91 protein-coding genes and 2 pseudogenes (2 of these 93 cut by a window edge) are annotated in these 115,343 nt (G+C 61.3%); 35 read left to right on the top strand and 58 right to left on the bottom strand.

Annotation, left to right across the window (positions count from 1 at the left end; translation table 11 throughout):
• From HPY64_07040 to gndA, 3 genes are all read right to left on the bottom strand, one after another.
• On the bottom strand, positions 1-1,677 hold the 5' portion of the coding sequence (locus HPY64_07040; GenBank protein NPV66884.1) for an ABC transporter ATP-binding protein. Its footprint begins 135 nt before the window's first position; 1,677 of the gene's 1,812 nt are visible here — the first part of the coding sequence; it begins with the start codon at positions 1,675-1,677; its stop codon lies beyond the left edge, outside the window.
• 155 nt (positions 1,678-1,832) lie between these two features.
• Positions 1,833-2,726 carry an HAD family hydrolase gene (locus tag HPY64_07035; GenBank protein ID NPV66883.1) on the bottom strand — a complete coding sequence of 298 codons (894 nt, stop codon included), beginning with the start codon at positions 2,724-2,726 and terminating at the stop codon, positions 1,833-1,835.
• Between the two features lie 43 nt (positions 2,727-2,769).
• Positions 2,770-4,173 (bottom strand): NADP-dependent phosphogluconate dehydrogenase, encoded by a 1,404-nt coding sequence (gene gndA / locus HPY64_07030; protein ID NPV66882.1) that lies wholly within the window; start codon positions 4,171-4,173, stop codon positions 2,770-2,772.
• A gap of 340 nt (positions 4,174-4,513) precedes the next feature.
• Here gndA and HPY64_07025 point away from each other — a divergent pair, with 340 nt between their 5' ends.
• The 4 genes from HPY64_07025 (at position 4,514) to pstB (ending at position 9,066) form a co-directional block, all read left to right on the top strand.
• Positions 4,514-5,476, top strand: coding sequence for a PstS family phosphate ABC transporter substrate-binding protein (locus HPY64_07025; GenBank protein ID NPV66881.1), 963 nt, complete (start codon positions 4,514-4,516; stop codon positions 5,474-5,476).
• Positions 5,477-5,928: 452 nt separating this feature from the next.
• Positions 5,929-6,798, top strand: a complete 870-nt coding sequence (gene pstC, locus HPY64_07020; GenBank protein NPV66880.1) for a phosphate ABC transporter permease subunit PstC — start codon at positions 5,929-5,931, stop codon at positions 6,796-6,798.
• Positions 6,799-7,135: 337 nt separating this feature from the next.
• Positions 7,136-8,233 (top strand): phosphate ABC transporter permease PstA, encoded by a 1,098-nt coding sequence (gene pstA / locus HPY64_07015; GenBank protein NPV66879.1) that lies wholly within the window; start codon positions 7,136-7,138, stop codon positions 8,231-8,233.
• Positions 8,234-8,274: 41 nt separating this feature from the next.
• Complete coding sequence (pstB, locus tag HPY64_07010) at positions 8,275-9,066, top strand: phosphate ABC transporter ATP-binding protein (protein NPV66878.1); 792 nt, start codon at positions 8,275-8,277, stop codon at positions 9,064-9,066.
• Between the two features lie 57 nt (positions 9,067-9,123).
• Here the strand turns inward: pstB and dinB are convergent, their stop codons facing one another.
• Complete coding sequence (gene dinB, locus HPY64_07005; protein NPV66877.1) at positions 9,124-10,326, bottom strand: DNA polymerase IV; 1,203 nt, start codon at positions 10,324-10,326, stop codon at positions 9,124-9,126.
• A gap of 48 nt (positions 10,327-10,374) precedes the next feature.
• Here dinB and pfkB point away from each other — a divergent pair, with 48 nt between their 5' ends.
• Positions 10,375-11,310 carry a 1-phosphofructokinase gene (gene pfkB / locus HPY64_07000; GenBank protein ID NPV66876.1) on the top strand — a complete coding sequence of 312 codons (936 nt, stop codon included), beginning with the start codon at positions 10,375-10,377 and terminating at the stop codon, positions 11,308-11,310.
• Between the two features lie 76 nt (positions 11,311-11,386).
• On the opposite strand, the gene nagA is transcribed toward pfkB, so the two are convergent.
• Both nagA and HPY64_06990 read right to left on the bottom strand, forming a co-directional pair.
• On the bottom strand, positions 11,387-12,538 hold the full coding sequence (nagA, locus tag HPY64_06995) for an N-acetylglucosamine-6-phosphate deacetylase (protein NPV66875.1): 1,152 nt from the start codon (positions 12,536-12,538) through the stop codon (positions 11,387-11,389).
• A gap of 131 nt (positions 12,539-12,669) precedes the next feature.
• Positions 12,670-13,005, bottom strand: coding sequence for an SCP2 sterol-binding domain-containing protein (locus tag HPY64_06990; protein NPV66874.1), 336 nt, complete (start codon positions 13,003-13,005; stop codon positions 12,670-12,672).
• Positions 13,006-13,191: 186 nt separating this feature from the next.
• Here HPY64_06990 and HPY64_06985 point away from each other — a divergent pair, with 186 nt between their 5' ends.
• From HPY64_06985 to HPY64_06975, 3 genes are all read left to right on the top strand, one after another.
• Positions 13,192-14,202, top strand: a complete 1,011-nt coding sequence (locus HPY64_06985) for an esterase (GenBank protein ID NPV66873.1) — start codon at positions 13,192-13,194, stop codon at positions 14,200-14,202.
• Positions 14,203-14,264: 62 nt separating this feature from the next.
• Positions 14,265-15,752, top strand: a complete 1,488-nt coding sequence (locus tag HPY64_06980) for a LysM peptidoglycan-binding domain-containing protein (GenBank protein ID NPV66872.1) — start codon at positions 14,265-14,267, stop codon at positions 15,750-15,752.
• Between the two features lie 11 nt (positions 15,753-15,763).
• Positions 15,764-16,543 (top strand): SH3 domain-containing protein, encoded by a 780-nt coding sequence (locus tag HPY64_06975; protein ID NPV66871.1) that lies wholly within the window; start codon positions 15,764-15,766, stop codon positions 16,541-16,543.
• 24 nt (positions 16,544-16,567) lie between these two features.
• Here the strand turns inward: HPY64_06975 and HPY64_06970 are convergent, their stop codons facing one another.
• The 9 genes from HPY64_06970 to HPY64_06930 form a co-directional block, all read right to left on the bottom strand.
• Positions 16,568-16,831 carry a hypothetical protein gene (locus HPY64_06970; protein NPV66870.1) on the bottom strand — a complete coding sequence of 88 codons (264 nt, stop codon included), beginning with the start codon at positions 16,829-16,831 and terminating at the stop codon, positions 16,568-16,570.
• Between the two features lie 32 nt (positions 16,832-16,863).
• Positions 16,864-17,043 (bottom strand): hypothetical protein, encoded by a 180-nt coding sequence (locus tag HPY64_06965; protein ID NPV66869.1) that lies wholly within the window; start codon positions 17,041-17,043, stop codon positions 16,864-16,866.
• A gap of 38 nt (positions 17,044-17,081) precedes the next feature.
• Complete coding sequence (locus tag HPY64_06960) at positions 17,082-18,560, bottom strand: B12-binding domain-containing radical SAM protein (GenBank protein ID NPV66868.1); 1,479 nt, start codon at positions 18,558-18,560, stop codon at positions 17,082-17,084.
• A 102-nt stretch (positions 18,561-18,662) separates the two neighbouring features.
• Positions 18,663-19,097 (bottom strand): iron-sulfur cluster assembly accessory protein, encoded by a 435-nt coding sequence (locus HPY64_06955; protein NPV66867.1) that lies wholly within the window; start codon positions 19,095-19,097, stop codon positions 18,663-18,665.
• 88 nt (positions 19,098-19,185) lie between these two features.
• The gene (locus HPY64_06950) at positions 19,186-19,836 is read right to left on the bottom strand and encodes an ArsR family transcriptional regulator (GenBank protein NPV66866.1); all 651 of its coding nucleotides are present in this window, start codon (positions 19,834-19,836) and stop codon (positions 19,186-19,188) included.
• Between the two features lie 122 nt (positions 19,837-19,958).
• Complete coding sequence (locus HPY64_06945; GenBank protein NPV66865.1) at positions 19,959-22,031, bottom strand: DUF4397 domain-containing protein; 2,073 nt, start codon at positions 22,029-22,031, stop codon at positions 19,959-19,961.
• A gap of 133 nt (positions 22,032-22,164) precedes the next feature.
• Complete coding sequence (locus HPY64_06940; protein ID NPV66864.1) at positions 22,165-24,984, bottom strand: DUF4397 domain-containing protein; 2,820 nt, start codon at positions 24,982-24,984, stop codon at positions 22,165-22,167.
• Positions 24,985-25,093: 109 nt separating this feature from the next.
• Positions 25,094-26,359: an adenosylhomocysteinase gene (locus tag HPY64_06935; GenBank protein NPV66863.1), complete on the bottom strand. Its 1,266-nt coding sequence runs from the start codon at positions 26,357-26,359 to the stop codon at positions 25,094-25,096.
• Positions 26,360-26,475: 116 nt separating this feature from the next.
• Positions 26,476-27,441: a carbohydrate kinase family protein gene (locus HPY64_06930; GenBank protein ID NPV66862.1), complete on the bottom strand. Its 966-nt coding sequence runs from the start codon at positions 27,439-27,441 to the stop codon at positions 26,476-26,478.
• Positions 27,442-27,637: 196 nt separating this feature from the next.
• Between HPY64_06930 and HPY64_06925 the strand changes: the two genes are divergently transcribed.
• Complete coding sequence (locus HPY64_06925; protein NPV66861.1) at positions 27,638-29,197, top strand: nicotinate phosphoribosyltransferase; 1,560 nt, start codon at positions 27,638-27,640, stop codon at positions 29,195-29,197.
• A 12-nt stretch (positions 29,198-29,209) separates the two neighbouring features.
• Positions 29,210-30,553, top strand: a complete 1,344-nt coding sequence (tadA, locus tag HPY64_06920) for a Flp pilus assembly complex ATPase component TadA (protein ID NPV66860.1) — start codon at positions 29,210-29,212, stop codon at positions 30,551-30,553.
• A gap of 15 nt (positions 30,554-30,568) precedes the next feature.
• Here tadA and HPY64_06915 read toward each other — a convergent pair whose 3' ends face one another.
• Both HPY64_06915 and HPY64_06910 read right to left on the bottom strand, forming a co-directional pair.
• A complete protein-coding gene (locus HPY64_06915; protein ID NPV66859.1) occupies positions 30,569-31,279 on the bottom strand; it encodes a thioredoxin domain-containing protein in 711 nt (236 codons plus the stop codon).
• A gap of 47 nt (positions 31,280-31,326) precedes the next feature.
• The gene (locus HPY64_06910; protein ID NPV66858.1) at positions 31,327-31,935 is read right to left on the bottom strand and encodes an isoprenylcysteine carboxylmethyltransferase family protein; all 609 of its coding nucleotides are present in this window, start codon (positions 31,933-31,935) and stop codon (positions 31,327-31,329) included.
• 189 nt (positions 31,936-32,124) lie between these two features.
• Here HPY64_06910 and HPY64_06905 point away from each other — a divergent pair, with 189 nt between their 5' ends.
• A complete protein-coding gene (locus HPY64_06905) occupies positions 32,125-33,441 on the top strand; it encodes a thymidine phosphorylase (protein ID NPV66857.1) in 1,317 nt (438 codons plus the stop codon).
• A 14-nt stretch (positions 33,442-33,455) separates the two neighbouring features.
• Here the strand turns inward: HPY64_06905 and mltG are convergent, their stop codons facing one another.
• The 14 genes from mltG to HPY64_06835 form a co-directional block, all read right to left on the bottom strand.
• A complete protein-coding gene (gene mltG / locus HPY64_06900; GenBank protein ID NPV66856.1) occupies positions 33,456-34,571 on the bottom strand; it encodes an endolytic transglycosylase MltG in 1,116 nt (371 codons plus the stop codon).
• Between the two features lie 36 nt (positions 34,572-34,607).
• On the bottom strand, positions 34,608-35,069 hold the full coding sequence (ruvX, locus tag HPY64_06895; GenBank protein ID NPV66855.1) for a Holliday junction resolvase RuvX: 462 nt from the start codon (positions 35,067-35,069) through the stop codon (positions 34,608-34,610).
• Complete coding sequence (locus HPY64_06890; GenBank protein ID NPV66854.1) at positions 35,066-36,619, bottom strand: hypothetical protein; 1,554 nt, start codon at positions 36,617-36,619, stop codon at positions 35,066-35,068. The genes ruvX and HPY64_06890 overlap by 4 nt, the downstream gene beginning before the upstream one ends.
• 14 nt (positions 36,620-36,633) lie before the next feature.
• Positions 36,634-39,345 carry an alanine--tRNA ligase gene (alaS, locus tag HPY64_06885; protein ID NPV66853.1) on the bottom strand — a complete coding sequence of 904 codons (2,712 nt, stop codon included), beginning with the start codon at positions 39,343-39,345 and terminating at the stop codon, positions 36,634-36,636.
• A 171-nt stretch (positions 39,346-39,516) separates the two neighbouring features.
• Positions 39,517-40,191 carry a hypothetical protein gene (locus HPY64_06880; protein ID NPV66852.1) on the bottom strand — a complete coding sequence of 225 codons (675 nt, stop codon included), beginning with the start codon at positions 40,189-40,191 and terminating at the stop codon, positions 39,517-39,519.
• Positions 40,192-40,305: 114 nt separating this feature from the next.
• Positions 40,306-41,832, bottom strand: coding sequence for a cellulase family glycosylhydrolase (locus tag HPY64_06875; protein ID NPV66851.1), 1,527 nt, complete (start codon positions 41,830-41,832; stop codon positions 40,306-40,308).
• A gap of 108 nt (positions 41,833-41,940) precedes the next feature.
• Positions 41,941-42,543 (bottom strand): nicotinate (nicotinamide) nucleotide adenylyltransferase, encoded by a 603-nt coding sequence (nadD, locus tag HPY64_06870; protein ID NPV66850.1) that lies wholly within the window; start codon positions 42,541-42,543, stop codon positions 41,941-41,943.
• A complete protein-coding gene (gene obgE, locus HPY64_06865; GenBank protein NPV66849.1) occupies positions 42,531-43,793 on the bottom strand; it encodes a GTPase ObgE in 1,263 nt (420 codons plus the stop codon). Before obgE ends, nadD begins: the two co-directional genes overlap by 13 nt.
• A gap of 19 nt (positions 43,794-43,812) precedes the next feature.
• Positions 43,813-44,388 carry an ArsR family transcriptional regulator gene (locus tag HPY64_06860; protein ID NPV66848.1) on the bottom strand — a complete coding sequence of 192 codons (576 nt, stop codon included), beginning with the start codon at positions 44,386-44,388 and terminating at the stop codon, positions 43,813-43,815.
• Between the two features lie 124 nt (positions 44,389-44,512).
• The gene (locus HPY64_06855; GenBank protein NPV66847.1) at positions 44,513-45,784 is read right to left on the bottom strand and encodes an FtsX-like permease family protein; all 1,272 of its coding nucleotides are present in this window, start codon (positions 45,782-45,784) and stop codon (positions 44,513-44,515) included.
• A 12-nt stretch (positions 45,785-45,796) separates the two neighbouring features.
• Entirely contained in the window at positions 45,797-47,029 is a 1,233-nt protein-coding gene (locus tag HPY64_06850; GenBank protein NPV66846.1) for an FtsX-like permease family protein, read from the bottom strand.
• A gap of 3 nt (positions 47,030-47,032) precedes the next feature.
• On the bottom strand, positions 47,033-47,881 hold the full coding sequence (locus tag HPY64_06845; protein NPV66845.1) for an ABC transporter ATP-binding protein: 849 nt from the start codon (positions 47,879-47,881) through the stop codon (positions 47,033-47,035).
• Positions 47,882-47,904: 23 nt separating this feature from the next.
• Complete coding sequence (locus HPY64_06840) at positions 47,905-49,383, bottom strand: HlyD family efflux transporter periplasmic adaptor subunit (protein ID NPV66844.1); 1,479 nt, start codon at positions 49,381-49,383, stop codon at positions 47,905-47,907.
• A gap of 5 nt (positions 49,384-49,388) precedes the next feature.
• Entirely contained in the window at positions 49,389-50,756 is a 1,368-nt protein-coding gene (locus tag HPY64_06835; protein ID NPV66843.1) for an efflux RND transporter periplasmic adaptor subunit, read from the bottom strand.
• Positions 50,757-50,962: 206 nt separating this feature from the next.
• On the opposite strand from HPY64_06835, the gene HPY64_06830 reads away from it, so the two are divergent.
• On the top strand, positions 50,963-51,580 hold the full coding sequence (locus HPY64_06830; protein NPV66842.1) for a redox-sensing transcriptional repressor Rex: 618 nt from the start codon (positions 50,963-50,965) through the stop codon (positions 51,578-51,580).
• Between the two features lie 57 nt (positions 51,581-51,637).
• Here HPY64_06830 and HPY64_06825 read toward each other — a convergent pair whose 3' ends face one another.
• From HPY64_06825 to HPY64_06780, 10 genes and pseudogenes are all read right to left on the bottom strand, one after another.
• Complete coding sequence (locus HPY64_06825) at positions 51,638-52,645, bottom strand: rod shape-determining protein (protein ID NPV66841.1); 1,008 nt, start codon at positions 52,643-52,645, stop codon at positions 51,638-51,640.
• Between the two features lie 319 nt (positions 52,646-52,964).
• Positions 52,965-53,417 carry an ATP synthase F1 subunit epsilon gene (gene atpC, locus HPY64_06820; GenBank protein ID NPV66840.1) on the bottom strand — a complete coding sequence of 151 codons (453 nt, stop codon included), beginning with the start codon at positions 53,415-53,417 and terminating at the stop codon, positions 52,965-52,967.
• 12 nt (positions 53,418-53,429) lie between these two features.
• Entirely contained in the window at positions 53,430-54,833 is a 1,404-nt protein-coding gene (gene atpD, locus HPY64_06815; protein ID NPV66839.1) for a F0F1 ATP synthase subunit beta, read from the bottom strand.
• A gap of 52 nt (positions 54,834-54,885) precedes the next feature.
• Positions 54,886-55,863, bottom strand: a complete 978-nt coding sequence (atpG, locus tag HPY64_06810; protein ID NPV66838.1) for an ATP synthase F1 subunit gamma — start codon at positions 55,861-55,863, stop codon at positions 54,886-54,888.
• Between the two features lie 12 nt (positions 55,864-55,875).
• Positions 55,876-57,381 carry a F0F1 ATP synthase subunit alpha gene (locus HPY64_06805; GenBank protein ID NPV66837.1) on the bottom strand — a complete coding sequence of 502 codons (1,506 nt, stop codon included), beginning with the start codon at positions 57,379-57,381 and terminating at the stop codon, positions 55,876-55,878.
• 228 nt (positions 57,382-57,609) lie between these two features.
• Positions 57,610-58,479 carry a pyrroline-5-carboxylate reductase gene (locus HPY64_06800; protein NPV66836.1) on the bottom strand — a complete coding sequence of 290 codons (870 nt, stop codon included), beginning with the start codon at positions 58,477-58,479 and terminating at the stop codon, positions 57,610-57,612.
• Positions 58,480-58,523: 44 nt separating this feature from the next.
• A complete protein-coding gene (gene menC, locus HPY64_06795; protein ID NPV66835.1) occupies positions 58,524-59,663 on the bottom strand; it encodes an o-succinylbenzoate synthase in 1,140 nt (379 codons plus the stop codon).
• 32 nt (positions 59,664-59,695) lie between these two features.
• Positions 59,696-60,598: a GNAT family N-acetyltransferase gene (locus HPY64_06790; GenBank protein ID NPV66834.1), complete on the bottom strand. Its 903-nt coding sequence runs from the start codon at positions 60,596-60,598 to the stop codon at positions 59,696-59,698.
• A 4-nt stretch (positions 60,599-60,602) separates the two neighbouring features.
• Positions 60,603-61,559: an NmrA family NAD(P)-binding protein gene (locus tag HPY64_06785; GenBank protein ID NPV66833.1), complete on the bottom strand. Its 957-nt coding sequence runs from the start codon at positions 61,557-61,559 to the stop codon at positions 60,603-60,605.
• Positions 61,560-61,812: 253 nt separating this feature from the next.
• Positions 61,813-62,948, bottom strand: a pseudogene (locus tag HPY64_06780) (ISAs1 family transposase).
• 191 nt (positions 62,949-63,139) lie between these two features.
• Here HPY64_06780 and fabF point away from each other — a divergent pair.
• Together fabF and HPY64_06770 are read left to right on the top strand one after the other, a co-directional pair.
• Positions 63,140-64,393 carry a beta-ketoacyl-ACP synthase II gene (gene fabF, locus HPY64_06775; protein NPV66832.1) on the top strand — a complete coding sequence of 418 codons (1,254 nt, stop codon included), beginning with the start codon at positions 63,140-63,142 and terminating at the stop codon, positions 64,391-64,393.
• Positions 64,383-65,594, top strand: coding sequence for a ketoacyl-ACP synthase III (locus tag HPY64_06770; protein NPV66831.1), 1,212 nt, complete (start codon positions 64,383-64,385; stop codon positions 65,592-65,594). Before fabF ends, HPY64_06770 begins: the two co-directional genes overlap by 11 nt.
• A 39-nt stretch (positions 65,595-65,633) precedes the next feature.
• On the opposite strand, the gene HPY64_06765 is transcribed toward HPY64_06770, so the two are convergent.
• The gene (locus tag HPY64_06765) at positions 65,634-66,881 is read right to left on the bottom strand and encodes a tyrosine--tRNA ligase (GenBank protein ID NPV66830.1); all 1,248 of its coding nucleotides are present in this window, start codon (positions 66,879-66,881) and stop codon (positions 65,634-65,636) included.
• A gap of 445 nt (positions 66,882-67,326) precedes the next feature.
• On the opposite strand from HPY64_06765, the gene HPY64_06760 reads away from it, so the two are divergent.
• The gene (locus tag HPY64_06760) at positions 67,327-68,940 is read left to right on the top strand and encodes a transporter substrate-binding domain-containing protein (GenBank protein ID NPV66829.1); all 1,614 of its coding nucleotides are present in this window, start codon (positions 67,327-67,329) and stop codon (positions 68,938-68,940) included.
• 53 nt (positions 68,941-68,993) lie between these two features.
• On the opposite strand, the gene HPY64_06755 is transcribed toward HPY64_06760, so the two are convergent.
• On the bottom strand, positions 68,994-69,938 hold the full coding sequence (locus HPY64_06755; GenBank protein NPV66828.1) for a DMT family transporter: 945 nt from the start codon (positions 69,936-69,938) through the stop codon (positions 68,994-68,996).
• Between the two features lie 123 nt (positions 69,939-70,061).
• Here HPY64_06755 and HPY64_06750 point away from each other — a divergent pair, with 123 nt between their 5' ends.
• The 3 genes from HPY64_06750 to HPY64_06740 all read left to right on the top strand — a co-directional run bounded on the left by HPY64_06750 (position 70,062) and on the right by HPY64_06740 (position 71,697).
• Positions 70,062-70,661 carry a superoxide dismutase gene (locus HPY64_06750; protein ID NPV66827.1) on the top strand — a complete coding sequence of 200 codons (600 nt, stop codon included), beginning with the start codon at positions 70,062-70,064 and terminating at the stop codon, positions 70,659-70,661.
• 187 nt (positions 70,662-70,848) lie between these two features.
• Entirely contained in the window at positions 70,849-71,196 is a 348-nt protein-coding gene (locus HPY64_06745) for a ferredoxin family protein (GenBank protein NPV66826.1), read from the top strand.
• Positions 71,197-71,289: 93 nt separating this feature from the next.
• Positions 71,290-71,697 carry a M67 family metallopeptidase gene (locus HPY64_06740; protein NPV66825.1) on the top strand — a complete coding sequence of 136 codons (408 nt, stop codon included), beginning with the start codon at positions 71,290-71,292 and terminating at the stop codon, positions 71,695-71,697.
• A 7-nt stretch (positions 71,698-71,704) separates the two neighbouring features.
• On the opposite strand, the gene HPY64_06735 is transcribed toward HPY64_06740, so the two are convergent.
• Complete coding sequence (locus tag HPY64_06735; protein NPV66824.1) at positions 71,705-73,288, bottom strand: hypothetical protein; 1,584 nt, start codon at positions 73,286-73,288, stop codon at positions 71,705-71,707.
• A gap of 162 nt (positions 73,289-73,450) precedes the next feature.
• Between HPY64_06735 and HPY64_06730 the strand changes: the two genes are divergently transcribed.
• Together HPY64_06730 and HPY64_06725 are read left to right on the top strand one after the other, a co-directional pair.
• Positions 73,451-73,621 carry a hypothetical protein gene (locus tag HPY64_06730; GenBank protein ID NPV66823.1) on the top strand — a complete coding sequence of 57 codons (171 nt, stop codon included), beginning with the start codon at positions 73,451-73,453 and terminating at the stop codon, positions 73,619-73,621.
• Between the two features lie 3 nt (positions 73,622-73,624).
• The gene (locus HPY64_06725) at positions 73,625-74,437 is read left to right on the top strand and encodes a prepilin peptidase (GenBank protein NPV66822.1); all 813 of its coding nucleotides are present in this window, start codon (positions 73,625-73,627) and stop codon (positions 74,435-74,437) included.
• Between the two features lie 2 nt (positions 74,438-74,439).
• Here HPY64_06725 and mnmA read toward each other — a convergent pair whose 3' ends face one another.
• Positions 74,440-75,546, bottom strand: coding sequence for a tRNA 2-thiouridine(34) synthase MnmA (mnmA, locus tag HPY64_06720; protein ID NPV66821.1), 1,107 nt, complete (start codon positions 75,544-75,546; stop codon positions 74,440-74,442).
• The gene (locus HPY64_06715) at positions 75,543-76,715 is read right to left on the bottom strand and encodes a cysteine desulfurase (protein NPV66820.1); all 1,173 of its coding nucleotides are present in this window, start codon (positions 76,713-76,715) and stop codon (positions 75,543-75,545) included. Before HPY64_06715 ends, mnmA begins: the two co-directional genes overlap by 4 nt.
• 204 nt (positions 76,716-76,919) lie before the next feature.
• On the opposite strand from HPY64_06715, the gene HPY64_06710 reads away from it, so the two are divergent.
• A complete protein-coding gene (locus HPY64_06710; protein NPV66819.1) occupies positions 76,920-77,786 on the top strand; it encodes a hypothetical protein in 867 nt (288 codons plus the stop codon).
• Between the two features lie 96 nt (positions 77,787-77,882).
• A complete protein-coding gene (eno, locus tag HPY64_06705) occupies positions 77,883-79,172 on the top strand; it encodes a phosphopyruvate hydratase (protein ID NPV66818.1) in 1,290 nt (429 codons plus the stop codon).
• Positions 79,173-79,254: 82 nt separating this feature from the next.
• Here the strand turns inward: eno and HPY64_06700 are convergent, their stop codons facing one another.
• From HPY64_06700 to HPY64_06675, 6 genes are all read right to left on the bottom strand, one after another.
• Complete coding sequence (locus tag HPY64_06700; GenBank protein ID NPV66817.1) at positions 79,255-79,797, bottom strand: zinc ribbon domain-containing protein; 543 nt, start codon at positions 79,795-79,797, stop codon at positions 79,255-79,257.
• Positions 79,798-79,878: 81 nt separating this feature from the next.
• Positions 79,879-81,195, bottom strand: a complete 1,317-nt coding sequence (locus tag HPY64_06695) for a hypothetical protein (protein ID NPV66816.1) — start codon at positions 81,193-81,195, stop codon at positions 79,879-79,881.
• 12 nt (positions 81,196-81,207) lie between these two features.
• Complete coding sequence (locus HPY64_06690; GenBank protein ID NPV66815.1) at positions 81,208-81,507, bottom strand: acylphosphatase; 300 nt, start codon at positions 81,505-81,507, stop codon at positions 81,208-81,210.
• A 314-nt stretch (positions 81,508-81,821) separates the two neighbouring features.
• Positions 81,822-82,466 carry an SCO family protein gene (locus HPY64_06685; GenBank protein ID NPV66814.1) on the bottom strand — a complete coding sequence of 215 codons (645 nt, stop codon included), beginning with the start codon at positions 82,464-82,466 and terminating at the stop codon, positions 81,822-81,824.
• Positions 82,467-82,480: 14 nt separating this feature from the next.
• Positions 82,481-82,957: a copper chaperone PCu(A)C gene (locus HPY64_06680; GenBank protein ID NPV66813.1), complete on the bottom strand. Its 477-nt coding sequence runs from the start codon at positions 82,955-82,957 to the stop codon at positions 82,481-82,483.
• Between the two features lie 167 nt (positions 82,958-83,124).
• Complete coding sequence (locus tag HPY64_06675; protein NPV66812.1) at positions 83,125-84,213, bottom strand: LysM peptidoglycan-binding domain-containing protein; 1,089 nt, start codon at positions 84,211-84,213, stop codon at positions 83,125-83,127.
• 334 nt (positions 84,214-84,547) lie between these two features.
• On the opposite strand from HPY64_06675, the gene HPY64_06670 reads away from it, so the two are divergent.
• Positions 84,548-86,269 carry an ABC transporter ATP-binding protein gene (locus tag HPY64_06670; protein NPV66811.1) on the top strand — a complete coding sequence of 574 codons (1,722 nt, stop codon included), beginning with the start codon at positions 84,548-84,550 and terminating at the stop codon, positions 86,267-86,269.
• A gap of 43 nt (positions 86,270-86,312) precedes the next feature.
• Positions 86,313-88,109, top strand: a complete 1,797-nt coding sequence (locus HPY64_06665) for an ABC transporter ATP-binding protein (protein ID NPV66810.1) — start codon at positions 86,313-86,315, stop codon at positions 88,107-88,109.
• A 301-nt stretch (positions 88,110-88,410) separates the two neighbouring features.
• Here the strand turns inward: HPY64_06665 and HPY64_06660 are convergent.
• A pseudogene (locus HPY64_06660) lies at positions 88,411-89,468 on the bottom strand (IS481 family transposase).
• 101 nt (positions 89,469-89,569) lie between these two features.
• Here HPY64_06660 and HPY64_06655 point away from each other — a divergent pair.
• The 7 genes from HPY64_06655 (at position 89,570) to HPY64_06625 (ending at position 99,776) form a co-directional block, all read left to right on the top strand.
• Positions 89,570-91,042: a hypothetical protein gene (locus HPY64_06655; protein ID NPV66809.1), complete on the top strand. Its 1,473-nt coding sequence runs from the start codon at positions 89,570-89,572 to the stop codon at positions 91,040-91,042.
• A 494-nt stretch (positions 91,043-91,536) separates the two neighbouring features.
• Positions 91,537-93,747, top strand: coding sequence for a hypothetical protein (locus tag HPY64_06650; protein NPV66808.1), 2,211 nt, complete (start codon positions 91,537-91,539; stop codon positions 93,745-93,747).
• 5 nt (positions 93,748-93,752) lie between these two features.
• Positions 93,753-95,057: a M23 family metallopeptidase gene (locus tag HPY64_06645; protein ID NPV66807.1), complete on the top strand. Its 1,305-nt coding sequence runs from the start codon at positions 93,753-93,755 to the stop codon at positions 95,055-95,057.
• 164 nt (positions 95,058-95,221) lie between these two features.
• A complete protein-coding gene (locus HPY64_06640) occupies positions 95,222-97,297 on the top strand; it encodes a hypothetical protein (protein NPV66806.1) in 2,076 nt (691 codons plus the stop codon).
• A 93-nt stretch (positions 97,298-97,390) separates the two neighbouring features.
• On the top strand, positions 97,391-98,071 hold the full coding sequence (locus HPY64_06635; protein NPV66805.1) for a hypothetical protein: 681 nt from the start codon (positions 97,391-97,393) through the stop codon (positions 98,069-98,071).
• Positions 98,072-98,145: 74 nt separating this feature from the next.
• Entirely contained in the window at positions 98,146-98,925 is a 780-nt protein-coding gene (locus tag HPY64_06630; GenBank protein NPV66804.1) for a DsbA family protein, read from the top strand.
• Between the two features lie 125 nt (positions 98,926-99,050).
• On the top strand, positions 99,051-99,776 hold the full coding sequence (locus HPY64_06625; GenBank protein ID NPV66803.1) for a S1 RNA-binding domain-containing protein: 726 nt from the start codon (positions 99,051-99,053) through the stop codon (positions 99,774-99,776).
• 108 nt (positions 99,777-99,884) lie between these two features.
• On the opposite strand, the gene HPY64_06620 is transcribed toward HPY64_06625, so the two are convergent.
• Positions 99,885-100,400 (bottom strand): vitamin K epoxide reductase family protein, encoded by a 516-nt coding sequence (locus HPY64_06620; protein ID NPV66802.1) that lies wholly within the window; start codon positions 100,398-100,400, stop codon positions 99,885-99,887.
• A gap of 254 nt (positions 100,401-100,654) precedes the next feature.
• Between HPY64_06620 and HPY64_06615 the strand changes: the two genes are divergently transcribed.
• The 4 genes from HPY64_06615 to HPY64_06600 all read left to right on the top strand — a co-directional run bounded on the left by HPY64_06615 (position 100,655) and on the right by HPY64_06600 (position 106,394).
• Positions 100,655-102,976: a bifunctional (p)ppGpp synthetase/guanosine-3',5'-bis(diphosphate) 3'-pyrophosphohydrolase gene (locus HPY64_06615; protein ID NPV66801.1), complete on the top strand. Its 2,322-nt coding sequence runs from the start codon at positions 100,655-100,657 to the stop codon at positions 102,974-102,976.
• The gene (locus HPY64_06610; protein ID NPV66800.1) at positions 102,973-103,698 is read left to right on the top strand and encodes a TlpA family protein disulfide reductase; all 726 of its coding nucleotides are present in this window, start codon (positions 102,973-102,975) and stop codon (positions 103,696-103,698) included. Before HPY64_06615 ends, HPY64_06610 begins: the two co-directional genes overlap by 4 nt.
• A 182-nt stretch (positions 103,699-103,880) precedes the next feature.
• A complete protein-coding gene (locus HPY64_06605; GenBank protein NPV66799.1) occupies positions 103,881-105,137 on the top strand; it encodes a hypothetical protein in 1,257 nt (418 codons plus the stop codon).
• A 168-nt stretch (positions 105,138-105,305) separates the two neighbouring features.
• On the top strand, positions 105,306-106,394 hold the full coding sequence (locus HPY64_06600) for a DUF3524 domain-containing protein (protein ID NPV66798.1): 1,089 nt from the start codon (positions 105,306-105,308) through the stop codon (positions 106,392-106,394).
• Between the two features lie 2 nt (positions 106,395-106,396).
• Here HPY64_06600 and gyrA read toward each other — a convergent pair whose 3' ends face one another.
• The 4 genes from gyrA to rseP all read right to left on the bottom strand — a co-directional run.
• Entirely contained in the window at positions 106,397-108,862 is a 2,466-nt protein-coding gene (gene gyrA, locus HPY64_06595) for a DNA gyrase subunit A (GenBank protein ID NPV66797.1), read from the bottom strand.
• 162 nt (positions 108,863-109,024) lie between these two features.
• Positions 109,025-113,620, bottom strand: a complete 4,596-nt coding sequence (locus tag HPY64_06590) for a DNA-directed RNA polymerase subunit beta' (protein NPV66796.1) — start codon at positions 113,618-113,620, stop codon at positions 109,025-109,027.
• 307 nt (positions 113,621-113,927) lie between these two features.
• Positions 113,928-114,875, bottom strand: a complete 948-nt coding sequence (locus tag HPY64_06585) for a HEAT repeat domain-containing protein (GenBank protein ID NPV66795.1) — start codon at positions 114,873-114,875, stop codon at positions 113,928-113,930.
• Positions 114,876-114,893: 18 nt separating this feature from the next.
• Positions 114,894-115,343 carry the 3' end of an RIP metalloprotease RseP gene (gene rseP, locus HPY64_06580; GenBank protein ID NPV66794.1) on the bottom strand. The gene runs 966 nt beyond the window's last position, so only the last 450 of its 1,416 coding nucleotides appear in the window; the start codon falls outside the window, past its right edge — the gene reads right to left on this strand; it ends in the stop codon at positions 114,894-114,896.

Below are 115,343 nucleotides of genomic sequence, written 5' to 3'. Positions count from 1 at the left end.
CCGTCCGCCGTCCAGCACCAGAATATGATCCGCCCAGCGAATCTGAGACAGGCGGTGGGTGATCAGCAGAGTCGTGCGGCCCTCCTGAGCGCGGCGCAGAGCCTTCTGGATCTCGTCTTCGGTGGCGCTGTCGATAGCGCTGGTTGAATCGTCCAGGATCAGGATGCGCGGGTTGCTGAGGAATGCACGGGCCAGGGCGATGCGCTGACGCTGCCCGCCGGATAGCGTGACGCCCCGTTCGCCGACTTCAGTCTGATAGCCATCCTTGAAGCTCATAATAAAGGCGTGGGCCTGGGCCTCCCGCGCAGCGCGCTCGATCTCAGCCTGAGGTGTCCCCGGCGCACCGAAGGCGATGTTTTCCGCCAGGGTGCGGGAGAACAGGAACACATCCTGCTCGATCTTGGCGATCTGGGAACGCAGGCTGTTGAGGTTCCAGTCACGAACGTCCACGCCGTCGATCAGGATACGGCCGCTAGTGACATCATACGTGCGGTTGATCAGCTCAGTGAGGGTACTCTTGCCCGATCCAGTCTGGCCGACAATGGCGACAGTTTCGCCAGGACGCACGTGGAAGCTGATGTCCTGCAGGATGCAGCCGTTGTCGTGGCAGAAGGTGACATGCTCAAAAAGGATATCGCCTTCAATCGGGGCGCTGTGGCCATTGAGGTTTTCGTCCAGGTCAGCCTTGGCGGTGATCACGTTCAGCAGACGCTCCGCGCTGGCGATGCCCAGTTGTACCAGCGAGAAAGAGAAGATCGAGATGAATACCGGGAAGCGCATGACTCCTACCAGCGCCGTGACGGTGACGATCTGCGGGATGGTCAGCAGACCCTGGCGGTAAAGCAGCATGGAATGGAGAAAGGTCAAGCCAACGACGAAGCCGTAGATCAGCATGGGCAGGTACTGCGCTTCGACACGTCCCTGTTCGACAAAATAGTCGCGGTATAGCCGCGCGTTGCGGTGGAATTTGTGACGTTCAAAGGCTTCCTGCACGCTGGCCTTGACCGTTTCAATGCCGGAGATGGTTTCCTCCAGGCCGGCGTTCATTGCCCCGAAGGCTTCCCGCTGGTCGCGCAGCACTGGATTGAGGCGGCCCATGTAAGCCCGCACCGTGATGACGTAGATCACGACGAAAACAATAGGGATGAGGAGCAAGTCCAGGCGGATAGCAGCCAGGTAGAGCATCGGCACGGCCAGGCCGAGCACTGTCTCAAAGATGAACATCACGCCGGGGTTCATCATCCCGTTGAGCTGCTTGACGTCGTCAGTGGCGCGGGCCATGATGTCGCCGACGCGCTGGCGATCGTGAAAGGTCTGGCTCTTGCCCAGCAGGCTGATGTACAGCTCTTCGCGGGCGTCGCGTTCCAGGCGCTGGGCGATGGTCTCGATGGACAGGCTGCCGCTGAGTCCGCAGAGGCTATCCAGCAGCAACACGCCCAGGGTGGCCAGCCCCAGCTTGAGGAAGGTATCGCCGCCAGTCGGGTTGAGGACTTCGTCTACAGCAGCGCCAATCAGCGTGCGGGAGAAGGTGTAGGAGAACCACGCTGTCATGTAGAGCAGGGTGGTGGCGAGGAAGAAGAACTTGTAGCGCCAGATGTGCGAGAGTAACCAGCGACGCGGGCCGGAATGATTATAGCGGTAGGCATTCCCTACCGTGAATTCCCCGGTCTGGGCCATGCGTTCCCCCTCTGCTGCGACAAACCAGATGTCACATTATATACGAACAAAAGTTCTAAAGCAAGTCCTGCTTTGCGGCTTGTTATGACTCCCCCTCAGAGCCGCCCCAACTTTAGCAGGTTTGTCCGGATTTGGACATGGTGAAGATCAGCGGGTCAGCGGTTCCAGGGTGGTGTATCCGGCAGGCGATGCTCGAATTCCGCGATCAGGCTGGCGGCGTAATCGCCTGCGTACGTTCCGTTGAAGAAACGTGGTAGTGCCTCGCCGGTCAAACGTTCCCAGGAACGTTCTTCTTCGCCGGGTGTGATCGGGTAGAACAATGCACCGACTGCTTCCGCCGCCTGACGATCGCCAGGCGCGTCACCGATCATCAGTATGTGGTCGGCGGGGTACTTGCCGGCAGCGGCCAGTTGCAGGATCTGCCCTTTGGTACCGATCTCCTGGCCGCAGATAAAGCGCACAAACTGAGCCAGATTGTGTTCCTGCCATTCGCGTTCCAGGGCGGGCGTAGGAGTGGCTGAGGCTACGATCAGATCGGCGCAACTATGGAGCGCTGCGAGGCAATCGCGGGCAGCGATGAAGGGTGGCACGCCTTTGACCATTGCCGCTACCGTGTCATCTACACTGGTGGTCCAGGCCAGGGCTGTCTCCAGTTCTCCGTTGCTGGGGTACTCCCGTGCGAAAGCACGCAGGCCAGCGTTGCTGAGGGGATGGCGCGACTGCTGGATGAAGATTCGTAACATGTCGACCGTTGGGATATGCGCGTTGCGGCGCTGGACTTCCGGGCGCTCTCGCAGCAGGTCAAGTACCATTACCAGCGCAGGCCAGCGGTTGATCCCGCGCCAGCGCGAATACAGGTTGACGAATTCGGCGGTTTCCCGTGCATACCGGGCGACTGGCTGCAGGCCCCAGTGCCGGATGGTGTTGGGGATGAAGCACTCCCGGTGCTTGATCTCCATCGTGTCGAACACACAGCCGTCTGAATCGATGCCGATCAGAAACCGATGTTCCGGTTGCCAGTCGCGCAGTTGCCTGGTCTGCCCATTCATAGCAGCCTGTCCATCCGTGATTGGCCCCACAGCAATGATCGAATCAGGCTTCCCAGTCGGTGTGGAAAACGCCATCGCGGTCGATCCGGCGATAGGTGTGGGAGCCGAAGTAGTCGCGCTGGGCCTGAGTCAGGTTGGCGGGGAGCCGCCCGCTGCGGTAAGCGTCGATGTAGGCCAGCGAGTGCGCCAGGGCTGGAACCGGGATGCCATTGGCCACCGCAGTCTGGATTGCCGCCCGCCAGCCAGCCTGGCGCTCCAGAATGTGCGTGCGGAATGGCTCCGCCAGTAGCAGGTTGGGCAGGGTGCTATCGGCGGCGTAGACGCGGCGGATATCCTCCAGTAGGGCGGCGCGGATGATACAGCCGCCGCGCCAGATGCGAGCGATTTCGGCCAGGTTCAAGCCGTAGTCGTACTCCTGGCTGCCAGCCTGCAGCTGGGCCAGGCCCTGAGCGTAGGCGCACAGCATGGCTGCGTAGAGCGCCTGACGTACCTGTTCGATAAAGGTAGCGCGATCCAGTGGCGGTTGGGGTTGTGGACCTGGGAGCAGAGCTTCCGCGGCCAGGCGCTGGCTCTTAAGGGCGGAGATGATGCGCGAATCGACTGCGGCGTTGATGGTGTGGACGGGGACCCCCAGATCGAGGGCGTTCTGGCTGGTCCACTTGCCCGTGCCTTTCTGTTGCGCCTCGTCCAGGATCAACTCGACCAGATACTGGCCGGTTTCGGGATCGCGGCGGGCAAAGATGGTCGCGGTGATTTCGATCAGGTAGGAATTTAGCTCAGCAGCGTTCCACGCACTGAACAGCGCCTGCAGTTCCTCCGATGTAGTACTGCCCACGCGCTTGAGGAGGTCATAGGCTTCGGCGATAGCCTGCATGATCCCGTACTCGATCCCGTTGTGAATCATCTTAACGTAGTGACCTGCACCACGCGGCCCCAAATGAGCCACGCATGGCTCACCGCTGACGCGGGCGGCGATGGCCTCAAAGGCGGGGGCGATCAGGGCATAAGCCTCCGGCGTTCCGCCCGGCATAATCGACGGCCCGTGCAACGCGCCCTTTTCCCCCCCGGAAATGCCGCTGCCCATGAACAGCAGCCCCTGTGCCGCCAGTTCGGCGGAGCGGCGTTCAGTATCGCCAAAGAAGCTGTTTCCCAGGTCGATGAGCAAATCGCCTCGGTCCAGGCCTGGCCTGAGCGAGGCGATGGCCGAATCCACCGCGCTGGAAGGCACGAGCAGGATGATCCGGCGCGGACGCGCCAGCGCGTTCAGAAGCCCAGAAGTATCGGCAAAGCTGGCAATCTGGCCCTCGGAGCGATGCATGTCGAAAGCCTCGCGCCGGGCAGGATCGAGGTCGTAACCGGCCACGCTAAAGCCATGACGGGCCAAGTTGCGAGCCAGGTTGGCGCCCATAACACCCAACCCGATCATGCCAATGGCGTATTCGGTCATCTGGATCGCCTCCCCGGTGCTCAATGTTCGCATGGACCGCCACTGCCGGTTGTTATCACTCTCTGGCAGGTCTGGCGCAGGAGATTCTACACAGGTCATGGCAGTCTGTCATGCTAACGCTGCCACCGATTCATTGCCGCCAAATGTGGCGGTGGTATGGTGTTGTTATTCCAGCAGTGGGGGGCAAAAGCATAAGGTGTGTTAAATGCAGGTGAAGACACTGGTACACAGATTTAAAGTGCGCTTTGTTGACCCTTCACCTTGACAGGTTATAAGTACGCTCGGAAGTCGAACTTTGCAACTGATAACTGTTCGGTCTGCTGATAAGGATATGGATACTATGCGGATGCTTAGAACTGTCGCGATTGTTCTTATGCTGGCGCTTTTGGTTCCCCTGATGAGTGTCTTCGCCCAGGGTGGTGATGAGGTGACACTACCGGAGGTCGATCCGCTGGGGGTAGTGGGTGACATTTTGACGGCGGGGAGTTCGACGGTAGGGCCGTTGAGCGAGCGGATGGCGGAGCGTTTTCGTGACGAGGGGTACAGCGGGAACATCACGATTGACATTATTGGGAGCGGGGCCGGGATCGAGCGGTTCTGCGTGAATGTAGAGACGGACATTGCCAACTCGTCGCGGCGGATCAAGGATAGCGAGGTTGAGGCGTGCCGGGCGAACGGGCGGGAGCCGTTGGAGTTCCGGGTGGGGACGGATGCGCTGGCGGTGGTGGTGAGTGCGACGAATGACTTTGTGGATGATGTGACGCTGGCGGAGCTGGCGCAGATTTTCGGGACAGCGGAGAAGTGGTCGGATGTGCGTGCGGAGTGGCCGGCGGAGCCCATACTGCGGTTCATTCCGGGGACAGATAGTGGGACGTTCGACTACTTTGTGGAAGTGGTGTTTGAGAAGGATGAGGGGCCGATTTTGTCGGCGAGCAACGTGCAGTTGAGTGAGGATGACAACGTGCTGGTGCAGGGGGTGCTGGGCAGTCCGTATGCGGTAGGGTTCTTCGGGTATGCGTACTACCAGGAGAATGCTGACGTGCTGCGGGTGCTGAGCATTGAAGGGGTCGAAGCGACGGCGGAGACGGTGGACAACTTCACGTATCCGCTGGCGCGGCCACTGTTCCTGTACAGCACGGCGGAGATCATGCAGGAGAAACCCCAGGTGGCGGCGTTCATCGCCTACTACCTGACCCATGTGGACGAAGAGATTCGGGATGTGGGGTACTTCCCGGCCAACGCGGAGGCGCTCAACGCCGCCAGGCAAACCTGGCTTGAGGCGATGGGGCTGGCTGTGCCGTAGTAGCAACGGATTGCTGTAAAGGTTGACGGGGGAAGGGACGTACAGCGTCCCTTCCCGTGTGGTGTGTCTTTATGCGCTGGATTAGCTAGCTGCAAACTCTCGAGGGTAGCTCGATGCAAAAGCAGGCAACGCTGCAAAAGCGTGAGATCATCGCAACCGCATTGAACCGGCAGGCAGCGCGTGAACGCTCAGCCCTGCATCAGCGGACGCGCCTGTGGGAACGGGTGATCAGGCATCTGTTGCTGCTGTGCGGCGTCATCTCCATCTTCACCACGATCGGGATTGTGGTGGTGCTGGGCAGCGAGGCGCTGCTGTTCTTCACCCCACCGACCTGGATCGATTCGTTCAAGACGTTGCGAGAGCCGATCACGGCGACCGCGACAGAGCTGGCTATCTCCGGCGCGGGGACGCCGTTTGAAGCAGGCGAGATCATCCGCGTGGTGAACGAGGAGATGCGTGTTGTCGCCGTTGATGCCACTGCGGGGACAATCACTGTGGAGCGGGCGATCAATGGTACGCTTGCGGCGCCGCTGACAGCGGGAGTGGACATTCTCCGGGCTGATAGTGTCACACTGGGCGAATTCCTGACCTCCACGCAGTGGATGCCTCAACTGGGTAGCTTCGGCGTCCTGCCACTGCTGAACGCTACATTGATGATCAGCGCAGTGGCCATGCTGGTGGCCATCCCGCTTGGTCTCAGCGCAGCGATCTACCTGTCAGAATATGCCAGTCCGCGGGCGCGGGCGGTGCTCAAGCCGATTCTGGAACTGCTGGCTGGCATCCCGACAGTGGTCTTTGGCTACTTTGCCCTGACTTTTGTGACGCCACTCTTGCGCAGTCTGTTTGGCGTGGAGGTTGTGGAGATCTACAACACCGCTTCAGCCGGGATTGTGGTCGGGATCATGATCATCCCGACGGTAGCTTCGATCAGCGAAGACGCTCTGCGGGCAGTGCCCCAGTCGTTGCGGGATGCATCGTACGGTTTGGGGGCCACCCGCCTGGAGACAGTGACGCGGGTGGTGGTACCGGCGGCGCTGTCAGGGATTGTGGCTTCCTTCATTCTGGGTGTTTCCCGCGCCATCGGCGAGACCATGATCGTCTCCATCGCTGCCGGGGCAGGGCCGAAGTTCACCTTCAACCTGTTTGCGGGTGCGGAGACGATGACCGGCCACATTGTGCGCATCAGCAGTGGCGACATCAGCTACAACTCGATCGATTACAACAGCCTGTTTGCCATCGGCCTGTTGCTGTTTGTGATTACACTGGCGCTGAACATCCTGAGCCGGGCGGTGACGGCGCGCTTCCGGGAGGTTTATCAGTAAGATGGGCGAACAGGTTCAGGATCGGCAGTCGTTTGTGCCGGGGGGACAGGCCTTTCTGGATGGCCTGCTCCGGCGTCACCGTCGGGCCAGGCGCTGGCAGGTCTTCTTCCTTGCGTCGCTGGTTGTGGGGTTGCTGGCATTGCTGGCGCTCTTCGCCAATGTCGCGGACGAGACCTTTGGTACCATCGCTGTCGCCAGCAAGTACTCCGAAGCGGAAGTGCTGGCAGCGCTGAGCGAGGCGAAAGGAGTCACGGTTGAGGGGCCGCTGGAGGCGCTGGGGAATGACGATCTGGCTCGGGTGCTCGCGCTGTATATCCCGCGTCGTGTGCCGGTGATCATGCGCGACGAGTTGAGCCGGGTTAAACCGGAGGACTTCACCCGCGTACCGCTGCGCGAAGCCCTGGCTGGGGCGACCCTGCCGCCCGAAACCGCCGACATGACTATTTCGCAACTGAGCCTCGAGCAACAGACGGCTATCTTGAGCGCCAATCTGACTCACGATGCCCTGTATGCCCGTGTGCTCAATGATGTGATTGGCCTGGATATCCTCAAGAGCTGGACACTCTCCCGCACTTTGTTCGATTATGCCGGGATCGAGGCGGAGTTCCAGGCGCTGGTGGCGGCACAAAACCCGCCCAACCCGCAGCTCAAGTCACACTCGTGGCTCAACACGGCTTTCATCACCGGCACGCAGTCTTCTTACCCGGAACTGGCCGGCATCCGTACGGCCATTTTGGGGACGCTGTGGATCATGGCGCTGACCATGATCATTGCCTTCCCGCTGGGTGTGGGTGCGGCGATCTACCTGGAGGAGTATGCCCACAGCGGCAACTGGTTGGAGCGGCTGATCGAGACGAACATCCGCAATCTGGCCGGGGTGCCCTCGATTATCTACGGCCTGCTGGGGCTGGCGATCTTCGTGCGGGCGCTGGCGCCCATCTCCAGCGGGGCGTTGTTTGGTATTAATGAAGCCAACGGGCGCACGATCTTTGCTGCTGCGATGACGATGGCGCTGCTGATCCTGCCGGTGATCATCATTGCCGCGCAGGAGGCGATCCGGGCTGTGCCCCAATCCATCCGCGATGCCAGCTACGGGCTGGGCGCAACTCAGTGGCAGACGATCTGGTATCAGGTGCTGCCGGCGGCGCTGCCCGGCATCCTGACCGGAACGATCCTGTCGATGTCGCGGGCAATTGGCGAGACCGCGCCGCTGATCGTCATCGGCGCGTCGGCGGTGATCTTTGTCGATCCTTCCGGGCCGTTTTCCAAATTCACTGCTCTGCCGATCCAGATCTGGCAGTGGACGGCGCGCCCGCAGGAGGAGTTCCGCAATCTGGCAGCGGCGGCGATCATCGTGCTGCTGGCGCTTTTGCTGATGCTGAATTCGGTGGCCATCATCCTGCGCCAGCGGGTCAGCAACCGGCTGCGTAGCTAGGGGAGTTCAACTGTGCATCGTAAGCTCTGGAGTAATGGTTGATGATGTCATCGAATGGCGACGGCCGCTATGCCGTCCAGATCCAGCATCTGAACGTCTTCTACGGCCCCAAGCTGGCCGTACGTGAGATCACCATGCCGATTGCCCGCAACAAGATCACGGCTTTCATCGGACCGTCCGGGTGTGGCAAGAGCACCGTCCTGCGGGCGATCAACCGGATGAACGACCTGATTCCGGAAGCGCGTGTTGAAGGGGAAGTGATTTACCGGGGGGAGAACATCTACCGCCCGGAGATCGATCCGGTGGAAATCCGGCGGCGGATCGGGATGGTGTTTCAGAAGCCGAATCCGTTCCCCAAGAGCATTTATGACAACGTGGCCTATGGGCCGCGCGTGCTGGGGATCAAGGATCGGCGGACGCTTGACCAGATTGTGGAACAAAGCCTGCGCCAGGCAGCGCTGTGGGATGAAGTCAAGGATGATCTCAAGAAGTCAGGGCTGGCGCTTTCTGGCGGGCAGCAGCAGCGCCTGTGCATCGCACGCGCCCTGGCGGTCGAACCGGATGTGATCCTGATGGATGAGCCTTGTTCCGCCCTGGACCCGATCGCCACCGAGCGCATCGAGGATCTGATGAAGGAACTGGTGGTTGACTATTCCATTGTGATCGTGACGCACAACATGCAGCAGGCCCGGCGCGTTTCCGACTACACCGCGTTTTTCACCACGGACGAGTCGCGTACGGGCGAGCTGGTGGAATTTGACCGGACGGACAAGGTCTTTTCGATGCCATCCGATCCGCGCACAGCAGACTATATCGCCGGGCGCTTTGGCTAGAGCCTGTCGTTGTCACAGGATAGTGCCATCCTGCTGAGGCTGCGCTTGTGAGCAGCCTCATTTCTTTTGACGCGGGCGGCGGATGAGATCGCTGCCGCGCTGGACAGCGTGCTCGCCAAAGCGGTCGCGGAGCGCGTCCAGGGCGGCCTGCAGGCGCTGTCTTTCCAGCGTCTCAGCTGTGTTTTCCCACAGGCTCAGTTGATGGGCAGGTGTGGTGAATCCGCTCAGACCGACTCCGATCAACCGCACCGGCCGGCCACCCGGCCAGTGGCGGTCAAGCAACTCCAGCGCGGCAGCGGCAATCTCATCGTCCTGATCGGTGGGCGCTGAGCGCGTTATCTGGCGGGTCAGCGTGGTAAAGTCACTCCAGCGGAGCTTGATCTTGACGGTTGTGCCGGCCAGCCCTTCCCGGCGAGCCTGGCGGCCCACCTCATCGCAGAGGTGGCGCAGGGTGCGGCGGAGCAACGCGCCATCGGCTACGTCGCGGTCAAACGTCGTTTCCCGGCTGATCGAACGAATTTCGTGCTCGGTCTCTACCTCGCGATCGTCAAGGCCACGGGCGTGAGCTGCCAGAGCGCGGCCATGCGCCCCGAAGCGGTGGACAAGATCGTCTTCCGGCCAGGCGGCGAGGTCGCCAATGGTGTGAATGCCCAGTTCGGTCAGGCGTGCCGCTGTCCTGGGGCCAACGCCCCACAGTTCCGTGATCGGCAGCGGAGCCAGAAAGGCGGCCTCCTGGCCGGGCGGGACCACCCGGATGGCGTTGGGCGGGCCAGCTGACCGGCGGCTGGCTTCAGCCTTACCAACGTTGTTGGCGATCTTGGCGACCAGCTTGTTGGAAGCCACTCCCAGCGATACCGGCAGCTCAAGATCGGCGTTGATCACCGCCTGCAGGCGACGGGCAATTGACTCAGGCGGTTCGGCCAACAGCGATACGTCCAGGAAAGCCTCGTCAATTGACAGCTGCTCGACCAGCGGGGTTGTGTTGCGCAGGATGGTCATGACCTGCTCGGACGCCTGATGGTACAACTGCCGGTCAGGGGGCAGGATCAGCAGGTCCGGGCATAGCCGCACTGCGCGGGCCATCGGCATGGCCGAGCGCACGCCGAAATGGCGCGCCTCATAGGAGCAGGAGGCCACAACGCCGCGTTGCTCCGGGCGCCCACCGATGACAAACGGGCGGCCACGCAGAGCGGGATCGCGGCGCGCTTCGGCGGCGCAGAAGAAAGCATCCAGATCGAGGTGCAGGATTTTGCGCGGCATACGCTTCTCATTGTACCATTCCCGGCGACCGGACAGGGGAGGTCGGCGATGATTTTTACGGTGACACTGAACCCGGCGCTGGACTGGGAATTAACTGTCCCAGCGTTTGCATTTGACACTGTGCTGCGGGCGACCAGCAGCGCCGTCGATGCTGGAGGCAAGGGATTCAATGTCTCGCGGGCGCTGGCGGCGCTCGAGGTGCCGAGTTGTGCACTGGGATTCGTCGGTGGGTCAACGGGGCAGCGCCTGGCCGGGATGCTGGGAGCAATGGATATTGCTACCAGTCTGGTCTGGATCGCCGGGGAGACGCGCACGAATGTCAGTATCGTGGCTGCCGAACAGGGCCGTTACCTGAAGGTGAATGAACCAGGACCGGCGATCAGGGCTGAGGAACAGGCGGCGCTACTGGCACGGGTGCAGGAACTGACCCGGCCAGGCGACTGGTGGGTGCTGGCTGGGAGCCTGCCGCCGGGCGTGGTCAGCAAATTCTATGGCGATTTGATTGCGGTGATTCAGCAAGCCGGGGCGCGGGCGATCCTGGATAGCAGCGGGGAACCGCTGCGGTTGGGGTGTGCTGCGGGCGTGTGGCTGGTGAAGCCGAACCTGGATGAGGCCGGGCAGATCACGGGACTGATGCTAACGCCGGAACGGGCAGCGGAAGCGCTCCAGCCCATTCATGCGCTGGGGGCGGAGCATGTGCTGATCTCGCTGGGCAGGGCCGGGGCGGTGCTTTCGGATGGCCGTCAGGCCTGGCGCCTGCGACCACCGCAGGTGGACGAGCACAATCCCATTGGCGCCGGTGATGCGCTGGTAGCCGGGCTGGTGGCCGGGTTGTGCCGGGGGGAAGCCCTACCGGACGCGGCGGCGCTGGGCGTAGCCTGTGGCGCGGCGGCGGCAAGCCTGCCGGGCACGGCTTTTGGCACACGGGCGCAGGTTGAAGCGCTCCGAAAGGGAGTCACACTGACGCCGCTGTCACCGCCATAGCGTGGTGCCACCATCTGACGAATCAGCCCGGCATGGCGCCCGGGCTGATTCGTGGTTCAAGAGGATGCAGGACGGCTCAGTTGCGCCGGTAGACGACGTTTCCGCCGACTATCGTCATGACGACCTGTGCTGCGCTGTCAAGCAGGATGACATCGGCATCAGCGCCGGGGGCCAGGACGCCCTTGCGACCAGCGAGGCCCAGGGCTTCCGCCGGGACAGCGGTGGCCATCTGTAGCGCCTGTGGCAGAGTCAGACCGGCGAAGGCCATCACATTGCGCACCGCGGCATCCAGGGTCAGCGTACTGCCGGCCAGGCTACCCGTCGCCAGGCGGGCGATGCCATCGGCGACGATGACCTCGCTATCCCCCAGCATATACGTGCCATCAGTAAGTCCTGTGGCGCGCATGGCGTCCGTGATCAGGATGGTGCGATTCAGGCCCTTGGCCCGGATCAACAGCTTGACCATGGCCGGGTGGACGTGCACGCCATCGGCGATGACCTGGGCGTAGATGCGATCGTCCACCAGCACCGCGCCAAGCGTACCGGGATCGCGGTGGTGCAGGCCCTGCATGCCGTTGAAAGCATGCGTTGCCTGGCGCAGGCCGCGATCTGCGGCAGCAGTGACGCAGTCGATATCCGCGCCGCTGTGGCCCAGAGCGAACTCAACCCCCTGGCGGACACCGGTCTCGATTAGCTCCAGCGCGCCGTCAAGCTCTGGAGCCAGAGTCATCAGCCGGGCGACCCCGGAGGCGAACCAGGCGTTGTATTCGGCAGGATCGGGTTGCCGCAGGTGATCGGGCGGCTGCGCCCCTTTGTGTTTGATGCTCAGGTAGGGACCTTCCAGATGGACGCCTAGATGCGCGGCGCCGTCTGCTGGCTGCGGGCAGGTGCGGACGTTTTCCACGGCGGCGGTAGTATCCGCGTTGGAGGCAGCCATCGTGGTAGGCAGGTAGGCGGTGACACCATGCGCGGCAAAGTAGCGGGCCATGGCATGGATCGCTTCTGGCGTGGCGTCCATGGTGTCGCAGCCGTTGGCGCCGTGAACATGAATATCGATCAACCCTGGCGCAACGGACAGATCATCAGCCGGGATGATCGTGTCGCCGGGTTGGGCGTCGCCCGAACCGGGGACAATGGCGGCAATCCGCCCCGCTTCGATGATCAGCGCATGGTGTTCCAGTGTTTGGTGCGGGGTGATGATGGTACCACCGCGAATGATGGTGCGCATTCTCAGACTCCTCTGACGGTTGGATTACCCGGCACCGGCCTGCGACTCGTCTGACCCGGCGCGGCGGAAACGCTGTTGCCGCGCACACTGGAAGCAGAGAGGCTGGGATGGCGTGGGCCGGCTGGCGCTTGCTAGGCCTGGAAGTTGAACATCGTCTGCATCTTCAGGGCCAGGGACATATCTCCCTGCACCTTGATTTTGCCCTGCATGAAGGCTGTAATGGCGTTGACCTCGCCGATGAGGACAGCGTAGAGGTCTTCGGCAGCGGAGATCAGAGTCATCTGTGGCGATGGGGTTTCGCCTTCGTGGACTTCGCACTGGCCATTAGCGATCTTGATCCACCACTTGCCGCCGTTGTCGCCGGTCAGATTGAGCTGCAGTGTGGTATTCAGGCCAACGGCCTTGGCAGGCAGGAACATCTCCGGCATCCGGGCGATAAAGGCGCTGATTTCTTCTTTGGTTGGCATGTCAATAATCTCCTGGGAATTGCTGCAAAAACAGGAAGCACAGGGATGCCCTGAGCGCAGTGTTGTTGTTATGGGTTTAGTATACTCAATCACACGGATTCGCACATCCTGAGCGAGCGAGAATTCTAGCAAGGCGGTGCAGAGCAGGCTAGAATCGCGCCGTGCCTGCCGTAAAAGGAGCGATGGGTGGTCAGTCCAAGCCGCGTTGAACAGCCGTTACTGGAAAGCGATGTCCTGAGGGACAATCCGCTAGGTGACCCCAGTGTGCGCCCTTTGCCGGTCTACCTGCCGCCGGGATACGAGGACGATCCTGCCCGGCGCTACCCGATGATCGTGATGCTGACCGGCTATGGCGGTACGGGGCCGTTCTTGCTGAATCTGCGACCCTGGGATGAGAGCCTGCCTCAGCAACTGGACCGCTTGATCCTGGGCGGCGCCATGCCGCCGGCGATTGTAGTGATGCCGGATTGCTGGACACGGTATGGTGGTTCCCAGTACCTGAATTCCCCGGCGCTGGGGAGGTACGAAGATTATCTGATTCATGAGGTTATCCCATTCGTGGATGCCCGCTACCGTACCCTGGCCGACCGCGCCAATCGCGGCGTGATCGGCAAGAGCAGCGGCGGTTATGGGGCACTGGTGCAGGGGATGCACCACCCGGAGGTCTTTGGGGCGGTAGCCTGTCACAGCGGCGACATGTACTTTGAGTACTGTTACCTGGGTGATATCGCCAGATTGCATGCTAACCTGGCCAGTTATGGCGGCTGGGTGGAACTGAAGCAGAAGCTGGCCAGTATCCGGCCTAAAAACACCCGCTTCTTCCAGACTGTTGGCACGCTGTGCTACGGCATGGCTTATGCGCCAAATCCGGCGGCGCCGGACGGTTTTGATATGCCGATTGACCTGGAGACGGGGGCGCTGCGGGAAGATGTGTGGGCGCGCTGGCTGGCGCATGATCCGCTGCGCAAACTGGATCAGCCGGCCTGGGCGGACGCCCTGCGCAGCATGCGATTGCTGTATCTCGATTGCGGCGACCAGGACGAGTTCAACTTGCAGGTGGGAGCGCGCCTGTTTGTCCGCAAACTGGCAATACTGGGCATCAACTGCCATTTTGAGACCTTTGCGGGTGGTCACTTTGACATTCACTACCGGTACGACACATCCCTGCCGCTGCTGAGCGCGGCGCTGCAGCCATAATTGCCATGCGTTCGCGGCCTCTGCTTTCCCTGTTCGTTCTTTTGCTGGCGGCGCTGGCCTGTATGCGCCAGCAGCCTGGCCCGGTGATCGTGATCACGGCGACGCCTCCCGCGCCGCTGGGCATCGAGACCCGCGCTACCGATGCTCCGGAAGCGCCGCCAACAGTATCCTCTGCCGGGCTGATCGTGCCGACGCTGGATCCGCCCCGTAGCGCTACCGCAGAGCCGCTGCCTGAGTCGTACACCGTGCAGGCGGGCGATACGCTCTCCGGGATCGCCGAGCGCTTTGGCACAACCGTCGAGCAGCTCATGACGTTGAATGCCATCGACAACCCCTCGCTGATTGCTGTAGACCAGGTCGTGCGCCTGCCGGAGACGCGGGGTGTGTTCAGCCCGTCATTCAAGATCATCCCGGATAGCGAGCTGGTGCGCGGGCCGGCGACCACTGGCTTCGACATCGCTGACTTTGTGGCGTCGCTGCCAGGCTATCTCCGTACCTATCAGGATCGGGTTGATGGCGAAGTGATCAGCGGAGCGGAGGTCATTCGCCGGGTGGCCGATGACTACAGTGTCAACCCGCGCCTGTTGCTGGCGTTGCTTGAATATCGGGCTGGCTGGCTATTCAATCCGGAGCCATCGGCGGCAACGGTGGTGTATCCGCTGGGTTACGTACAACTGGGTTACGAAGGGTTGTACAGACAACTCTCCTGGGCAGCCAACCGGCTGAACGAGGCTTATTACGGCTGGCGGGGGCGTGGGGTGCTCTGGTTCGCGCTTCGTGACGGTATCCGGGTGACATACGCTTCTGGCTTGAATGCTGGGACGGTGGCGGTGCAGTACTTCCTCAGCCTCAACCGCAGCTATGAGGACTGGCTGGCGGATGTCAACCCGACTGGCTTTTATAGCCTGTACGTTACACTGTTTGGCGATCCATTTGCCCGTGCGGTGGAACCGCTATTACCGCCGGATCTGCGCCAGCCGCCGCTTCAACTGCCCTGGGCGCCGGAAGAAGTGTGGTACTATACGGGCGGTCCGCACGGGGCGTATGCCTCCGGCAGCGCCTGGGCAGCGATCGATTTCGCCCCGCCCGGTGATAAGGACACCGCGGGGTGCTTTGTTGCCCCGCAGTGGGCGCTGGCCGTCGCTGATGGGGTGGTTGTCCGTAGCGAGCGTGGCTTTGTCATCCTTGATCTGGATGGCGACGGCAACGAGGCGACTGGCTGGACGATCGTCTATTTGCATCTGGCCACGGAAGGCCGTATGCCGGCCGGGATCAGGGTCAAGGCGGGCGATCCGCTGGGGCATCCCTCCTGTGAAGGCGGGGTTTCGACGGCGACGCATCTGCATATCGCCCGGCGCTACAACGGCGAGTGGATTCCGGCCACCTGCCACCAGTGTGCGCCGGGCGTCCCCAGCGTGCCATTTGTGCTGGGCGGCTGGACAGTCGAGGGCTGGGAGGGGCAGGAGTATCAGGGTAGCATGGTCAAAGGGGAGATGTACCGCCAGGCTGAACAGGGACGCGATACGCCGATTAACGAAATTCGCTGGTAGTGGAGGGTGATGTGCGTAGAGCAAGACAGTATGGCTGGTTATCCGGTCTTGGGCTGGGGTTGCTGCTGGGCGTTGCGCAGGCGCTGCCGCCTGCAGTGCAGGCGCTGCCGCCGCTGCAGTTCAGCGCGACGCCGGCCCCGGTTATCCTGCCGTCGATCAGCCCGACCGCGATCATGCAGTTCACGGCGACTCCTACCCGTACACCTACGCCCATTGGGCCAGCGCTGGCCGAAGCGCTGGAAGGCCCGACGAATGTCCGGGCAGCGCCGGACATCGAATCCGAACGGCTCGGCCAGATTTTCCCCGGCGAGTTCTACCCTGTGCTGGGACGTGCTGCGGGCACGCTATGGTACAAGATCCAATACCCTGATTCACCGACCGGCACGGCCTGGGTGTTCGAGCAGGTGGTGCGGATCACCGGCAACGTCGATGCTATTGAGGAGATCCAGGTGTTCACCCAGCCGACAGTTGATGTAAATGCGGCGATTTCCACACAGACGTTGGAAGCGCTGGCGCAGATGCCCGGCGGGCTGGAGACGGCAACGGCGCTGGCTTTTGCCGCCAACGCAATGGTGATGCAGGGCACTCAGCCGCCGACTGAGACTCCAGCGCCAAAACCCACCTTTACCTATCCGCCGGAGCCGATCAGCCAGGCCACCCTGGCGATTCCACCGGCGGCAACGACTCAGGCCGCCAACGGTGGATTGCCGCCGATCATTCCGATTCTGGCGCTGGGGGCCGTGGGCGGGCTGGGCATGTTGATCGGCATTCTGCGACGATTAGGCCGGTAATTCGTGTAGCCACAAGTGTAGTAATCAGGAGCGCTCGCCGGCACAATCTTGCGCCACGGCTCGACCACGATCAGTGAGCATATAGGTTGCCGCCGGGAACTTCTGATTGCTGATCACCAACCCGTGGCGCACCAGCGTCTCAACGGCAGCGCGGTTGACCAGCCTGGTCTGGCCGTCCAGGGCGTGCAAGCGGTAGACCTTGGAGCCATCCAGATAGCGGTGGGATTTGAGGAAGGAACCACCTGCCAGCGCCTGTAACATCTGCCTGGCTTCAGCGGAAAGGCGCATTGCGGGACCCTCAGAGCAATGTTCTGTGGCGTTCAGCCCAGATTGCCGATGTACTTCATCATCTCGCGCTGGGGAATGCGTTGGAAGCGGTCGCGGATGATCAGCGCCATCTCTTCTTCCGTCAGGCGCATACTCAGTATCTCCAGCGCGTCCTCAGGACTGGCGCCATAGGCCAGCTTCTGTTTGCCATTGGTCATCTCAAACAGGTACATGTGGTGTGGTGTGGTAAAGCTGCTCACAGTGGCGCCTCCTACGCCTTGATCAGCGCGGCGGAGAATACGCCGGGGCGCTGCTGCAGGATGGGGTCCAGGCCGCGGTTGACTTCCTCGTCATACTTCCCGGCCAACAGTTCCCGGTAGAACTGGTAGTCGATTCCCCTGACTTTCTCATCGTCGGGGTAGCGGTGGTAGTTCTCCTTGGACATCAGGCTTTTGCCTTCAGCGATGAGCTGGTAGCCCAGCGCCGAGCCGGGGTAGGGAGCATAGAAGGAGATCGAGGGCATCACCCGGCGCATGTACTTGACCATGCGCATGGTCTTGAAGGCATCTTCGCGGGTTTCGCCGGGGATGCCCAGCATGATATTCGCCCAGATGACCGGCGCTTTGCGGCCCTGGGCTTCCAGTTCGTCGCCGATCCGGTTGATCAGATCGATGGCGAAATAGTTATCTTCCTCGGTGCATTCTTTGTTGAGCATGCGGAGGACGCGATCGCTGCCGGATTCGAACCCGATGGAGATCGTGTCCCAGTTAGTTTCTTTAACCAGGGCTTCAAAGAGATCAGGCCACTGGCGGACGGTATCGGCGCGCCCGGCAGCCCAGTATGGCCAGGCTTTGTGGGCCTTGCGCGGGTATTTTTCGATCCACTCTTGCAGCCAGCTTGGGTTCTGGAAAAACATCGAGTCGTGGATCACTACGGAACCGATAGGGCCATAATGGTCATCCAGGTAGTTCAGTTCCTCGATCACCATCTCTACCGGGCGGCGGCCCATATTAGGCACATAGGAGCTTTCGTTGCAGAAGACGCACTTCCACGGGCATACGCGACTGGTCAACAGGGTGACAACGGGGGGCGGCCCCCAGCCGCACTCAGGTTCCAGCGGCCAGTGAAAGGTCTTTTCCAGGTGTTTGCTGGCTGGTCGGGGCCACAGGGTACGGTCGATCATCGGCCATTCGGCCATTGAAGCGGCGCCAACGCCCAGAACAACTCGCGGGAAGGCAGCCGGATCGCGGGCGAGGTCGACAATGATCTTCTCCCCTGGTCCCTGAACGATGTGGTCGATCTCCGGGATGGCTTCCAGTTCGTCCAGGGCTACGGTGGCGTGCATCCCGCCAACCATGATGACACTGTTCGGGTTGACTTCTTTGAAAATCTGGGCAGCGCGGCGGGCAACCGGGAAGGTGTAGCTACGGATATTCATGAAGAGCTGATCATAGCCCTTGATCTGCTTACGCAGCTCACGCCAGGAGGTCACAGCACGGGTGGAGGCGATGTCGGTCAGCAGACCTTCACGGTGCATGATCGTGCGCAACAGGCCCAGCCCATGATCCTGCCACTGCTCATGAGGGCCAGCGGGGTTGACCAGATCGCCCAGATCACCCAGGTCAAGCCATAGCCGGCGCGGACCCTGTGACGCTGTTTTCTTACCGGTTGACCAGAATTTCACGATTGCTGTGCTCCTGCAGAACTTGACTTCGCTATCCGGTCTATTGCGGGACTGGGGCGAGGACATACCGGCGCCCGGCCTCAGTAACCCGGATACCGCGCTCAGACAGGGGGCTTAGACCCCCCTGCCTGTCCCTTTCCTGGCCCTTTGTCCTACGGGGAGTGCGACCTAATGGCCGCAACTGCCGCCGCACCCACAGCCGCCGCTGGCCGCGGAACCTGGCTCATCTTCAGCGGTACGGAATGAATGGCCGCACCCGCAAGACGCAACCGCGTTCGGATTGTCAATGCGAAAGCCGCCGCCCATCAGATCATCGACAAAATCGATGCTGGCTCCCCACAGGTAGCGCAGGCTGGTGGGATCCACCAGCAGCCGGATGCCGTCCACATTAACCACTGTGTCAAACTCTTCGGCGTCTTTCTCAATAGCCATGCCATACTGCAGGCCGGAACAACCGCCGCCGCTGACAAAGACACGCAGGGCATGTCCTTCAAGCTGGCGTGCGGTGAGGATTTCTTTGATCTTGCTGACTGCTCCGGGGGTAACGCTCAGGGCCGGTTTGGTGACATCGGTGACATCCTGGTTATTGGGCTGGGTGATCATGCCGTGCAGTCTCCTTAGCTAGCCACGATTGGGGGGCCATTGTACCATGCGCTATGGCAGGCGTCAATAAAAACAAAATCCTTCTTCTTTATTCCGGTACAGGGTGGGATATTCGAGCGGGAATCAGATAGGTGCAACTCAGCCCGCCGGAAGGCAGGTGCTCGACCCGGCGGGGCACGATGCCACCCAGCAAGGTGCTGATCAGGCGCATATCCATCGCGCACAATTCCTCGTGATCGGCTGCCAGATGATGGTAAGGACAGTTGTTGGTGCGCAAAATATAGCCCTGCTCGGTGGTCTCCCAGGCGGCCTGGTAGCCCTGGCTGGTCAGGTATTCTACCACGCGCTCCAGGCGGGCGGGCATCGGCACATCAGGCGGGATTACGTCACTGGCCATGCGCTCCGCCACATTCTCCAGGATGACGTTCACCTCCTGCCGGGGCAACTGGCTCTTGATCTGCAGCAGGAGTTGCTGAGCGAACTGGCGGTAGTTGTTGGGGAATAGCTCCAGCGCCCGATCAGTCAGCGAGTAGACATGTTGGGGGCGGCCCGGTGTGGTGCGCCGGCGGACGATCGGCGCAGCTACCAGGCCATCGCCGCGCAGGATTTCCAGGTGGTGACGGACGGTCACCGCTGTGATCTCGCCGATGCGCTGAGAAAGGTCCTGCACGATTTCGTCCACGGTAGCCTGTTCGCGTTCTTTGAGAATCTCCAGGATGTGTTGTCGCGTCTGTTGCATACCGCGTATCCCTGCCTGACGGCCTCTATGATTTCACCTGGGCGAATCTTAGCATGGCGGCGGATTCTTTGTCAAATTGAATAGATGCTAAACATAAAAATTCATTCGCCACCCTCAATCGCTTACCCCTCCAGCGACGAAGGCAGCAGAATCACGTCAAGCACCTCTGGGCTGGGGCCAGGCAGCAAAAAGAGATCGTAGGCTGTGCGGCTCTGCAACACCAGGCGGGGGACGATGGCGACAACCTGATCGTCTGTGGCCCGGCGGATGTAGATATCGTAGGTGCTGGCGGGCAGGCCGATGAATTCGGTGGTCTGACCCGGCCCGAATAGCCCGGAGTCATACTGCTCCAGGGGGCCGGGTGTGAGGGTGGGGCGGGGAACCACTGCCGGGGCGGCGATAGTGGGGCTGCCGGGCGGTGCAAGGCCGGGGATATCGAAGCTCACCAGCAGGTCACCAGTATCGGCGGCGGCGTGAATAACGCGCAGGACAGCCTGTCCGGGCTGCGCTGTCCCCTGATAATCCGGCAGCAAGGCGGTAGCGGGTGCATCAGGGTTGCCGTAGACGAGCAGCGTGACCGGCGGCACGTCGACCAGCGACAGTTCGCCGACGTAGTAAGCTGGCGCATTGGGATCAGTGACAGGGTCGACGCGCAGGGTATAGACCGCCGGGGGGACATGCGTCTGATCGCTGGCCTGGCGCGGGGCCAGGTCTTCGGCGACTGTGATGCCGTCGAGACGAACGCGGATGTTCAGTGGCTCGGTCAGGGCACTGAAGACCCGCACGGGCACGCCTTCAGCTTCACTGGCGGCAGGCGTTTCCTCAACAAACGGGGCGGGCTGGGCGCGGTCCACGCCGGCTTCTGTAGCAATGACGAACGGGTCGCGCTCTGCACCGGTCACGACATAGGTGTAGGTGTAGCCTTCCAGAAAGGTCACTTCGCCAGCGCGTTCGACTATACGGGCATCGGCCCCCTGGCTGTTTAGCCACAGCAGTTCAAATCGGCTGGCCGGGATGTCCAGTACCTGGGTGGCAGCGCCAGCCGGGATCATCGGAATCTCCGGCAAGCGGTCAGCGCGGTTGTAGGCATAGACCGCCGGCGCGGAAGGCGCGGCATTGACCACTACCAGACGTGCGGTCTGCGGCGGTGTAGGCGCAGTTGAATGCGCATAGACGCGCAGGGCGGGAGTGCCCCGATCCTCCAGAAGTAGCACCTCGACCGCCTGATTGGCGCCAAGATTGAAACGCGTTTCGATAGGCAGCCCGCCTTCCGCGTCGGCGATTTCCGTGCGCACGGTATAGGCGCGTGGGGCAAAGTCTTGCCAGCCGGTAGCGGCGCGGAAGGATACCGCTTCCGCCAGCAGCTGGTCATCCAGGTAGACCGTTGCGGCTGGCGTATTCGGAGCAGCGTGGATGAAGCGCACCTGTCCTATCGTGCGGGCGGGGGTGCTGAAGAGCAGGATAGTCTCGTTTCCCCCGCCTACCTGCCCGATCAGGACGGCGGTGTACATCTGCTGAGGCGCGAGGGTGGCGCCCAGAGTGGCGATGGTTGTCTCACCGGAGGTGACAGATAGCTGCCGCGGGCCAGCGTCCACCGGGTAGCCGGCGCTGACCTGGCCGAAATCCAGCACCTCGGGGTATGGTTGCCCGTCGACGCGCGGCTGGACGGGGACGCCACGGGGGACGGCATGCAGGTAAGCCAGACGCGCCTGGCCAGTCGGTATGGGGCTGAGGTCTTCCTGAAAGATAGCGAAGTTGAGCGTTTCGGCGGTCCCGGAGACCAGGATCAAGTAGCTACCCTCAGGCTCCAGCGTGGCGGTGGTGTCTGCCAGTACCTGCGTGCTGGGCCGCGCGCCAGCCGGCACTGCCTGAAGATAATAGACACCTGCTGCGACACTGGTCGGATTGGTGTAGGCGCCATGACCCAGGCGGCTGGCCACCAGGGCCTGCTCCAGGTAAATATCCAGCGCACCGCTCTGAGGGGCGGCCTGCACGACACGGATGTGCGCACCCGCTGCTGGGCCGCCGACACTCTGCGGCACGACGCCCACCGTAGGAGTAGGGCTGGGAGCCGGGGCCAGGGTTGGTGTAGGCGTCACCGTTGGCACAGGCGTCGCTGTTGGCGTGGGGCCGCATGCGGCCAGCAGGATCAGACCGGCCAGGATCGTCGCTATCGGGCGCCGGGTAGTTGGCATCGCTCACCTCTCCTACATATCTGTACTGCGCTGTCTATTGTAGTGTTGCCGCCAAACTTGACCAGCGGGCAGCAAAACGGCAACGGCCCTGACACCAGGGCCGTTGCACAGAACCAACCGCCTGTACTGGCGGTCACTGGATCTGCGGCAGGTCTTCCAGGCGCACCCGGCGACCGTTCAGCGTCAGCGAGACGTAGGCGCTGGCGACCCAACCGGTCGTGGCGTCATATTCCACCTGCAGCCATTGTGCATCGGTGGTGCGGCCAAAGACGATCATGGTCGCCCCGCTGGGGATGAGCGCCAGCGATTCACTCGCGGCGTCAGGTGTACGGCGCAGATGCAAATTAGCCCCCGGATCAAGCACAGCGATGCCAACGTACTGGTTGCGGAACTGCGAGAGATCGGAGCCAGAAGATCCGGCGCTGGTAGCACCCGCGCTGACTTCACCCTGCAAGGTTGGATCGGCAAGACGCAGCAAGTTACGCTGGAGCAGTTCCGTGATGCGCTCTGCCGTTGGCAGGTATAGCCGCCCGCGGTAGAAGAACTGCACGAATTCGGTGGAAACCCAGCCGGTGATTTCGCCGCCGCCTTCCGGCCGGAAGGTGACATATGTCCAGGAGAAGTCTTCCAGAATGGCGACCGGCTCGATCACCGTGCCGGCTGGCAGCCGCGCCAGCACTTCGGCCAGTGTGTCAGGGGCGCGGCGCAGGTTCAGGTTGGCGTTCGGGTTGAGGTTGTAGACCAGCCCGAAGAACGTCAGGTCGGAGGGCGCCGGTGTGGCGGTCGGCAGGACATCGGCGCTGACTTCGCCACGCAGGGTCGGATCGACGAAGGTCAGCAGGTTGCGCTGGATCAGCTCAGCGACCCGCTCAGCGGCAGGCAGGTAGGTCCGACCCCGGAACATGAACTGCACGTATTCCGCCGAAGCCCACCCGGTGATCTCGCCGCCACCTTCTGGCCGATAGGTCACGAACACCCAGGAGAGGTCTTCCAGGATGCCGGTTGGCTCGAGCACCGTGCCAGCCGGGACTGCCGCCAGCACTTCGGCCAGCACGTCCGGGGTGCGGCGGATGTTCAGGCGGGCATCGGGGTTGAGATTGTAGACTACAGCAAAGAACTCGGCGCTCACCGGTGCTGTGGTCGGGGCAGCAGCGGCTGCACCGCTGACCGTGCCGGGCACGTCCGAGGGCTGCGGATCGAGATCGGCCAGCCGAACAGGCTTGCCGCCTTCTGTCACCTGCACGAATTGAGCGGAAGCCCAGGCCGTAACCGTACCGCCGTCAACCGTGGTGAATTCCACCAGCAGCCAGGTATCCTGCGGGTTCAGGTCCTGGCCGGGAGCGAGGTCGGGCACCGCAGGAAAGTCCGGTTCACCGGCGCGTCCCAGTACACTGAGCACGGTGCCGCCGGTCACCAGACCCAGCGAGCGGGCATCAGCGCGCGGATATTCCCGCAACTGAAGGTTGGCGCCGGGATTGAGGTTGTAGACCAGGCCGATCGTTCCCTCAGTCGGAGTGGTAGCGGCGGGCAGCGGCGCAACAGCGGGCGCAGGCGGCTCAGTAGGCATTGGCAGGGGCGTTGCTGTCGGTACAGCGGCTGCTTCGGCGACTTCCTCGGTTGGTTCTGCTGTCGCCGCGGTGGCCTGTTCAGCTTGCTGCGGCTGTTCAGCAACCGCCTCAGCCGGCAGGCCGATGGCGCTGCCCGGCTGGAAGTTCAGGGGCGCTGACGCAAACAAGACAAAGGGCGCTTCAGCCGTGCCGGTTACCAGCACGCTATACAGCGTGCCGCCGTTGTACAAGGCGTCAACCGACAAGGCGCTGCCACCATCCGCCGCGAGGATCAGCGAGTAAGCGCCGGCGGGGACTTCCGTATTGAAGACGACGTTCTCCGGCACGGTGAAGGAAGTTTCCATCAGTGAGCCATTCAGAGTGGTGCCGGGAATGCCGTTGATCACGCTCACACGGCTGGTCGTCGGATCAAGAGTCTCGACAGGGTCGGGGTAAACCTCTAGGCTGAGCGTGTCGCCCTTATCCAGCACAACGATTGTGCGGCCCTGCCCGGCCAGGTCGAGACTGCTGAGATCCAGGCTAAGGGAAGCAACAGCGGCGACGTTCTGCTCACCAGCCGTGCGCACGGTGACGGTATACGGTCCCAGCGGCAAGGCGACATGACGAGTGATCTCGCCGGCCTTGAGGGCGGGGATCAGCAGTACATCGTTGAACAGCACATCAACCGCCGGTGCACCCTCAATGGCATGGGCGACGCGAACAGCCACGCTATCGCCGCCGGGCAGGACAGGCGATTCCAGCAGGATCAGGGTTGGCCCGCCGACGACCATGAAGCGGTACAGGTTCCCGGCCCGCAGGGGATAATCCGCCGGGGGGATCAGCGCCTGCTCAACGGCCTGGCCAGTGGGCACGATTGCCAGCGGGTAACTGTTGGCCGGAATGTCAATGCCGCCCGAACTACTGCCGTAGGTCAGCGCCTGAAGCACCGGGCTGCCATCTGGCAGGACCACGTCAATATCACCGACGCCGGGCGCGGCGTGAACCGCGTTGACGCGGACGTTACCGGTAATCAGCGGGCTGAGGTCGTCTTCAAAAACCTGAATTTCCGGCGCAGTGGCCGTCCCGACGATGGCCACAGTCATAGCCTGTCCCGGCGTGGCAGTCAGGGTAGTTTCCACGAGGGTTGCGCCTGCTGCGCGTACTGTGACCGCGTGATCGCCAGGAGAGAGGCGCAGGTGATCAGTGGCCTGGGTGAAGCCCAGTTGCACGGCTGCCGGTTGGCTGTCGATCAGGACGTCGACGGCAGGGGCCTCGGGGATGCCGTGAACCAGGCGCACCAGAGCTGCCTGGGTTTCCTGCATGAGAGGGGCGGCGGCTACGGGCGCAAGCCCGGCCAGGATTACGGCAGTAAGCAGCGCGAGTGTGAACAGCACACGGTGACTCATGAGCACTATCTCCTCTTGATTTGCGCTTCATAGAGGAAGGCCGTTAGCGCAGAACGCGGGCGATCCTCCGATCGGTAGCCCGCACCGGGCCACATGACGCTGGCGAGGACTAGGTACCTTCCTGCCACTGGTTCAGATAGCGGATCTGCTCTTCCGTCAGCGTATCGATGCGAATGCCCATAGCTTCCAGTTTGAGGCGGGCAATTTCCAGATCGACATCCTGCGGTACTCTGTAGACGTTGTTCTGCAGGGTGTCGTGATGCTTGACCATGTATTCAGCGGCCAGCGCCTGGTTGGCAAAGCTCATGTCCATGACGCTGGCGGGATGACCTTCGGCGGCGGCCAGGTTGATCAGGCGACCCTCGCCCAGCAAGTGGATACGGCGACCGTCGCGCAGCACGTACTGATCGACAAAGGGACGCACACGGCGCGGCGGGGCAACCGCCAGCGACTCCAGAGCGGGGATATTGACTTCCACGTTGAAGTGCCCGGAGTTGCAGACGACTGCGCCATCCTTCATCACCTCGAAGTGCTGGCGATCGATCACGTTGATGTCACCAGTGGAGGTCACGAAGACATCCCCCTGTGGCGCAGCCTCGATCATCGGCATGACCCGGTAGCCGTCCATCGTCGCTTCCAGTGCCTTGAGCGGGTCGACCTCGGTGACGATAACATTGGCGCCCATGCCGCGGGCGCGCATGGCGATACCCCGGCTGCACCAGCCATAACCGCCGACGACCACTGTTCGCCCAGCCAGCAACAGGTTGGTGGCCCGGACGATTCCGTCGATTGTGCTCTGGCCGGTGCCATAGCGGTTATCGAACATGTGCTTGGTCATGCTGTCGTTGACGGCGATCACAGGGAAGCGCAGCGCGCCGTCGGCGGCCATCGCCCGCAACCGGATCACGCCGGTGGTGGTTTCCTCGGTGCCGCCAATCACGCCGTCCAGCAGTTCGGTGCGGTTCTTGTGTAGCTCGCTGACCAGGTCAGCGCCGTCGTCCATCGTGATGTGCGGCTGATGATCGAGCGCGCGCTGCAGGTGCTCGTAGTAGGTCCGGTTGTCTTCGCCCTTGATGGCGTAGACGGGAATCTCGTAGTGGGCTACCAGCGAAGCGGCGACATCATCCTGAGTCGAGAGCGGGTTGGAAGCGGTCAGCACGACCTCAGCGCCGCCCGCCTGGAGGGTGTGCACCAGGTTGGCGGTTTCAGTGGTGACATGAAGGCAAGCGGCAATCCGCAGGCCCTTGAGCGGTTTTTCCCGTTCAAAGCGCTGCCGGATTTGACGCAGAACAGGCATATCGTTTTCGGCCCACTCGATGCGCAGGCGCCCACCGGGCGCCAGATCGAGGGAACGGACATGGTGTTCAACAGCCATGGATACTCCTTACGTGGTCCATGCAAGATGGCGCAAGAATCCAAAGACGCATTGTAGCACAGCTTATGCTGCTTGTCGCCCGCGGTTTTATCGGTAGTGCTCCCGCAGACTGGCGCTCAGTCCAACAGGCAGTTTAGCTGACCTTCGTCATCGAAGCGCGTGCGGAAGCGGGTAACGAACTCCTGCGGCGTGAAGCGGTGGCTCTGCGTGCCCACCCGTTCCAGGACGTATGCCGCGCAGAGCGCGCCCACACGACCGCACAACTCCCAGTCCCAGCCGGCGCTCAGGCCCCGCAGCAGACCGGCGCGGAAGGCATCGCCAACGCCAGTGGGATCGGCGATACGTTCCGGAGGGAAGATCGGTACGTCGATCGCCTGGCCTTCCGCGTAGATGCGTGAGCCTTTTTCGCCAAGCGTCACCACCACAACCGGCACTCGATCGATAATCGCCTCGCGGGTCAGGCCGGTCTTCTGAATGATCAGTTCAAATTCGTACTCGTTGCAGATCAGAATATGCGCGCGGTCGATGCCATGCCGCAGCGGCTCGCCGCCGAAGCGGGCGACCTGCTGGCTGGGGTCATACATGAAAGCTATGCCGCGTGCGTGGCATTCGTCCACGTACTGCTGCATGGCCAGGGGGTCGTTTGGCGAGATCACGACCAGGTCAGGAGGAGCAGGTAGCAGATCGGCCAGCGTATACTGGCGGGCATAGGCCATTGCCCCGGCGTAGAACGACGCGATCTGGTTGTTGTCCACGTCAGTATTAACGAAGAATGACGCAGTGAAGACATCGTCGATCTGGCGGACCGGGCTGGTATCGACGCCAACAGTTTCCAGCCAGACGCGGTAGTCGCCGAAGTCGCGCCCGACGGTACCGACCAGGCGAGGACGCGGCTTCTGGCGCAGCAATGCCAGCGTATAGGCGATGTTGGCCGCAACGCCGCCCCAGTGTTTGGTCATCTCGTCAACCAGGAAACTCAGGCTGATACGGTCGATCTTGTCCGGCACAATCTGGTCTGCAAATCTCCCCGGAAAGCGCATGATGTAGTCATACGCGATCGAACCGGTGATGGCAATATCCATGGTGAGGCAGCCTTTCTGGCAGCAGGTTTTCAAAACGGCGGAAGTATACCACATTATTGAGCGGGGTATGCCGGAAATGACTGTGCAGATCGTCTCCAGCGGGTCGGTTGACAGCCCTTGCCCGCGACGTATACTCGACTTGCCTGGTTGGAGAGGCAGGACGATGACCGGGCATGCTGGCGAAGAGGGGTGCGCAATGAGCCGTAATAACCGGCAACTGGCTGAAGGCATTCTGTTCACGGATATGTACCAGCTCACCATGGCCCAGGTGTACTACCGGATGGGGTTGCATGAAAAGCTGGCGCAATTTGACCACTATTTCCGCAGTTACCCGGATTACGGGCTGCACCCGGCGGGTTACTGCGTCAATGCAGGGCTGGAATGGCTGCTGGACTGGATGCGCCAGGCCCGCTTTGGCGCAGAGGAGATCGCCTTTTTGCGCGGACAGACCGGCGTAGCCCGGCAACCGCTGTTTGGCGCTGATTTTCTGAGCTGGCTGGAACGCTACGGGACGTTTGAAAGCATCTCGTTGCAGGCTATCCCTGAAGGCAGGGTTATCCATCCACAGGTGCCCATTACGGTGGCGCGCGGCCCGCTGGCGATCGCCCAGATTCTGGAGACGGGGCTGCTCAACCATCTCAACTACCAGATTCTGATCGCCACCAAGGCGGCGCAAATTCGCGAAAGCGCTCACGGCCAGCTGGTGCTGGAATTCGGACTGCGGCGTGGTCCGGCTCAGGGCGCCAATGCCGGGGCGCGGGCGGCGCTGATCGGCGGGGCGGACTACACTTCCAACGTCGGGATTTCCGCGGTGCTGGGCTACCCGCCCAAAGGGACGCATGCCCACAGCATGGTTCAGGCGTTTCTAGCGCTTGGCGGCAGCGAACTGGACGCCTTCCGCGCTTACGCCGAGGTGTATCCCGACGATTGCCTGCTGCTCGTTGACACCATCAATACCCTAGAGAGCGGCGTCCCGAACGCGATCCGGGTTTTTGAAGAGTTGCGTCGCAAGGGACACCGACCCCTGGGCATCCGGCTGGATTCGGGCGATCTGGCCTACCTTGCCGTTCAGGCGGCGCGGATGCTGGATGCTGCAGGTTTTGAAGATACAGCCATTGTGCTTTCCAACCAGCTTGACGAAGTGACGATCTGGCAGATCGTGACCCAGATACAAGAGGAAGCACCGCGTTACCACCTGGATGCTGAGCGGATCCTCCGGCGGCTGGTATATGGCGTCGGGACGCGGCTGATCACTTCTGAAGGCAATTCGGCGCTGGATGGCGTGTACAAGCTGGTAGCCGTCTGTGATAACGGCCAGTGGCAGCCGGCGATCAAAATCTCCGATACGCCGGAGAAAATTCCCAATCCCGGTCACAAGCAGGTCTGGCGGGTCTACGACAGTCAGGGCCAGGCGACGGCTGACCTCCTGAGCCTTGAGGACGAAGACCCCCGGACAGAAAACGAGCTGGTGCTCCGCCACCCTGCCATGCACCAAAAATGTCGGACACTCAGGCGGGAGGAGATCAGCCAGATCGAGCCGCTGCTGGTGGATGTTCTTGACGAGGGACGGCTGGTCTACGATCTGCCGGATATTGAGGCCATGCGCGCCCAGCGGCACAGCGATGTCGAGCGGCTGCATGCTGGCGTGCGCCGGCTAATGCACCCGCACATCTATCACGTCTCGCTGACCCAGCGATTGTGGGACTATAAGCAGAGCCTGATCGCGGCTACGCTGGGCCAGGAGCGGTTGCGCTGAGGAGATGAGGTGATGCCCGTGCTACGCCGCTTGCACGACGATCCGCCTGAAGGTACCGATGACCGGGGTGAAACCTCCCGGCCAGGTCAGAACAAGCCACAGATCGTGCCGGGACGGCATGGCGCGGCGAGCTTTTCGCTGGCGGCCCTGCGGGAACGGATTGCCGCCGAGGTGATCGCGGAGGTCGGCGATCAGCCGGATGTGCTGGAAAAGCTGGACGAGACCACGCGGCACGCCCTGGTGCGGGAAGCCGGGGAATACGTGCTGGCGGTGGAGGCAGTGCGGTTGGACAGGGCCGAGAAAACCGCGTTGTTCACTGCTGTGGTCAGGGAAGTATTCGGCCTTGGCCCGCTGGACCCCCTGCTTGCTGATGATGACGTCACCGAGGTGGTGATGGAAACAGCGCAGCGCTGCCTGGTGCGGCGGCGCATGGGGCCGCTTGAGGATGCGCCAGTTGGCTTTGAGGATGAAGCCCATCTGCGACGGATTGTAGAGCGAATGGTTCGACGGGCGGGCGGCGCGCTGCAGGCGGGAGAGCCTTTTCTGGAGGCAGGGCTGATCCTGGCGGGCCGGCCGGCCCGCCTGACGACGATCGCACCGCCGCTCAGCCCGGCGTTGCATGCGAACCTCCGTCTGCATCCGCACAACCCGATCACGTTGGCGACACTGGCTGCTGAAGGCGTCCTCAACGCGCGCGAGGAGACGCTCCTGCGCGCCCTGGCGCGCAGTCCGTATGGCCTGGTTGTGGCCGGTGACGCCGGGAGTGGCAAGACCACGCTGCTGCAGGCGCTGCTGGCCGAGTGCCCTGTAGCTGGCGAAGTGTGGCTGGCGCAGCGGGCAGCGGAGATCAGGCTTCCGGAGGGCGGCCATATACTGGCAGCAACAGCCGGCACCGAGGAGCTGGCGGGGCGCTCCTTTGCGGAGACGATCGCCGCAGCGCTGGCGAATAGTCCGGTAGTTCTGGCGCTGGATGAAGTGCGTGGAGACGAAGCGGCGGCCCTGTGGGAAGCGCTGACGGGATCGTGCCGCCCGCGTCTGCTGGTCACGTTCCGGGCTAGCGTGCAGCCGGTGCGCTTGCGGAGTAGTCTGCGCTGGTTGCTCTTGCAGGGACGGCCTGCCCTGACCGAGAGTGATGTAGACGGCGCTATCCTTGAGCGGCTGCCACTGGTCATTGCGACCGGCATCGTTGCAGGCCGCCTGCACCTCCTGGCGATCAGCCAGTGGGAGCTACAAAATTCCGGTGGCATTACCCTCATGCCCCTGCTTGACCGGGGCGTCCTGACCGGCGCGCGTCCGCGGATGGCGCTGGATGTGCCGGAAGGCTTCTGGGAAGATGACGGACAGGCGGATCAATAGGGCTGTCGGGTTGCTCTATGGCGCTGGCGTAACCTGGATCACACTGCTCAGGACATCAAGGGGCACGCCGCCAGTCAGCCGCTGGTTGTTCCGCTCGAACCAGGCGGGATAGCCGCTTCCACGGCGATACAGCACGGCTGGCAGGGTTTTGACGCCCAGACTGTTGGCAAGATCAACATTGCTCTGGAGGGCGTCGCGGAAGCTGTTGGGATTGGAGATACAACGCAGCAGTTCCTCGCTGTTCAGGCCAAGTCTTTCCGCCGCTGTCCTGATCCGGTCGCTGGTGAAGATGTCAGCGCTGCGGATGTTCTGCATCTCAAGCAATTCGGCGTGCATCTCCCAGAAGGCATTCTGCGCCCCGGCGCACAGGGCCGCCCGCGCCGCCACCGGCGAGCCAGTTGGGTCCAACCCCGCCAGTAGCCGGATCTCCAGCCGCGCCTGACCGGGACGGATAGCCTGCTCAATGAAGGCATTGAGGGTGTTCTGGTAAAGCGCGCAGTGAGGGCAGGCGTAGTCCAGGAAGACCACAATAGTTGTGGCGGCTTCCGGTGCACCCAGGATTGGGGCGCCGTCATTGGTGACGCGGCGGGTCAGGCCGGCGTAAGGGATCGTTGTCGCTGAGGCTACTGCTTCCATACGGGCGTTGACCACCAGAATCACCGCGTAAAGAGCCAGCAGGGCGATCAGAATACCGGTTGCCAGCATGAGTTGTTGTCGATGGGTCATATGCTTCTGTCCATCATGCGCTCGTGCCGGTGCTCATGACAGCAGGGTTAGTTATTACGTGGGCGCGGCCACGGAAGCAGCCAGGGCACGCGGCGGCGATAGGCGGTGTACGCCTCTCCAAACTCAGCTGCCAGGCGACGTTCCTCCAGCCGGGAGCCAAGCAGCAGGTACAGGGTTGCTCCAACTGCCACCCCCAAGAGCGTGTCGGTCATGATCGGGCTTGGCCATAGCACCAGCAGACTGAACAGATACAGCGGGTGGCGCACCAGGCCATAGAAGCCCTGCACCTGCAGCGATTCTGGTGGCAGCGGTTCATGCCGCAGGTAGGCCAGCGCCTGGCTGATCCCGGCGAAGCGCAACGGGTCAGCCTGTAACACGGCAACGATCAGCGCAATCAGGCTACCCGCCTGGATCAGCATGCAGGCTGCCGCCCACGGCATTGGGATACGCCACACTTCTTGTGAAGGTGTTACCAGCAGGACAAGGATGACCGGCGCCAGCAGGACGGCGCTCAGGATGTTGTAGGCCAGGCGGTAGAAGCCCTCATAGGCGCGTTCGCCGATGGTTGCCCGGATGCGGCGCTTGAGCAACGGCGAGGCCAGCAGGCTGTGTAGTACGCCGTAGACGACGATGGTCAGCAGTGGCACCCAGAACATGATGGTTCGCTGGCTCCAGTGGTTAGCAGGACGATGGGGGGCGATGGGGGATGCAGATTTCCGTGATCCGTATGGGGCAGGCACTCTGCAGGGTATCGACCCGAATCTCCCTCACCTGGCGTCGGTCGTCTATGCTATACTGGAAACCCGCCCTTGCCAAATCCTGTAGAGCAGAAGAGAGAGCATGGTATGCGCGCTGTGGATGTGATAGCCAGCAAACGCGATGGCCACGAACTGACGCCGGAGGAGATCCGCTGGTTTGTGCAGTCCTACACCAGCGGTGAACTGCCGGATTATCAGGCAGCTGCCTGGTTGATGGCGGTCTACCTCAAGGGCATGACCCGCCGGGAGACCGTTGACCTCACGCTGGCCATGGCCTATTCCGGCGACGTGCTGGATCTATCGCAGGTGGTTGACTACGCTGTTGACAAGCATTCCTCCGGTGGCGTGGGGGACAAAACCACGCTGATCGTCCTCCCGCTGGTGGCGGCGGCTGGTGTGACGGTCGCCAAGATGAGCGGGCGCGGGCTGGGCTTTAGCGGTGGTACGCTTGACAAGCTGGAATCGATCGCCGGGTATAACGTCAACCTGACCACAGCGCAGTTCTATGAACAGGCGCGCCGCTACGGGATCGTGCTGTGCGGGCAATCAGCTAACCTGGCTCCGGCGGATGGCAAGATTTATGCGTTGCGCGATGTGACGGCTACCGTTTCCAGCCTGCCGCTGATCGCCAGCAGCATCATGAGCAAGAAGATCGCCGCCGGAGCCAATGGAATCGTACTTGACGTCAAGACTGGCGCCGGCGCGTTTATGCCGACAGTGGAGGAAGCGCGGGCGTTGGCCCGGCTGATGGTGGACATTGGCCGCGACGCTCGACGTGACATGGTGGCCCTGATCTCCGACATGAACCAGCCGCTGGGTTGCGCGGTGGGTAATGCGCTGGAAGTGCGAGAAGCGATCGAGACGTTGCGTGGCGGCGGCCCGCACGACCTGCGCGAGCACTGCCTGACAGTGGCGGCACACATGGTGCGGCTGGCGCGACGGATCGAAGGCGAGGACGCCTTGCCCGCGCTCAAAGCGGAGCTGGCCGGGCGGTTGGCCGACGGCGCGGCGCTGCAGAAATTCCGCACGTTGGTGATGGCGCAGGGCGGCGATGTGCGCATGGTGGATGATCCGGAGCAACTACCCAAAGCGCGACTGATCAAGACGGTGCCTGTGGCTGCTGAGGGATATGTGGCGCAGGTTAATGCGCTGGACGTAGCCTATGCGGCGCTGGAACTTGGTGCAGGGCGGGAGAAGAAGGGCGATCCGGTTGACCACGCTGTGGGCGTAATCGTCCATCTCAAGGTCGGCGAGCACGTCAAACGCGGACAGGCGGCATTCACAATCCACGCCAACGACGAAACGCAACTGGCGGCTGCACAGCGACGCCTAGAGCGCGCCATCACGCTCAGTTCCGATCCACAGATGCCCCTGCCGCTCTTCTACGACACCCTGTACGGGTAGGAGAACCGAACTATCTAACCACCACAGCGGCCGTTGGCGAGATGCTCCTCATAAGTTCGGGCGAAGACATGGTAGCCGCTCCCGGCGCAGTCAGCGCGGAAATAGTAGTAGTCCGACCGGGCAGGGAAGATCGCTGCTTCGATGGCGGATCGGGGCGGGTTGGCGATCGGACCGGGCGGCAGACCAGCGTTCAGATAGGTGTTGTAGGGGGATGACGCTGTCCGGTAATCTTCCTGGGTGATAGGTGACCACCAGGCGCCGTCCCGGTAGCCAATGGCATACTGCACAGTGGGATCGGCGTCCAGAGTCATGCCAGCAGCCAGACGGTTGCGGTAGACACTGGCGATCAGCGGCTGCTCGTCCGCATGGATGGCCTCACGCTGGATGATGGAGGCCAGGGTGACGGCCTGGTACAGGCTGAGACCGGAAGCTGCCGCGGCGGCGCTCAGGTCGGTCCCTGCACGGGTCACAAATGTCTCCAGCAACGTAGCGCGAAAGTCCTCGGCAGTAGCCTCCGGTGGCACGAAATAGGTTTCCGGGTAGAGGAAGCCTTCCAGTGACGCCCCTGCAGGCAGACCAACCAGAGCGACAAACTCCGCCGGCACCTCCGCACCGGGGCCAGTGAGGTTGAGAAAATCTGCACCGCTGAAGCGCAGGTATGGATTGGCATCGATGACGTTGGCGATCTCCTCGCGTCGCCAGCCTTCTAAGATGCGAACTGTCACCGAAGCCTTGCTGGAGTCTGTCAAGGTCAGGGCAATGGCCGGGATGGTATCCGTCTGCCGCAGGAAGTATGTCCCGGCTTCCAGGCGGGCGTCCAGGCCGTGGTAGCGGGCGTAGTTGCGGAATGCCTCCGGATCGGTGATCAGCCGGGCTTCTGCCAGCTTGTGGCCAATAAGCGCGGCAGTATCGCCCGGCTCGATGACAAACAGCCGGGGGGTATTATCAGTTCCCGCCGGCGCGGAGAGCGTTGACTCACGGTTGCTCAGCCACAGGCGCAGGTACAGCGACTCCAGCAGCGACAGCCCCTGACGGGCCGGGATCAGGGCCAGCAGGCCAGCGGAGGCGATTGTGGCTACCGCAATCCCCAGCAGGCCAATCAGGATCAGGCGGGTGCGCTTTTTGGCCATGGTGCGTTTCTTTCGTGCAGCCTGCTCTGCCGGAGGTTACTCAGCAGCAGGCGGGATGGCTGGCGGGACGGCAAAGCCTTCTCGCAGAGCGTCGAGGTAACTCTGGAGCATGACCGCGGCGGCGGCGTCATCGATTCGCGTCCGGCGGCGATGGACGCCCTCAGCAAGCAGGTCGGCAGCTTCTTCCGAACTCAGGGTTTCATCCCACAGGCGCACCGGCACGGGCACGGCAGCCGCCAGCCGTCCGGCCCAGCGCCGCACCGTATCAGCCTGGGAAGGACCTGTGTAGCCTGGTGGCGGCAGCGGAACGCCGCAGATGATCTCCACAGCGCCGGTTTCGTGTACTGCTGCGGCAATCCGGGCGAAGTCTTCCTGACGCGAGCGCCGTCTGATCACCTTTAGCGGCGTGGCGATCAGCCCCAGCGCGTCGCTGGTCGCCAGCCCAATGAACTTGCGCCCGTAGTCAACGGCCAGCAACCGGCCCGGCGGCACAGTCATGAGGTCCCCTGAACGGTGACCGTGATCCGGGAAGGCAACACCGGCATGCGGTCGTAGAAAGATGGCCATATGGCAATGGTGGGTGGCAAGGTTGAGTCGAGTGCTATCGTACGGGCCAGATACTCTCGTACGGCAGCCAGACTCAGTCCGGCGGTCTCCCGCCGGATACGCTCACTATCCAACGCAACGGTGGTGTCGCCGGAAACCCTGGTCAGGAAGATAACGCGGTTTTGCCCGTCAATCTGCTCGATTTCCCCCTGACCGAAGCTTATGGATTCCGGGATGACGATCTGGCCGGGCGGAATACGGCCCGCCAGGCCAGCGAAAGCTACCTGGTTGACCAGCCGTTCATCCAGGACGATCGCTTCCACCGTTGCGCGCATGGTCAGGGATACCGTGTCAGCAGCGTTGCCGACCGCGGCGCTGAAGATCGTCCATTCTGGTCGGGTCTCGGCGATACGAATGGATTCGGGGATGATCTGCTGGTGTTCGCCCAGCAGGTCGGTCAGGCTGGCTAGCGCCCGCTGCTGGATGGCGCCGCGCACGGCGGCCAGGAGACGGTCGTGATCCGCCTGAGCAACCGTGCGATCGATCGGGTTGGCCCCGCCGACGGTGGGATCGGGGTTCTGAACAGTCAGAATGTCGTTCAGCGGGCCATCGATGTGGTTGATTGCGTAGGCTGGCACATTGCCGATCGGCCCGGCGTACTCCGGCACGGCCTCGATAGCCACAGCAGCAATAGCGCCGACTTCTCCGGCGATATTGACCGGCTCAAGGGTGCGGAAGCGGACGATCGCTCCGGCGCTGGTGTTGACAGTGGTGCCAGCCGGGATGGTGACCGCCTGCTGGGTCTGGTTGGTGAAGACGGCTATCCCGGTCGCCGGGGTTGGCTCCAATGATTGCGTGCCGGTTGTCTCGACGGTGGCGCTGTCCTCCAGTTCCACCCGCAGGATGGTTGCCGGGACGACGCCACGCTCCAGGTCAATGCGCTCAGCGGCAGGGTCGGCGACCACGCGAATGGTGACGTCGAGGTGCTGGCGGGCCGGCACAATGATGATCGTGGCCGAAGGAACCAACAGAAATACCGCCGCGAAAAGCGCGGCCAGCAAGCCCAGCAAGGCCACCGCCCGCCCGATTTGCCCGAGCCGGACCTGCGAAGCAGTGGGGGCAACCCGGCGACGTGTGGTGATATCCTGCAACTCATACGGAACTGCGCTATCCGGACGGTCGGCACGGGTGACAAAGACCCTGGCGCGTCCCCGCTTCCAGCGCTGACGGCGGCTGTCTGCGATGGTGGGAAAGGCGCTGATGTTCAGGTCGCGGGCGTTGTCGATCACCTGCCGGTCCCGGGTGACCAGGGCCATGCGCGCACCACGGCGATAAGCTTCCCGCTGCAGCAAGATCAGGTCAAGTTTGCGGCGCAGCACCGGTTCCCCATCCGGCGGCCAGACCAGCAGGATACGGCGTGATCCCGCGAAGGATAGCCGGTCGCGCACGGACACGACGTCATCGTGAGGCTCCAGCTGGATGACATCTACCGGCACGGGCACGGACAGCGACTCCCTTACCGTAACGCCTGTTCGACCAGGTCGGACAGGCGGGCGAGCGCCTGATCCAGCTTGGCGGCGTCCTTACCGCCGGCCTGAGCCAGGGTCGGGCGTCCGCCGCCACTGCCGCCAACGATGGCGGCGATCTCCTTGATCAGGTTTCCGGCGTGAAGACCGCGGGATACCAGGTCTTCGGTCACGGCAACGATCAACTGTGGACGACCGTCAATGATAGTACCCAGGGCTATGACGCCTGATCGGTTGCGATCCCGGAACTGGTCAGCCAACTCGCGCAGGTTCTCCAGCGTAGCGCCCTTGATCGCCGCAGCCAGCACCGTTGTTTCGCCGATTCGGCGGGCCCTGGCCAGCAATTCGGAGAATTCGTAGCGTACCATTTCCCGGCGAAGCTGGCTGGCTTCCCGGCGGGCACTGTGCAGTTCCTCCTGCAGAGCCTGGATGCGCTCCGGAAGCTCGTGCACCGGCGCATTGATGACGGCGGCCGCATCACGCAACAGGCGCAGGCGCTCGGTCATCAACGCCGCTGCACCCAGCCCGGTGACTGCATCGATGCGGCGGATGCCAGCAGCGGCGCTTCCCTCGCTGGTGATCAGGAATGAGCCGATCTCGGATGTCCGGCTGACATGAGTACCGCCGCACAGCTCATAGCTGTACCGCTCCTTGGGATCGCCGACGGTGATGGTCCGCACATCGTCGCTGTATTTCTCGCCAAAGAGCGCCATGGCACCCTCTTTGCGGGCAATCTCCAGCGGTTTGACCACCGGCGTGACCGGCAGGTTAGCCATGATCGCCTCATTCACCTCTCTGGTGATAACCTCCAGGTCTTCAGGTGTCAGGGCCTGGGGGTGGCTGAAGTCGAAGCGCAGGCGATCCGGGGCAACGAGCGATCCGCGCTGCTGGACGTGCAGGCCAAGGCGACGGCGCAGGGCTGCATGGAGCAGGTGGGTGGCGGTATGTGCCCGACGGATGGCGTTCCGGCGGGGGCCGTCAACACGGGCGGTGGCAGGGTCGCCAACATGCGGCGTGCCTTCGACTACTTCACCCCGGTGCACAATCAGGCCACCGAGGGGGCGAATCGCCTCCTCAACCTCGATGCGCCACCGGTCATCCGGGCCGCTGATCACGCCGGTATCAGTGATCTGGCCGCCGGACTCTACGTAGAAAGGTGTGGCGGGGAGGACAACCTCAACCCGCTCTCCAGTGATGGCCGTCTCAACCTGACGCCCGTTCTGGATCAGCGCGAGCACCTTGCCCTGAACCTCCAGCGGGCCATATGGGGCATGGGCCACGCCGGATGGTGGCAGCAACCCGTCCGCAACCAGCCGATCGAGAACCTGCTGGTACACTTCAGCAGTGTCGATCTGGCCCATCGCCTGCCCGCCGCCGCTGGCCAGGATATGTTTTTCCTCTTCTGCGCGGAAGCCTGCATCATCGACCTGGAAGCCGCGCTCCTGGCAGATATCGCGGATGACTTCAACGGGCAGTCCCAGGGTGGCCTTGAGGTAGAAGGCGATCTGGCCGGGCAGGACACGCTGTCCTTCGCTTTCCAGCCGGTCAAGCGCCGCCTCAAGTTCGTCCATACCACGGTCGAGGGTACGACGGAAGCGTTCCTCCTCCAGGGTGATAGCCTGGCGGATAGCTTCGCGTTTCTCGACCAGTTCGGTATAGTGCCCGCCCATTGTCTCGATCACGGCCTCGGCGACATCAGCCAGGAAAGGCCGGTCAAAGCCCAGCCGTGCGCCGAAGCGAGCAGCGCGCCGGATGACCATACGGCAGATGTAGTCGCGCCCCATCGCACCCGGCAGCACGCCATCCGCGATCAGGAAGGCAGCAGCGCGCATGTGGTCGGCGATCACCCGGAAAGGAACGATGTTGGCATCACGCTCGGCATCGCTCATCCCGGCCAGCGCCTGAGTCCGGGCGATGATCGGCAGGAACAGGTCGGTGTCGTAGTTGGCTTCGGCGCCCTGCAGAACAGACACAATACGCTCCAGCCCCATACCGGTATCTACGCCGGGCTTGGGCAAGGGGACGTCATACCGCCCGGTGTGATCGGGGTCGGGCTGGGTGCGGTTGAACTGCATGAAGACGAGATTCCACAGCTCCAGGAAGCGATCCTCTTCGGCGACCAGGTCAGGGATGATGCTATCGATTCCTTTTTCCGGGCAGCGATCCCAGTGGATCTCGCTGGTGGGGCCGCAGGGGCCGGTTTCCGCCATTTGCCAGAAGTTAGTCTTTGGCCCCATCCGGGCCACGCGGCGCGGATCGACGCCGATTTCCTTGACCCAGATGTCGTAGGCTTCGTCGTCACTTTCGTAGACGGTGAAGGCCAGGCGTTCCGGCGGCAACCCGTAGACCCTGGTCAGGAGATCGTAGGCGTAACGGATGGCCTCCCGCTTGAAGTAGGCGCCGAAGCTGAAATTGCCAAGCATCTCAAAGAACGTATGGTGGCGCGGAGAGGGACCGACGTTCTCCAGATCGTTATGCTTGCCGCTGACCCGCATGCATTTCTGGGCGGTGGCCGCCCGATCGTAGTTGCGTTTGTCCAGTCCCAGGAAAACATCCTTGAACTGCACCATGCCCGCATTGGTGAAGAGCAGGGTAGGGTCGTTAGCGGGGACCAGCGACGATGAGGCGACGATCTTGTGCCGCATCTCGCTGAAGAAATCCAGGAATGTTTGGCGCACTTCTGCGCTGGTCATGGGCTGCATAGCGCTGTACCGTTCCTTAAGATGGTGAGGTTGTGGGGAACCGTAGAACCTGTTCCGATAGCAGGTATGATGATAGTCTGTGCAGTCACGCTTGACAATGGTATTCGCCTGCTGAGGTGGGCAGGCGATGTCATCACTCCGATAATGGCTTCAACGAATCTGCCAGGGTGCCTAGCTGACCGGTCCGTTGTTGAGCAACGCCTGGGTGACCTGCTGGCGCACATGATCGTGGTGGGCAGGGTCATACGGGATGACCAGAACCGCTGTATCCCGCGCTGGTGGCGCAGCATGATCGATCTGGGTGTCGTTTTCGCCCGGCTGCTTGCTGGCGACAGCGATCACCACCCGATTGCCGCTGAAGTAAAGCCACGCGCCGAACAGCCTGGCAATACGATTCTCGACGGCGAGGGCCTCCCCAGCGGATTCCAGGCGCCCGGCGTAATTGAGAACGATACCCAGGCTGGGGCGTTCCTTGTCGCTGACGACGTCTGGCCCCCAGCAGGTCTGACAGGTGGTCCGGTTCAGATGCTGCAGGGTCTGCTTGATTCCCAGCGCTTCCGCCAGCCGCTTGAGATCGTTGTAAAGCCGCTTGCGGTCTTTCTCACTGGCACGCCGATCGGTATAGGCCCGTTCGGTGTATTCCTCTTCGCGTTCCAGGCGCACCAGTTTCTGGGCAGCACGCTGGCGCTTGACTGTCTCGCGTATCTCGCCTTGCTGGCGGCGGATGAATTCATTCCCGTCTTCACCGTCGTCGTGGGTTTCCTCCCAGCGTGGTGATACCCCCTTGTTGCGGCGTTCAAAGGGGCCAAAGCTATGACTGTCCGGAAAAGGCTTGTTCCTGGGCATAGGATACTGTTTTCCTCGTCCGTCTCCTGCACCGAGCACGGGGAACTGACGTGCTGATTTGCGGCGCAGTATACACCGGTTTTTAATTCTGTAAAGCGATCTTCTGTAAAGCGATTACGTTTGCTGGAGTCTGACCGCCCATTCGTGGTAGACCTGCTTCAGGTTCTGGTAGTGGTCTTTGTTGCCTCCGGCATACGGATCCATGCCAAACTCTGCATCTCCTACGCCGACATCAAAGGGGGTGGCGGAAAGTCCCCACTGCAGAAACCCGCCGGCGCCCTGTCCTGTCCAGTCGGCGATAGTGCTGGCAGTCAGGGCGGCCCGGTTGCCTCCTTTGGCCCCCCATTCCTCCACGATCAACGGCTTGTTGAGTTCCCGTGCAACGCGCAAATCCGGGCGGGAGTTTTCCTCTTCACCGTTGCCCTCGTAAAAGTGGACGGTCAGGAAGTCGATCGCCGGGAGGCCGTACAATCGTCGGGCAAAGGCCAGGCGATCCAGGCCAGGCTGGTCATTGGGCGCGACATGGCCACTGTTCACCAGGCCGATAGCGATCAGATGATTGGGGTCAAGACCCCTGATTTCCCCCGAGACGTGTTCCACAAAGCGCAAGAAAGCCTCACCATCGGCGACGCTGGCCGGTTGAGGGTGAATAGCGTACTCGTTACCTAGTTCCCAGGCGAGGATTGCCGGATGATCCCGGTAAGCTGCGACCATGCGGCGAGCATAGGGCAGGTAGTTTTCCCTGTAGCCGCCTGCATGAAAGTAGTCGATCTTGTCCAGGTGGCCCAGAACGTGGCGGTGGAACCGCTCATCACCGGGTACCCAGAAACTCCCCAGCGAGTCGTTGAGCACCACAATCGCCAGCAGACCGTGCTGTTGCACCCGATCCAGGGCTGCCCCAACCAGCGGGAGGGCCTCCTCCAGGCTGACGGCGCGGTGACAGGCGTGCATGCGCACCACACGCATGCCCATCTCTTGCATCGCCCGGAGTTGATCGTCCTGGATGTTCGCGCTGGCAAACGGCAGTACGTCGCTACGCCCGTAGAACGGAAACTCGCGCAGGTTGGCACCGATGAACCGCAATGGCTGACCATCCAGGAGGAACTGCATTCCCTGTGTTTGCACCCGACCGGCCAGGGGTTTGCCCGGCGACTTGCGGCCCAGCAACCGCTGACCGGAACGGGTGTGATATTCGGCGACCCAGGCATCCTGCTTGTCTGCCAGCGGGCGCCACTGCCAACCATCCGCGCCCACAACTTTCTGCGCACCGAGCACAATTGGCTCGCCGCGCTGTAATCGGGCCAGGATGTTATCGGCGGTGGATTGTGGCCCGCGCCGGATATTGACCGCATTGGCCAGCACATAGAGCGTCTCCGGCGCAGCGGGTTCGGCAGTTTCTGGCGGCTGTGTGTCGAACAGCCGCATCCCGGTCTGGCGGTTGACTTCGGCTATCCAGTGCTCCTCCGATTCGGCCAGACGCCGCCAGCGCCAGCCATCCGCCGATTCCTCGGCGACAGCCGCCAGGACTTCCACTACATCGCCCGATACAAGGGTGTCAATGATGTTGTCGCGGGCGACTCGTGGTGCGCGTCGTACGTTGACTTGCTTGACCTGTACAAAAAGACTCTCTATGTCGGCCACAATCGGCTCTTTCCGCGGGTTTCCCCGGCGCCAATGGACAAGAAAACTCTATTATATCTGCAGTGTAGTGCGGCTCCCGTTTGTTGGCAATATACTTCCAGGTCGCGGTTACGTCCGGCTGTAAAGGCGATGTGCGTCGATATACGTCCGCACGGTCTCCGGCACCAGGTAACGGACGGAGCGTCCGCCCTGCAGGCGTTCACGGATGGCCGACGCTGACAGGCTGATCCCCGGTCCCTCTATCCAGATCATACGCCCGCTCAACCCTGGCAGATGCGCTTCCAGCGCCGCTACATCGACGGGTGCCTCCGGACGCTGGTAGACACCCAGCTGGCAGCGGGCCAGCAGCAGGTCGGGACGGTGCCAGGTCGGCAGATCGGCCAGCGAATCGCTGCCCAGCAGGAAGAAGATGGCTGCCTGGGGCGCCTGTTGCTGGGCCAGGGCGACCATGTCTACCGAGTAATGGGGGCCGGGACGATCCACGTCGATCCGCGACAGGGCAAAGCGGGGATTGCCAGCGATGCCCAGTGCCACCATGGCCAGCCGGTGGCTGGCCGGTGTGACGGCGCGCCCCTGCTTATGCGGCGGGTCCGCCGCCGGGACGAACCAGACGGCGTCCAGCGCCAGCGCTTCCACAGCCATGGAGGCCAGAATCAGATGCCCGATGTGGAGCGGATCAAAGGTGCCGCCCAGCAGCCCTAATCGCTCCATTCCAGTTCGTACTCGCCAATAAACACAGTATCACCCTTCTGAACGCCTGCTTCGATCAGAGCGTCGACCACGCCCAACCGTTCCAGTAGGCGGTGAAACCGCAGGATCGCCTCATCATAGTCCCAGTAGGTCATTGCCGCCGCCCGTTCGATCCGCTCGCCATGCACGTGGAATGCCCCATCTTCGTCGCGCGTGATGCTGAAGGGTACTTCTTCTTCCAGGCGGTAGACCGGCATTTCGGCGACCTCCTGGTATAGTTCCACCGGCAGGGTATCCAGCAGGGCAAACAAACGTTTGACCAGGTCTTCGGTACCCTGTTGTGTGGCCGCTGAGATTGCCAGGGGGGTGTAGCCGCGCCTGTTCAGCGCTTCCTGGACTTCTGGCCAGCGGGCCTGTGCTTCCGGAAGATCCATCTTGTTGAAGACCACGATCTGCGGACGGTCGCGTAGCCGCTCATCAAACAGCGCTAGTTCGGCGTTGATCTGGTTGAAATCCGCGAGCGGATCGGAGCTGAGGCCGTCCAGCACATGGACCAGCGCACGCGTCCGCTGGACATGGCGCAGGAAGGCATGACCCAGGCCAACGCCCAGATGCGCTCCCTCCACCAGTCCGGGGATATCCGCCGCCACAAAAGTGCGGTGGTCGCGCTCGACCACGCCCAGGTTCGGCTCCAGGGTCGTGAAGGGGTAATCGGCGATCTTGGGGCGAGCATTGCTGATCACTGAGAGCAGGGTGGACTTTCCGGCGTTAGGTACGCCAACGATGCCGACATCGGCGATCAGCTTCAGTTCCAGCAACAGCCAGCGTTCCTCGCCGGGTTCGCCACGTTCGGCGATGCGCGGGGCCTGGTTGCGGCTGGTGGCAAAACGCGCATTGCCGCGGCCACCCCTGCCGCCACGCGCCACAACCACGCGCTGCCCCGGACGCACCAGATCAGCCAGTAGCGCACCTGTCTCGGCGTCACGCACTACCGTCCCCGGCGGGACTTTTACCACCAGATCGGCACCATCCTTGCCGGTCTTCCGGCTACTGCCGCCCCGCGCGCCATGTTCGGCTTTGAAATGCACCTGCCGCTTGAACGGCGCCAGCGTATTCAGGGTTGGCTCAACTTCCAGGATAACATCGCCGCCGCGCCCGCCGTCGCCGCCCGCTGGGCCGCCGAAGGGGACGAATTTCTCCCGGCGGAAGGAGACCAGCCCATCGCCGCCATCGCCGCTACGAACATAGATCTTGGCTTCATCAAAGAACATGGATTTACCACCAGGAGGGTTATTCCAGCGTGACTTTGGTGACCTTGCGCACGTCAAAGGTACCCGCCGCCGCGCGCTGCAGGATCGAAGTCAGGATTAACTGGGCGAACCGGAAGAAATCCCCCAGCCGGTCAATGCGTGACACATACAACTGAGCGAGTTGGCGATCGGCTTCATTCATCTCTGGCATGGCTGACCGCAATGCCTGGGTGTTTTGTTGCAGAATCTGCAGGGCGTGTTCCAGTTCGCGCAACTCGCGGCTGCTGAGCACATTGATGACGATCTTCCAGAAATCAGTTTCTGCTTCGTAGTACTTGCGGCGTTCGCCCCGCACCCAGACTTCACGCACGACTCCCATGTGCTCCAGGGTGCGCATGGACATGCTGACATTCGCCTTGGACTTCTGTAGTGCGTCGGCCAGATCGTCCAGCGAGAGCGGCTCCGGGCTGAGCAACAAAGCCCCATACAGTTGTCCCATCACTTTGTTGAAGCCAAAGTACTCAGCGAGTTTGCCCAACCCTTCCAGCATGCTGTCGTTGACGGCATGCAGGCTGTCCGCATCCCCGCTGCTAGCCTGAGGTTTTTGCTCGCTCATCCCTGTTCCTTGCGCATTAGCCCGCCTGAAGCCGCCAGACCAGATTCACCAGGACATACGCCGACCGGCGGCAGGTCCTGCTGGATACCTATACTAGCAGAATACCCTGCTGTTGTGCTATGGCCTATTCAAAGCGCAGGGCATCGATCGGGTTCAGGCGGGAGGCCCGGCGGGCCGGATACAGCCCGAAGAATATCCCGATCAAGGCCGAGATTGTGGTAGCCAGCAGCACGCCGCTGATGCTGACTGTGGCCTTGAGGTCTGGCAGCAGCGCGCCCACCAGAGCCGTGCCCAGCGCGGCCACAGCCAGCCCTGCCGCCCCGCCGACTGCCGCCAGCATGACGCTTTCCACCAGAAACTGCGCCAGAATGTCGCGTTGCCGGGCGCCGACAGCTTTACGCAGACCGATCTCCCGCGTCCGCTCGGTGACGGTAACCAGCATAATGTTCATGATGCCGATGCCGCCCACCAGCAGCGAGATACCAGCTATTACCCCCAGGAAGACGGTCAGCAGCGCTGTGATCGCGCCGAAGCTCTGCAGCAGGTCAGCCTGGGTCAGCACGACAAAATCATCCTCATCTCGAAAGCTGATCCTGTGTTCTTCGCGCAGAGTCTGGGTGATCTGCGCCACCAGGGTGTCGATACGCTTGTCGCTGGCTGCCTGCACAAAAATCTGCGATACAGGATATTCCCCGCTCAGCGTCCGGCCACTCTGCAGCCGCTGCTGGGCCGTGGTGATAGGGATGAAGATTACGTCATCTTCATCGCCGAAGGAAGCGCCACCATAGGCCTCCATGATGCCGATGACCCGGAATGGCACTTCTCCCAGCCGGAAAGTCTCACCGATGGGCAGGACGTCTTCCGGGAACAGGTTGCGGACTGTGGTCTGGCCGAGCACGGCCACCCGTGCACCAGCCAGCATATCGCGATCGTCAAAGAAGCGACCCAGGATCACCCGCCGGTTGCGGATGGCCAGGTATTCCGGTGTCGTGGCGCGGATGCGCCCGCGTGTCTGCAGGTTGGCGTAGGAGGCCGTCCGGGTAAGCCGCAGTTCGGGGACGACCATGACCGCCTCAGGTACGCGGAACGGATCGGAAAGTGCCGCGACATCTTTCTCGGTCAGTGAGGAAGCCGTAGTCAGACGGCTCATATCCGGCGGGCCGCCGCTGGCCGCGCCGCCCGTGCTGACCACTGATTCCGGCACCACGAAGACCAGGTTCGTGCCGATTCCCAGGAATTGCTCTTCCACAAACAGTTGGACAGCCTGCCCCAACGATACCAGCACAATAACCGCTGCCACGCCAATAGCGATACCCAGAGTGGTCAGCCCCGTCCGCAGACGGTTGGCAGCCAGCCCGCTGAGCGCAATTCGGAGGCTTTCCACAATCCGCTGCATGGCTGCCTCCGGCTATTCGTATCGTAGAGCGTCGATCGGGTTGAGCGCAGCGGCCCGGCTGGCCGGGTAAATTCCGAAGAACAACCCGATCACGGTGGAAACCGTGGTAGCCAGGAGAATCGCGCCGACTGTCACCGTCAGCGTCAGGTCAGGAATCAACGCCGAGCCAATCGTTGCCGCCAGGAAGCCCAGCCCTATCCCGATCAAACCACCGGTCACCGTCAGCACCACGCTTTCGATCAGGAACTGGAGCAGGATGTCGCCGTAACGTGCGCCGACGGCTTTGCGCAGACCGATTTCTCTGGTGCGCTCTGTGACTGTCACCAGCATGATGTTCATGATCCCGATCCCGCCCACTAGCAGGGAAACGCCTGCGATGACAGCCAGGAAGATCGTCAGCAGACCCGTGATCTCGCCCACCACTGATAGCAGATCGTTCTGCGAAAGCACGGTGAAATCTTCCTGGTCGCGGTATTGGATGCCGTGCCGTTCCACCAGAATGCGAGAGATTTCGTCAGCGGCGGTATCCATGCGTCCTTCGGAGACCGCCTGAACCGTGATGAAGGCAACCCGGTAGCTGCCGTCGCGCATTGGCGCCCGTGTCAGGCGGGTCTGGGCGGTACTGATCGGCACGAAAACGACATCGTTTTCATCGGCGAAGCCAGAACTGGGGCGCTGCTCCATCAGCCCGACGACACGGAAGGGCAGGGTGTTGATGCGGATGGTCTGCCCAACCGGATCGATACCTGGCCCGAAGAGGTCAGCTGCCGTCGACGCGCCCAGTATAGCTACACGGGCGCTGGTCAGGATATCGGTTTCTTCGATAAAGCGTCCGTACTGCGGATACCAGCCACGCACATCCTGGTACACCGGTGTAACGCCGGAGACGTTCATCGCGCTGTTGTTGCGGCCAGCAGCAACCACCGCGAAGACATCGTACTGCGGGGAGACCCGCAACACGCTGGGTGCCAGCAGGGGGTTGGCCAGCGCGCTGGCGTCAGCCATGGTCAGGGCCTTGACGTCGCCCGGCCCACCTCCCGGAGGTGTGGAGGAGAAGACAAAAAGCAGGTTAGCACCCAGCGACTGAAACTGCCGGGTGATATACTGCTCCACGCCCTGGCCAAAACTGACCAGAGCGATGACCGCGCCAACGCCGATCACGATGCCAAGCATGGTCAAGGCGGAGCGCAGCTTGTTGGCCAACAGGGCCTCTACGGCCAGCCGGACGCTTTCCAGCAGGTTCATGGCTTATGTGAATTCCTCCGCCGGCGCGTCATAGGTTTCGCGGAAGATATCTTCCAGTTCGGCCATTTCGGATGGGCGTTCCGCTTCCCCGGCGATCAGCGGCTGGCTCACGGCCCGGTCGGCGATGATCCTGCCGTCCCGCAACATAATTACCCGCTCGGTGTGGCGGGCCACAAACGGGTCGTGCGTCACAAAGACGGTGGTCATACCACGCTCGCGGTTAAGCTGTTGAAAGATGCGCAGCACTTCTATGCCGCTCTTGGTATCCAGATTGCCGGTTGGCTCGTCGGCCAGGATTATCTTCGGTTCGGTCACCAGGGCGCGAGCGATGGCCACGCGCTGCTGCTGGCCGCCGGAAAGCTCGCTGGGCAGGTGGTGCAGACGCGCGCCCAGTCCTACGGCCTCCAGCGCGGCCCTGGCCCGTTCCCGGCGGTTACCCGGTTTGGAGGCGTAGATCAGCGGCAGTTCTACCTGACGCAGGGCGGATGTACGTTTGAGCAGGTTGAAGTTCTGAAAGACAAAGCCGATCATCTCGTTGCGGATGGCCGCCAGCTGGCGATCATCCGCCTGGCTGACGTCTTTCCCGGCCAGGTAGTACTTGCCGGAAGTTGGCTGATCGAGGGCGCCAAGGATGTTCATCAATGTGCTCTTGCCGGACCCCGACGGCCCCATGATGGCGACGAATTCCCCTTCGAAGATCTGGAGCGTGATTCCCTGCAGGGCACGGACTTCGATGTTGCCCATCTGATAGATTTTGGTTACGTCGCGGATGTCGATGATCGCCAGTCTGCCCTGGGCATCCCGCGGGATTTCGTATTCAGTAATCTTCTGCCGGCCGTCACCTCTGAACATAGGACACCTGTACCCTCGTACCTCTAAAAGCCAAAGTTACTCAGGCTGTTACGCGGCAGTAGAACGATCTGGTCGCCGGCCTGCAAACCACTGAGAACCTCGCTAAAGGTCTCGTTACGCCGGCCCAGGGTCACCGGTACATCTTCCAGTGTACCGTCGCTGCGTCTGATGGTGACTGTGGCCTGTCCTGTACGCCGATCCAGCCGGATGAAACGGTTGCGCAGCCGCAGTACATCGCGGGCTTCATCGACGACCACGGCCACTGTTGCACTCATCCCGGCGCGGATTGGGGCGGTAGTCTGGTCGAGCGTGATCTCTACGCCGTAGGTCACCAGACCGGCAGCGCTGGTTGCCACCCGATCGATCCCGGTCACCCGGCCAGTCAGGATGGTATCGGGCAGCGCATCCACCGTGATCTCCGCATACTGGCCATCTTCCAGCAGGGCGACATCCATTTCATCGACGGCGAGGCTGACAGTAAACGCTGAGGGATCGATCAGTTCGATTGCCGGTTCGCGGCTGGGCGGCGGCTCGCCCGGCGCCAGGTTCATCTGCGCGACTACGCCGCTGAAAGGCGCCCGCAGGATGGCCTGCTCCAGCTGATAACGGGCCAGGTCTACCGCCAGGTAGGCAGCTTGCAGTTGCGCGTCTGCCAGCGCCAGTTCGATCTCGCCGGGGCCTTCCTCCAGGCGGGCAAGCTGTCCCTGGGCGTTGATCAGCGCTGCCTGCGCAGCGGCAATGTTGGCGGCATTAGTCGAAGCGTTCTGGGCCTCGAGCAGTTGCTGGGTGGCGATGGCAACATCGTACTCGGAGCGCGTCACAGCGGCCTCGTACTGGCTTGCGGAAGGCAAAGCCGATAGCGACAGCGGCAGATCGCCCGGTGAAGGTAGCGCGACAGGGATGCGACCGAGCAGTTCCTGCAGCTGTTCTTCCTGCTGGCGCGCACTGTCCCGCTGCAACTGGTTCTGCCACAGCTGGTTCTTGGCCAGTTCCAGTTGCAGGCGGGCGATTTCCACCATGTTGGGGTCGGGCGGGACACTGGCAGCGGCAAGTTGAGCGCTGGCGGCAGAGACCGCTGCCCGCGCAGCCTCAAGCTCCACCTCGCGCGGTTCCGCGGTCAGGGCGTCAAAGGCGATCTGCTGCAATTCCAGGGCCAGGCTGGCGTCCTGTAGCGCCAGTTCCAGTTGTTCGGTATCCAAGCGGGCCAGTTCCTGCCCGGCCTCGACGCTATCCCCCTCGGCGACAGCGATCGCGCTGACCTTGCCCGGCACCGGGAAGAACAGGTAAAGCTGCTTGATCGGGGCCAGCGTGCCAACGGCGCTGACGGTGACGATAATGTCCCCGCGCTCGACCACGGTAGTTTCCACTGCCGCTGTGGCATCCTGGTTGGCCTGCGCGAATGGTAGCAGCGACAGCCCGCGATCCATCCGATAGCGGGCAAAGGCGGCGGCCAGAATCGCCAGCATGCCAATAACGAACCAGTTGCGCAGACGCCTGTACATGCCTGTCAGCTGCCTTCAAATAGCGAGAACACGCCGCCCGCCAGGTCAACCGCGACTGTGTCGCCTTCCTCCAGCCCGGAGATGACTTCGCTCACGCTATCGTTCTGGGCGCCAAGCTGGATCGCCCGTTCTTCCAGGGTGCCATTAGGGAGGAGGACGTTGACGAAAGCCTGGCCCGTGGCGCGGTCAAGACGCACGAACAGGTTGGGGACGACCAGCACATCGCGCACTTCATCCAGAATGATGGTTGCTGCAGCCGTCATCCCCACCCGCACCTCATCGGGCGCATCCGGTAGCGCCAGGAGCACATCGTAGCCGATCACTCCATCGCGCTGGGTTGCTGTGGCGGCCACACGCTCGACAGTTGCCGTAAAGACCGTGCCGGGCAGCGCGTCAAAGGTTAGCTCTACCGGCTGGCCAACCTGGATGTTCACGACATCGATCTCGTCGACCCGAACCCGGATGAGCAGACGCGACAAATCGTAGAGGGCCATGGCCGGCAGCCCTCCCGGCGCAACCAGACTGCCAGCCTGAATGGCTACCTGCTGTACAACACCGGCAAAGGGGGCGCGGAGAATCGTGTCCTCGTAGGCCTGCCGGGCGCGCTGTAGCCGCAATTGGGCCTGGCGGACGGCGACCGCGGCCCGATCAAGCTGGGCCTGCGGCGGCCCCGCCTCCAGCAGACGCAGCTGGGCCTGGGCCTGCCCCACCCGCGCCAGAGCCGCATTGAGCGATTCCTGTGGGACGCCGCGGCGGAGTTGCTCCAGACGCAGCCGGGCGATTTCCGCGGCAAAGCTGGCGGCGCCCACCTGGGCCAGGCTGGCTTCGCTACGGTGCGCGTCACGCGAGGCCTGTTCAGCGGCATCCCATGCGGCCAGCGCCTGCTCATACTGCAGCTCGGCGGCGCGGATGTCCTCTTCGGTGACCGAGTTGTCGCGCAGGTCAACATAGGCGGCCCAGGCGCTGTTGACGTTCGCCTGAGCGGCGCTGATATCCCTGGGGTCAGGCGGCGCTTCAAGCTGCCGCAGGCTCAGTTCCGCGATGCGCACGCCCCACTGGGCCTGCTCAATCGCGATGCGCTGGGCTGTGTCGTCCAGCCGGGCCAGCACCTGCCCGGCTAACACAAACTGCCCTTCTTCCACCAGCACATCTGCGACTATGCCGCCAGTCTCAAAGCTCAACTGGGCCCCGCGCGCTGCTTCCACGACGCCGGTGGCCCGCACTGCTACCACGACACTGTCACGGACAATCTGCGCGGTCTGCAGGCGGGCGGTGGCTGTATTTCCGGTTGAAGCAGTCTGGCTGTTGCGAACCAGCAGATACGCGGCGGCAACCGCAATTACCAGCAAGACGATCCCCAGAATCCGACGCATTTACTGCAAACCTGTGTCCAACACATGCTGCCTGTAATCCGACCTACTATAACACGAACGGTTCGCCCTGGAGTGAGACGTGTATGAGAATAGCGCAAGAAACCTTTGTCATCTTGGACTTGAACAGTCCGATTGTTCTTCTGCGATGATAGTGGTAGGATATATGAGCTTTTTCACAAACACTGCGGCCAGGAGACACCCAGCCCATGACGCCCGAAATTCCTGACATCGTCATTGGTCGTTTGCCCATCTACCTTCGGGAGTTGACTTTGCTGCGAGAGGAAGGCTACGAAGTCACTTCTTCTCACGAGCTTGGCCAGCGTCTGGGTATCAGTTCGGCCCAGATTCGCAAGGACCTTTCCTGGTTTGGCCCCTTTGGCAAACAGGGGACCGGCTACGCGATTGCCTATTTGCAGGAGCAACTCAAGAAGATTCTGCACCTGGATCGGGAATGGCAGGTGGCGTTGGTCGGGGCGGGGGACCTTGGCCGGGCGCTGGCGCGCTATGGTGGCTTTGCACACCGTGGCTTTCGCATCACCCGCATCTTTGACAACGACCCGGCCAAGATCGGCAGCTACGTGGGCAATATCAAGGTGCTCAGCATCCGGGTTATGAAAGAAGAGATTGAGCGCATCGGCATCCAAGTCGCCATGGTCGCGGTACCCGCTTCTGCCGCCCAGCAGGTGACTGATGCCCTGGTGGCAGCTGGCGTCCGGGCGATTCTCAATTATGCGCCGATCGTCCTGGCTGTCCCGGAGGGCGTGCACGTACAGCACATCGATCCGGCGGCTCACCTGCAACACATGACCTATTACCTCGGTTGAACTGCCGCCCGAAGCCGGCGCGATGCCTGCTCTACCTGCTGGCTGGGCAACAACTGCTTAGAATCCCTGGGGCAGGGTCCGCAGCAGGGCCAGGTTGTTCAGGGCGCGCCCGGCCCCAACCGCTGTCGCCACGATCGGGTTTTCAGCCCGGTAAGCCGGGACGCCGGTATGCTGCGTCAGATACTGGTCAATGCCGCGCAGCAATGCGCCGCCGCCGGTCAGCATGATTCCCCGGTCAATGATGTCAGAGGCCAGTTCCGGCGGAGTGCGTTCCAGCACCGTACGCACCACCTGGGCGATCTCCGTCAGCGGCTCCTGAATGGCCTCGACTACCTCGCCAGTTGAGACGGTGATGGTGCGCGGCAAGCCGCCCACCTGATCCCGTCCCTGGATTTCCATCGTCATTTCCTGCGGCAGGTCTACTGCTGCGCCGATCTGGATCTTGACCGATTCGGCGGTTGGTGCGCCGATGACCAGGCTGTACTTGCGCCGGATGTAAGCGATGATGGCTTCATCCAATCGTCCGCCGCCGACCCGGACGCTATCGGCTACCACGATGCCGTTCATGGCAATGACACCCGCCTGGCTGATCCCACCTCCCAGGCTGAGGACCATGTTCCCAGCTGGGGTGTTAACGGGTAGCCCGGCGCCGATCGCGGCTGCCAGTGGCTCTGGAATCAGCGTGGCTTCCCGCGCGCCGGCCTGAATTGCGGCTTCGTGCACCGCACGGCGCTCGACACTGGTCACCCCATATGGCACGCTGATCCCGACGACCGGCTTGAACAGGCGTACCCGGCCCAGTACCTTGTCGAAGAAGTAGCGCAGCATGGCTTCGGTGACTTCATAATCGGCGATCACACCGTCGCGCAGCGGACGGACGACCTCGATGTTTTCTGGCGTGCGCCCCCACATGTCGCGCGCTTCCTGCCCGATAGCGACCACCAGCGGCGGCTCTTCCTCCACCGTTAGAGCGACCAGGGACGGCTCCTGCAGCACGATACGCTCATTCTCGTAAATCAAGACGTTGGTCGTCCCCAGGTCGACGCCCAGTCGCTTTGCAAACATCGCCATGTTGACCTCCAGCGGTCAGGTCCGATTCATTGCGCCTGCCCAGTATGGCCGCTGGGTTGGTGCAGGCGCGTACTCACCATCATCATTGTAAACGAAGAACTTCTTCAGGATGCCTCAAGTTAGCAGAGGCGCGGGAGATTCCGCCTGAACGAGGGGGCATGATACCGCAAACCGGGCGCATACTCCATAGCAGATCGCCGCGCCAACAGCAAGCACGCCCGGATTACGTCGTCCAGGCGTGCTGTGGCATGCTCAGGATGCAGCGCAGGCGCTAGCCTCCACGGTTCGCGCTATCGAACGGGCCGCTTGCCGCCTACGTTTTTTCGCCGTCGTCAGGGCGCAGGGTCACGGTGCCCGCCCGCGACTGGGCGCGGCGGCGGACACGTAACGCCAGTTCGGCGCGGCGCAGTTCCTGCATGATGATCGCTGCCTCATCCGGGGGCGGCCCCTTGCGCATCATTTCTTGGGCCGTGCGCCGGGCTTCCTCTGCCTTTTCCAGGTTGATTTCCTCGGCATGTTCGGCCATATCCGCCAGCACCACGACTTTGTCCGGGCGGATCTCGACGATGCCGCCGTAGACTGCCAGCACGTGCTCGGTGCCATGGGCCTTGATGCGCAACTCGCCGATGTCAAGGGTGGTCAACAGAGGCGTGTGGCGCGGCAGGACGCCCAGGACACCCTCCTTGCCTGGCAGGATGATCATGTCGGCGGCCGGTTCGTCGAGGATCAGCCGTTCCTGGGTCACAACCTCGATATGGATGGGCATGCTGTCCTCACTTTATCCTGATTTTTGCGCCTGCTCGTAGCGATCCAGGACATCCTGGATCGGCCCGGCCATGCGGAACATCTCCTCAGGGATGTGATCCAGCTCGCCATCCAGGATCATACGGAAGCCTTTGATGGTCTCGTGGATCGGTACGTAACGTCCCTCCCGCCCGGTGAACTGAGTGGCCACAAAGAATGGCTGGCTCAGGAACAGCTCCACGCGGCGGGCGCGGGCCACCAGTTGCTTGTCTTCGTCGGATAACTCGTCGATGCCCAGGATGGCGATGATATCCTGCAGGTCTTTGTACCGCTGCAGAACACGCTGCACCTCGCGAGCGGTGTTGTAGTGCTCCTCGCCGACAATCAGTGGGTCGAGAATGCGGCTGGTGCTGGCCAGCGGATCCACCGCCGGATAGATGCCTTTTTCCACAATCGAGCGTTCCAGGGCAATCGAACCATCGAGATGGGTGAACACTGCCACCGGCGCTGGATCGGAGTAGTCATCCGCGGGAACATAGACCGCCTGTAGCGAGGTGATCGAACCGCGCGTGGTGCTGGTGATGCGTTCCTGCAGATCGCCCATCTCTTGCGCCAGAGTTGGCTGGTACCCGACCGCGGAGGGCATCCGGCCCAGTAACGCCGAGACTTCCGATCCGCTCAGGCTGAAGCGGAAGATATTGTCGATGAAGAGCAGCACATCGCGTCCTTCGTCCCGAAAGTGTTCGGCCATGGTCAGGCCGGAGAGTGCAACGCGCAGGCGGACGCCCGGCGGCTCGTTCATCTGGCCGAAGACCATCGCTGTCTGGTTAATGACGCCGCTTTCGATCATCTCGTGGTAGAGCTGGGTGCCTTCGCGGGTGCGCTCCCCGACGCCGGCAAAGACGGAAAAGCCGCTGTGCTCGGTAGCGATGGAACGGATCAACTCCATGATGATGACCGTCTTGCCCGTACCGGCCCCGCCAAAGATGCCGGCCTTGCCACCCTTGCGGAATGGCGCGATCAGGTCGATGACCTTGATGCCGGTTTCAAACATCTCAATGGCGGTCGACTGCTCCTCGAACGATGGGGCAGATCGATGAATCGGGCTGCGCGGCGCATCCACCGGCGCGGGTTTGCCGTCGATCGGTCGCCCCAGCACATTGAAGATGCGGCCCAGGACGGCTTCGCCGACTGGCACCTGGATTGGCAGGCCAGTGGCATAGGCCGCCTGGCCACGGGCCAGGCCATCAGTGGCGTCCATGGCTACGGTACGCACCTGGTCGCCGCCGAGATGCTGTTGCACTTCCAGGATAAGGTCTTCCGCCCCGTCCCGCGGCACACGGATCGCATCGAAAATCCTGGGCAGCTTGTCCGGCGGGAACGCCACGTCCACCACTGCGCCCAGCACCTGTGTTACCACACCCTGCACTTCGCTCATCAAATGTTTCTCCTCAAGAATAGCAGTCGTCCCGCAGCGTCAGGTTCGGGCGCTAGCGGGCCGCCGCAGCCGTTTTCGAATAGGCTTCCTGCATATCGCGCACCACGGCTTCCGCCTGTTCGCGGAGAGCTTCCACACCGCCGACAATATCCAGGATTTCGCTGGTAATGGCCAGCTGGCGCGCTTTGTTGAAGCTCAATTGCAGGTCAGCAGCCAGTGCTTCGGCATTCTCCGAAGCGTTGCGCATGGCAATCATACGGGCGGAATGCTCGCTGGCCTGGCTTTCCAGGATAGCCTGGTAAATCTGGAGCTGGGTAAACCGCGGCAGTACTTCATCCAGGATTTCCTGCGCCGACGGTTCGTAAATATACTCGCGTCCCTCTGTAGTCACGGTTGGTTCGCGCTTGATGTACGTGTTGAGCACGGGGTTGTCCGTCTGGAATGGGCGCAACGGTAGCAGGTTGACCACCACCGGCTCCTGGCTAAGAGTGTTCTTGAAGTCGGTGAAAGCAATGAACACCTGGTCAGCGCGCCCAGTCAGAAATTCGTCAATGACTGTTCTGGCAATGGGGATCACCTCGGCGATGGTCAGTTCCGCTGGCAGGTGGCTGAACTGGGCGACGACCGGCTGACCCATGCGGAGCAGGGCATCACGACCCTTGCGCCCGACCGTGACCCACTGGACCGAGCAATTCTCCTGGCACAGGTTGCGGGCAAAGGTCGTTGCTACACGGACGATGTTGGTATTGTAGGCTCCAGCCAGGCCGCGATCGCCGGAAATCAGCAACATACAAATCCGGGTGGGGTTAGCCCGCACTTCCAGCAGGGGATGCAATGCCCGTCCCGCGCCTCCCTGGGAAGCCACGTTGACCAGCACCTCCCAGGCTTTCTGAGCATAAGCGCGGCTGGCCATGGCCTGTTGCTGGGCTTTGCGGGCGCGGGAGGCCGAAACGGCTTCCAGCGCTCGCGTGACCTGCCCGATATTCCTGACGCTCTTGATACGTTTGCGGATCTCGCGTACGTTTGGCATATCGGTGCCCCTTTAGGCCCAGGTGGCATTGAAAGTCTGAATGGCTTCCTTAAGCCGGGACTCAATTTCCGGCGTCAACCGCAGCTCAGTCTCGATACCATTCACCACATCCTGGAACTGCGCCTGCAGGAAGCGGATGAACCCTTCCTCCCATTCCTTGACCCGCGTCACCTCAATCTGGTCAAGGTAGCCGCGCGTCCCGGCATAGATCAGCACAACCTGGTCAACCAGCGGTGTTGGCTGGTACTGCGGCTGCTTGAGAATCTCAGTCAGACGCCGCCCACGCTCAAGCTGGCGCTGAGTATCTTTGTCCAGGTCAGAGCCGAACTGGGCGAACGCCGCCAGGGCGCGGAAGTTAGCCATGTCGATGCGCAGGCCGCCGGCAACCTGGCGCATAGCCCGCACCTGGGCATCGCCGCCCACACGGCTGACGCTGATGCCGGTGTTCATGGCCGGGCGGATGCCAGCGTAGAACAGGTCGCTTTCCAGGTAAATCTGGCCGTCCGTGATGGAAATCACGTTGGTGGGGATGTAAGCCGAGATGTCGCCGAGCAATGTCTCGATGATCGGCAGTGCGGTCAGGCTCCCGCCGCCACGTTCCTTGCTCAGCTGCGCCGCGCGTTCCAGCAGGCGGCTGTGCAGGTAAAACACATCGCCGGGGTAGGCCTCGCGTCCCGGCGGGCGGCGCAGCAGCAGCGAGACCTGGCGGTAGGCCCAGGCATGCTTGGAGAGATCGTCGTACACCACCAGGGCATCCTGGCCGTTTTCCATAAAGTACTCGCCCATGGCGCAGCCGGAATAGGGCGCCAGGTATTGCAGTGCGGCTGGATCCGAAGCGGAGGCCACCACGACGGTCGTGTAGTCCATCGCACCATACTTCTCGAGCGTTGCTACAGTGTTGGCGATCTCCCCGCGCCGCTTGCCGATGGCGACGTAAATGCAGTGCAGGTTCTTATCCCGCTGGTTGATGATTGTATCCAGAGCGAGAGCGGTCTTACCGGTCTGGCGGTCGCCGATGATCAACTCGCGCTGCCCGCGCCCGATCGGGGTGAGCGCGTCGATCACACGGACACCCGTCTGGACAGGGCGGAAAACGTTCTGACGCTCGATCACGCCGGGGGCGATGCGTTCGATGTTGTAGAATTCGGTCGCGTCAATCGGCCCCTTGCCGTCGATCGGGTTGCCCAGGGCGTCGACCACGCGCCCGATCAGGGCAGGGCCGACGGGCACCGAGGCGATCCGTCCGGTGGTCCGCACCTCATCGCCTTCCTTGATGTCGGCGTATTCGCCCATGATGATCACGCCGACCGACTCAGCTTCCAGGTTAAAAGCGATGCCCGGCACGCCGTTGCTGAAGCTGACCAGTTCGTTTGCCCGAACATTCGGCAAGCCGGAAACACGGGCGATGCCGTCGCCAACTACCAGCACATGGCCGACCTCGATAGTTTCAACTTCCGGTTTGTATTCCTCGATCTGGGCCAGCAACGACCTGGTGATGTCGCTGGTAAATTCCGTCATGCAATCTTCCTCCCGCAATCAGATGGGCTGCCTTAAGAGCGCCAGCCCCGCCATCGTCGGTACAAAAGACTCTTTCTGCGAATGCCGTTCCGGCTGTCGGGCCATGTGGCCGGTCAGTCCTCTCAATGGGCGCATCAAACACGGCCCGTTTGGGAAGTCTGTCACTAAGTCTACACTATAGGAGTGGTTATGTCCACTTCTGGCTGGCCAGTGCAGGCCATTTATGCTCTACCGGTTGTCGCCCAGATCTTCCGGATCGCGGCCACCCAGCCGGGAGACCTTGCCACCGCTGCCCAACGCCACGCTGCGCCGGTAGGCGGCCCAGATCGCCCGCGAGATCACGGTCCGCAGGCCGCCCTTTTCCAGGTGGTAGAGGGCTTCGGCGGAAGTCCCGCCGGGGCTGGTCACCTGGTTGCGCATGTGCGCCGGATGTTCGTTAGTCGCCAGCGCAAACTCGACCGATCCCCGTACGGTCTGGTAGACCAGTTTGGCCGCTACCTGGCGGGAAAAGCCCAGGTGCACCCCGGCGTCGATCATTGCCTCCATGAAGAGAAACACATATGCCGGGCCGGTGCCGCTCAGCGCCGTCGCCATGTCCAGGTAGTCCTCGTGATCGACGTAGACTTCTTCGCCCAGAGCAGAGAGAATGGCCCGCGCCTGAGCGATCTGCGGCTCCGGCACCTCATTCGTGGCGGTCCAGACGGTCATGCCCTGCCTGATGCGCGCCGGTGTGTTGGGCATGGCCCTGACCACACGCCGGATGCCCAGCCCGCTCATGATCTGGCGTATCGGTACGCCGGCCAGGATGCTCAGGACAAGTGCTCCCGGAGGCACCTGACCCAGCAATTCCGCCGCAACTTCCTCAAACACCTGCGGTTTGATCGCCAGGATCAGCAGGTCAGCTTCACGCGCTGCTTCGACGTTGCTGGACGTGATTTGAATGCTGTAGCGGGTGGCCAGTTCTTCGATTCGCTCGACGCGGGGATCGGCGGCCAGAATCTGGTCTGGCCTGAGCATCTCCCCGTACAGCAGCCCATGAATGATGGCTTCGCCCATGGTTCCGGCGCCGATGAAAGCTATGGTGAAATCTTCAAACACGGTTGCCCCCTGTTCCCTGGCGCTCGCTGACGCCTGCTTCTACTTCACATAATATCTGGAAAAGTGGCATCCCAGGCTGCGCCGAAGGCCGCCAGCCGGTCGGGTTGGACGGCAACGCCGGAGCCGACCCCGCGCGGCACATCGATCGTGCTGTCCGGGTTCAGCACAAAGGGTGGCTCGGTGATGTCCGGCGCGTAATAACGGTTGGTCGCGGAGAGATCGCTGGGCAGGGTCACCCCTGGCAAACTGGCCACCGCCAGGTTCTGCGCCCGGCCAACGCCGGTTTCCAGCATTCCCCCAACCCACAGCGGCACGCCTTCGTCGTAGCACACCTTGTGGATGGCGACGGCTTCGCTCAGGCCGCCCACACGCGGCGGCTTGAGGTTGATGATCCGGCAGGCGCCCAGTTGCAGCGCCAGCCGCACGTCGTTGGCGCACAGGATGCTTTCGTCCAAGCAGATCGGGGTTGCCAGCCGCGGCTGTAGTTTGCTGTGCTCGTAGATGTCGTCGTGACCAAGCGGCTGTTCCAGCATCAGCAGGTTGAAGCGGTCAAGTTTGGCCAGGTGGTCGGCGTCGTCCAGTGTATAAGCGCTATTGGCGTCGAGCATCAGCATAATGTCCGGGTAGGCGGCGCGCACCGCTGAAGCCAGTTCAATATCCCAGCCGGGCTTGATCTTGAGTTTGATGCGCCGGTAGCCTTCCTTCAGCCGCTTTTCGATAATTGCCAGCGTGTCATCGATAGTCGGCTGGATGCCAATACTGACACCGACCATCACATGCTCCCGGCGAGGGGCCTGCAATGGCCGCGCCGACCATAGTGTATCCGCCAGCGATTGGCCGGTTGCTTGCGCCCAGAGGTCCCAGAGGGCGCTATCCAGCGTTGCTTTGGTTAGCGGGTGCCCGCGCACGCTGGCCATCAGCCGTGTCCCGTCCGATGGATGATGCAGTGTCTTCCCCACCAGGGCGGGGATCAGGAACCTGGTCAGGATATGATAGGCCGTGCCAACGGTTTCGTAGCAGTAGCCCGGTTCCGCCGCTGCAGTGCATTCTCCCCAGGCCACCAGGTCGCCAGCGCGAACCTCCGCCAGCAGTACGGGACGTACTGCTTCCAGGCCGAAACTGGTGCGCAGCGGCTCTACCAGTGGCATCACCACCCGGTGCAGGCGGATCTGGTTAATGGTAATGGTGGTCAAGCAACAGCCTCCTTACAACGGGATTAATTCTGGTTGAAGCTACGATCAAACTTGCGCAGCGCTTCCTGGTGACTGCACACATAGAAGCTGCGCAGAAGTCCCTTGTAGGTCTCGTGCACGAAATCCGTCAGGATGAATCCCTGGCTCATGACCGTGATAAGCACGGCTCGGATATGCTCCCGCCATGCTTGCGCCAGCCCAGCGTCAGCCTGTTCGATCAGGTTGAGCCGGCTTGGGATTTCGATCAGGCCCAGCGCGCCCGGCGGCTGAAGGAAGTCATCCCCTGGGACGGGCAACAGGCGGTCATCAAACGTGGACGGATTCAGAATACACGTCCCACCATCCAAATACTGGGCCAGGGTCAGCGGCGCGCGGCCTTTCCTGATGCGTTGCAGTGCGCGTTCGCTGGTCAGCCACCAATCCGCCTGGACACGATCTCTCGAGGCGGGCACGCCCGCTGCCTGCGGTGGGACCGGGTAGTAATCCGGGTAGTACTGGTCAATCACCGCACCCAGCTTGCGCACGGTGATATGGGCGTACTCGCCATGCAGGGGATCGAAGACCCAGGTCATCAGACGGATGCCGCGCCGGGCGGCAAAGTGATACTCCGCCAGCTTCAGGTGGTAACCAATGCCCTGGTGGCGATAGGCCTCGTGCACGACTACCAGTTCCGAATTGAGCTTCAGGTTAGCCATCGCTGGCCGGTTTTCATCCGCGGAGGCGGCGCCAAGGGTGGCCACGGCGCCGCCGACGAGCTGATCCCCATCCCACGCGCCGAGTACCAGCCCGCCGTTGGAAGCGATAGAAAGCAACCAGTGGGGCTGGATGACATACTCCGGGCTGTTAGCCCAGACCTGTCGCTGTACTTCTGCCAGCGCGACCATCTCCGGCCAGGTGGTCAGCGGTTGGATCTGAATGTTGGTCATAATGCTAAATTCCTCGTGGCCGCCGGCGGCGGAACAGAAACCGGAACAGCTCCAGTTCGTACCGCCGTCCCGGCATATACGTTAAGAGTGTATCCTCAAAGCGAGCCGGCCGTATGCCAAACAGGTCGCCGATGGTGTCCAGAGCGGCTGTCCGGTGGCCGGCCAGGAGATCAAACCACTGGTGGGTGGCCGGCCAGCGCGGGAAGATGCGGCGGGCTACCCTTGTCAGAAAACGCAGCGTATACGGTGGCACCTGTATGATTATGCGCGGGGTATTGGTCACGCGCATGATCGTACGGACTACTTCGGTGAACGTGATGTATTCTGGCCCGCCGATCTCCAGCACGCGATCGACGGTGTCGAGATGGTCCATACTGGCCAGCAGGGCGGCAACCAGGTCCCGGATGTAAAGCGGATGCAGTAGATTCTCGCCTTCACCGGGTTGCAGGAAGATCACGGGGTTGGTCCTCAGCAACATGGCGATGTTGTTGGCAAAGCGGTCCTGCTCTCCGAATACAATACCGCTGCGGATGATGGTGTAGGGCACGCCGCTGGATACCACCAGGCCCTCGACTTGCCCTTTGAAACGCAGCAACGGGTATGCCGAGGTGGAGGCCGCGCCCAGGTGACTCATCACCACTATCCGGCCTACTCGCGCCCGACGGGTAGCCTCAAGCAGGGCGGCTGTGCCACCCAGATCGACTCGTTCCAGATCGCGGGGCCGCCCCCACCACTGAGCACTGGCCAGATGAAAGACGGTATGCACGCCGCGCAGGGCTTCACTCAAGGTGTCCGGGTCGTACAGGCTGCCATGGAAAGCATCCACCGCCAGGCCGGGCCAGGGAAGTTGAACGCTGCCCGGCGGCGCCTGGATCAGGATGCGAACCGGCCATCCGGCCCCGACCAGTGCAGGAACCAGATGCCGCCCGATAAATCCGGTTGAGCCTGTGACGAGAATCATGCGGGGCATTATAACACGCGATCTCGGACAATCATCAGGTGATTTGGGGCGGGGCGCAGATGGAGGAAGAGAACAGAAGGCCGGGGGCCAGGAAAGAACATGCGAGGTGCAGTAACGCGGCGCATAGGATACAGTGAAACTGTGCTGTCAATGATTGTCGGGCATGGTGGCATAGGGGCCATCGGAGGCAGCGGATGTGATTCCGGCGCTATGCGAGCACGAAGTGTGATGGGGCGCGACCAGGGCGATTGCATCAAATTTGTTCCAGTAACCGTTCAAGGAAGGTGATATCAAGGCCGGCCTTGAAGCGTTTGGTGCGGATACTCCCCTTGGAAGAGTCCTTTTTGATAATGTTGAGCGCCAGTGTCGCAAGATCGCCATGTTGTGGGCGGCGTGCCCGAGGCGGACCCGGGCATTGTCCTCTCTGAAGATGACGTCCAGGACCCAGTGAAGACTATTTTCAACCGCCCAGTGGAAGCGCGTGGCATCCAGGAGGGGTTCAGCCTCAGCGGGCAAGCTGCTGATGTAGTAGGCCGTGTTGAGCTCGGTCTTGTCTGGAAGTCGTCGCTCACGTTGCACCCGTATAATGGTCTGCAAATCAGTCCAACCCTCATAATTGCGGAGGTATTCGAAGGCCAGGGGGTCACTGATGGCCCAGCACCGCCGAATTTCGATGCGTCCATGGCCTTTATTGATGGTTTCGGCATAGCTGTGTGGCATCTGAGCGAATTGCACGTTGTCCGCATGCGCGAACCAGTCTTGAATGTCCTGGTGCAAGTGCCCCTGATTGTCTTTGACCCGCAGCACGTAGTCGGCCTTTTCATCGCGAATCGCCTGGGCGATCTTGGTTTGAGCACCCATCGCATCGACCGTGACAATACAGCCCGCCACTTTCAACTGGCGTAGCAGCGGCGGAATCGCCGTGATTTCATTCGATTTCGCGTCTGTCTTCCACTGCCCCAAGGCAATGCCGTTGTGCGTGGCCCACGCATTGACCATATGGATGGCGTCTTTGCCGAGGCTTCGGTTATGGCTGCGCCGTGCTGTCTTGCCGTCAATCGCAATGACTTGACCTCTACTCACCCGAAAGACCCCTTCCACCCAGCGCATGAACGCCGTCTGAAATGCCTCAGCATCCAACGCCGCGAAAAAGCGCCCGAACGTGTCGTGCGACGGTATCCCATGCGGCAGGTCGAGAAAAGTGTGCAACCATTCTTGCTTCGCTTTACCGAAGCTCTCCACATCCACCCAGCTCTCCGCTCCCGCAATAACGGCGCACACCGTTATCACGATGATATCGATGAGCTTGTGATCGCAACGCCCCTCCACTCGGGGATCGGGCAGGTCCCGAAAACTGATGAGTAAGCTGATCGGGTTTTCGTCTGACATAGTGCCTCCTGGTTAGAGGCATCCTATTATTCCCTATCAGCACTTTTGATGCGATTGCCCTGGGGCGCGACTCGCGTAACCGATCGGGGTTATATTTTGATGTATAATCTGGACTTCGACTCTGGTTCACACCGCCGGATGGGCCAGAGCCGGGTTTCCGGCAAGATGATTATTCCGGGAGGGAACACCCTGTGGAAAGACGTCGTGTGGTAGTGACTGGTATGGGCATTCTCAGCCCGATTGGCAACACAGTCAGCGAGGCGTGGCAGAACGCCGCCAATGGTGTGAGCGGCATCGACTATATCAAGCGCTTCAGCGTTGATGATCTGCCGGTGAAGTTCGGCGGCGAGGTGCGCAACTTCGACCCGGACGAGATCTTTGGACGGCGTGAGGCTCGCCACATGGATCGCCTGACGCAGTTTGCGATGGAGATCGCCCGGCAGGCTATTGAAGACGCCAGCCTGCAGGTGACCGACGATAATCGCTATGACATCGGCGTTATCGTAGGCACGGGCATCGGCGGGATCGAAAGCACCATCGAGAGCGTTTACCGGATCATCGAAAAAGGCTCACGCAGTATCAGTCCGTTCCTGGTTCCAATGATGATCCCGGATAGCGCCGCCTCCAAAGTTTCCATCACCTGGGGATTGCGCGGACCGAGCATGGCGCTTTCTACCGCCTGTGCTACCTCCAACAACGCCATCGGGGAAGCGGCGGAGATGATCCGGCGCGGGGCAGCAAAAGTCATGATCGCTGGAAGCTCGGAAGCCGGGCTGGTGCCGCTGGCGATGGCCTCCTTCAACAATATGCAGGCCATCTCCCGCCGCAACGATGACCCCAAGGGAGCCTCCCGCCCGTTTGACCGGGATCGCGATGGCTTCGTGGTCAGCGAAGGCGGGGCCTTGCTTGTCCTGGAGGATTTGGAGCACGCCCTAGCGCGGGGCGCTCACATCTACGGCGAAGTGCTGGGCTACGCCACGACTTCCGACGCCTATCATGTCACTGCACCGCTGGAAAATGGTGAAGGCGCGCAGATGGCCATGCGTAAGGCGATGGCGGACGCGGGCGTGACTATCTACGATATTGACTACATCAACGCACACGGTACCAGCACGCCGCTGAATGACCTCAGCGAGACCAACGCAATCAAGGCTGTTTTTGGCGAGCATGCCTACAATGTCCCGATCAGCTCGACCAAATCGGTTACTGGCCATCTGATGGGTTCCGCGGGTGCGGTGGAAGCGGTGTTGTGCCTGGAGGCTATCAACCACAACTTCATTCCGCCGACCATCAATTTGCATAACCCTCAGCCGGAGTGCGACCTGAACTATACCCCCAATGTGGGCGTCAGCGCGCAGCTTGATGTCGTCATGAGCAATTCCTTCGGTTTTGGGGGGCACAACGCTGTCGTGATCTTTGGCAGATTCACGGGCAATGGCCACTAACTTCCTCCATGCCCCCCGTTATGCTCACATTGTCGGCTGGGGCAAAGCGCTTCCGGAACGGGTGCTCACTAACGCCGATCTGGAAGCCATCGTGGATACTTCCGACGTCTGGATCCGCGAGCGCACCGGAATCCGTGAGCGCCGCATCGCTGGCGAGCACGATACGACTGTGTCGCTGGGATTCGCGGCGGCGCGCCAGGCGCTGGAGGTCGCCGACGTGCTGCCGGCGGAAATCGACCTGATCATCGTGGCGACCTCGACGCCTGAGCATATCTTTCCCAGCTCAGCCAGCCTGATTCAGGATGCGCTGGGCGCCAGCGCGGCGGGGGCGTTTGACCTGAGCGCCGCCTGTACCGGGTTTATCTACGCTCTCAGCATGGCGGCCCAGGCGATCATCTCAGGCAGCATTACCACGGCGCTGGTCATCGGATCGGAGACGATGTCCCGCCTTGTGAACTGGCAGGATCGCGGCACGTGTATTCTGTTCGGCGATGGCGCCGGGGCGGTGGTGTTGCGAGCCAGCGATATTCCCGGCGGCATACTGGCCAGTGTGCTTCACTCTGATGGTTCTGGCCGCGACCTGCTCAATGCGCCGCTGGTGGGCAGTCCTGATCCCGGTTTGCGCGGGAATGGGGAGGTGGCGCCGTTCAAAATGACCATGAATGGTCAGGAGGTCTTCCGTTTTGCCACGCGGGTGATCAGAGAGTCGGTCCTGGAGGTGCTGGAAAAGGCGGGCCTGACGCTGGCTGACGTGGACTGGGTGATTCCTCACCAGGCCAACGAGCGGATCATCACTCGCGCTGCCAAGAGTCTCGATCTCCCGATCGAACGCTTCATCATGAATCTGGATCAATACGGCAACACGTCTGCGGCCTCTATCCCCATTGCTATGGCGGAGGCTGCTGAGCGCGGCGATCTCAAGCCGAATGATACCGTGGTGCTGGTTGCCTTTGGCGCGGGGCTGGCCTGGGGAGCGACAGCGCTGACCTGGGGCGTCACGCCCCCGCCGGAGCAGGCTCGTCTCAATCGCTACCGGCGCGAGATGGCCTACTTCCTGGCGCGCCAGCGATCCAACCTGGTGCGGACTTTGCGGCGGTTGCTGTGGCTGGTGCAGCTTTCGCCCCTCCGCGATATCCTGCGCCGGTTGGACCACGAAGAACAGCCACCCATCGGAGGAAACGACCGGGGGTCTGCCCATTAGCCGGACAGACCCCCGTGGTGTTCTCTGGCCAGGATCGACTCAGGCTTTTTCCAGGCGGACGAATTTGCGCTTGCCCACCTGCAATACAACCGGCAGATCGTCCGGTGTGATCTCCACACTCACGTCATCAACCGGTTCACCATTGAGACGGACTCCGCCGTTCTTGATCAAACGCTTGGCTTCGCCCTTGGAGGGCGCCATGCCCAGCCGTTCCAGCAGATCGACGATCCGTTCTGGCGAGCCAAGACGCTCAACAGGCAGGTCATCAGGGATGCCACGTTCCTGGAACTTGCGGATGAAGTCCTCTTCGGCGGCCTGCGCTGCTTCTGCGCTGTGGAAGATGGTGACGATCTCCCGTGCCAGGGCCATTTTGACATCACGCGGGTGAACCCGCCCGCTGGCCAGGTCCGCTTCAAGCTGGCTGATCCGGCTTGGTGACCAGCCGAGTACCAGCTTGTGATAGATCGGCATGGCGTGATCCGGGACGCTCATGACCTTGCCGTACATATCTTCCGGCGGGGCCATGATGGGGATGTGGTTCCCCAGACTCTTGCTCATTTTGATCACGCCGTCGGTGCCCGGCAGACTTTCCCCCATGATGATCGCCACCTGGGGGCGCTGGCCCAGCGCCTGCTGGAGCTTACGCCCGGCGACGACGATATTGAAGAGTTGATCCTGCCCGCCGACCTGGACGTCAGTTTCCTGCGCCACAGCGTCGTAGGCCTGCATCAGGGCGTAAAAGAATTCATGGAGGTGAATGGCCTGACCGGCCTCGTAACGCAGGCGGAAGTTATCCCGCGCCAGGAATTGCTGCACGGTGAAATTGCTGGCCAGTTGGATGATATCGGCGAAATTGAGCTTGGACAGCCATTCGTCGTTGTAACGCACCCGTGTCCTGGCCGGGTCGAGAATTTTGAAGGCCTGCTGGGCGTAAGTCTCCGCATTCAGGCGCACCGTTTCCGGGGTGAGTTGCTCGCGGGCGCTGTCTTTATCCGAAGGGTCGCCGATCAGGCTGGTGAACGTCCCGATCAGGAACGTCACATCATGGCCCAGGTCCTGAAACTGGCGTAGCTTGCGCATGGTGATGGTGTGACCGAGGTGCAGGTCAGTTGTACGCGGATCGTAGCCACAATAGACACGCAGCGGCCGCCCGGTCTTTTCCGATTCGATCAGCCGCTCACGCAATTCCTGCGCCATGACGGCTTTCGTGTGTGGGTCGCCGTATTCTGTGCCCTGCATCAGGGTTTCGACTTGCTCGTCTATTGAAGGCCGAACCGCTACAGACATGTTTTTCGCTCCTCCGATCACTGTTGGCGAAACAGCAGTATTATACCACATGCCATCTCTCCCACGATGCGTGTGGGATTGTTGATTAGCGGAATCGGACGCCGGCCATTTCGCCAGGAGGTAGCGGCAAACCGGAGGACTGGCTGGCGTTTTCTGGCCAAGGCTGGCAATATCTGGCACAATGCATATCTTTATGACCGGAACCTGACTGTGGGTGTGAGGCTGGAAAGTTATGTCCAATGGGAAGGGGCTGCTTGCCCTGTGGGGTGTTCTGCTTCTGGTGCTCGGAGCTTGTCAGGCTGCGCCATCACAGCCGTTGCCACCGGAAAATGGCGTTTTTGCTGCAGCGACGCCTGCAATAGTGTTGATCGGCGCTGGTGCCAGCGCAACATCGACGCCGGCTGTTATCTCCCAGGCTGTTCCAACGCTGCCGGTACCAACGCCGGTGCCGGCAAATATTCTGGTTCAGCCCACGCCACGGCCTTCAGTCTCGGCGCTGGAGCGCATCCGCGCCGATGGCGTGTTGCGGGTTGGCGTCCTGTACAACACTCCGCCGATGAGTAGCCTGAGTGAACGGGGGCAGGTGGTCGGCTATGAGGCTGATCTGGCCCGCGCCATTGCCGAGGACTGGGGGGTAGAAGCTGAATTCGTGCAGGTGACGCGCCAGACGGCGATCGACATGCTCCTGGCCGGTGAGGTGGATGTTCTGCTGGCTGGCGTGGTGCATCGCCGCGAGGCGGAAGCCGACCTGGCTTTTTCACACACCTACTTTGCCAGCGGTCAGATGTTCCTGGTGCGCCAGGATTCCCCGATTCAGGACCTGAACGGGGTGATCGGGCGGCGGGTTGGGGTAGTGCAGGGCACAGCCAGCGAACGCGCCCTGGGGCGGGCCATGAGTGTGGAGCAATTCACCGTGACGCCGCAGGTCTACCTGACGCTTGACCAGGCAGTCGGGGCGCTGGGCAGCGGTGAAATCGACGCGCTGCTGGCCAACCGGGTGGAACTGTTGATGGCCATGCGTACGGTGCAGGAGGTGCGGCTGTTGTCCGAACCTCTGGAGCCGGAGCCGTATGCGGTGGCGATGCGCCGCTATGATGATGCGCTGCGCTATCTGGTCGATCGTTCGCTGCAACGAATCTACGCGGCGGGCAAACTGGATGAGATGCGGCGCACCTGGTTCCCCAATGTGACGTTTTCGCTGGAGATCCCGGTATGGGAAGGCGTGAATGATGACACACGCGGGTTGAACGACTTTGATGCGGCGCTGGTGTACCCGGAATCTTCGGTGATCGACCGGTTGCTGGCCGGGGAGCCGTTGCGCGTGGCCGGGCTGGCCAGCGAAGATACCCCGCTTGGCGGTCTGAACCTGCGGCTGGATATGTTCTATCGGGCGCTGGTGAATGAGCTGGCGGCGCGGTGGGGTGTGCCGGTGGCCGTGGCCCCGGAGTCAACAGCCAATGCGGCTGAACTGGTGGCTGGCGGCCAGGCCGATCTGGGTGTCGGGGTCAGCCCGAACTGGACCGGGCCGTTCGAAGTGGCTTACACGGCCCCGCTGATCCGGCACGGCGACCGGATGATGCGGCTGGTGAATAGCCCGATTGAGGGCTACGCCGACCTGCGCGGTGGGCGCTGGGTAGGCATCTTCGCCAGTGAGCCGGGAACGGCTGACCGGGTCAACGAACTGGCGGAAAGCGTTCGAACAGCCGTCAACATCTTCACGATCATCAATGACGAAGATGCTGTCTATTCCCTGACGGTTGACAAGAATGTGGATGTCGTCTTTGGCGACAGTCTGCGCCTGATCCCGCAGGTTGAAGCGAACCCGACCCTGGTCGAACTGACTGATCGCTGGTACAGCGTGGAGTACTATACGCTGGCCGTGCCGCGCCGCGACCCGGACTTCTGGGCGCTCGTTGAGGTTACGTTGCAGACTATGGCCGCTGATGGCACATTTGACGCCCTCTGGGAGCAGCATATGGCGATTGGCGATCCGATCGGCTTCGAGCAGTGGCCGGGTGACACTGACCAGTTTCAGGGCGTCCGGATCAGCGGGGAGTAGCTGCGATGGCGTATGGCCAGCATGGCGCAGGTATGTGCGACTTAGCGCCGGGGTCATTCCACGGGGATATCGGGGGGGATGGGTGGGTTGGCGGACCGGGCGGTTGTCTGCTGAGCCACGAACACGCCAAGCAAGATCAGCCCTGCGCCAACGACTTGCAGCACCGCTGGCGCTTCCCCCAGGAAGATGAATGCCAGGACGCTGCTGCCGGCAGGTTCTGCCAGGCTGACCAGGCTCACATAAGCCGCCGGGAGATGCCCCAGCGCGTAGTTGAATGACGAATGGCCGATAAGCTGGGGGATAACGGCCAGCATGAGCATCCAGAAGTATGCCGTCGGGCTGTAGTCTGCTAGAGAGCCGCCAGTCAGGGCGACGGCCAGCAGCAGCACGATGGCTGCTGTGCCATAGACCAGCCAGATATATGCCACCACGCTCAGGTTGGCCCTCAGGCGGCGCCCGGTGATCAGGTACAGGGCAACAGCAATCGCGCCGGTCAGGGCCAGCACGCTGCCCACTAGTGGCGCAGGTTGCGGGCCGGAGGCGCTGTTGTCCTCGGCCAGCGTGATCAACATGCCGCCGGCGAAAGCAATGATGATTCCGAACAGGATGCGCCGGTCGAATGCTTCGCGGATCAATAGCGGGGCCAGCAGGGCTACCCAGAGTGGGCTGGTAGAGACGAGTACCACGCTGATCAGCACAGACGTGTGCTCCAGCGATGTGATCCAGCTGGCAAAGTGAATGGCCAGGAAGCAGCCGGAGGCCAGCGCCAGGCTGTACCCGGCGAGAGAAAGACGACGCAGCTCTCCGCGGTAGCCCTGCAGAGCGACCGGAGTCAGCAATAGCGCGGCCAGTGACAGGCGGATGGCGGCAATAGTCAGCGAGGGGACGCCTTCCTGCTGGGTATAGCGGATAAAGAGCGACGCGGTAGAAGCGGCCAGCACGCCAATAGCCAGCGCAAGATAGGGTGAGGGTGGCCGAACTCTGCGGAGAGCGCGCATTTCTTACGCGTTTCTATCGTTCTATTTTTGACACATTTGGGATGATTTGGTTAGAATATGGTGTGGCTGGATGGTAGCATTGTGCTCAACCAATGTCAATTGGTTTAGAGGAGATCAGCAAAAATGGCTTTTGAACTTCCCCCGCTTCCTTATGACTATAACGCGCTGGAACCGTATATCGATGAAGCGACGATGCGGCTGCATCATGACAAGCATCACGCCGCTTACACCAACAATCTTAACGCTGCTATTGAAGGCACCGATCTGGCTAATCTGAGCATCGAGGAAATCCTGCGCAAGGGTGTGGCGGTGCTGCCCACAGCGGTACGCAACCACGGCGGTGGTTTTTATAACCACAATCTTTTCTGGCGGATGATGAGTCCACGGGGCGGCGGTACGCCCACGGGCGAGCTGGCCAAAGCCATCAACCAGACTTTTGGCGGTTTTGACACCTTTAAGGAGCAGTTTTCCAAGGCGGCAGCGACTCTGTTTGGCTCCGGCTGGGCCTGGCTTGTCTACGCCAGCGGCAGGCTAGAAGTCAGCAGCACTCCCAACCAGGACTGCCCGCTGATGGAAGGCAAGACGCCCCTCCTGGCTCTGGATGTCTGGGAGCACGCTTACTACCTGAAGTACCAGAACCGCCGTCCGGAATACATTGCTGCGTGGTGGAATGTGGTCAACTGGGACTACGTGGCGGAGCTTTACGCCGCCGCCAGGGGCTAACCGACGGGCAATCTGGCTCATAGTAGCCACAAGGTCAAAGTCCTCTTCCTGGCCGGGAAGGGGACTTTTGTCATGACTTTTGGGGAAGTTCGGAGCTTCAATTGCTTGCCACCGGGGGAGGGTTACTGGTATAGTGTTGCTTGAAGCTGAGCAAGCCCTCTTAAGCTAACTGGTGAGGAGAGAGGAAATGACTCACATCATCACGAGTCTGTGCCTGCGTGATGGCGCTTGCGTCGAGGTGTGCCCGGTCGAGTGCATTGTTCCAGGCTTCCCGGAGTCAGAGTGGCCCTGGTACTTCATTGACCCTGACACCTGCATTGACTGCGGTGCCTGTGTTCCGGAATGCCCGTTTGAGGCCATCTTCCCTGAGGAAGAAGTACCGGCCCAGTATACGATGGCTGCTGGCCAGGAACGTTATCCTTTCGGCGGGGAACGCTATACTGCCAAGGGTGGCGAGGTGGTGGATCTGACCGCGGACATCCAGCACAACTACGACTTCTTCTCGAAAGGTCCTGGTTACGACTCTGCCCCGTAAGGGGGGAGAGCCAGTTTGCCAGTTGCAGCATGAGAGACGCCACCCCCTGCGTGGCGTCTCTTTAGTTATCAGAAAGGGGGCGGAGGCGGTGCGATGCTGTCGCTCCCAGTGGCGATGGTCGAGGCGATGATCGCCCATGCTCGCCAGGTCTATCCCGATGAGGCATGCGGCCTGATCGGCGGGATCGGCACAGAGGGGCGGATGATCTGGCCGATCCACAATGTAGCTGATGACCCTATGGTGCGCTTCCGCATGGCACCTGACGAGCAGGTGCGTGCTCTTGCCGCCTTCGAAGGCCGGGGATGGGAGTTGATCGCCATCTATCATTCGCACCCGACTGGCCCGCCGCGGCCCTCGGATACCGATATCGCCGAAGCGCAGTACCCTGCCGCCTTCTACATCATTATCAGCCTGGCGGATCTGATTCACCCTGCTGTGACGGTGTGGACCATCCGCGATGGGCGGGCGCGGTCCGTCCTGTGGCAGGTCAAATCAGACTGATCCATGCTTATGGTTGCCGCGAGAGTGCATCGTAGCGCAGCCAGCTGTTGCGCTCCAGCAGAATCCCGGTGATAGCCTCGTTGTAGACGATGACATCCTTGCCCTGCCACAGAGGTATCAGGTCTACCCTGGCCAGAATCTCCTGCTGGATAGCATTGTAGAGTTCAGCGTGCTGTTGTTCATCCCGGGTCAGGCCAAGTTCCAGCAGCATGCGGTCAACCGTTGCGCTGCTGTAACCGGCTCCGGCGGGGATCGGGCTATCCGAGCGAGCCAGAGGGATGAGGTAGGCTATTGGGCTGGCAAAGGCCGGTCGCCAGCCAATGATGGCGCACAGGTATTCGCCGCGGTTAATGGCCCCGATGAAGGTCGGAGTCAGGCTATCGTTGATGGCTACGGTGGCGATAATCTCACTACTTTCGATGGCCCGGCGTATCTCGGCGGCAGCGCTGGCCATGCGGTCGCCATAAGCATCGGTGGCGATCAGGAGCGCGGTGCTGATCGGACGGCGGCGAGGGCGGTACCCCGCTTCACTCAGGATAGCGTCCGCTTGGTTCGGGTCGCGGACGGGAAAAGGTACATTGTCGGCCTTCAGTTCTGGCGGCAGTACGGTGTACAAAGGCAGGACAGCATCGCGCAGGCCAAGGCTGGCGGACGCTTCACGATCGACGAGAAGAGCGAAGGCTTGTCGGATAGCCGGGTCTTCAAAGGAATCCAGGCCGCTGATGCTCATCGGTGTATGGTTAAGCAGCAGATAGTAGGTTTGCAGGTTAGGCTGGTCAAGCCGGATCAGCGCCGGGTCCCGGGCCAGATGCGCCAGGTCCGGTTCGGCCAGAGCGCGCCAGGCGATATCTACCTCGCGGCTTTCCAGCGCCCGGCGAAGATCGATCGGTATGGCGTAGCGGCGCAGCACAACCCGATCGTTGGCTGGCGCCGGGCCACGATAGGCGGGATCGGGCATCAGGGTTATAGCGGTGTCAGGCTCAAAAGAGTCGATTCGGTATGGCCCGTTGCCGATCAGAGTCAACATGTCTTCCACCGCCAGTACGCTATTGTCCGGGTAGACAGCCGGATGCTGGGGGAAGAATTGAGGTAGCGCCAGCAGCGGCTTGATATCCGGCAGCGGGACCTGCAGCCTGATGGTCAGGACATTGCCCTCTTCTGCGGCGGCGCTGACGACATAGCGCCCGATGACATCCGCGCCTTCCCGGCCCAGGTTCAGGACACGGGTGATCGATCGGGCAAAGGTCGCGGCGGAGATCGGGGTGCCATCGGCGAAGGCGGCGTCACTGCGGATGGTGAAGTAGTGCTCCAGACCGTCGGCGCTGATACGGTGTTCCGCCGCCAGGGCCAGTTCAAAGTCCAGCGTGCCCGGTCGCTGGCGGGTCAGGCCGGTATAGAGATGGTTCAGCACTTCTACCGACGGCAGGTCAACGGCGGTGGCGGGGTCCAACGAGCGCGGAAAATCGGTCGTGCCGATCGTGATGGTCACGGGTGTTTGCCCGGTTATGGACGGGCTGCTCATTTCCGGCAGGCCGGACAGGATTGCCAATCCGATGAGCAGTGCAGTAGCCATTCGCTTCAGGTCGATCAAGGCTGAACTCCCGGTGGTTGATGGTGGACAGTTCTGGCGCTGTGGCCGGAGGTGATTCTACCACGCTGTTGTCCCCGGTACGGCCGGTGCGTTGGCCAGTCATTGACCGGGCTGGACGTGGTATAATGGCCCCGCTCGATCGTTGTGGAGGGTAGGATTCACGTGGCCAAGAAGCGCACTGCTAGGAATAAGCTCCTGAATTCCCGCTCGCGTCAGCAGCGTATTGCCCTGATCATCACCGCTGTCATCGCGGTGATCATGGTGCTGAGCATGATCATCTCGCTGCTTCCGCCGCCACCTGCAGGACTGCTCCTGCTAGGTTTGGGGCTGTAGCCGATGTCCATCATTGACATAGTGCTGGGCGGGCTGATCGGTATCCTAGCTGGTGGAATTGCCAACGCGCTGGCGGATTACCTGCCAGCGGCGCGTTTTGTTGCCGCCGGTGAGGCGGATGCTAGAGGCCGTCCGTTGCGCCCGCACTACCCGGACGGATCGGTTCGCCAGCCGGTCACCTGGCTGGCATTGCTGGCCTTTGCCGCCGGGCGGCGGGAATCACCGGGCGGGGCGCGGCTGGGATGGCGGCATCTGCTGGTAGAGGCCGGGCTGGGTATCGCCTGCGCTCTGATTGTGGGGCATTATGGCTGGTCCGGACAAACGCTTTTCAACCTGCTCGTTGTGGCAATCCTGGCGTTAATCACAGTCATCGACATCGAACATCGCCTGATTTTGCTGGCAGTGATTCTTCCGGCGTGTCTGGTGGCGCTGCTGAGAAGCTTATTCGCGCCACCCCCTGCCTGGCAGGATGCCGTGCTTGGCGGCGGGCTGGGCTTCCTGCTGTTCTTTGTGATGTATCTGGGCGGGCTGGGCTTTTCCCGCCTGATGCGGACAGATACAGTGGCCTTTGGCTTTGGCGATGTGTTGCTGGGAACGCTGAGCGGGATGCTGCTGGGCTGGCGGCTGATACTCCTCGCGCTGATCCTGACGATCTTGCTGGGGGCAGCGGGATCGCTCCTGTATCTGCTGAGCCGCTTTATCAGCCGGCGGCGTTACAGCCTGTTCACGGCGTTGCCCTACGGGCCTTATATTGTGCTGGCGACTGTCCTGATGATATTCTGGCGGGATGAGATCCGCGCCCTGCTGATCCGCTGATCTTACGGGCCATCAACTGCCTGTTCGATGATTCCGCTGCCCAGGCAACGATCGCCATCATAGAACACTGCGCCCTGGCCAGGGGCGATATCACGCAGTGGCGCATCAAAGCGGACGTGAACGCGATCGCCGGACAGAGGGGTAACAGTTGCGGTGGCAGGCCGGGCCTTGTAGCGGATCTTCACTGTCGCCCGCAGGGATTCCGCTGGTGGCTCCCCGCTAATCCAGTTCACGTCGCGGGCTACCAGCACGATCTTTCCCAGTTCGGCGCGCGTCCCGACGATCAGAGCGTTGCGGGTTGTATCCTTGGCCAGGACGTACAGCGGTTCGGCATAGCTGATGCCCAGTCCCTTGCGCTGGCCGATGGTGTAATCCGGCAGGCCGGTGTGCTGCCCCAGGATGTCGCCGGCAGTCGTCATGATCGGGCCGGGGCGGATGGCATCCGAAGCGTACTGGCGCAGGAAGCGCCGGTAGTCGCCGTCCGCCAGGAAGCACAGGTCCTGGCTATCGTGCTTGCTGGCGACGGGCAGGCCAAATCGTTCCGCCAGGGCGCGCACTTCTGCTTTGTGGTAGTCCCCAACGGGAAACAGCGCATGCCGGAGTTGCTCCTGTCGCAGGACGCTCAGGACGTAGCTCTGGTCTTTGGCCTCATCGATCCCTTTGAGTAACGCTATGCGCCCGTCGCTGGCGCGCCACAGGCGGGCATAATGCCCGGTGGCCAGGTATTCCGCGTCCAGAGCCAGAGCGTGGTTCAGCAGGTGAGTGAAGCGGATGTGCCGGTTACAGGCCAGGCAGGGATTAGGCGTTTCGCCGGAAGCATAGCCGTCGATGAAGCGCTGGACGATCTGCTGGCGGAAGACCTCGCGCGTGTCGAGGACATAAAATGGGATTCCCAGCAGGTCGGCCACACGGCGGGCATCACGCATTTGATCAGGTGTGCAGCAGCGGTTATGCGTATCGCAGACCTGGTCTTCGGCGACGAAGTCCTCCGCCCACAGGCGTAGCATCATGCCGACGACTTCATACCCCTGTTCGATCAACAGAGCAGCAGCGACCGAGCTATCTACGCCGCCGCTCATGGCAACGACGACACGCGGACCGGGCATCAGCCAGCTACTCCCAGCTTGCGGACGCGCTCAACTGCATCCGGGATAACTTCCAGAGCGTAGTCGATATCTTCGTCTGTGGTGTGGCGGCCAACGGTCAGGCGCAGGCCACCCAGCGCCCAGGTGCGGTCGAAGCCCATGCTGAGCAGGACAGCAGACGGCTCCGGGCTGCCGACCTTGCAGGCGCTGCCACTGCTGGCGGCGATGCCCTTGAGATCGAGATGCATCAGCAGGGCGTTGCCATCGACATGCTGAAACACGAAACTGGCATTGTTGGGCAACCGTTCGCGGGGGTGACCGGTCAGTTGTGCATCCGGCACACGGGCCAGAATGCCGTCGATGAGCCGGTCGCGGAGTTGCTGGTAACGGGCGTTGTATTGGGTGGCTTCCTCGTAGGCGATTTCCAGGGCGCGGGCCAGCCCAACGATAAAAGCCACGTTGTGTGTCCCGGCACGCCGACCGTTTTCCTGCCCGCCGCCGCTCTGGCTGGGGGCCAGGGCGATGCCGTTGCGAACGTAGAGGGCACCGATGCCCTTGGGACCGTAGAACTTATGGGCGGAGATCGCCAGCAGGTCAACGCCTAGGGCCTGCACGTCCAGCGGAAGCTGCCCGGCAGCTTGCACGGCGTCGGTATGCATCAGCGCGCCGTGCTGGTGCGCGGTGGCGGCAATGGCTGCCAGCGGCTGGACAGTGCCAACCTCATTGTTGGCGTACATCACGCTGACCAGCGCCGTATCCTCCCGGCAGGCGCGAGCTACGTCCGCTGGATCGACGCGGGCATGACGGTCTACGGGGACCTGGGTTACGGCAAAGCCGAGCAGTTCGGCCAGCTGGCGAGCCGTCTGGGTGACGGCGCTGTGCTCGACCGGAGAGGTCACCAGGTGCTGGCCGCGACCATCCCGGCGGGCCATCAGCATAGCCCCGCGCAGGGCCAGATTGTCGCTTTCCGAGCCGCAACTGGTGAAGACGATCTCGCCCGGTGTGCAGCCCAGAATGCGGGCGACGCGCTCTCGCGCGTCCTCGACCGCCTGCTCCGCGGCGCGACCGAAGCGGTGAATGGAGGAGGGGTTGCCGTACGTTTCGGTAAAGAACGGGAGCATGGCGTCCAGCACCCGGGGGTCGACAGGGGTGGTGGCCGCGTAATCCAGGTAGACCATACGGCTGGAAGACATGGCTGACTCCATTCACTGATTCACGCAATTATGCTGATTGGCATCTATTTTACCGCAGCGATCGCTCTATGACGATGATCAGCCAACGTTGGTGGCAAGTCGCATTGTGGGGAGTACCACGGCGCACTATAATCAGCACCGTTTGCAGGCAGCTTGCGCTTGGCGGCAAAGACCATGGCCAGGGTTCATACGTGGCGGTTTCGCGTGCGGTCCTACGAACTGGACGCCCTGCGGCACGTGAATAACGCTGTCTACCAGAACTACTTTGAAGAAGCCGCCACGCGGGCCAGCGCGGAGGCAGGCTTTCCGTACGACTGGTACTTCCGGCAGAAGCGCGCCTGGGTGATTCGCCAGATGCTCATCCGCTACATCGCTCCACTGCGCTACGGGGATGAGGTCGAACTGCGCACATGGGTATCGGATGTGCACCGCATCTACAGCCATCGGGAGTACGATCTGCGCCGGGCTGGTAGCGGCGAACCGGTTGCCCGCGGGCGGGCCAAGTGGGTCTACGTGAACCTGGAGACAATGCGCCCGGAACGCATCCCGCCAGAGGCGGAAGAGGTTTTTGAGCCTACTGGCGAGCTGGAAGACCTGCACATTCGCCTGCGCGGCGCGGAGGAATTCCTGGAGAGCTACCGCTACCAGACCGAGCGGCGAGTGCAGCGCTACGAGCTTGATCCAGCCGGGCACGTGAACAACGCGGTATACCTGCGCTGGTTTGAGCAGGCGATGTGGGATGCGTTTGAGCGTGCCGGCTGGCCGCTGGAGCGCATCATCGACAACGGCCTGGGAATGGTGCAGGTCGGCCATGAGGTTGACTATTTGCGCCCGGCTCTGAATGGCATGAAGCTGCGCATTATCAGCCAGCCAGTCGCATTGAGCCGCACACGTGGTGCGTGGCTGCACGAGATCGTTGAAGCTGGCAGCGGCGAGGTGCTAACGCGGGACTATTCGGTGGGTGCGTTTCTGGACTTGGCCACGGGCAGGCCCTGTGCGCTGCCGGGTGAAATTCGGGGGCCATTGCTCAGTGGTCCGGATGGGAAGGAACCGGCCAACAGCGGGGACTAGACAGGTTGGCGGCCGGCGGCATATGCAGAGACGCCGGATGGCGTATAGGTTTGCGCGCACAGGCGCGCAACTAGACAGCATACAGGAGAGAGCAAGATGACAATTATCGAATCAGTTCACGCTCGGGAAGTTCTTGATTCCCGCGGCAATCCTACTATTGAAGTCGAAGTCACGCTGATGGATGGCTCCTTCGGGAGTGTGATCGTGCCCAGTGGCGCTTCTACTGGCGAGCATGAAGCCGTCGAATTGCGCGATGGCGACAAGGCGCGCTATGGCGGCAAGGGCGTACTGAAGGCAGTCCAGAATGTCAATGAGACGATCGCTGAGGCTCTGGTTGGCCTGGACGCGCTGGAGCAGAAGAGCATTGATCAGTACTTGATCGAGCTGGATGGGACGCCCAATAAGAGCAAACTGGGCGCGAATGCGATCCTGGGTGCGTCGCTGGCGGTGGCCAAGGCTGCGGCGGATAGCGTAGGACTGCCTCTGTACCGCTATCTGGGCGGCGTGTATGCGCACAGACTGCCGGTGCCGATGATGAACATCATGAACGGCGGCAAGCACGCGGCCAACAGCACCGACTTTCAGGAATTCATGATCATGCCCGTTGGCGCGCCGAATTTTGCGGAGGCCCTGCGCTGGTGTTCTGAAGTCTATCAGAGTCTGAAGAGCGTGCTCAGCAAGAAGGGGCTGCGCACGACGGTTGGTGACGAGGGTGGGTTTGCCCCCAGCCTGCCGACCAATGACTCCGCAGTTGAGGTGATCCTCGAGGCGATTGAAAAGGCTGGCTACAAAGCGGGTGAGCAGATCTTCATCGCTCTGGACCCGGCCGCCAGCGAGATTTATGAAGATGGCAAATACCATCTCAAGACGGAAGGCCGCAGCTTGACCGGTGAGGAAATGGTCGCGTTCTGGGCCGATTGGGTGGCCAAGTACCCGATCATCTCGCTGGAAGACGGCCTGGCGGAAAACGACTGGGAAAACTGGGCGCGGTTGACGGCGCGCATTGGTGACCGCGTTCAGGTGGTTGGCGATGACCTGCTGGTAACTAACCCGGAGCGCGTGGCGCGGGGCATCAAGGAGAAGTCCGCCAATTCGCTGCTGTGCAAGCTCAATCAGATCGGGACGCTAACCGAGACGATGGCAGCCTGCGAACTGAGCTTCCGCCATAACTGGACGGTCGTAGTCAGCCATCGCAGCGGCGAGTCTGAGGATGCGACCATCGCTGACCTGGTGGTGGCGCTGAACGCGGGCCAGATCAAGACCGGTGCGCCGGCGCGGTCGGACCGTATCGCCAAGTACAACCAGCTTCTGCGCATTGAGGAAGACCTTGGTGACGCGGCGGAGTACGCCGGGTTCAACGCTTTCCCGAACATCAAACGCTTCTAGAAGGTTGCACACCCGTAGAAAGCAATGCGAGGGCGCCAGTCGTGGCGCCCTCATTTGCTGTTTATGGAGGTTTGCGGCTCGATCAGCCGCGATATGGATCGGTGTCAACAAACTCAAGCGATGGTTCGGCGGCAACACGACTGGTGGACGGATAACGGCTACCAGCGCTGCCCGCGGCTTCGGCGGCTATCGGTTGGGCTGCGGCGCAATATGGGCACTGCATCCAGGCAAGTTCCAGTATCCGCCCGCATTTGACGCAGGACTTGCGCAACGTCGTGTGGCAGTGCGGGCAGACATGCCACTCCCGATCGGTCGGACGGCTGCAACCGGGGCAGATGGGCTTTTCCTCGATGCTCTGGAGCAGCGCTTCTTCTTCCAGCGAGCGTTCGTAGGCCTCGGTCAGGGTTTCCTTGGGGCGGAGCAGCAGGTAGATCACCAGCCCTGGCAGAAACAGGACGGCGACGAGAAGGGCAGCCGCCAGCGATGCCAGGCTATCGCGGGAACGCGCCCGGTGATCGCGGTACGTCCACAAGATCAGCGCCAGCCAGAAGGCGGCAGTATACATGCCCAGCAGGGTGATAATGACCAGGGCAGCGTTGCTCAGCGTAGCGGTGTCCACTGTCAACCCGACTCCCTCTCTTGGCAATTCGGTCTGTTGGCCTGGAGTATAGCTGCAGGCAGCAGCAGCGGCAATTAGCCGCTATACTTACCCGGCTGGTGCAGCTTCCGGCATCGTCCCCGCCAGCAAAGCCACCTCGCTCAGCAGCACCTCGTATTCATGCCCTGAGGCGTAGAATTTGACGCTGGAGATGGCTACCGGTCGCTGATCCTGTGGCAGGAGCTGCAGCAGATTGCCAGAAGTGTAGGTGTACCAGGTATCTTTGTTGAGTTGTTCGTGATCCTGAGCGCACGTATCGCAGCGCAACGGCCAGCCTACCGCCTGATCGTAGCGGGTGTAAAAGCCGTGAATCCACTGCTGCTCCTGATCGTATTGGTTGCGGTAGCTGATCACGATCATAACCGGGCACTCGCTGCCACGCTGGCCGCAGGTGCTGAGCATCAGTGGCCGATCGCGGATCTGCATGGTCGCCCGCAGTTCAAGATAGTTGTATTGCGTGACCGGCAGTGGATCACTGATCGTGTTGAGGTACTGCAGGCAGCCAGTCTCCGCGTGGTTGTTGGCGGGCTTGCCTGGCTCTTCGACGCGGGTGATGTGCATCACCGAACGACCATTGATGATCTCGCGGCGGTAGGAGCCTTCGGCGGCGGTCGTATCATCACGCAGGGTGTAACAGCCCCACTCGGAGGACAGGGATGGGTCGGCGGGGTTGAAGGTGTCAAAGCTGCCATCCGGGAGGAGGTCGACCAGCGGTTGCTCCACCAGAATGGCGTTGGTTTCCGGTTCAATACGGCCGGTCATGCCTTCGGCGACATCCCGCGCTTCGTGGGTCAGGTTGATGATGACGACCTGCCCGGAGCGGTTGAACACCGAGAAGCGGTTAACTTGGCTGGTCAGGCTGTAACGGCCTGTGTTGCCCATGCGGATCAAGCCGTAAGGGGAGTGCACATCAAACAGGATGCGGCGGGGCAATTCCGGCACAATATCTACATCGATGTTGCCCTGGAACTGGATGGTGATGATGTAGGGCTGGCTGCTGAATTCAAAGCGCGGGCGTGTGGCGTCCCCGACGGTCAGGCTGCTCTCTCGATGCAGTGTGATTGAGGCGACTACTTCGCGGGAATAGGGATCGACAAAAGTGATGTATCCCTGTGAGGAACTGTCGGTGACCAGGTAGCTGTCCCGTCCGACGATACTGGACGAACGCACAGCCTGCAGACCTTCACCGGGATTGACTCTCACGCTGACGGTGTTGCGGCTTACATCCAGCGTGGTGATCAGAGAGACGGATGAGTCAAACAGGAACCAGTTGACTCCCAGCAGGAAGGCCGTTGTCAGCAGGCAAAAGATGGCTAGCGAGATGAACAACACCGTCCACGCCAGGCGGCCTGGATCTCGAAGCATCACACGCGCCTCTCAGTCCTCATAACCATAACGAACTTCAAAGCCTCTATAGCGATGGGTGGCCGGTAGCCATTGTACGTCAACCGAAGTGACCTGCGCTGAAGGAGAACCGCGGTACAGGAATTGGAGCAGCCGTTCCAGTTGTTCCCGCGGCCCTTCAGCGCAGACTTCCACCGTGCGATCCGGGCAGTTGCGCACCCAGCCGGTCAGACCAAGCGTTGTGGCTTCCTCCACCGTGTAGGCGCGGAAGTTGACGCCCTGAACCCGGCCATGAACTACCGCCCGCAATTGCTCGTACCGTGAAGAGTCCAACGCTCACCCTCCTGCCGGTCAGTGCGGTACAGCCCAGGCGGATCGTTGCGACCTCCGCTGCAAAGGAGGGATGTTCCCGCCGGGTGCCCTCTGACGGGCCGAAGGAATTATACTCGGTGCAGTCGTTCTGCCCAACGGGCCGGCGACAGGAGAACTGATCGACGATTCCGGCGGTTAGCGGAGCGAGAGACTAGCGACAAGAAGCCGGGCCACGAGCCAGGTCTGTGACGCAGCAGAATGCGTCCGGTCAGCGGGCGGTGTATGTCACCTGCACAGAATACTCCGAATCGCTGGCAGCCTTTGCCCGCAGGCATTCAAGACGTAGTGAGCAGACGCAGGAGTTGATCGGCGATGATCTGCGGGGGCGTGCGGTACGCGAAGATCATGCGCAATTGTCCTTCCGCGTCAACCAGGAAGGTGGACGCGGTATGGGCGACCAGATACTCGGCCTGTGTCTCTGGAACATCCTCCAGCTCGTAATAGACACCAAAGGTGTCTGTAGCTTCGTGCAGCGCGGCCTCATCACTTGCGGTCAGCCCGATGAAGGCGGGGTTGAACTGTGGCAGGAAGCTCGCCAGCCGTTCAGGGGTATCCCGGCGAATATCTACGCTGACGAAGACGAAGTGCACTTCCTGAGCTGATTCACCCAGGATGCGGGCAACCTGGCTCATTTCGGCCAGGGTCAGCGGACAGATGTCCGGGCAATGGGTGTAACCGAAGTAGAAGAGGGCGGGTTTGCCAACCAGGTCGCTTAGACGTGTGGGTTCCCCGGCTTGATTGAGCAGGGTGAAGTCCGCCAGTGGACGGGGCGGTTCGACCGGCTCTCCGCCGGGTGGTGGTGGAGTCATGGTTGGCCCGGCCACCAGTTGATCGAGCGCCGAACAGCCGGTTAGCGCCGCCAGGGTAATGATACTCAGCAGGGTGAATGTCAGGCCGCGCCGCCGCGCTACTCTCTGCATCGTCTTCCTCCCTGCTACGGAGCACGGATTTCCGCTTCGATGACCAGTTGCTTGCCGGAGGCGAATGTCAGGGTGAAGGACAGGTGCTCCCCGGCCATGAGATGGCGCTGCAATCCAATGAGCATCAGATGGTAGCCACCCGGTTCCAGGATGACCTGCCCGCCGGCGGGAATTTCCAGGCCATCAGGCAGGGGGCGCATCCGCATCACGTTGTCCTCCATCTGGGTGGCGTGAATTTCAACGGTAGTGGCGGCATCTGTGGCTACCCTGAGCAGGCGATCTGCTGCATTGCCGGTGTTCTCGATGACCATGTAGGCCGCACTGACGGCGCCGGAATGAGCATTGTCTCCGCTATGGCCGCTGGTCTGGGTTGACGATGCCTCAGCGGCGCGCGCCCAGGCGTCGCGAACGGCCAGAACGCTCTGACCGGGGCTGCAGGCAGCCAGCAGGGCCAATATGGACAGGCGAAGCAGCAAGCGCAGTGCCGGCATAGATGGGTTCTCCTCTTGGTCGTAGACAGGCGGCATGGCAAAGCGCTGCCGCCCACTGCTATTGATGCTATGGCAGGTGAAAAGGTTGCGCGAAGATAACCATAACGCCCCTGCCGGGTCAGTTCTGGGGTCGACAGGGGCGCTGGGATCAACTGGGAGATGCCTAGTTAGTAAACCACCCGGACGGGCGTCCCGACCTCCGCGAAGTTGAAGAACCAGTAGGCTTCATCGGTGGGCAGGTTCACGCAGCCATGGCTCATGGGCCGGCCGAAGTTGTTGTGCCAATAGGTACCATGAATGGCGTAACCGGCATAAAAGTACATCACCCACGGGACACCTGGCAGGTAGTAGCCGGGACCGGACATTGTCTGGGAGGTGAGCTTCCAGTACACGTTAAAGTCGCCGGTGACGGTTGGCGTGCCGGGCAAACCGGTCGATACGGTGACAACTCGCAGCAGTTGCCCATCCTGGTAGGCATAGATACGCTGGTCGCTCAGGTCCACGATGATCTGTTTGCCGTTAGCCACGGTTGGAGCGGGGCCGCTGGGCTGGCCTAGCGACGGCTCAAAGTAGGTGCTGGCTGCAGCGCTGCCGCCCGCCGGGATAACCAGCGCCTGGCCGACCAGAATATGGTTGGGGTCTACCAGGCCGTTAGCCTGGGCCAGGACGGGCCAGGAGAGGCCGTAGCGCCGCGCGATGGCTGAGAGGTGCTCGCCGGGCTGGACGATATGCGTGCGTGCCTGGCCGGTGTCTGGCGCAGTAGTGACGGTGGGGGCGGGGGCGGCTGGAGGCGGCGTAGCGCCGGAAGCTGCGCCAGTTGCTGCTGTCATGATAAGCAGTTGCTGGCCGACCAGGATGCGGTTGGGGTTGGCAATATTGTTGCGGGTGGCGATATCCTGCCAGGAGACACCGTACTGCCGGGCGATGGTGCCCAGCGTCTCGCCGGGGCGGACGACGTGATAGATGGGCGCTTCACTGGCAACCGGAAGACCCGGCGCAGCAACTGGTTCTGTGCCAGCGGCAGGGATGATCAACGCCTGACCGGCGTAGATTTGATTGGGGTTGGCGAGGTTATTGGCGCGGGCCAACGCATCGACGGTGATGCCATAGCGCAGGGCAATCCGGAAAAGAGTCTCTCCCCGGCGGACGATGTGCTGGTTGCCCTGAGCCGCAGCGGGAAGAGCCATGAGGATGAGTAGCGCCGTTAATGAGAGCAGCCACCGGTTAAGACGCAGGACAGTTCTGTGTGGCATCATCCGTTCTCCTCAAGTGCAATCGTGCTTTCGACACTCTAAAGTTACGATCGTCTGAGGCACGAGTCAAACAGCAAGTTTTTGCCTGGCCAGTCCAGGCTTACTATAATGAGCCAGTCGCTACTAAGCTCTCAAGCACTGATTTTACGCGTTTTCCGCTGCCCGGCTAGCCTGGGGTTACTACCTGGCCGGGCAGTACAGTTACCTTTCTGTTGGAGGGGGATTAATCTGCTGCCATAGCCTTTCGCAGTGGGACGATTCCGGGCTTGTCGGTTAGAGGGATACTGTGAAGACACTGCTGCGCATCCTGCGCTATACACGACCTTACCTGTGGGCGATGATTCTGGCTTACCTGGGAATCATCGCGACAGCCGTGCTGTCGATTCTGGTGCCACGAATTCTCGAAGATGTCATTGACATCGGGATCGAGCGTGGCGACCAGGCTTTCATGCTGCAGGCCGGCCTGCTGGTGGTGGGGCTGGGGGTGTTGCGCGGCGTAGCGGGTTTTCTGATGCGCTATTTCAGCGAGTGGTTGGCTAACAGAGCCGCCTATGACATCCGCAACGATCTTTACGATCATGTGCTGCGCCTTTCGTTCCGGTACCACGACACCGCCCAGACCGGGCAGTTGATCACCCGTGCCATCAGCGATGTAGATGAAGTCATGCGCTACCTGGCCTACGGGATGATTGACGGTCTGAATATCCTATCGCTGACGATAGGGGCTACCGCGATTATGTTTGCGGCGAATGTGCCGCTGGCACTGGCGGGGTTGGTGCCACTGATCCCTCTGGGGATCACAGCCTGGCGCTTTGGCTATCTGGTACGCACCCGCTTCCGTACGGTGATGGATAAGCTGTCGGTGCTGGGAGAAATCCTGGAAGAGAACCTGATGGGTCTGAGTGTGGTACGTGCTTTTGCCCGCGAACCGCACGAGTTCCGGCGTTTCAGCGCCGCTAACCAGGACCTCTATGATCAGCGGCTGCATCTCATTGGCACCTGGGGGACCTATCTGCCAGCCATGAGCCTGATTGTGGGGTTGAGCACGGTGCTGGTGCTGTGGCTGGGGAGCTGGCTGGCGGGGCAGCCGGGCAGCGGTGTGACCACAGGCACGGTAGTGGCCTTCAACGCGTATGTGTTATTGCTGGCGCGTCCGCTGCAGAACGTCGGTTTCGTGATTATGCTGACCACCCAGGCGATCGCCAGCGGCGACCGCGTCTTTGAGGTGTTGAACGCGCCGGTTGAGATCGCCAGCAAACCAGACGCCCTGAAACCGCGCCTGGAAGGCCATGTCCGGTTCGAGCATGTCAGTTTCCGGTACACGGACAGCACTCCGCTGGTATTGCAGGACATCACCCTGGAGGCCCATCCAGGCCAGGTGATTGCTTTGCTGGGAGCGACCGGATCGGGTAAGTCCACCCTGGTGAGCTTGATCCCGCGCTTCTACGATGTTTGCGCGGGGCAGCTGTTAATCGATGGGTACGATGTCCGCGATCTTGATCTGGATGCGCTACGCCAGCAGATCGGAGTCGTCCTGCAGGAATCGCTGTTGTTCTCGACGACGATCCGGGAGAACATCGCCTTTGGCCGGCCCGACGCCAGCGAGGAGGAGATTGTGGCAGCGGCTAAAGCCGCTAACGCGCACGGCTTCATCATGGCGTTCCCGGAGGGGTATGATACGGTGGTGGGCGAGCGCGGCGTCACGCTTTCCGGTGGTCAGCGCCAGCGAATCGCTATCGCTCGTGCGCTGCTGCTCAACCCCCGCATCCTCATCCTGGATGATTCTACCAGCAGCGTTGATACCCAGACGGAACATCTGATTCAGCAGGCCCTGATCAAGCTGATGGCCGGGCGCACAACCTTCGTGATTGCCCAGCGTCTGACTACCGTTCAGCATGCTGACCAGATCGTGGTGCTAGACCAGGGCCGGATTGCTGAGCAGGGCACTCATCAGGAGTTGCTGGCGGCGGGCGGTCTGTACCGCGACATCTATCATCTGCAACTGGAAGATCAGGAGCGCTTGCGGCGTGAGCTGTTGATGCTCGGTCAGGCGGGGTAGCTGCCTGCAGTTGCGGCGGGCAACGGAACAGGAAAGCAGTAGCATGAGCGCACGTGATTCGGTGGATAGCGACTTCAGGGGGTTTGACCGCAATGTCGCCAGCCGCCTGGCCGCATACCTGAAGCCCTATGGTACTGAACTGATCAAGGCCTTCGGCTATATGCTGCTGGGGGTAATCAGCAGCCTGGCCGGACCGGTCGTGATCGGACGGGCGGTGGATGACGGCGTCCGGCAGGGGGCGCTGGACATGGTGACGCTGTACGCGCTGGCCTATCTGGGCATGCTCGGCGTGGGTATGGTGGGTATGCGTGGGATGTTCAACACCATGGCCGCGGTAGGGCAGGGGATTATCCGCCAGCTTCGTAATGAACTGTTCGCTCACATTCAGCGATTGTCGCTGTCATTCTTTGCGACCTATGAGACAGGCCGGTTGATCTCACGCGTCATCGGGGATGTCAATGTACTGCGGGAGATGATCACCTTTGCGATCATCGGTGTTTTCCGCGACCTGCTGACGCTGGTGGGCATCGTGATTGTGATGCTTACAATCAACGCCCGGCTGACCATCGTGGCTGCTGTGGTTATCCCGATCATGCTGGCCATCGCTAATGTCTGGCGCGTCCATGCCCGCAAAGCATATATCCGGCAGCGCACGGCTGTGGCTGATGTTAACGCTGAGCTGGCTGAGAGTTTCAACGGGGTGCGGGTCATCCAGGCTTTTGCTCGCGAGGGCTACAACAGCCGCCGTTTCCGCCAGCAGATCAACCGCGAGAACCTAAACGCCGGGATCGCTACTGCGGTGATCGCCGGGCTGTTCTTCCCAACGATTGAGATGATCGCCGGCGTGGCAGTCGGCGTGCTGATCTGGCTGGGCGGTGGACTGGTGCTGGAGAACGCCCTGACCGCCGGGACGCTGGTCACTTTTGTGCTGTATATTGAGCAGTTCTTCTTTCCCATACGGATGCTGGCCCAGCGATACAACACCTTTCAGGCGACAATGGCCGCCGGGCATAAAATCTTCACCCTGCTGGACACGCCGGTGGAGATCAGGGACGCACCGGATGCCTATGAGTTGCCGCCAATTCAAGGGCATGTCCGCTTTGAAGACGTCAGCTTCAGCTATGATGACACCGTGGAAGTGCTGCACGAGGCGACGTTTGAAGTACCGGCCGGGACGACTGTCGCTCTGGTGGGGCATACAGGCGCTGGGAAGAGCACGATCGTGAACCTGCTGCTGCGGTTCTATGAAGTTGATCAGGGCCGGTTGTTGATCGACGGGCATGACATCCGGCGGGTGACCCAACAGTCGCTGCGCCGGCAGATGGGGGTTGTCCTGCAGCAGACCTTTCTCTTCAGCGGCACGGTGATGGACAACATCCGCTACGGGCGACTGGAAGCGACCGATGAAGAGGTCATTGCCGCTGCGCAGGCGGTTGGCGCACATGACTTTATCGTGGCGCTGGAACATGGCTACCAGACCGAGGTTCAGGAGGGTGGGGCGCTACTTTCGGTCGGGCAGCGGCAACTGATCGCTTTTGCCCGCGCCCTGCTGGCCGACCCGCGCATCCTTGTTCTGGATGAGGCGACATCCAGTGTTGATACCCAGACCGAACGGGTGATCCAGGAAGCGCTAGCCCGGCTCCTCAAGGGGCGCACGGCATTTGTGATCGCCCATCGCCTGAGCACCATTATCAACGCTGACCAGATCATCGTGCTTGATCACGGGCGAATCGTGGAGCGCGGGACGCACGCCGAGTTGCTGGCCATGGGCGGTCTCTACCGCAACCTGTACACCATGGCTTACGCAGACCAGGAGGAGGCAACCCAGGCTCCCGATTGACCTGCTCCATCCAGGGGACAGGGCAGGCGTGTCAGCATGAGGGAGCAGCCCGCAACGAAAGATGAGATCGGGAGGTCCGGAGACCACAAAACTGGCAGGCCAGGCTACCAGGAGGCCGAGATCAGGCTGATGGGTGGTGTTACCGCTGGAGCCGTCAGTCAACCGTTAGGAGCAATCTGTGCCTAAGCGCCAGGCCGCTTAAGCCATGCCGACCCGTTTTTACGAAGATTTGAGACTTGACCCAAAGAATATTCTACCAACTGAATAAAGACCATGATGATTGAGAGTTTTATATGTACTACTAAGCTTCTTGGCGAACAGTTTCCAGATAGGCATTGACCGTATCAATGGGGCGCTTGTCCAGATTGCGATAGCCGTGATGCGGACGCTGGGTGTTGTAGTGACGCAGCCAGGTGTCCAGGTCCTGCTGTAGCGCCTCCACCGTCTCGTAGAAGGTAGTGCGAAAGGCTGAGTGAAAGAACTCGTCCAGCACCGTGCGGTGGAAACGCTCGACAAAGCCGTTGGTCTGGGGTCGGTGCACGCGCGTGCGCCGATGCGCGATGTCGTTGAGCGCCAGATAGACTTCGTAGGGATGGCTGTCCGTGCCGCAGAACTCGCGCCCATTGTCGGTCAGCACCGCCGTGACCGACAGGCCGCGTTCCCGGTAAAAGGGTAAGGCGTCGTTGTGGAGCACGGCCACCGCCGCTTCGGGCTGCTGGGAGGTGTGCAGGAAACCGAAGGCATAGCTGCCGTAGGTATCCACTACCGCATGGAGGTAAACCTTGCCCACTCCTTTGAGCCGTCCGACGTAGAAGGTGTCGGCGCACAGCAACTCGCCGGGGCGACTGCTCTCCACGTGTCGTTCGCGAAAACACGGATTGGCCTTCTCAATCTGCGCTACCTGTTCAGCGCTCAACTCGATCGCCTGCTGCGCTGCTTGCTCTTCTAGCTTGAGCAGGCGCTCGTACTTGCTGCCCATGCCGTGCTTGATCAGAATGTTTTGTACCGTCGGTGAGCTGACCGACACCCCTTCCAACTTGAGCGTGTCACTCAGCCGCGTGCAGCCCCAGGCCGGATGCGCCAGGCTGAGCGCCAGGATACGTTCCACCACTTCCGGCGGCGTGGTGAAGGGATGGTCCTTAGGGATCGGCGGCAAGTCCTTCAGCCCCTCCAGCCCATGCGTCTGGAAGCGCTGCTTGTACTCGTAGAACTGGGTCCGTGACATGCCACGCTGACGGCACGCTTCACTCACATTGCCCAGTGCCTGCGCCAGCTCCAGCACACTCAACCGTTGGCGTGCTACTTTCTCTTCGGCGGTCATGGGTCTCTCTTCTTTTTGCTGCTGCTATTATCGCTCATATCTGTTCGGAGAGAAACCTAGCTGTACACATTAGTGGATTATAACGGACCTTGTAACTATAATCTCGAAAAGCCTCGTCTAGCCCACAAGAGGATACCATATGACGCGCATCCTTCCTTCTCAGCAACGATTCACAACAAGGGCAATTCTCCTCCCAAGTATACTTCTCATACAAGCCATCTCCCATCTGACTCTGCTTCACCCGTCTGCCCACTCAGGCCAGCTGGCGATCCCCTGGTTATTAAACCAAGGGCTAATGTTATTTGATCAGGTAGTTGAACAACATGCACCCGGTGGCTCACTTCTAGTAGCCCTTTTTCAACAATTACTACCGCTACCTCCGCTAACTACAGTGCAGCTGCTAAACCTAATTCTTGTACTATCGATGAGCTTGTTGATCTATGTTCTTACCTTTCAGCTGGAAGGAAGGCACGCAGCAGTATTTGCACTCATTTTCTGGACAATATGGGAGCCTGTCTATAATAACATCTTGTTTTATTACGATGCGTTAGTTGGCCTGTGCCTCATCTTGGCAACCATAATCTGGCTGAGGCTGAGATACCATGACCGAAGTTTTATAGCGCCTATGTTAGTAGGTTTGGTACTCGGCGGAGGGACATTGTTTAAACAACATGGCTGGATAAGCGTAGGACTGTTTGGGACATGGCTAGTATGGAATGAACGGAACCGAATATTCCCGTATCTCTTTGGTGTTTTGCTACTTCCTGTGATTTGCGTAATATTCTTTGCGATTCAGGGTCACTTGGAGGCCTATCTATATTGGAATTGGACATATAACTTGGCAGGATTGATGCCAACAGGCGAATTCAGCGGTGGTTTCTTACGCAAACTACTATTTACTGCAATTTTGGGGCTAAGCTATGTGGTTTTAGTCCTGCGAATGAAAGGTCCAGAGCGTTCTGTCCGTATACTGGTGCTGTTAATGGGGTTGGGAGGAACAACAACCCTGATTCCCCGAGGCGATGAATATCATGTTATGGGTGTACTGCCCATTGTGTCAGTTATAAGTGGTTCAGTTCTGAGTTGGATCATACCCTCGAAAAAAGAACTCAGCGATTGGCTACAGACAGGAGATCCAAAAACATCAATATTGTACGGTATTATGGGAGTTGTTGCACTGGCTTGGTCATTGACGATTGTTGCGCCTTATTTTGGTCCCAAGACAACACCTGCACATGACGAATTCTTACCACTGGCACAAGAGTTACGTACAATAAGCCAGCCTGGAGATACTTTGTTCGTGCTACCCGAAACGGATAGTACGCCCCAAATTCACTTACTGACGGAGATGCTTCCTCCTGGCTTATGGGTGAAGGGTTGGGCGTGGTATTTTGAGGCGCCGGGCGTAACCGAACGTTTACTCAATGAATGGACGCAATCTCCTCCAGACTACGTTGTGATATTTCCAGACCTGTTAGGTGCCGGCGCACCAGGCATTGTCCCATTGGTAGAGTTTGTGAACGCGAAATACGCTCAAGTAGGGGATGTGATAAACGTAGATTATCATGGCCCTGCGGTCATTTACCAATATCTTGACACCGTCAGACCATGAGCTTTCGACTGTTCTCTATAATGCGAATAACTATGAACACTTTCGGTGATGTCAGTAAGCTTCTGTAAAAAGGGGAGGCGTGCGCTATCCTTTTGAAATAGCGAATTCCAAAGAAAGAGAGCCACACGCCATGAATCAGAGAATGGCACCGAGCCAGCAGATCAAGCAACAACTGAGCAGCTTTTTGCAGGAGAGGCTCACGAGCAGTGAGGAGCAATCTGTGCCTAAGCGCCAGGCCGCTTAAGCCATGCCGACCCGTTTTTACGAAGATTTGAGACTTGACCGGCAGTAGACGAGCACTACTGCAGCTTGCAGGTCGCGAAATCCCTCTGGCTCCACCACATTTCTCATTGCCTTTACGGGTACTGTATGGGGTCAGGTTGCCCGTCGCTCCCCTTTCCAGTACAATCCCTCGCTAAGCCATACTGGGGCGTGCTTGCCTGCTGGCGCGACACGGGTGATGGCCGGCAGCGCTGAACGGTGAGATCACGACTATGATCGTTCGGGCTTTTCGCCTGACTGACAAACTCGGCAATGCCCTGCTGAAGGGGCTGATCTGGCTCAGCGAGGCCATTGTTGGCTATGCCTGGTTACTGGGCAGCAGCCTGGCTGCGCTGGTGATGGCGATTCTGGCAGTCGCCGCTTTTGTCGCTCAGGCGATCCTGACGGTGCTGAAGGTCATTGCGGCTGTTCTGCTGACACTATGGCAGATTTTGCTGCGGGTAACCGGGGGCGAGGCGGGTGGTTGGCCGTCCGCCTTGCCGGGGCGTCGCGCTGAAGGCGCAGAGGCGCGGCGGCTGGATAGCATGTTGCGGCGGGCGGAAGATCTCAGCGAAACGGTGGTGCTGGTTGAGGATCCGCTGAAGGCCCGCAACCGGACTTTAAGCGCGCTGCTGGTGGTCGCGCTGGCGGCGGTAGTGGGGCTGCTGATCTGGGCGACATCGCCCCGGGGCGATGTGCCGGTTATCCCGCCGGTGATCATTGCGCCGGCGGCAGGCGAGACCAGCCCGGCAGCAGAGTTCACACCGTTTGCTACGGCGGTACCCACCGTAACGCCCCGCCCGGAAGCGCTGCGGATCGGCGGCAGCCTGGCTTACACGGTACGCGATGGCGGGCAGGATGACATCTGGATGACGGTAATCGGCTTTGAGAATCCGGTGCGGATTACTGATCATCCGGACGATGATCGCGATCCGGCCTGGAGTCCCAATGGTCGCTACCTGGCCTTTGCCTCCCATCGTGACGGGAACTGGGAGCTGTATGTCCAGGATGTGCAGACGGGAACGGTCACGCGCCTGACCTATACACTGGGTTTCGAAGGTTCGCCGGCCTGGAGTCCGGATGGGCAATGGCTGGTGTATGAAGCCTACAACGAGGACAACCTCGACATCTATATCATCCGCGTGGATGGAACGCAGGGGCCGATCCGGCTGACTTACCACCCGGCTCCGGATTTCTCGCCAGCCTGGTCGCCTGGCGGACGGGAGATCGCCTATGTTTCCTGGCGGGAGGGCAACAAGGATATCTACATCCTGTCGCTTGACGATCCTTCCGAAGACCTGGCCCGTAACCTGACAGCGACACCCGATCTGCACGAAGACCACCCGACCTGGTCGCCGGACGGGCTGAGCCTGGCCTACAGCGCCCGCGTGGATGGCCTGGAAGCGGTTTATGTGCTGCCCGCGAATGGGGTAGCAGGGCAGGAGCCGGAACTCATCGACCGGGGGCGGATGCCCGCCTGGGCACCGGATGGGGGCAGCCTGGTCTACGCGATCGATCAGGGCAGCCGGACGCTGATTGTGGCCGGGATGTATCGATCGGTCGGTATGGTCACGCAGGCCGTAGCGCTACCCGGTCGGGGCGGCAGCCCTACCTGGACAAGCTGGCGGCCACAGATCGCACCACCCGGCCCGCTGGCTACATCCCAGCTGCCGTATACCGAGCAAATCACTTATGCGCAGGCCGAGCCGCCTTACTATCGGCTGGTGTTGCTGGGTGATGTACAGGCGCCGAACCCGTACCTCAGTGACCGGGTCAATGATTCGTTTGCGGCGCTGCGGGAGGCTGTCCTGCAAAAGACTGGCGAGGACTACCTGGGGAACCTGGAGGATGCCTTCTGGCCGCTGGATCGGCTGCCGGAGCCGGGGCAGGAACGCCTGAACTGGCACCTGACCGGGCGTGCCTTTGCCCTGAACCGCAATCTGATCTATGGCTTTCCGCCGCCTTTGGAGATCGTCCGCGAGGATGTGGGGGTCTACACATTCTGGCGTGTTTTTGCCCGCGCGGCGGTGCAGGATGGGCAGCTGGGAGAGCCACTGCGCGAACTGCCATGGGACTTCGCAGCGCGTTCCGGCGGTGATGTCAGGGCTTACGAGGAGGGTGGACGCTACCGCGGGGCGATTCCGGCGGGCTACTATGTTGACCTGACCCAGTTGTTTGCCGATTACGGGTGGTATCCACTGCCAGCGGATCGCAGCTGGCGCTATAACTTCGGTGGTGTGCTGTACTGGGAAGCAGTCAAGACTGACGGGCTTAGCTGGGAAGAGGCGATGCTTGAGATCTATGGCAGCGACGAACTGAATGCCTTCCTGACGGCGCCCACGGCTTTGCCGACACGCACTCTGGCCCCGCCGACGCCCACCCCGGCCCCGACCCGTACGCCAACACCTGTGCCGCCTGATCAGGGGGCGGGGGAATCGGGATAGGAACGATGCCGCTGAAGACACGCCAATCCAGCAATATTCAGGGCGCGCTCCTGCTGCTGGCGCTGGTCGGTGGGGTGGTGTATCTGGCGTTGCGGGAAGCGCCGCCTTCCTATGAGGTGGCGATTCCCGTATCGAACGGCACGCCGACAGCTTCCCAGCCCTCCTGGCAGGAGGTGCTTCAGCAGCAATTTGTGGCGGGTGCTACAGCGCTACCACAGGCGGCCTTGCCGACCGCTTCCTACGCACCACCGACCCTGGAGCCGACCGATCCGGGGCTGATCATCGCGCTGGAACCGACGCAGCTTTTCGGCACGGTGGTGCCCACGAATACACCGCTGCCCCCTCCGCCCAGCCCGACATACATCGGACCGACACCAGTTCCGCTGGCGACAACCAGTGGGGTCGAGGTGGTGAATGTCACGGGCAGCGAAAGACGCTGGCAGCCGCCCCCATTGCCGCTGCCGATTTCCCGCGATCCACGGGATCATTACTGGCTGGCCAGGCCGGTCGATTCAAGCGCTGTCAACTATGCGCTGTTTTACTACTCGTATGGCTCGGACGGCCCCGAAGATGCCTGGCGGGTGCATCATGGCGTGGATATGCCAAACCCGATCGGGGAAAGCGTGCGTGCTGCCGGGCCGGGCACAGTCATCTGGGCAGCAGATGGCTTCCGGGTGGAATTGCCTGACGGTAGCATCGCCGAGACGACCTATTCCTACGGTAACACTGTGCTGATTGAGCATGACTTTGGCTACCGGGGTCAGCCGATCTACACGCTGTATGCCCATCTTTCGGCCATCCTGGTCACGCGTGGGCAGCGGGTGCAGACGGGCGACATCATCGGTCTGGTCGGGGATACGGGTGTCGTGACCGGTTCCCATGTGCACTTTGAGGTGCGGGTCGGGCGGAATAGCTGGTATGCCGTGCGTAATCCGCTGCTGTGGATGGTTCCCTACGTTGGCCATGGCGTGATTGCCGGGCGGATCATTGGGCCGGATGGGGAATTGCTGGATGATCAGGATATCTCGATTATCGACCGCCGCACCGGGCGGGTGGTGCAAACAACGTCGTCGTATGTGCGGATGGACATCAACAAGGATGGCCTGCCGGACGTAGTAGCAGATGACGCCTGGAATGAGAACTTTGTGGCCGGCGATATTCCCGAAGGGCAGTATCAGGTTGTGGCCCGCATCGATGGTACGCGGGTGGCCCGGTTAGTAGAAGTCTACGAAGGCACCACGACCTTCGTGGAACTGTCTCCGCCAGAGCAGGCCACGCCCCAGCCCGCGTCTGATGGGACAGGCTCCTGAAGGCGTGGGGAGGGGATTCGTCAGGATATTGTCAGGCGGTCATCCCGCGCAGGCATAGCGTGGCACGTCTTCACGGGTTACACTCTGGTTGGGGATCGTCTGCTGTAATGAAGTGGAAGATCGCTGAGTTTCGAGCGAATGTCTGTTAAGGAGGCTGGTTCTTGATGACTCAGTTGAGACAACCGATCCGCCTGGTGGCGGCTATAGTGGTTATGGTTGGCATGATGCTGTCGATCTCCGGGGTGTTGCTGGCCCAGGAGGGGACCCGGCAGCTTTCCGCTGGCGTTCCTGTGACCGGGGCACTGAGTGGCGAATCGTTTGCCCAGACCTACTGGTTTGATGGCGTAGCTGGCCAGACAGTCACACTTTCTGCCTCGACGGCGGTGGAAGGGTTGGACCTGGCGTTGCTGCTGACTGACGCTGCCGGGAATCCTCTGGCGCAGGACAGCGATCCGCAGACCGCTGGATCAGCGGAGATTGCCGGCGTCCAGCTGGAGGCGAGCGGGCGCTACTACGTCACTGTGTTACGGATGACCGGCGCTGCTGGCGAGGAAACGGGTGAATTCTCGCTGACGCTGGCTACTGAAAGTGAGGAGCCAGCAACAACTCAACCTGTCCTGGCGGAACCGACCTTGGTCACGCTAAATGCAGGCATGCGGGTCTCGGTGACCTGGAACAGCACGGCTGATCTGGACCTGGAAGTCCGCGATCCCTATGGCAACAGCATCTACTGGGATAACCCGACGGTGGAGAACGCCGTCTTTAGCCAGAATGTCAACGCTGGCTGTGTGGCGCCAATCGGCGATGGCCCGACGGAGCGGATCGATTGGGCGCCCGGCGCAGTGCCAACGGGCAGCTATGAGATTATCGTCTATTACATCCAGGGCTGTGAGGATAACGCGCCGGCGAATATCACGCTAAACGTGACTGTTGACGGCGCAACCCTGGAACCGGTCAGCGGTACGTTGCTGCCGGGGCAGGAGTTTCTGTCCAGCTTTGTCCTGACGACTTCGGGACAGGTCGAACAGGGGCTGAGCGGCATCAACCCCGGCACAGTGCTGACTAATACATCCGCCTATCTGACCGGCCAGACGCCGATTAGCGCGGATGAGAGCGTCAGCGGCATCATCGACTCGGACCGCGTCTACGCCGCTTACAGCTTCACGGGCAAGACCGGTGACATCGTGACGGTGCGCATGGACGCTACCGCCGGGAATCTGGATGCTCTGCTATTCCTGCTCGACTCCAATGGCAACACCGTGGCCTTCAACGACGACGCATTGAACGCTGATACGACCGACGCGGAGATCGCCAATCAGACGCTGGTGAGCGACGGTGTCTATACCATCGTGGCGACACGCTACGGGCGCGAGTTTGGGGGCACGCGGGGCGCTTATACGCTGACGTTGAGCGGTAGCGAGTTCGAAATCCCGCCGGCGCTGGCGGCGCTTGATTTGCCAGCTGGCAGTATTGAGGTGTCGTTGCTGTGGAATACACGGGCGGACCTGCAGCTGCTGGTGCGCGATCCTTCCGGCGCGGCAGTCTATGATGACCTGCCGCGCAGCGCCAGCGGTGGCGTGCTGGCGGAAGATGGCAATGTCAACTGTGTTAACCCGACCACCAGCCCGGTGTCGTACATCTACTGGCCCTCGGATCGTTTGCCGCCGGGCACTTATGAGGTTGAAGTCTGGTACCAGAGCAGCTGCAACGACACATCGCCGGTGACTTTCAATCTCACCGTGCGCGTGAACGACCGGGTGATCATTGCCTCCAATGCCCAGCCGGTTCAGGGCCAGGTGTACCTGACCACCTTCACGGTGGATGTAAATGGTTTCGCGACTGCCGGGGCAGGCGGTTTCATCGGGGATAGTTCCATGATCGATGTGGGCAGTGCGCTGGGCAGTGCCATCCCGATCAGTTACGGCGATACGGTATCTGGTACGATCAACCAGACAAACAAATTCGTGCTGTATACCTTTGAGGGTGAAGCGGGCGATCAGGTGCGGATCGGTATGGACGCCACCGCCGGGACGCTTGATCCCACGTTGTTTCTGCTGGCGCCGGAAGGCGCCCAGCTGGCCAGCAACGATGACGCGGTGCTGAATGAAACGATGAATTCACTCATCGACAATTTCACGCTGCCGGCAGATGGGACATATATCATCGTGGCAACTCACTACGGGGTGCTTTACGGCGGGACAAGCGGGACGTATAATCTATCCATTGTCCGGCTCAATTAGGCCCTGCAGGGGGATGATTGAGCGGGGCAGGTATGCCAGCCTGCCCCGTTTGCTTCCGCTCAGAGGTGTCGGGAAGAACCAAAAGGAACGATCATGCACGGGATGAAAATGTTGCCACTCTTGCTGTTGGGGTTGTTGGTGCTGGGGGCGGGCTGCCTGCCACAGCCAACACTCCGTTCGGACTTGTTCTTGGATGATACCAGTGTGGTTACAGGAGAGCCGTGCGCCGCACCCTGCTGGCGGAACATCACGCCGGGCGAGACCAGCTGGACGGAGGCTATTGAGATCATTCGGGCTGATGACAGCCTGAGCGATCCAGAAGTGAATACAGAGGAACAGGGTGTGGTGCAGGCGCTGTGGCAGAAAGCTGGCAGCAACCAGTATTGCTGCCGTTTGCTGGCCGACAGCGAAAACGACCCAGTGAGCTATGTTTTCCTGGCGCTATCGCCGCGGACGATTGTTGACAGCGTGATCAGTGCCCACGGCGATCCAACCTACGTGACCACCTTCCAGTTTACCGATGCGGAATCGGTGGTTCAGTTGATTTATCCGGAAGTGCCAATGGTTGTTTCGGTGCTGGTAGGTGATGCGCAGTCGTCGTTGCTGGCCAATTCCACGGTGGTTGCCGTGTTGTACATGTCTCCTGAGGAAATGGCGCTGATTCTGGATACCACGGAGTTGCAGGCATGGGCTGGCTACCAGTCCTATAGCGCCTACAGCCAGGCGACGCCCGTGGTAACGCCGCGCGTGACGCTCACGCCCCCGCCTCAGTAAGCTTCAGCTGGTATTGCTGGCGGTTTGTGGGTGGCCTACCTGCTGATCGATCATTGCTACGAAGGAGCCCAGACATGATGGAACAGGAACACCAGTCATCCGGGATGCATGAACAGGAGGACCGTGGGGCATCGCGGGTGGTGATGGTGCTTATCACCGCTGTGCTCTTCTTTGTGCTGGGATATGGCGCGGCCTGGCTGGCGCTGGGGACGGCTGTTCAGGGACAGGCCGGTCTCCGTGAGACCGTGCGCACAGCAGTCGCCGAGTCGTTTGCCGCACTTGATCTCCGGGCAGAGGCTGCGCCGACACAGGAAGCACCAACTGTTCTGGAGGTCAGCGTCGATGATGATCCGGCGTTTGGGCCGGAGGATGCGCCGATCACGATTGTGGAGTTCTCCGACTTCCGTTGCGGATTCTGCGGGCGTTTCCACGCTCAGACATACGGGCCGTTGATGCAAAAGTACGAAGGGCTGATCCGCTTTGTGTACCGCGATTTCCCGGTTGTTGGTGGGGAACGGGCGGCCTTAGCCGCTGAGTGTGTTCATGATCAGGGCGAGGACCTGTTCTGGGCGTACCATGATGTGCTGTTTGCCAACCAGCAGTCGCTGACCAGCGATGAGGCGCTGGTGTCACTGGCGGCGGATCTGGGTGTGGATACCGAGGCGATGGCGACGTGCCTGGCCGACGAATTGCATGCCGATGAGGTGCAGAAGGATTTTACTGATGGCATGGCGCTGGGTGTGCGCGGAACGCCAGCGTTCTTCATCAACGGTCGCCCTGTGATTGGTGCACAGCCGCTGGCTGTTTTCCAACAGATCATTGATGCCGAACTGGCAGCGCCGGAGGCTGGCTAGTGACCTTTAACTGTGCGGGTAACTGAAAAAAAGCATTGCTGCAGGCCCGGCTGGTGAGTATAATACACGCTCGTCTATCGGGCAGCGCACAAAAAGAACAACCGAAACGCAAGGAGTTTTCCGCAATGGCTGTGAATAACGGGGACAAGCCGACATCCATCAACGACCTGAAGCCCAAGATGGCACTGACTGGCGTTGTCAAAAAGGTTGAACTGTTTGGGGCGTTTGTTGATGTGGGTGTAGGCCAGGATGGTCTCCTCCATATTTCGCAGCTCAGCTCCGAGCGCGTTCGTAACGTTACCGACGTGGTTCAGGAAGGTCAGGAAGTCAACGTCTGGGTCATGAACGTTGACCGCGAAAAAGGTCGCTTCAGCCTGACGATGCTCCCGCCAGCCAACTTGAGCTGGGACGAGATCAAACCCGGCGCGGTGCTCACCGGCAAGGTCGAACGTGTGGAACGGTTCGGCGCCTTTGTGAACATTGGCGCGGAACGTCTTGGTCGTATCCATGTCTCCGAGCTGTCGTCGGATTATGTCAGGAATCCTGAGGATGTCGTCAAGGTAGGCGACGAGGTTACTGTCAAGGTCCTGAAGGTTGATCCGCAGAAGCGTCAGATCGACCTGAGCATCAAGGCGCTGGAGACACCGACCGCTAATGTGGTTGAGGAAGTAGAGGCGGAAAACGAGCATATCCCGACCGCGATGGAGCTGGCGCTGCGCCGGGCGATGCAGGGTACCGACCTGGAGAGCGAACTTGCCCGCCAGCGCAACAAGAAGCGCAAGAAGAGTGCCGCGGTCAGCAAGCAGCAGGAGGACATTCTAGCGCGGACGTTGCAGCAGCGTAAGCGCTAGGGGTGGACAGGTTCGGCAAGCGCTGCCCGCTTCTGTCGAACCCGGGGATAACAGTAGGCGACGCTCCTCGGAGCGTCGCCTTTTTGATCGACTAACGTGCGTTTCCGGCTAAATGGCGGGGTTGCGCATGAACTGCACCAGGCGGATGGTAGCAATAATGAACACCAGCGTCATGAGGATGGCCGAAGTCACGCACCAGGTGCAGATGGTGTAGATGAGGAACAATTCGGTGTAGGTCAGGTATAGCGAGAATAGAAAGCCAAAGAGCGCCAGCCCGAAGATCAGGGCGTGGCTATACTCGCGGAGAAATACCGCCCGATCCTGAAAGATCCACAGCAGCAGGATAGCCAGGTAGCCGGCAAATCCCAGTAGCGCTACCGGGATGCCGATTATCCTGGCGTACACACTGTTCTGGACGAAGCCGCAATCGATAGCCAGCGCACCCGGCTGGCCGATCGCGCCTTCGGTGCCGCCGGGGCAGGAGGTCGGGATGCCAGAGAGTTCCGACCAGCTCATATAGGCGGCAACCAGCAGACCCAGAAACGCCAGAATGATCCCGGTGATGCGCAGCCAGCGACCAGTAGTCTCGGGGGCAGAGCGTTTAGCGCGAGGGCTATGTGTCATCGGTACATCCTTTGGAGGACATGCAGGGTACAAGGGTATTGTTGGGCGCGATTATAGCACGGTTGCCGTCGCAGATGGTCGCTGCATGTGGGAAGTTGCCCGGCGCAGCGCTACCGCTGACAGGCGCTTCGACCGGTAACAGACCGGCTATCATTCCAGCATTCTCTTGTGTGCCCTATTCCTGCGCATTATACTCTAGCTCGAAGCATGAATCGTCGCTGCCATAAGTAGATGCTGTGCCGGGTAATGGCTCTATGGACCTCCAACAACTGCTGAGCAGCCTGTCCAATCTGACGCCTGCAGAAGTGACGCTCATTGAGCGTGCCTATCGGCGTGCTGAGAAAGCGCATGAAGGCCAGATTCGGCGTTCGGGAGAGCCGTATTTTGTTCATTGTGTGGCGGTAGCCCATATTCTGGCGGAACTGAATCTGGATGGCACAACCATCGCTGCGGCACTTTTGCACGATACAGTTGAAGACACCGACCTGACGCTGGAAGATATCGAGCGTGAGTTCGGGGCGGATGTGGCGCGCCTGGTCGACGGCGTGACCAAGATGGAGCACCTCCCGACGCAGGTTTCCGGCAAAGACCGCGACCGCGAAGCGGAGTTTCTGCGCAAGACGATGCTGGCAATGAATGACGATGTACGCATCGTCCTCATCAAGCTGGCTGACCGGCTCCATAACATGCGCACCCTGGGATACCTTGAGCCAGAACGGCAAATAGAGGTAGCCCAGGAAACGATGGACATCTTTGCCCCGCTGGCCAACCGGCTGGGCATCTGGCGCATGAAGTGGGAACTGGAAGATCTGGCCTTCCGTTATCTGAATCCCAAAGCCTACCGCGAGATCGCCACCCGGCTTGATGAACGGCGGGCTGACCGGGACAAAGACCTGCAACGGATCATTGAACATCTCTCCCGCAAGCTGGAAGAGGCCAACATCAAGGCCAAAGTTACCGGACGCCCCAAGCACATCTACAGCATCTATCGCAAGATGCAACGCAAAGATGTCTCCTACGAGCAGGTTTACGACATCCGGGCGGTGCGCGTGCTGGTGGACGATATCCCGACCTGTTACCAGGTGCTGGGGTTGGTGCATTCGATCTGGCGCCCTATTGCCGGTCAGTTTGACGATTATATTGCCGCGCCTAAAGACAACTTCTACCAGAGCCTGCATACCACGGTGCATGACGAGCAGGGTCGATCGCTGGAAGTGCAGATCCGTACCTGGGAGATGCACCGCAACGCCGAATACGGGATCGCCGCCCACTGGCGCTACAAGGAAGGTAGCAAGCGGGAAAACGAGGCCTTTGAGCGGCACATCAACTACCTGCGCTACCTGATGGCCTTCAAGGATGAAGACGAGGAGATCAAGGACGCGACCGAGTTCATGAATACCCTCAAGTCGGAGGTATTCCAGGATCGCGTCTATGCGTTCACCCCCAAGGGTGATATCGTCGACCTGCCCGCCGGGGCGACACCTGTGGACTTCGCCTACTATATCCATACCGAGATCGGCAATCGTTGCCGGGGCGCCAAAGTCAATGGCGCGCTGGTTGGGCTGGACTATAAGCTGCGGACGGGCGACCGTGTTGAGATTCTGACGGCCAAGCGTGGCGGCCCCAGCCTGGACTGGCTCAGCCCGCACATGGGTTATACTGCCACTACCCGCGCTCGGTCCAAAATTCGCCAGTGGTTCCGTAAACAGAATCGCGACAATAACATTGCTGCGGGGCGGGTCGCGCTGGATCGTGAGCTTAAGCGGCTGGGCCGGGCGGATATGTCCTACGATGACGTCGCCGCGCTGTTCAAGATGCGCACTGACGATCTACTGGCGGCCATCGGCCATGGGGATATCAACAGCGGCCAGATCGCTTCGCGCATTCTGGAGGCGGAACGCCGCATCGGACGGGAAACGCTGGAGCGCGAGTTGCGGTTGCTTGGCCGGACGGACATGAGCTATGAGCAGGTGGCTGCTCTCTTTGGCTTCCAGCAGGCGGAGGACCTGCTCTCGGCAATTGGCTACGGTGACATCACTGGCGAGCAGATCAATGAGCGTATTCGCGCTCATGAGCAGCTCAAGGCGCTGGAAGGCCCCGATCAGGATGTTCCGCTGGATGCCTCCGATGGGGTGGAGATCGAGGGCAGTGGCGGCGGCCTGCTGATCAACCTGGCTCGCTGCTGCAATCCCACACCGGGCGATATGATCATTGGGTATATCACTCGCGGGCGGGGAATTACGGTTCACCGCAGCGACTGCAAAAATGTGCTCAATACCACCGAACCTGACCGGCTGATCACCGTCAACTGGCGTCGCACCGAGCAGCGTGCCCGCGCCTACCCGGTGCCAGTCATGATTGTGGCCTTCGACCGGGAGGGCCTGATGCGCGATATCGGGGCCGTGATCGCTGATGAAAAGATCAATATGTCCAACGTCAGCATCACGACCAAACAGAATATCGCCACCTTTCTGGTCACCATGGAGATCGCAGATGTTGACCAGTTGACGCGGGTGCTGACCAAGATTGAACGCCTGCCAAATGTGGTCAAGGCGCATCGCCGCACGGCTGTATGAGGATTTACGCGGAGAAGCGGGTTGTGGGGCAGGCGGGCAGACGTATTCCACCCGTGTTCTGGTTGCTGATGGCGGCGATGGTGCTCTTTCCCCTGAGTCTGGTGTCAAGCGGCCAAGGGAAACTCCTGGCTCAGCCGGTTGCGACGGCGCAGCCTCCGTTCCTGCCGTTGCCTACGCCACTGGCGACGCGGGTTGGCGATCAGAACTTACAGGCGTTAACCGCTGAGGTGGCGCAGGCCAATCTGTCAGCGGGCGCGACGACGTTCTGGGCCGGAGGCAGACTCGGTGTGGATGCACCTGTCGATCTGGCAGTGACGATAGGTGAGAAGCTGCCCGCTTTTGGCTTGATGGCACGGGATGGGCAACCATTTGAGCTGGATCTGGTGGGGAAGCCGCTGCTGCTCAACTTCTGGGCGTCCTGGTGTGAGCCTTGCAAGGTGGAATTCCCGCTGCTGGTGGCGGTAGATGGCGACTCGGCTTCGCCGTTTCGGGTGGTTTTTGCCAACGTCTGGGATGAGGCGCGTTCCTACGAAGACTTCCTGGCAGCGTATCCGGAAGATATCCCGGTGGTGATTGACTCTAGCGGCATGTTGCCGGGACTATATGACCTGCACTACATTCCGGTGTCTATCCTGGTGGACGGGCAGGGCATTGTGCAGCTCATTCAGCGCGGGCCAGTCAATCGTGAGGTGCTGGTGCTGGCTGCAGTACTGGTATCTTAGATGAGGTCTGTCCGGGCCAGTGCAACGCTCACCTTAACTTACCAAAACTACTACATTTCACAATACGGTATTTGGCCAAATTATACTATTCTGTTATACTGTGCACAGGAACGGTGTGCTGGTTCAGGCATCTGCTGTGTCGAACGATTTGCTTGTCTGAACGGGGGTATAGAAACAGGACGATGTCTTACCTCAGGTTGATCCAGGCAGCGCAGACAACCCTTCCGCAGACGCTGGCGCGCTGCAATGTGTTGATCTTGCATCCGCAGTTCCGGTATCACAATCCATTTATCGATATCCTGCTTGCCGCGAGCCAGGGAAAAGCGCTGCATCTGACCCTGTCTGAGCCGGGGACTACGGCCCCGAAGCTCTGGGAGAGCCTGGCTCATGAGCTTGATCGGGTGTACGGAGTCACGCTCTCGCCGTTCACTGACGTGGACATGGCCGCGCAGGCGCTCAGGGATGCGATCCGCCCGCTACAGCGGTTATTGGTCATCCTGAGCGCGTACGATTATGCTGCCGAGGACGTGCATCTGCTGGTGGGGCGGCTGGCCTCTGCGCTGGCGGATGAGGTCGCGTTTGTGCTGGATAGCCGGGCGTGGCCAAACACGCTGATTGGCAATCTGGATTCGCCGCAACGGGCGGCGTTGGTGCCAGTCTCGCCACAGGACATGCTGCTGGATTACCTGGATCGCGACCCGAATCGTGTGCTTCTGGAAGTGCATGCCCTCGGTTCCGGGCAGGTGCTGGTCAACGGCCGCCACATTGCGCAGTGGGATGGCGCGCTGCCACGCGCGTTGTTTTTCTACTTTGTTGATCGGGGCCTGGCTACCCGTGATGATATCTTCATGACGTTCTGGCCGGAGCTTTCCACCCGCGAGGCAACCAACGTTTTCCATGTCACCAAGCGCAAGATCAGCGAGATTCTGCAGGTCGACCTGACGGTCTATTCGTCGGGCTTCTACCGTCTGGCGCCAAACATCGATCTGTATTACGACGTGGTGTCGTTTGTGGAAGCCGTGCAGGAGAGCGCGATCGCCGAGCCGGACGAAGCGGAGGAACTGCTCAGGCGTGCCATCCGACTGCATGAGCGCGAATTCCTGACTGATTTTGCTCAGCCATGGGCGGTGCGACGCCGGGAGGAACTGCGCAGCACCTATGTGGACGCTCTGGCCGGGCTGGCCCGGCTGCTAGAGGATCGGGGGCAGATCGACGAGGCGCTGGGCCTGTATAGCCGCGCCTTTGGCGTATCGCCGCAGCGCGAGGACCTGGCCCGCCAGCAGATGCGGCTGTACGGACAGGCCGGGCAACCCGACCGCGCACTGGGCGTCTATCATCGCCTGGTGACCGAACTGAAGACTTCCCTGGGAGTCACACCCAGTCCGGAAACTGTTGCACTGGCTGAGGAAGTGCAAAGAATCGCTCCGGCGGCCTACTAACCGGGGCTGGTGTCGCGTGACCGGAGAGCCGGTGTAGTGCCACAGGCTGCAGAGGCTTTCTGCCCAGGGAGGCAGCACCACATCGTGTGAGGACTACAGCCACATTGTCCGTCTCGTAGTTGCGAGGCGTGATGGTGTGGCTTTGTGTTGCTGGATTGAGGTAGAGCGGTGCACGTCTTGCTTATCGAGCCGTACGGCGGCGGTTCCCATGCGGCCTGGATGGAGGGTTACCGGGCGCACAGCCGTCACACGGTGACGCTGCTGAGCCTGCCGGGGCAATACTGGAAGTGGCGGATGCAGGGCGGGGCGGCCACACTGGCTCGCATGTTCCTGGCTTCTGATGTGCAACCGGATGTGATTCTGGCCAGCGACATGCTCAATCTGCCGGCTTTCCTGGGGCTGACGCGGGCCAGAACCGCCCACGTGCCCTGCGCGCTCTATTTTCACGAGAACCAGATCACCTATCCGATGGCGGCGGGCCAGCGCAAAGAGGTGCACTTTCAACTGGGGCTGATCAACTACCTGAGCGCACTGGCGGCTGACGCACTGTTCTTCAACAGCCAGTATCACCTGGAGAGCTTCTTTGAGGGACTGCCCCGGGAACTCAAGCATTACCCGGATTTCAACGAACTGAACTCGATTCGTTTGTTGCGTCAGAAATCCTCGGTTTTGCCCCTGGGCCTTGACCTGCGCCGATTTGACGCTTACCGACCTTCAACACAGCGGAGCGGCCCACCATTGATCCTTTGGAACCACCGCTGGGAATACGACAAGAATCCACAGCCATTTCTGAATGCGCTGATCCGTATGGCCGAGGCAGGGCTGGCATTTGAGGTAGCGCTGACCGGCGAGAATATCCGTCAGTATCCGGAGGAATTTGAGGTGGCGCGTCAGCGGCTGGGCGAGCGAGTCGTGCAATACGGGTATGTGGAAGACTTCTCCGCATACGCTCGCCTGCTATGGGCAGCAGATATTCAGGTCAGCACCGCCTACCATGACTTCTTCGGAGCCAGCACCTGCGAGGCCATCTACTGCGGATGCCTGCCGCTACTGCCAAAACGGCTCAACTACCCGGCGCTGATCCCGCCTGCCTTTCATGATCTGTGCCTGTACCTGGAAGGACAGGTTGGCCAGCGCCTGGCCGATCTGGTGGCACGGCCCATTGCAGCGCCGCCGGCGCTGCGCGAACATGTCAGCCAGTTTGACTGGACGGTTCAGGCCCCGCGCTATGATGCGGCGCTGGCTGCCCTGGTCTGAGGTCAGGCGGTCTCTGACCTGGTCGTGGGCATTTCCAGTCGTGGCTGGTACACTACCACGCTTCTGACCGTTTCCTTGGCACGGAGGGAGATCACGAAGTCGCCCCGGGTGCTACGCCCGCCCTTCGGCGCCAAGCTCAGCCGCATGTACTTGGTTTTGTCTTTGCTGGTGATCACCACCAGATTGTCGTCACGGCGACCGACCACGCCAGCGGCTACCTCCAGCGCATCCTCCGGCAGTTTCATGGTAATCACGCCGCTTCCGGCGCGGCCCTGCGTCGGGTATTCGGTGACCGGCGTGTACTTGGCAATGCCGGTATCTGTGATGACCCAGACGAACTGGCGCTCGTCGGCGATGCCAGCGCCAACAACACGATCGCGCTGGCCGAGTAGCTTGACCCCGCGCATGCCTCCGGCGGGCAGGCCGGTTGGGCGCACCGAGTCGACAGGGAAGCGGATGGCCTGACCCTGAGCCGTGATCAGAATTATCTCGGTTTCCTCCCGCACCGGGAAAACCCACCCCAGACGCGATTCACCCACGTTCATGACCTTGAACACGTTGGCGGTGGGGCCGGGAAGATCTTCCATACGGATGCGTTTGACATTGCCATCAGCGGCGACCAGGAACAGGAAGTCCTCCGTCAGGGAGGCAGGCAGGCTGAGGGCGGCGGCGACCTTGCCGCGATCCTTTTCCGGTAGGGCGCAGAGCGCGTTCACCGGTGTGCCCTGTTCGGGGTCTTCCGCCTGAGGGATCTGGTGCACGGGCAGGGTGGCAGCTTCACCTTTTTCGGTGAAGAGATACAAAACATGGGCAGTATTGCTGGCCAGCAGGACACGGGGCACCACGGGCGAGGTTGCAGTGATGCGCGGCGGAGTATCGGAATAGGTTCGGCTGATCAGGCCGTCAGCGGTCAGGGCTACCCAGGTATCCTCATTGGGGATTTGCAGGTCTCCGGCGGAAACATCGCTGGCCAGCCCGCCCATGATCACTGTCCTGCGGGGGTCGCCGTAGCGGGCCTTGACTTCTTTCAGTTCCTCAGCGATGGTCGCCCGCATGAGTTTGGGGCTGGCCAGGAGTTTCTCCAGATGTTTGATGAGCTGGAGCTTTTCCTTGTATTCGTCCTGAATCTTCTTGCGTTCCAGGGCGGCCAGCCGGCGCAGTTGCATATCCAGAATAGCCTGCGCCTGTACCTCGGTCAGATGGAATGCCTGACGGAGGTTCTGACGGGCAGTTTCGACAGTGCGCGAGCGGCGGATGATATCGATCGCCTGATCGAGATGATCCAGGGCCGTGAGCAGCCCTTCCAGGATGTGAGCGCGCTCGCGGGCGCGCTCCAGATCGTACTGGCTGCGACGCCGCACGACCGCCAGGCGGTGATCCAGATAGACGCGCAGGGCCTGCTTGAGGCTGAGCGTGCGCGGCTCACCATCAACCAGCGCGAGCATGATGATGCCAAAGGTGGTCTGCAGCGGGGTGAGCTTGAATAACTCGGCCAACACCTGCGCCGGATCAGCGGTACGGCTGAGTTCGACCACCACGCGCAGCCCTTGCCGGTCGGATTCATCGCGCAGGTCGCTCATCCCTTCGACCTTGCCGGTCTGGGCCAGTTCCGCGATGCGCTCAATAAGGCTGACTTTGTTGACCTGGTAGGGCAGTTCGGTGATGATGATCCGGCTCCGGCCACGGCCCATGTCTTCCAGATGGACTTTAGCCCGCACGATGATCTTGCCCCGTCCGACGGCGTAAGCAGCCTGCAGCGAGTCTTCATCTGGCGTCGTGCCTTCGGCGCGGTAGACGATGCCACCGGTGGGGAAGTCCGGCCCCTTGATAAACCGCATCAATTCCGGGACGCCGATTTCATCCAGCTTCTCCCAGTTTTCCAGCATGAAGACCAGCGCGTCGCACACTTCACCCAGGTTGTGCGGCGGGATATTGGTGGACATGCCTACCGCGATCCCGGAAGTGCCGTTGACCAGCAGGTTAGGCACGCTGGCAGGTAGTACCAGCGGTTCCTCCAGGGTGCCGTCGAAGTTCTGGACAAAGTCGACGGTGTTCTTGGTGATGTCCGCCAGCATGTCCTGGCCCATCGGCGCCATCCGCGCTTCGGTATAGCGCATGGCGGCGGCGCCGTCGCCATCAATGCTGCCGAAGTTGCCCTGGCCATCGATGAGGGGGTAACGCATGGAAAAGTCCTGCGCCATGCGGACCATGGCCTCATAGACGGCCATATCGCCATGGGGGTGATATTTGCCCAACACCTCACCAACGATGCGCGCGCTCTTCTTGTGGGCGCTTTCTGGCCCCAGGCCCATGTCGTGCATCGCGTACAGGATGCGCCGGTGAACCGGCTTGAGACCATCGCGGGCATCCGGTAAGGCGCGGGACACGATCACGCTCATGGCGTAATCAAGATACGCCTGGCGCATTTCCTCGTCGATTTTCACCGGTCGAACAACGCCGATTTCCATGCGGGCATTCCTTACTGGTATCGCTCAGGAATTGTTGCGGATTATGATATGAAATGGCAGGCCGTCTGTCAAATAAAGAAAAACAAACGTTCTAATGCTTCTGCAAAAAAACGCGGAGGGCGGCGCTACCACTAACCGCCCTCCGCATCAGCGCGTTGATGCCTACAGCGTATTGACGTCGCTCAGGTCGTTCTCGGTCTCGTCGTAAAGCTCTTCTTCCTCGTCTTCGTCCTCGTCATATTCGTTGACGAAGGTACGATGTTCCAGCGTGGTTTTCACCGCTTCACTGGCCCGGTTCTGGTAAGCGTTGAAGCTGGTACCAGCCGGGATGAGCTTACCGATGATCACGTTCTCTTTGAGGCCGTAGAGCGGGTCCTCTTTGCCTTCAATGGCGGCACCGGCCAGTACCTTGATGGTGTGCTGGAAGCTGGCCGCGCTGAGGAAGCTATCCGTACTGAGCGCGGCCTTGGTGACGCCTAGAAGCACCGGCACACCGACAGCAGGCTCGCCGCCCTTGGCCAGGACTTCCTCGTTGATCTTGAGCAGCTGCAGCTTGTCGACCAGTTCGCCGGGCAGCAGGTGGGTGTCACCGCTGCGGGTGATCTGCGCTTTGGAGAGCATCTTGCGGATGATGACCTCAAAGTGCTTGTCGTTGATGGGCACACCCTGGCTGCGATAGACCTTCTGCACTTCGCTCAACAGGTAGAGCTGGGTTGCCTCAGCGCCGAGGATGCGCAGGATGCGGTGCGGGTTCTTGGCGCCTTCGGTGAGTTGCTGGCCAGCGGTGACCCGCGCACCATCGTAGATGTCCGGCATCAGGCGGGCGCTGGAGGGGATTTCGTACTCGCGCTCTTCCCGACGCTCGTAGCGCAGATAGATCCGGCCATCCTCCAGGTGCACCTGACCATCCATCCCGGCGGTGATGAAGTCTTCACCATCCGCCTGGCGGGCCAGTTCCTGGCCGGTCTTGACCTGCTGTTCATCTTCCACCAGCAGGACGTAGCCTGCCGGGATGTCATACTGTTCGCTGACGACCTCGCTGTCGATGACCGTGGCGATACGCACGCCTTCAGGCGTCCTGGACAGGCGCACAATGCCAGCGATGTCGCTCATGACCGCTTCGCCCTTGGGTTTCTTGCGGGCTTCAAAGAGTTCCTCGACACGCGGCAGACCGCTGGTGATGTCACCGGAAGCCTGGGCGGTACCGCCGGTATGAAAAGTGCGCAGGGTGAGCTGTGTGCCGGGTTCGCCAATCGACTGTGCAGCGACGATGCCGACGGCTGCGCCCACCTGGACGACTTCACCGCGGCCCAGGTCACGCCCGTAGCACTTGGCGCAGATGCCATGCAGCAACTGGCAGGTCATGGGGCTGCGGACGTACACCTCGCGGACGCCAGCATCCACCAGTGCGTCAGCCAGGTCTTCATCGATCATCTCATTGCGGCCAACGATCACCTCACCCGTCTTGGGGTTGAAGGCCGGGGCCGCAGCAAAGCGCCCGACGAGCCGTTCCTGCATCTTCTGCCCGGCCACGTCATCGTCGGCGCGGATCCAGATGCCTGCTTCGGTTTCGCAGTCCTCCGCATTGATGATGACATCCTGCGCTACGTCGACCAGGCGGCGGGTCAGGTAACCGGCATCAGCGGTACGCAGGGCGGTATCTGCCAGACCCTTGCGCGCGCCGTGCGAGGAAATGAAGTACTCCAGGGCATCCAGACCCTTGCGGAAGTGGCTGCGGATGGGCAGGTCGATGATACGACCGGAGGGGTCGGCCATCAGACCGCGCATACCGGCCAGCTGGGTGATCGGGCCGAAGCCGCCCTTGGTGGAACCGGACAGTGCCATGATCGCAATCGGGCCGAACGGGTCGAGGCGGTTCTTGATGACTTCGCTTAGGTCACTCTTGGCCTTGGTCCAGCTGTCAATAGTGATCTGGTAGCGCTCTTCCTCGGTAAGCAGACCGCGGCGGAAGCTGCGCTCGGCTTCATCGACGATCTCACTGGCTTTGGCCAGGATTTCCTCACGTTCCTCCGGCACGGTCAGGTCGGAGACTGCGATGGTCGTCCCGGAGACGGTGGCATAGTGGAAGCCAGTATTCTTGATGGCGTCCACAATGTCGGTGGTCAGATCAGCACCCAGCAACTGGTAGCTGCGGGCCACGAGCTGCTGCAGGTTCTTTTTGTCCATCGTTTGCTGCACAAAGCGCAGCGCATCCGGCAGGATTCGGTTGAAGATCGCCCGGCCTACGGTGGTCAGTTCTGGCTCCGGTTGCGGCGGACGGTTATCGTAATAGTTGCCGAGCCGGATGGGCGTATGGAGATCGACCAGACCCAAGCCGTAGAGGTATTCGACCTCGTCCATGTCGACAACAAGGCGACGATCCGCCAGGTTGGCGATGACCAGCGGCCATTCCGGGTGCTTCTTCAGCATCTGCTGGAAATCGTAGCCGTTGAAGAGCATGCAGTCCACCGCGCCGCTGAGGGTGGCTTCGATCAGGCGGTCGACCGCGCTCTTGCCGGAGATCGGCCTGCCTTCAGCGTCGACCTGGGTATCGAACAGAATTACATCGTTCTGAGCGGCCAGGTCACGCTGCTCGGCCACACGGGCGCCGGTGGTATCTTTGGCGACGCCAATGCGCTTGCCAACCAGGCTGCTCCAGTGGCGGAACTCCTCAGCGCGGTCAACGCGAGCGATGATGTCTGCGTTGGGGTCCATGGTCAGGTAGTAGTTGCCGAGCACCATGTCCTTGGCCGGGCCAACGATGGGCGCACCGTCGGCTGGCTTGAGCAGGTTCTTGGTGCTCAGCATCAGTTCGCGGGCTTCCTGGACGGCCTTATCGCTCAGCGGTACGTGCACAGCCATCTGGTCGCCATCGAAGTCGGCATTGAAGGCGGCGCACACCAGCGGGTGAATCTGGATGGCCTTGCCCTCGACCAGGATCGGCTCAAAGGCCTGGATGCCCAGCCGGTGCAGAGTAGGGGCGCGGTTGAGCAACACCGGGCGCTCTTTGATGACTTCCTCAAGCGTCTCCCAGACTTCGGGTTTTTCCTGTTCGATGATGCGCTTGGCGCCCTTGACGTTCGTGGCGTAGTTGTACTGAACCAGCTTGCTGATCACGAAGGGCCGAAACAGTTCCAGGGCCATCGTCTTGGGCAGACCGCACTGGTGCAGCTTGAGCTTGGGGCCAATCACGATGACAGAACGCCCGGAGTAGTCCACGCGCTTACCCAGCAGGTTGCGGCGGAAGCGCCCCTTCTTGCCCTTGAGCATGTCGCTCAGGCTCTTCAGTTCGCGCCGACCACGCCGGCTGAGGGCCTTGCCGCGCTGGCTGTTGTCGATCAGGCTATCGACCGCTTCCTGCAGCATGCGCTTCTCATTGCGGACGATAACATCGGGCGCGCCAAGCTCCAGCAGCCGCTTGAGGCGGTTATTGCGGTTGATCACCCGGCGGTAGAGATCGTTCAGGTCGCTGGTAGCGAAGCGGCCACCGTCGAGCTGCACCATCGGGCGCAGGTCAGGCGGGATGACCGGCAGAACGCTCAGGATCATCCATTCCGGGCGGTTGCCGCTCTTGCGCAGGCTTTCGACCACGCGCAGACGCTTGGTCGCTTTCTTCTTGCGCTGCTTGGAACGGGTCGTACGCACCTCGACCCACAGCTCTTTAGAGAGACGGTCGAGGTCCATATTCTTGAGAATTTCGTAGAAGGCCTCCGCGCCCATGTCGGCCTTGAAGACCTGGCCGTACTTGGCGCGCAGTTCGCGGTACTTTGGCTCGCCAAGGAACTGCAACGGCTGCAGCGAGAGCAATTCCGAACGGCTTTCCTGGGCAGCGGCGCGGATCTGGTTGAGGGTCTGCGCCTTTTCGGACATCTGCTCTTCGATGTCGCGGGCAGCATCGGTGCTGCGAGCGTTGATGTTCTGTTCGGCCAGGGCGACTTCGGCCTTGCGACGGTCTTCGATGTCGATCTGCAGTTCGTTGAGACGCTCGTTGACAGCGGCCTGAATGCGGGTGATATGCTCATGCCCGATCACGGTGCCAGCGTGAACGATGACGGTATCCGCCGCTTCGAAACGGATGTCGGTGGCGGCAGTCTGTCCCAGCTGGCTTTCAATGCGATCCTGCAGGCCCTGCGCTTCGCGGATGATCTCATCGGAAAGGCGGGTGAATTCGGCGTTGTAACTGGCGTTGATCTCGGCGATCTTCTGCTGTAATGCCTCGAGGTCTGCGTCACGCTCGCTACGCAGGGCGTCGATCTGCTCGTCCAGCTTGCCGCCAAGCGCAGCCTCCTGACGAGCCAGTTCCTCGTCGATGCGCTTAAGCGCTTTCTGGCGTGCTTCTTCGTCAACATGGGTGATTACGTACTGGGCGAAGTACAGCACGCGGTCAAGATTGCGGCGGCTGATATCCAGGAGCAGGCCCAGATAGCTGGGCACTCGGCGCGTGTACCAGACATGGGCAACGGGGGCGGCCAGCACAATGTGGCCCATGCGTTCGCGCCGCACCGAGGAGCGGGTGACTTCCACGCCGCACTTATCGCAGATGATGCCCTTGTACCGAATGTTCTTGTACTTGCCGCAGTAGCACTGCCAGTCTTTGGTTGGACCGAAGATGGCTTCACAGAAAAGGCCATCCTTTTCCGGTCGTAACCGGCGGTAGTTAATCGTCTCCGGCTTGGTTACTTCGCCATAGGACCACGATAAAATCTGTTCCGGTGAAGCCAGGCTGATGCGCAGCGCGCGAAAGTCTTTCGCCTCCAAGGCGTCCCTCCTCTGCGCTCAAATGGGTTGGTGAGCGGGTGCCAGTAAACGTTAGCCACAGGTGCGGGATATTCAGTCACAGGAGGACACTCAAGCTGTCCGGCAAGGCAAAACAGCGCAAGAACTCTGGTTCTAGCGCCGATTGACCTGCACAGAATAGCTCTTTCACCCGTCCGCCACAGTATTCCTCAGTATACAATAGCCCGGAGTAGTGTCAAGACCTGTGTTGCTGATTCTTCCCGCTGAAAATATCACGGCCGGAAGTCCGGCAGAACTGCTCGCCATATTGGAGGTCCGTGGGCCTGCCTTATGGCTCGAAATCGAACAGCAGGAAATCGCCGGGCAGGTTAGCCGCGTCGTAGGCATCCTGAGCTGCGGCCAGGATTTCCTCATCATCGTCGGCTTCTGCGCGGGCGATGATGGCATGGAGTGTCCGGCGGGCTTCTTCCCCGCCGATTTCACCCAGCGCCCAGATGGCTACCTCCAGGATTTCGGTATCGTCCGTGCTTTCAATCAGGCGGATCAGGTCAGGCACAGCTTCTTCAAGGCCGATATGCCCGGCGGCACGGGCGGCCTCATATTGCATCTCCGGTGTTGAACTGTTCAATTCCCGGATGATCTGCGGCGCCCATTCCTCGTCACAGGTGCGGCCCATGGCAAAAACGGCGCTCATCCGCAGCGGCAATTCGTCAGTGTTGTAGAACTCCCGGATCATCTCGGCCACGCCTTCGCGGCTGCAGTTGGCAATCGCTTCCAGTGCGTGGCGGCGGAGTTCATCATCCTCGTCGGAATGCAGGATGCGCAGCACGGTATCCTGGGACAGGCGTGCGTCGGCGCGGCTGATTTCCTCGTACTCCCCCAGCAGGATGAAACGGCCCAGTTCGGTGATGGCAGCGCAGCGAACATCCTGGCTGACGTCGTGCTGGGCGATGTCCACCAGCTTGCGCAGGTATTCGACTGTCTCATCCTCCCACAGCCCCTCGATGGCATACTGACGCACTTCGCTATCGGGATCGTTAAGCGCTAGGTGGTTGATGCCCTGAAAATCCAGCTCAAAGTTGTTTTCGCTGATTTCGTTCAGATGCTGTAGCAGCGATCGCCGCCGCTCAACCGGGATTGACGGCCAATCCCTGGCCAGGCGATTCAGTTGCTGCCGGTCCAGCCCGGAAAGGCCATAGACAGTGGCGGCGTCAAAGGGCCGGCTTTCATCGAGCAGGATGGGCATGATATCTTGGAAGTCTCTTGGCTTGACCATAGCTCCTCGTATGGCAGGTTACGGCAGGTGCTGTACTACCGGATTGACGATGTCATTGACGATGAAGATGCCCATGGCGCCCAGCAGGAGCAGAAGGCCGATCATATGCACCATGCCTTCGCGCTCCGGCGGGATCGGCTTACCACGCAGCAATTCGATCACCACAAACAGGATGCGGCCACCATCCAAGCTGGGGATGGGCAGCAGATTAGTGAGGCCAAGGGCCAGGCTGATCACAGCGGCGAAATCCAGGATGGGCAGGACGTTCTGGTACTCAAAGCTTTCTTCAAGTCGCTGCCCGCCGATCTGGCTGATGCCAACAATGCTGATGGGGCGGGCCTGGTTCGGATCAAGGTTGCCGCGGATGATCTCGATGGGCGCTTCGACGATCATGCGTACAGTGTCGCCGGTGCGGGCCAGACTGTAGTTGATGGCGTCCCCCAGGCTGGCTGGCTCAAAGTCGATGAT

Source organism: Anaerolineae bacterium (genome assembly GCA_013178165.1).
Classification (GTDB): domain Bacteria; phylum Chloroflexota; class Anaerolineae; order Aggregatilineales; family Ch27; genus Ch27.
The sequence above is the reverse complement of the archived record's forward strand: the minus strand, read 5'-3'. Positions and strand labels throughout refer to the sequence as shown.

Coding starts and splice junctions, on each gene's coding strand:
- HPY64_06640 (NPV66806.1), top strand. CDS start 95,222: ATGACTCAGTTGAGACAACCGATCCGCCTGGTGGCGGCTATAGTGGTT.
- HPY64_06830 (NPV66842.1), top strand. CDS start 50,963: ATGACGCCCGAAATTCCTGACATCGTCATTGGTCGTTTGCCCATCTAC.
- HPY64_06695 (NPV66816.1), bottom strand. CDS start 81,195: ATGCTTCGAGATCCAGGCCGCCTGGCGTGGACGGTGTTGTTCATCTCG.
- HPY64_06680 (NPV66813.1), bottom strand. CDS start 82,957: ATGCCGGCACTGCGCTTGCTGCTTCGCCTGTCCATATTGGCCCTGCTG.
- obgE (NPV66849.1), bottom strand. CDS start 43,793: ATGTTCTTTGATGAAGCCAAGATCTATGTTCGTAGCGGCGATGGCGGC.
- HPY64_06955 (NPV66867.1), bottom strand. CDS start 19,097: ATGATCACCCAGCCCAATAACCAGGATGTCACCGATGTCACCAAACCG.
- HPY64_06610 (NPV66800.1), top strand. CDS start 102,973: ATGAGGATTTACGCGGAGAAGCGGGTTGTGGGGCAGGCGGGCAGACGT.
- HPY64_06965 (NPV66869.1), bottom strand. CDS start 17,043: ATGTACCTGTTTGAGATGACCAATGGCAAACAGAAGCTGGCCTATGGC.
- HPY64_06770 (NPV66831.1), top strand. CDS start 64,383: ATGGCCACTAACTTCCTCCATGCCCCCCGTTATGCTCACATTGTCGGC.
- HPY64_06950 (NPV66866.1), bottom strand. CDS start 19,836: ATGCAACAGACGCGACAACACATCCTGGAGATTCTCAAAGAACGCGAA.
- HPY64_06880 (NPV66852.1), bottom strand. CDS start 40,191: ATGCCCAGGAACAAGCCTTTTCCGGACAGTCATAGCTTTGGCCCCTTT.
- eno (NPV66818.1), top strand. CDS start 77,883: ATGACAATTATCGAATCAGTTCACGCTCGGGAAGTTCTTGATTCCCGC.
- pstA (NPV66879.1), top strand. CDS start 7,136: ATGCGCGACGAGTTGAGCCGGGTTAAACCGGAGGACTTCACCCGCGTA.
- gndA (NPV66882.1), bottom strand. CDS start 4,173: ATGACCGAATACGCCATTGGCATGATCGGGTTGGGTGTTATGGGCGCC.
- mltG (NPV66856.1), bottom strand. CDS start 34,571: ATGGCCAAAAAGCGCACCCGCCTGATCCTGATTGGCCTGCTGGGGATT.
- HPY64_06675 (NPV66812.1), bottom strand. CDS start 84,213: ATGATGCCACACAGAACTGTCCTGCGTCTTAACCGGTGGCTGCTCTCA.
- HPY64_06970 (NPV66870.1), bottom strand. CDS start 16,831: ATGCGCCTTTCCGCTGAAGCCAGGCAGATGTTACAGGCGCTGGCAGGT.
- HPY64_06905 (NPV66857.1), top strand. CDS start 32,125: ATGCGCGCTGTGGATGTGATAGCCAGCAAACGCGATGGCCACGAACTG.
- HPY64_06925 (NPV66861.1), top strand. CDS start 27,638: ATGAGCCGTAATAACCGGCAACTGGCTGAAGGCATTCTGTTCACGGAT.
- HPY64_06790 (NPV66834.1), bottom strand. CDS start 60,598: ATGACCAACATTCAGATCCAACCGCTGACCACCTGGCCGGAGATGGTC.
- HPY64_06685 (NPV66814.1), bottom strand. CDS start 82,466: ATGCAGAGAGTAGCGCGGCGGCGCGGCCTGACATTCACCCTGCTGAGT.
- HPY64_06750 (NPV66827.1), top strand. CDS start 70,062: ATGGCTTTTGAACTTCCCCCGCTTCCTTATGACTATAACGCGCTGGAA.
- HPY64_06935 (NPV66863.1), bottom strand. CDS start 26,359: ATGGCTGTTGAACACCATGTCCGTTCCCTCGATCTGGCGCCCGGTGGG.
- alaS (NPV66853.1), bottom strand. CDS start 39,345: ATGCAGCCCATGACCAGCGCAGAAGTGCGCCAAACATTCCTGGATTTC.
- nadD (NPV66850.1), bottom strand. CDS start 42,543: ATGGAGCGATTAGGGCTGCTGGGCGGCACCTTTGATCCGCTCCACATC.
- HPY64_06635 (NPV66805.1), top strand. CDS start 97,391: ATGCACGGGATGAAAATGTTGCCACTCTTGCTGTTGGGGTTGTTGGTG.
- HPY64_06785 (NPV66833.1), bottom strand. CDS start 61,559: ATGATTCTCGTCACAGGCTCAACCGGATTTATCGGGCGGCATCTGGTT.
- pstC (NPV66880.1), top strand. CDS start 5,929: ATGCGTGTTGTCGCCGTTGATGCCACTGCGGGGACAATCACTGTGGAG.
- atpD (NPV66839.1), bottom strand. CDS start 54,833: ATGAGCGAAGTGCAGGGTGTGGTAACACAGGTGCTGGGCGCAGTGGTG.
- tadA (NPV66860.1), top strand. CDS start 29,210: ATGCCCGTGCTACGCCGCTTGCACGACGATCCGCCTGAAGGTACCGAT.
- HPY64_07025 (NPV66881.1), top strand. CDS start 4,514: ATGCGGATGCTTAGAACTGTCGCGATTGTTCTTATGCTGGCGCTTTTG.
- HPY64_06915 (NPV66859.1), bottom strand. CDS start 31,279: ATGACCCATCGACAACAACTCATGCTGGCAACCGGTATTCTGATCGCC.
- HPY64_06745 (NPV66826.1), top strand. CDS start 70,849: ATGACTCACATCATCACGAGTCTGTGCCTGCGTGATGGCGCTTGCGTC.
- HPY64_06655 (NPV66809.1), top strand. CDS start 89,570: ATGACGCGCATCCTTCCTTCTCAGCAACGATTCACAACAAGGGCAATT.
- HPY64_06825 (NPV66841.1), bottom strand. CDS start 52,645: ATGTTTGCAAAGCGACTGGGCGTCGACCTGGGGACGACCAACGTCTTG.
- HPY64_06645 (NPV66807.1), top strand. CDS start 93,753: ATGCCGCTGAAGACACGCCAATCCAGCAATATTCAGGGCGCGCTCCTG.
- HPY64_06850 (NPV66846.1), bottom strand. CDS start 47,029: ATGAACCTGCTGGAAAGCGTCCGGCTGGCCGTAGAGGCCCTGTTGGCC.
- HPY64_06980 (NPV66872.1), top strand. CDS start 14,265: ATGCGCCAGCAGCCTGGCCCGGTGATCGTGATCACGGCGACGCCTCCC.
- HPY64_06665 (NPV66810.1), top strand. CDS start 86,313: ATGAGCGCACGTGATTCGGTGGATAGCGACTTCAGGGGGTTTGACCGC.
- HPY64_06910 (NPV66858.1), bottom strand. CDS start 31,935: ATGTTCTGGGTGCCACTGCTGACCATCGTCGTCTACGGCGTACTACAC.
- HPY64_06725 (NPV66822.1), top strand. CDS start 73,625: ATGTCCATCATTGACATAGTGCTGGGCGGGCTGATCGGTATCCTAGCT.
- HPY64_06755 (NPV66828.1), bottom strand. CDS start 69,938: ATGCGCGCTCTCCGCAGAGTTCGGCCACCCTCACCCTATCTTGCGCTG.
- HPY64_06805 (NPV66837.1), bottom strand. CDS start 57,381: ATGACGGAATTTACCAGCGACATCACCAGGTCGTTGCTGGCCCAGATC.
- pstB (NPV66878.1), top strand. CDS start 8,275: ATGATGTCATCGAATGGCGACGGCCGCTATGCCGTCCAGATCCAGCAT.
- dinB (NPV66877.1), bottom strand. CDS start 10,326: ATGCCGCGCAAAATCCTGCACCTCGATCTGGATGCTTTCTTCTGCGCC.
- ruvX (NPV66855.1), bottom strand. CDS start 35,069: ATGACTGTGCCGCCGGGCCGGTTGCTGGCCGTTGACTACGGGCGCAAG.
- HPY64_06990 (NPV66874.1), bottom strand. CDS start 13,005: ATGCCAACCAAAGAAGAAATCAGCGCCTTTATCGCCCGGATGCCGGAG.
- HPY64_06650 (NPV66808.1), top strand. CDS start 91,537: ATGATCGTTCGGGCTTTTCGCCTGACTGACAAACTCGGCAATGCCCTG.
- pfkB (NPV66876.1), top strand. CDS start 10,375: ATGATTTTTACGGTGACACTGAACCCGGCGCTGGACTGGGAATTAACT.
- HPY64_07035 (NPV66883.1), bottom strand. CDS start 2,726: ATGAATGGGCAGACCAGGCAACTGCGCGACTGGCAACCGGAACATCGG.
- HPY64_06940 (NPV66864.1), bottom strand. CDS start 24,984: ATGAGTCACCGTGTGCTGTTCACACTCGCGCTGCTTACTGCCGTAATC.
- HPY64_06855 (NPV66847.1), bottom strand. CDS start 45,784: ATGCAGCGGATTGTGGAAAGCCTCCGAATTGCGCTCAGCGGGCTGGCT.
- HPY64_06625 (NPV66803.1), top strand. CDS start 99,051: ATGGCTGTGAATAACGGGGACAAGCCGACATCCATCAACGACCTGAAG.
- HPY64_06605 (NPV66799.1), top strand. CDS start 103,881: ATGTCTTACCTCAGGTTGATCCAGGCAGCGCAGACAACCCTTCCGCAG.
- gyrA (NPV66797.1), bottom strand. CDS start 108,862: ATGGAAATCGGCGTTGTTCGACCGGTGAAAATCGACGAGGAAATGCGC.
- HPY64_06670 (NPV66811.1), top strand. CDS start 84,548: ATGATTCTGGCTTACCTGGGAATCATCGCGACAGCCGTGCTGTCGATT.
- atpG (NPV66838.1), bottom strand. CDS start 55,863: ATGCCAAACGTACGCGAGATCCGCAAACGTATCAAGAGCGTCAGGAAT.
- HPY64_06860 (NPV66848.1), bottom strand. CDS start 44,388: ATGAGCGAGCAAAAACCTCAGGCTAGCAGCGGGGATGCGGACAGCCTG.
- HPY64_06630 (NPV66804.1), top strand. CDS start 98,146: ATGATGGAACAGGAACACCAGTCATCCGGGATGCATGAACAGGAGGAC.
- HPY64_06620 (NPV66802.1), bottom strand. CDS start 100,400: ATGACACATAGCCCTCGCGCTAAACGCTCTGCCCCCGAGACTACTGGT.
- HPY64_06840 (NPV66844.1), bottom strand. CDS start 49,383: ATGTACAGGCGTCTGCGCAACTGGTTCGTTATTGGCATGCTGGCGATT.
- HPY64_06835 (NPV66843.1), bottom strand. CDS start 50,756: ATGCGTCGGATTCTGGGGATCGTCTTGCTGGTAATTGCGGTTGCCGCC.
- HPY64_06585 (NPV66795.1), bottom strand. CDS start 114,875: ATGGTCAAGCCAAGAGACTTCCAAGATATCATGCCCATCCTGCTCGAT.
- atpC (NPV66840.1), bottom strand. CDS start 53,417: ATGCCCATCCATATCGAGGTTGTGACCCAGGAACGGCTGATCCTCGAC.
- HPY64_06960 (NPV66868.1), bottom strand. CDS start 18,560: ATGTCCTCGCCCCAGTCCCGCAATAGACCGGATAGCGAAGTCAAGTTC.
- HPY64_06740 (NPV66825.1), top strand. CDS start 71,290: ATGCTGTCGCTCCCAGTGGCGATGGTCGAGGCGATGATCGCCCATGCT.
- HPY64_06715 (NPV66820.1), bottom strand. CDS start 76,715: ATGTCTTCCAGCCGTATGGTCTACCTGGATTACGCGGCCACCACCCCT.
- HPY64_06945 (NPV66865.1), bottom strand. CDS start 22,031: ATGCCAACTACCCGGCGCCCGATAGCGACGATCCTGGCCGGTCTGATC.
- HPY64_06930 (NPV66862.1), bottom strand. CDS start 27,441: ATGGATATTGCCATCACCGGTTCGATCGCGTATGACTACATCATGCGC.
- HPY64_06845 (NPV66845.1), bottom strand. CDS start 47,881: ATGTTCAGAGGTGACGGCCGGCAGAAGATTACTGAATACGAAATCCCG.
- HPY64_06615 (NPV66801.1), top strand. CDS start 100,655: ATGGACCTCCAACAACTGCTGAGCAGCCTGTCCAATCTGACGCCTGCA.
- nagA (NPV66875.1), bottom strand. CDS start 12,538: ATGCGCACCATCATTCGCGGTGGTACCATCATCACCCCGCACCAAACA.
- HPY64_06765 (NPV66830.1), bottom strand. CDS start 66,881: ATGTCTGTAGCGGTTCGGCCTTCAATAGACGAGCAAGTCGAAACCCTG.